This is a genomic window from Mesonia profundi, assembly GCF_031085155.1.
GTDB lineage: Bacteria > Bacteroidota > Bacteroidia > Flavobacteriales > Flavobacteriaceae > Mesonia > Mesonia profundi.
Genome location: NZ_JAVHUL010000008.1, coordinates 1 through 100,897 on the forward strand (window position 1 = coordinate 1; position 100,897 = coordinate 100,897).

The following is a 100,897-nucleotide window of genomic DNA, read 5'->3' on the forward strand; positions in this document are numbered from 1 at the left end:
TTTTATAGCTAAAACAAGTTGCTGATTATCAGTAAGATGAACAACTTTTTTCTTTTAAATCATAATGCACAACGGGTAACCTCTATAATTTAATATATCCTTTTTTATTCATAAATTCCAACACCTGTGAGGTCTCTCTTGAAAATTATTTTTTCGAGATTGAGAGGTTTTCTATTTTAAACTGCTACTGTTTATCAAATAGTTGCAATTTAGCCTGGTTCATTAATGAACAACAATCATCGATAATACAACTTATACAAACGCTCAATTTGCTCGACAAAAATAGGAACACTCAAATTTCCTCCTTTTCGGATGTATTCTTTCCCATCTATAAAAAATAACATGGTAGGAACTTGAAAAACCATATAGCTTGCGGCAATTTCGGGATGTTGTTGCGCATCTATGTTTAAAAAGCAAAGTTGAGGAAAATGCTCAATCAAAGCTTTCTCTAATTTTGGACGCAGGCTTTGGCAAACGCTGCAATGCGTTCCGCTAAAATAGAGTAGGCTAGCTTCTCCTGTAGCGATTTGATTTTCAATCTTTTTTAAGTCCATAAGTATAGCTTCAGGAAAAAGTAAAATTAGAAGATGCTTTCTTATTCAAATTCATGTTTTTACATCATTATTTTTCAGATATTTGCGTTAGCGATAGCAGCGGCATCCTCTATTTTTGCGATTCAGCAAAAAATGGAGATATAGCGAATAGCGCGGCCTTCCCTCCCATTTTTTTTGGGAGGGAAGGAACGCCCAAATTAACTCAATAAAACAAAATTACAATGGCAGATGATAAAAAGGTGATTTTTTCCATGTCTGGACTCACCAAAACCTATAAGAATGCAAATACTCCGGTATTAAAAAATATCTACTTAAGCTTTTTCTATGGTGCGAAAATCGGGATTTTAGGTCTTAACGGATCTGGAAAATCGACTTTGTTGAACATCATTGCAGGAAATGAAAAAAACTATCAAGGGGATGTGGTATTTTCTCCGGGTTACTCCGTAGGCTATTTAGAGCAAGAGCCTAAATTGGATGAAGATAAAACGGTGCTAGAAGTGGTTAAGGAAGGGGTAGCAGAAACCATGGTCGTTTTGGATGAATACAACGCCATTAACGATCAGTTTGGATTGCCAGAAGTTTATGAAGATGCAGATAAAATGCAGAAACTGATGGACAAACAAGCGGCTTTGCAAGATAAAATTGATGCGACGAACGCTTGGGAAATCGATACCAAATTAGAAATCGCGATGGATGCGTTAAGAACTCCGGAAGCCGATAAGAAAATTGGTTTACTTTCTGGAGGGGAACGCAGGCGAGTGGCTTTATGTCGTTTGTTATTGCAAGAACCAGATATCTTATTATTAGATGAGCCTACCAACCACTTGGATGCCGAATCTGTGCATTGGTTGGAACATCACTTGCAGCAATATAAAGGAACGGTAATCGCGGTAACACACGACCGTTATTTCTTGGATAATGTGGCGGGTTGGATTTTAGAATTGGATCGCGGTGAAGGGATTCCTTGGAAAGGGAACTATTCTTCTTGGTTAGATCAAAAATCTAAGCGAATGGCACAAGAGCAGAAGTCGGCTTCTAAGCGTCAAAAAACTTTAGAGCGAGAGTTAGAATGGGTGAAAATGGCGCCTAAAGGAAGGCAAGCCAAGCAGAAAGCGCGTTTAAATAACTACGATAAGCTAATGAGCCAAGATCAAAAGCAAATGGACGAAAAGCTGGAGATCTACATTCCTAACGGTCCGCGTTTGGGTAATAATGTGATTGAAGCCCAGGGCGTAAGTAAAGCTTTTGGAGATAAGTTATTGTATGAAGATCTTAATTTTAAACTTCCGCAAGCAGGAATTGTAGGAATTATTGGCCCTAACGGAGCGGGTAAAACCACTATCTTTAAAATGATTATGGGCGAGGAAGCGCCAGATAAAGGAGAGTTTAAAGTAGGGGAGACGGCTAAGATCGCTTATGTAGACCAAAGTCATTCCAATATAGATCCTGAAAAAACCATTTGGCAAAACTTTAGTGATGAGCAAGATATGGTGATGATGGGTGGTAGAGAAGTAAATTCTAGAGCTTACTTAAGCCGATTTAACTTTAGCGGAAGTGAACAGAACAAGAAAGTGAATATGCTTTCTGGGGGAGAACGCAACCGTTTGCACTTAGCGATGACCTTAAAAGAAGAAGGAAACGTATTGCTACTGGATGAGCCTACCAACGATTTGGATGTAAATACGCTGCGAGCTTTGGAAGAAGGTTTGGAGAATTTTGCAGGATGTGGAGTAGTAATTTCTCACGACCGTTGGTTCTTAGACAGGGTGTGTACGCATATTCTTGCTTTTGAAGGAGATTCTCAGGTGTATTTCTTTGAGGGAAGCTTCTCTGATTATGAAGAAAATAAGAAGAAACGTTTGGGTGGCGATATCATGCCAACACGTATTAAGTATAAGAAGTTAACGCGTTAAGAAGTTCGTTTCTAATCATCAAAAAAGGCTCTTGAAATATTTCAAGAGCCTTTTTTGATTTACAGCATATTTTTGCTGAAACCTATTCTTTTAAAACTGTTTTACGGTACGTATTTTCGTTGGTATCTACTTTTAAAATATAAGTACCTTTTTCTAAGCTACTTAAATCTATGCTAGCATTAGCAATGCTTTTGCTGAATACGCTTTGTCCTGTCATAGAAATCACTTCTACGTGTTGAATTACTTCATGAGAAGGGAGGTCTATATGAATTTGATTTTTAACAGGATTAGGATAAGCTACCAAAGATTTTTTGTCTACTGCGGGAACACTTAGGTCTTCATGCGTAAGAATTATGTTGTCATAATAGGCATCTCCTCCATAGTTGTTATGCAACATATTAATACCCGAAACATCCAATTGAGAAAAATTAACTCCCGTATAAACCAATTCGTTATTTATATAATAGGCTATCTCGCTAGAAGAAATTTCAACTTTTATAGTGTACCACTCATTGGCGTTCCAAGAAACATTTTCTATATAAGCAAAATCATAATCTTCACTAACAATAGCGTAAAACTGACCTTGATTTTCTACTCCAATTCCCATTACTGGTGTGAACTCCTCATTATTGACTGCATAAGCGGTAAACTCAAAATCAGCGCCTAATTGTTCAGTTACCAAGATATCATAAGAAATGGTCAAATTTTCATAACTTAACGGATTGTCTAAGGCTTTAGCGGCACCAAAAATAGGTAGCCATTGGAAATCATAATCTGGTTCGTATGCATTTTTAAAAGAAAAGACGCCGTCTTGAGCTTGTTCATCAGAAATCACTTGATTCGTTAGAATGCCATCGCTTCCTTCGGTTACTTCCCAATCATTCTGGGTATTAATATTTCCTAAAGTAAAGCCTTCGCTTTCTTCAAAAGAGATGTTTTCTTGTGCAAAGACACTAAAACTTAAAGTCAATAATAATAATAAACTAATCTTCTTCATGTGTTCATTTTTTAAAACAGCTTCGTAAACGAGCTGCGGTAATTATAGTTTTCTCTTCACTACTTTCTTAGTCGCTTTGATAATCGCATCGGCGTTAAGACCGTATTTTTCCATCAGTTGAGCTGGGGTTCCGCTTTCACCAAAGGTATCTTGGGTAGCGACAAACTCTTGTGGTGTAGGGTGATTTTCGGCTAATACTCTCGCAACGCTTTCGCCTAATCCGCCAAGGTAGTTATGCTCTTCTGCAGTAACGACGCATCCGGTTTTCTTTACGGATTTTAAAATAGCCTCGTCGTCTAAAGGTTTGATGGTATGAATATTTATTACTTCCGCAGAAATTCCTGCTTCTTCTAGTTGTTCGGCGGCTTGAAGTGCTTCCCAAACTAAATGTCCCGTAGCTACAATCGTCACATCGGTTCCTTCGGTTAACTGAACCGCTTTCCCGATTTCAAATTTCTGATCTTCAGGCGTGAAATTGGCTACTTTTGGTCTTCCAAAACGAAGGTAAACAGGTCCGTCATAGTCTGCAATCGCTAGGGTTGCTGCTTTGGTTTGGTTGTAATCACACGTATTGATAACCGTCATTCCTGGCAACATTTTCATCAAGCCAAGATCTTCTAAAATTTGATGCGTCGCACCGTCTTCCCCTAAGGTTACGCCGGCATGAGAAGCACAAATTTTTACATTCTTCCCAGAGTAAGCTACGCTTTGTCTAATTTGGTCATAAACTCTTCCGGTAGAAAAGTTGGCAAAAGTACCCGTGAACGGAATTTTTCCTCCAATCGTCATTCCTGCAGCCATACTAATCATATTGGCTTCGGCAATTCCTACTTGAAAAAAACGTTCGGGGTGATTTTCTTTAAAGGCATCCATTTTTAAGGAACCCGTTAAATCGGCACACAGCGCTACTACGTTTTCGTTCTTTTTTCCTAATTCTTCTAATCCTGCTCCAAAACCAGAGCGTGTATCTTTTTTACCTGAATCTGTATATTTTTTCATTTCGTGTGTGTTGTGTCGATTAATAATCTCCTAGCGTTTCTGGATTTTGAGCTAAAGCAGTTTCTAATTGCTCGTCGTTAGGCGCTTTTCCGTGCCAAGCGTGGGTATGCATCATAAAATCTACGCCGTTCCCCATCACAGTATGCAATAAAATACAAACCGGCTTTCCTTTTCCAGTTCTCGATTTAGCTTCTTTTAAGCCTTCTATCACTTGGGTGATGTCGTTTCCATCTTTTACATCTAATACGTCCCAGCCAAAAGCTTCAAACTTTTCTCTTAGTTTTCCTAGCGGAAGAACATTATCTGTAGAACCGTCAATCTGTTGTCCGTTTACATCTACGGAAGAAATCAAGTTGTCTACTTTGTTTCCAGCAGCGTACATAATCGCTTCCCAGTTTTGACCTTCTTGCAGCTCGCCGTCACCGTGTAAAGAATAAACGAGGTGAGTATCTTTATTTAATTTTTTAGTTTCGGCGGCACCAATGGCAGCCGACATCCCTTGTCCTAGTGATCCAGAAGCAATTCGTACTCCGGGTAAACCTTCGTGGGTGGTTGGATGTCCTTGCAAGCGAGAATCTAATAGTCTGAAGGTATTAAGCTCTTCTACTGGAAAAAATCCGCTTCTAGCGAGAACACTATAAAATACGGGTGAAATATGTCCGTTAGATAAAAAGAAAAGATCTTCATTCTTTCCGTCCATCGTAAAATCTGTAGAATAATCCATCACTTCTTGATAAAGTGCCGTAAAAAATTCGGCACATCCAAGAGAGCCTCCGGGGTGTCCGCTATTTACTTTATGGACTTGTCTAAGAATATCCCTTCTTACTTGGGTTACAAAGTCTTCTAATTGTGCTGTGTTTGGCATGATAAACGTTGTGTTAAATCGATTTCTGCAAAAGTAACCTTAATTAAAGGCTTTTAAAAGAAATTTAAAATGAATTATCAACCAAACCATGTGAAAAAACATGTATTCGTATCCGAATAAGATGTTAGACCCGCCCGTACCGAAGCGGTACATTCGGGCGGGGCGCTTTTAGATCATAGAGGCTAGACCAAATAAATAATCTTTTTATTCTATCACAATTTCAAAGTAAAAATGGTTTAATAAAGCTTATTGTGCCTTACATCAAATTAGTTTTTCAGAAAGCTGTTAAATTTAATAATTGAAGTTATCTATTTTTCTTAAGTCATTGCGTAGAGTTGTTTATCTTTGCCCCTTTGAAAAAGACATATGAAATTTGATTTATTAGCCAAAGATAGTGGGAGTAAAGCCCGCGCTGGAGAAATAACCACCGCGCACGGAAAGATAGAAACCCCTATTTTTATGCCTGTTGGAACCATAGGAACCGTAAAAGGAGTTCACCAAAGAGAGCTGAAAGAGGAGATTAATCCCGATATTATTTTGGGAAATACCTATCACCTTTATTTAAGACCTCAAATGGAAGTGCTTAAAAAAGCGGGTGGCTTGCATAAATTTATGAATTGGGACCGCAATATTTTAACCGATTCTGGCGGGTACCAAGTCTATTCTCTTTCGGCTAATCGAAAAATTAAAGAAGAAGGGGTAAAGTTTAAATCTCATATTGATGGGAGTTTACACTTTTTTACACCAGAAAACGTGATGGACGTACAGCGAACTATTGGAGCCGATATTATCATGGCTTTTGATGAGTGTACGCCATATCCTTGTGATTATCGTTATGCCAAACGTTCTATGCATATGACGCATCGTTGGTTGGACCGTTGTATGGATCGTTTTAAAAATACGCCCCCGCTTTACGGATATGAGCAGAGTTTATTTCCCATTGTTCAAGGAAGCACCTATAAAGATTTAAGAGAACAGTCGGCAGAATATATTGCTAAGGCTGGCGCCGAAGGAAATGCGATTGGTGGACTTTCAGTAGGCGAACCTGCGGAAGAAATGTACGCCATGACCGAAGTGGTCACGGCTATTTTACCAGAAGATAAACCTAGGTACTTGATGGGCGTAGGGACACCCATTAATATTTTAGAAAATATTGCCTTGGGTGTAGATATGTTCGACTGTGTGATGCCTACTCGTAATGCACGAAATGGAATGCTTTTTACCGCGCACGGTACCATTAATATTAAAAATAGAAAATGGTACGATGATTTTTCTCCTATAGATGAGATGGGAATGACATGGGTAGACACCGAATATTCTAAAGCTTACTTGAAGCATTTATTCTCTGTAAACGAAATGCTTGGCAAGCAAATTGCTACCATACACAACCTAGGGTTTTACCTTTGGTTAACTCGAGAAGCCAGAAAGCATATTATTGCTGGAGACTTTAGGGAGTGGAAAGATAAAATGGTGAAACAAATGGATAAAAGGTTATAAGTTGAAAATATTAGATTGGTACATTCTGAAGCGCTATTTAGGAACGTTTTTTACGTTGCTGTTGCTGTTTATCCCTATTGGGATTACGGTAAATCTTGCTGAAAAGATTGATAAAATTTTAGCGAATGAAGTACCTTTTATAGAGGTAGCCTATTATTATGTAGACTTTACGATCTATTTTGCTAACCTTCTTTTTCCTATATTTTTATTCTTATCGGTGATTTTTTTCACCTCCAAGCTAGCCAACAATACGGAAATTATCGCCTTTTTAAGTTCGGGGGTATCATTTACCCGTTTTTTAAGACCTTATTTAATAGGAGCTACGATTATTTGTTTTGGAGCCTTAATAATGGGAATGTATTTGGCGCCAAGTGCCAGTCAAGGATTTAATGATTTTACCTATAAATACCTAAAACGAGGGAAGGGAGCAGCAGAAACGAAAGACGTTTTTAAACAAATTAATGACGACGAGTTTATTTTTGCTACCAATTTTGATCCTAAAAATAGAACTGCCAGTAACTTTAGTCTAGAGCATTTTAAAGGGAATGTGCTTAAGTTTAAAATAAGTGCCAGTAGATTAAGCTTTAACCCTAAAGACTCTACCTATACCTTATCTAATTTCGAGAAAAGAATCGTAGGAGTTGATTCAGATGATGTGTTGATTCACAATAGAAAGTTGGATACCGTTTTGCCTTTTGAATTTGATGAACTTACTCCGGTTTCCTACATCGCTGAAACTAAGAATTTCACCGAGCTCAATGAATTTATAGCGCAAGAGAAAAAACGAGGTTCTGCTAATATCAATCGGTATAAAGTCGTGGCCTACAAACGATGGAGTTTACCGGTTTCGGCCTATATCCTAACGATTATTGCCGTAGCGGTTTCGGCGATGAAGCGAAGAGGAGGAATGGGAGTTAATTTAGCCATTGGGATTGCGATTGCTTTTGTCTTTGTATTTTTTGATAAAGTGTTTGGTACCATGGCCGAGAAATCTACGTTTTCCCCACTGATAGCCGTTTGGTTTCCCAATGTCTTTTTTGGGGTGCTCGCCTTTTTCTTACTGCGAAAAGCTAAACGTTAATTTTATAGAAGTTGCTACCTCTTCCGTAAAGCAAAAATCCACTTTAAATTAATAAATCTAAGTTGGATTACCCAAGCATAAGTTTTATATCTTTGTAGGCTATAAACTAATAAAAGCCATAACCCACTATGGAATACTTAGAATTTGAAGCTCCCATCAAAGAGCTACAAGAACAATTTAATAAAGCTTGCGCCATTGGTGTAGACAGTGATGTAGATGTAAGTGAAACCTGTAAGCAACTAGAGAAGAAATTAGCATCGACTAAGAAAGAAATATATAAAAACCTAACGGCTTGGCAACGGGTTCAACTATCGAGACATCCTAATAGACCTTATACCCTAGATTATATCAATGCCATTTGCGGAGAAACATTTTTAGAGCTTCACGGAGATCGAAATGTGGCAGATGATAAAGCAATGGTTGGTGGTTTAGGTAAAGTTGGGGATCAAAGTTTCATGATTTTAGGTCAGCAGAAAGGCTACAATACCAAAACTAGACAATACCGTAATTTTGGTATGGCCAACCCAGAAGGTTATCGCAAAGCACTACGCTTAATGAAGTCTGCGGAAAAATTTGGAGTTCCTGTAGTGACATTTATTGATACGCCTGGTGCTTATCCTGGTTTAGAAGCTGAAGAACGCGGACAAGGAGAAGCAATTGCTAGGAATATTATAGAAATGACTCGCTTAAAAGTGCCTATCATCGTCATCGTGATTGGAGAAGGAGCAAGTGGAGGAGCTTTAGGAATAGGCGTAGGAGATAAAGTGATGATGTTAGAAAACTCTTGGTATTCTGTAATTTCTCCAGAAAACTGTTCTTCTATTTTATGGAGAAGTTGGGATCACAAAGAACAAGCAGCTGAAGCATTGAAACTCACCGCCACCGATGCTAAGAAACTTAAAGTAATCGATACGATTATCAAGGAACCTTTAGGAGGAGCGCACAGCAATCGAGAAGAAATGTTTAAAACCTTAAAAAAGGTAATTATTAAATCTCATGAGGAATTAAAAAACTTATCACCAAAAGAATTGGTGGATGCGAGGATGGAAAAATATTCCTCTATGGGAGTCTTTAAAGGTTAGCAGCACTTAATCTTACAAATACAAAATCCGAAGCTGTTTGTTTCGGATTTTTTTGTGGTTATCAACAAAAATATTAAGTTATGAACAGGTCAATTGTTCATAACCTGTGAACTAAGCAAATCACAAAAAGAGCGTTTTTCATTAACATTTTTTTTACATTCGTACTATGGAGAAAGTAAAACAAAGTCGAGCATATTCTGCACCAAAAAGTAATATTATTCAGTTAGAGAAGGGAAAACTTCCTCCGCAAGCGGTTGAATTAGAGGAGGTTGTAATTGGAGCGATGATGATCGATAAAAAAGGGGTAGATGAAGTGATCGACATCTTACACCCCGATGTTTTCTATAAAGACGCTCATAAATACATCTTCGAAGCGATCTTTCAACTCTTTGAAAATAGCGAACCAGTCGACTTATTAACGGTTTCTAGTCAATTAAAGAAGGACGGAAAGTTAGAAGTGAGTGGAGGCGATTATTATTTGATTCAACTCACTCAAAAAGTGTCTTCTTCAGCACATATTGAATTTCATGCTAGGATTATTTTACAGAAATATATTCAGCGTAGCTTGATTAAAATCTCTAGTGAAATCATCGAAGATTCTTACGATGAAAGTACCGATGTTTTTGATTTATTGGATAAAGCAGAATCTAAACTCTATGAAGTAACCCAAGGAAATATTAAACGTTCTTCAGAAACCGCACAGAGTTTGGTGATTCAAGCTAAAAAGCGAATTGAAGACATTTCTAATAAAGAAGGTTTAAGCGGAATCCCTTCAGGCTTTGATAAATTAGATCAGTTAACTTCGGGATGGCAGCCCAGCGATTTAATTATTGTGGCGGCAAGACCAGGTATGGGAAAAACAGCTTTGACCTTATCTATGGCGAGAAATATTGCGGTGGGTCAAAATATTCCGGTGGCTTTCTTCTCTTGTGAGATGTCTTCGGTACAATTAATCACCCGTTTAATTTCTTCGGAAACCGGACTTTCTTCAGAAAAATTAAGAACCGGAAACCTAGAAACTCACGAGTGGGAACAGCTGAACGTAAAAGTAAAAGGTTTAGAGAAAGCCCCTTTATTTATTGATGATACGCCATCGCTTTCCATTTTCGATTTACGTGCAAAAGCAAGACGTTTGGCTTCTCAACACGGGATTAAACTTATCGTGATTGATTACTTACAGTTGATGACCGCAGGAGGTTCGCAAAAAGGAGGAAATAGGGAACAAGAAATTTCGACGATTTCACGTAACCTAAAAGCCTTAGCGAAAGAATTAAATGTTCCCGTAATCGCACTTTCCCAGCTATCGCGTGCAGTAGAAACAAGAGGAGGGAGCAAACGTCCTTTACTTTCAGATTTAAGGGAATCTGGAGCGATCGAGCAGGATGCCGATATTGTATCGTTTATTTACCGACCAGAATATTACAAAATTGATGAGTGGGATGATGACGAACAATCGCCAACCGAGGGACAAGCCGAGTTTATTATTGCCAAGCACCGTAATGGTGGTTTGGAGAGCATTCGCCTTAAATTTATTGGTAATCTTGGTAAGTTTGATAACTTAGACCAGTTTGATTATCCTTCAGAGATTCCTTCTAAGATGAATCAAGATGATAATGATAAAGAAGGTTTTGATCCACAAAATTTCCCTTCCGCAGAAGATGCTTTTGGTTCTTCGTCGCCTAATTTAAAGCAAAGCGGGGAAGATGATGTGCCTTTTTAAAAAGACACTTTATGTCTAGATTTCTAAATAATAATACTTATTTTTCTTTAGTGTCCGGTTAAAAATTATGTAAAGTGGGTGAGTCCTTTATATTTATGAAATCCAACAAGATTTTAAAATAGATGTCTTGCATTTTTGAAAATGATTTTATCGAGAGTGAGAGCGTATTTTTATATTAAAAGACTCCTGTTTATCAATTAGTTACAATTAAGTCTTGATTCTTGGTTCTAAAAGCGTAGGGTCTTGGTTCTTTATTGTACAATAATGCTTATTTTTAGGTATGAAGAAAATACTTTTATTAGCCTTTGTGAGCTTGTTTTTTTCGATGGAATCTTTCGCGTCTTACGTGTTGATTCCTATGGATGCCGAGACACAGAAAAATCACCTTAAAGCATACGGAATTACCTATTGGATTCTCGCCAAGCAACAAAAGGTAAAGTGGCTACTCAATTATAGAGGAGGTTCTTTTTTAATGTCTGATACCGATGCTTTACGGAAAGAATGTCAGATTCGCGGCGTTTCATTTGAGTTGCTGAGTGACGCTAAAGCGGAATCGATTTTAGCTCAAATTGAAAGTCCGTCTCAAAATATGGACGCAGTCGTGCTAGAGAAAGCCCCAAAAATTGCAGTTTACTCTCCGAGTGGAAATGCACCTTGGGATGATGCAGTCACCATGGTACTTACTTATGCCGAAATTCCTTATGAAACCATTTATGACAAAGAAGTTTTGGAAGATGAGCTGTTGTTGTATGATTGGTTGCACTTGCACCATGAAGATTTTACAGGTCAATATGGGAAGTTTTACAAGCGTTATCGAGCAACCCCTTGGTATATTGAAGAAAAGAAAAATGCTGAAAATCTAACTAAAGAATTAGGCTACCAAAAAGTATCTGAAGAGAAATTAGACGTCGCTTTAAAAATTAGAAATTATGTAGTGGGAGGCGGATTCATGTTTGCGATGTGTAGCGCTACCGATAGTTTTGATATCGCCCTTTCTGCAGAAGACGTAGATATTTGTGAACCTATGTTTGATGGTGATGCCAGCGATCCTGGTTATCAAAGCAAGATAGATTTCTCGAAGACCTTTGCATTTACCGATTTTATACTGGAAAGAAGTCCGATGGTTTATGAGTTTTCCTCTATAGATATGACGACCAAGCGAAATATTCCTAGAGAAATCGATTACTTTACGTTAATGAATTTTTCTGCTAAATGGGACCCTGTGCCTACGATGCTTTGTCAAAACCATACCTCTTTAGTAAAAGGCTTTATGGGACAAACTACTTCTTTTGACAGGCAAACCATTAAAGCTAATGTTTTGGTGATGGGAGAAAATAAAGCCAATCAAGAAGCCAGGTACATCCACGGAATTAAAGGAAAAGGTTTTTTTACCTTTTATGGCGGGCACGATCCAGAAGATTACCAGCATAAAGTAGGAGACCCCAAGACCGAGCTTTCGCTTCATCCTACTTCCCCAGGCTACCGACTTATTTTAAATAATGTTTTATTTCCTGCAGCAAAAAAGAAGAAGCAGAAAACCTAGATTTTAATTAAGTTCAGCTTCTATGATCTTAATCAGACTTCGCAGGTATTTTATAGAATTCTTTATCGGGTAAGACTAGAATCTCTACGCGTCTATTTTTCTGCTTATTTTTTTCAGAATTATTTTCTACAATAGGTTCACGTTCCCCGTATGATTCTGCTTTGTAGGTGTATTCTCCCTTTCCTTCTAAGATTTGATGCAGGTAAGATTCTACAGCTTTCGCCCGATTCATTCCCAACGTATAATTATAGGCATCATCAGCATCGCTATCGGTATGACCAGAGATGATGATTTCGGCTTTGGGAATTTGAACTATAACGTCTTTAAATTCTTCTAGTTTTTCTAAAGCGGTTTGTTTTAAATCGTACTTATCGGTATCAAACAACAAATTGGCTTCCACATTAAGCTTTAAAACAGCTCCTACAGTTCCAATGGCATCTATGTCGGCTCCGGCAGTAGGGCCGCTACAAAAGGAAGCTAAATCGGTTATCCGAACATAATAATAAATCGCTTCTTCTTCCTTGGGAATGTTAGCACGAACAATATCTATGGCAGAATTGCCACCATCTACTCTCCCAATATTGATCCATTTTTTATTATCACTAGAAATCTCTACTTTAAAAGATTCAATAGAAGGTCCTATTTCGAAGAAGTATAAATCCGGTCCCTCTATATCAATAAAACCATTGTCTTTAAAAACAGCAGTCATTTGTCCTTGACAGCCTAGAGAAACGTAAGATTGGTCTAAATACTTTTCATAATCAGGTTCTCCTATGGCCGCTAAGGGGTCGCTATATTTGGGTAAAGCTTTTGGGTTTCCTTCTTTAAAATCGATGATGGTATCGGCAAAGGATACATTACCTAAGGGGATAAAAACTTCTGAATGGTCTTTTAAACGGTAGTACTTCTTAAACTTGATTAAGTTGACAGAGATTTGGGCACTAGCAGTCAAGGCAATCAAAAAGATAGGAATAATAAATAGAATGGATTTGCGCATATATAAAGATCATTGATGTCTAGCCAAGGCTAACGAATAAACAATTTAAATATGTTTTGATAAGTTAAAAAATGAAAATAGAAAATTACGCCAATAAGAATTAGTAAAAAAGATTACTAGCGACACTTCTGTATAAAAGTAAAAAAACCTTCTCTTTTAGAGAAGGTTTTTAATATAAGAGAGACAAATGGGTTGCAAATTTATTTTACTTTCTCAATTACGGCTTTAAAAGCCTCTGGGTGGTTCATCGCTAAATCGGCTAAAACCTTACGGTTTAATTCGATTCCACTAGCTTTCGCTTTTCCCATAAATTGAGAATATGACATTCCGTGCATACGAGCACCAGCATTAATACGGGTAATCCATAAAGTACGGAAGTTTCTTTTCTTTGCTTTACGGTCTCTATAAGCATATAACATTGCTTTGTCCACCGCGTTTTTTGCTACTGTCCAAACGTTTTTACGACGTCCAAAGTAACCTTTTGCTTGCTTCATCACCTTTTTTCTTCTGGCTCTTGAAGCTACTGAATTTACTGATCTTGGCATAATCTTATTGTTTTTGTAGTAGGCGATTCATGGTTAAGATGAATTCTTTGTAAGGCCTAACTCCAGGGTTATTAAATTGGTTTAACCAATTAAACGAACAATTACTTTAAACGTAATTGAAGTTTAATGTTATTCTCATCTGCTTTATGTACTAAAGTAGAATGAGTTAATGCAAGCTTACGTTTTTTAGACTTCTTGGTTAAGATATGACTTTTAAACGCGTGCTTTCTTTTAATCTTTCCAGTACCTGTAAGCTTAAAACGCTTTTTAGCACTAGATTTGGTTTTCATTTTAGGCATAATATCCTTAGGTTTTATTTATCTCTCTATATAATCTTGACTTCTACTTTAGAAGTTATTTTGCTTTTTTAGGAGCGATGAACATCGTCATACGCTTCCCTTCTAATTTAGGCATTTGTTCTACTTTACCAACTTCCTCTAAATCTTGAGCTAAACGAAGTAATAAAATTTCTCCTTGATCTTTAAATACAATAGAACGCCCTTTAAAGAAAACATATGCTTTAAGTTTTGCGCCTTCTTCTAAGAATTTTTTTCCGTGATTCTTCTTAAATTCATAATCATGGTCATCTGTATTAGGACCAAAACGAATTTCTTTAACCACCACTTTAGAAGCTTTTGCCTTTAAACTCTTTTCTCTTTTCTTTTGTTCGTAAAGGAATTTCTTATAATCCATTGCTTTTGCAACGGGTGGTTTAGCATTTGGCGAAATTTCTACCAAATCTACACCCAATTCTTCAGCCAGGGCTAATGCTTTCTTAATGGGATATACTCCCATTTCTACATTATCACCGACTAAACGAACTTCTTCTGCGCGAATTTTTCCGTTAATTCTATGCGGATCTTCCTTAATTTCTCTTAAAGGTTTTCTGGATCTTTTTCTACGTATTGCTATGGCTCTATAATTTTAAATTAAACTTCAAATGTTTTTAGGGTAGAAGCAATTTCCCCTTTTATGATTTCGGCAAATTTTTCTACGCTCATGGCGCCTAAATCTTCGCCCCCATGTTTACGTACAGAAACTGTGCCGTCTTTTTCTTCTTGTTCTCCTACAATCAACATAAATGGGAGTTTATCCATTTCGGCTTCCCGAATCTTTTTACCCATCGTTTCGCTTCTGTCATCGATACGGGCGCGAATTTCGTTATTTTCTAGCAAATTTAAAACTTTTTGGGTATATTTTTCGTACTTCTCACTTAAAGACAAGATAATAGCCTGCTCAGGCATCAACCAAAGTGGGAAATTTCCTCCCGTATGTTCTAATAGAATAGCGATAAAACGTTCCATACTTCCAAAAGGCGCACGGTGAATCATCACAGGTCTGTGAAGTTCATTGTCACTCCCTTTATAAGTAAGTTCAAAGCGCTCTGGTAAGTTATAATCTACCTGAATTGTTCCTAATTGCCAGCTTCTGCCTAAAGCATCCTTCACCATAAAATCTAGTTTAGGACCGTAAAATGCAGCTTCGCCAGTTTCTACTACATAATTGAGTTCTTTTTCTTGAGTTGCATTAAGAATGGCTTTTTCTGCCTTCTCCCAATTCTCATCAGAACCAATATATTTTTCTTTATTCTCTGGATCTCTTAACGAAACCTGCGCGGTAAAGTTTTCAAAACCTAAAGAACCAAAAACGTATAATACCAAATCGATTACTTTCTTGAACTCCTCATCTAATTGGTCTGGAGTACAAAAAATATGTGCATCATCTTGTGTAAACCCACGAACACGAGTTAAACCGTGTAATTCGCCACTTTGCTCATAACGGTAAACCGTACCAAATTCAGCAAAACGCTTTGGTAAATCTTTATACGACCAAGGAGAAGCATTGTAAATCTCACAGTGATGCGGACAGTTCATCGGTTTTAATAAAAACTCTTCTCCTTCGTGTGGAGTTTTGATAGGCTGAAAGCTGTCTTCTCCATATTTTGCATAGTGTCCCGAAGTTTCATAAAGTTCCTTCTGACCAATATGCGGAGTAACCACCATTTCATAACCTGCCTTCTTTTGCGCTTTTTTTAAGAAATCCTCTAAGCGCTCGCGCAAAGCAGCTCCTCTAGGTAGCCATAATGGCAGACCCTGACCTACTTTTTGAGAAAAGGTAAAGAGTTGTAATTCTTTTCCTAGTTTTCTATGATCTCTTTTCTTCGCTTCTTCAAGAAGCTCTAAATATTCTTTTAATTCTTTTTGCTTGGGAAATGAAATTCCATAAACTCGGGTAAGTTGAGGGTTATTTTCATCACCTCGCCAATAAGCTCCGGCAACGCTCATCACTTTTACAGCCTTAATAATTCCGGTGTTGGGAATGTGGCCACCACGACATAAATCTGAAAAGGAATCGTGATCACAAAAAGTAATCTCTCCATCGGTTAAATTTTCTATTAATTCAACTTTAAAAGGGTTGTCTTCTTTTTTGTAGAAGGCTAAGGCATCATCTTTAGAAACCTCACGCATAGAAAACTCATGTTTTCCACGAGATATTTCGATCATTTTATCTTCAATCTTCTTAAAATCATTGTCAGATATTTTATCCTCGCCAAAATCTACATCATAATAGAAGCCATTGTCAATGGCAGGACCAATGGTAAGTTTGGCACCTGGATATAATTCTTGAATAGCTTGCGCCAAAACGTGGGCAGAACTGTGCCAAAAGGCTTTCTTGCCTTGGTCGTCCTTCCATGTGTATAAAATTAAGGAACCATCTTGAGATAATGAAGTTTTGGTTTCAACAGTGGTGCCGTTAAAACTAGCTGAAATTACATTTCTCGCTAAACCTTCACTAATGCTCTTGGCCACATCTAAAACTGTAGTGCCACTCTCAAATTCTTTTATACTGCCGTCTGGTAAAGTTATCTTAATCATATCAAAAATTTAATCTTGCAAAGATAAAGCTATCTGCGGTCTTTACAATACTCTAAGTTTTATTATTTTTTTATTTCTATGCTTCTGGTGGGAGCTGTAAAGAAATCTTTATTTCTTTTGGTAAAATTTACATTAGAAACCGTACCATTTCCAATAGGTTCCCCGTAAACTCCTTTCTCTTCACTCCAATTATAAAAAGTCCATTCTTTGGCAAAAGCAACTTGTTTGACGCTAAAATAGTTGTTGTATACAATCGCATGCGGATTTTCTTCCGCCGTAGCGAAATCTTCTCCAAGGGTAACAATGTAGGCTGCAGCTTTTAATAACTTCGTGTTTTGATCTGCATACACAATATACCAATCGTCTGGGGCGTCGCCCGTTTTTTCCGCAAATGTCAGCTTTGCAGTGTCATAAGAAATATCATCGATTTTTCTCTCCTGAAGTTCTTCCCACTGGGTGCCAGGATCTGTTAATTTAAAAGGTAAACTGAAGAAATAGGCCCAAGTGAACATATCAAATCTTGCTTTCTCATAATTGTTTTCTTTTGGGAAAAGCGAAACCTTCTCGCCGTCATATATTAAAATACTACCATCACTTTTTTCAACTTTGATTTTACTAGAGTTGGTAAGCATGGTGATTTTAGCCTTCATTTTTTCTTCTCCAAAGCTTAAGTCCAGATTAAACTGTACCATCTCTTGCTTCTTAAAGTTCGAAATCTGGTGACTTCTTTCTATCGATTTCGCAAATTTTACTTCGGGAGTGGATTCTTTTTTAGGCTCTTTTTTGGTGGTTTCTACAGATTTTTTGTTGGGAGTTTCTTTTTTTTCTTCTTGGCAGGCCAAGGTGAAAATTGAGATGCATAGAAGGAGAATAATTTTTTTCATAAGAGGATATTTCTGCTAAAATAATAAAATAAAAACCACCTTTCACAAGATTGCGAAGGTGGTTTTTACAAGTTTTATCTTTTCACTAAATTATTTAATCATATCAAAACTTCGTTTAACAAAGCTTGTCAACTCTTCTCCTTTTAAAAGGTTTTGAGAAAGTCTGGCTAAGTCTAAAGATTGTTTGATCAATGCACCTTGACCTTTTTCTTCTGTATTTAGAATGGTAGAAATTAGTGGATGGTTCGTATTCACCACCAAGTTGTACATTTCTGGCATATTGCCCATTCCAAACATTCCACCGCCGCCGCCGGTTTGCTGCATTTCCTTCATTCTTCGCATAAACTCAGGCTGCGTGATGATTAATGGTGCTGCAGAACTGTCCATCGCTTCTAATTGGACAGTGTAACTTTCTTTAGGAACCACTTTTTCGAAATCGGTTTTTAGTTTTTCTTTCTCTTCTTCAGAAAGTTTAGACGTTTCTTCTTCATCTTTCTTGATAAGATTGTTGATGTGATCGCTATCTACACGTACAAAAGAGATGTTTTCTTTAGAAGATTCTAATTTCTGAATTAAATGCGGAACAATAGGAGAGTCGAGTAATAAAACTTCGTATCCTTTTGTTTTTGCAGCTTCGATATAACTGTGTTGCTCGTCTTTATTGGAAGCGTAAAGAATCACCATTTTCCCATCTTTATCGGTTTGGTTGTCTTTAATTTTCTCCTGAAGCTCCTCGTAAGTAAAGTAATTGTCATCTACCGTTGGGTACAAGGCAAACTTATCTGCTTTATCAAAGAACTTATCTTCAGAGAGCATTCCGTATTCAATCACTACTTTAATGTCGTTCCATTTCTTTTCGAAATCTTCACGGTTCTCATTAAATAGAGATTTTAATTTATCGGCTACTTTACGAGTGATGTAGCTCGAGATTTTTTTCACCGCGCCATCTGCTTGCAAATAAGAACGCGACACGTTTAACGGGATGTCTGGAGAATCAATTACTCCGCGCAGCATCGTTAAAAATTCGGGTACAATTCCTTCTACATTATCGGTTACAAAAACCTGATTTTGATACAACTGGATTTTATCTTGTTGCATCGTCATATTATTACTCAATTTTGGGAAGTATAAAATCCCCGTTAAATTGAATGGATAATCTACATTTAAATGAATGTGGAAAAGCGGCTCCTCCATTTGCATAGGGTAGAGTTCGCGGTAAAAACTATTGTAATCCTCATCCTCTAATTCTGTGGGTTGCTTCGTCCAAGCAGGATTTGGATTGTTGATGATGTTATCTACCGTTACTTTTTTCGCTTCTTCCTCTTCTGGAGCATCTTCTGCTTTAGGAAGCTCTTTTTCTTTCGTTCCAAATTTAATAGGAACCGGCATAAATTTATTGTACTTGCTTAAAAGCTCTCCAATTTTGCTTTCTTCTAAAAATTCCTTTTCATCGTCATTAATGTGAAGAATAACTTCAGAACCGCGTTCTTTTCTATCGGCTTCTTCAATGGTAAAATCGGTGGTTCCTTCGCAAATCCAATGTGCTGCAGGTTCGTCTTTGTAAGATTTGGTAATGATTTCCACTTTATTGGCTACCATAAAAGCCGAGTAGAATCCAAGTCCGAAGTGACCAATAATCCCGCTATCTTTAGCAGAATCTTTATACTTTTCTAAAAACTCTTCCGCTCCAGAAAAAGCCACCTGGTTAATGTATTTTTCTACCTCTTCTTTGGTCATCCCAATTCCGTGGTCAATGATGTGAAGCTTCTGGTTTTCCTTATCTATTTTTACTTCAATCGTAGGGTTTCCGTATTCAACGTCTGTTTCTCCAATATTGGTAAGATGCTTTAACTTTAAGGTAGCATCGGTTGCATTAGAAATTAATTCGCGCAAGAAGATTTCATGGTCACTGTAAAGAAATTTCTTAATTAGGGGAAAAATGTTCTCTACTGAAACATTAATTTTTCCTGTTGCCATATCTATAGTTTTTTATTTAAAAATTGTTTTCTGTTTTCTCTATGTCAAATAAAATACCAATAGCATAAAAATGACAAACTGGCATATTTCAATAAGTATCAGAATTTTTTACTGCGGAAGCTTTCCTGTTTCCTAAGCGTAAGCATGAAGCATTTAGAACGTCTAAACGAATTAATTATTTAACAAAGCTTTGTTTAATGTTTGTAGAATAAGCTTATACAAAAACTTATCTTTGAATCAAATATTTCAATTATGGAAAAGAAGAAATCAACTCCCAATAAGAAAACAGCCCCTAAAAAGAAAGTCACGAAAATGACTGCCGATAAATGGATTTCCAATTTTATGGAATACGTGTTGGAGGAGGAAGAAATTCCAAAATCGGTATATAAGTTTGCGAAAGAAAATAAATCTACTGAGGAAGAATTTTACCAGTCTTTTGGAAGCTTAGAAGCGATACAAAAAGAAATTTGGAATCAATTTTACCTTAAAAGTATTCAACTCATGGCAGTAAGTCCAGAGGTAGATTCGTTTAGCAGTAGAGACAAGATGCTTACTTTCTTCTTTACATTCTTCGAAATGCTTACTGCAAATAGAAGTTATGTATTGTTTATGCTGAATAGAAATGAGAGTACTTTAAAGAATTTAGAACAGCTAAAAGGCTTACGAAAAAATGTGAAAGACTTTGCTAAAGGTTTAATCGCAGATGATAATGCCGAAAAAAATATAAAAATACTTCAAAAGAACAAAACTGTTTTTTCTGAAGGAGCTTGGTTGCAAACTATGTTTTTACTGAAGTTCTGGATGGATGACAATTCTCCTCAATTTGAAAAAACAGATGTTGCCATAGAAAAATCGGTAAATACTATTTTTGATGTGTTTGATAATACGCCTTTAGAAGGAATATTGGATTTTGGGAAATTTCTTTTTAAAGAAAAAATGGCATAATAAGATTCCAATTTAATTAGTGTTTAGCTCGTAGCTAGTAGAAAAAAATAAACCTGTGAAATCAATAGATAAAATACCCGTAGGGAAAATTGGTAGAACTACCGAAATGGTTAAAACCGGTGTGAAAATTGGTGGTAACTATTTAAAATATTACAGTAAAAAGGCTTTTGATAAAGACCTGAACAGAGATCAATTGGATGAGGACAATGCAGGCGATATCTACGATGGACTTAAAAACCTAAAAGGAAGCGCGCTTAAAGTAGCGCAAATGCTTTCTATGGAAAAAAGCTTATTGCCCAGCGCTTATGTAGAGAAATTTAGCTTGGCGCAGTTTAGTGTGCCGCCACTTTCGGCGCCATTGGTGAGAAAAACCTTTAAAAAGTACCAAGGAGGTTACCCCGAAGAATTATATGATACATTTACTCCCGAATCCATTAATGCTGCAAGCATTGGGCAGGTACACCAAGCAACAAAAGATGGGAAAAAACTTGCGGTGAAAATTCAATACCCTGGAGTGGCAGAAAGTATCAGTTCAGACTTGGCGATGGTAAAACCTATTGCCACAAGAATGTTTAACCTTCAAGGAAGTGATTCCGATAAGTATTTTAAAGAAGTAGAAGGGAAGCTCATCGAAGAAACCGACTATATTTTGGAAGTGGAGCAAAGCAAATACATTTCTACAGCTTGTGCTAAAATTGAAGGCTTGCGTTTTCCTAAATATTATGAAGATCTATCAAGTGAGAAAATCATTACGATGGACTGGATGGAAGGTCAGCATCTAAGTGAATTTACCAAGGGTGATTTTACAAAAGAAGAAGGAGACAAGTTGGGACAAGCGCTTTGGGATTTTTATATGTACCAAATGCACGAGTTAAAAGCAGTGCACGCAGATCCGCATCCTGGAAACTTCTTGGTAGATAAAGAAAGGAATCTTATTGCTATCGATTTTGGTTGTATTAAGCAAGTGCCAGAAGAGTTTTACATTCCTTATTTTGAGTTGGCAGTACCCAAAAATATCAATAATAAAGAATTCTTTTTAGAAAAGTTATACGAATTAGAAATTCTTAGAGAAGATGATTCCGATAAGGAAATTGATTATTTTTCTACCTTATTTTATGAAATGTTGAGCTTATTTACGAGTCCGTTTCACGGAGATACGTTCGATTTTTCTAACGAAGAATTTTGGAATAAGATAACCGCTTTAAGCGAAAAATATAGCAAAGATACCGAGTTGCGCAAAATGAATGGAAACCGTGGAAGCAAACACTTTTTATACATTAATAGAACATTCTTTGGTCTGTATAATTTGCTTCACGATTTAGAGGCAGAAATAGACACAAAACAGTATAAAAAATATTGCGATAATAAAGAATAATATGAAGTCTTAGTTGTCATTCAGATTGGAGCCAGCGGAATGAAGAATCTCTTTCTTTGGATCAGAATGATTTCTCCTATGTGGGAATGACAGTATAAAAATATTTAAGGTAACTAGTTTTTTAAACTAGTTGATTGGTTAGTTAGTAGTGCAGGCTCCGTAAAAAGAGCCTGCTTTTTTATTATGCACGCATACATTATGAAAGCTATAATCGCTTGATAAAACCCAATAATATGTATATTGCTTCCGCAGATAGAGCTTCAATGCCTATCTATTCAACCTTAATTTAAAAGAAAAATATGTTATATCAATCTAAAATTGCGGGATTGGGAAGTTATGTTCCAGAGAATGTTGTAAGTAATGAAGATCTTTCTAAAGTGATGGACACCAATGATGAGTGGATCCAAGAAAGAACCGGAATTCAAGAAAGAAGACACATCAAAAAAGGCGATGGCAATTCTACCGCAGTGATGGGAATGAAAGCTGCAAAAATCGCTTTAGAGCGCGCAAAAATTGATAAAGACGATATCGATTTAATCGTGTTTGCCACCTTAAGTCCAGATTATTATTTCCCGGGTTGTGGCGTGCAGGTGCAAGAAATGTTGGGCATAGATACGTGTCCGGCTTTAGATGTAAGAAATCAATGTAGCGGTTTTATTTACGGACTCTCGGTAGCCGACCAATTTATTAAAACCGGAATGTATAAAAATGTACTTCTTATAGGAAGTGAAAACCATAGCGGCGGATTGGATATGACGACACGCGGACGTAGCGTTTCGGTGATTTTTGGAGATGGAGCAGGAGCAGCGGTTTTAACACGGAGTGATGATAAAGGACAAGGGATTCTTTCTACGCACTTACATTCTGAAGGGAAACATGCCTTAGAACTTTCTTTAAAAGGGCCAAGTACGATGCACTGGGTGCCAGAACTTATAGAGGAAAACCCGCAAGAAGACATTCCGTATTATCCTTATATGAACGGGCAATTTGTATTTAAAAATGCAGTTCAGCGCTTTTCCGAAGTAATTATGGAGGGTTTAAAAGAAAACCAATTGGAAGTAGGCGATATTGATATGCTTATTCCGCATCAAGCGAACTTAAGAATTTCTCAATTTATACAGAAGAAATTTAAACTAACCGACGATCAAGTGTACAACAACATCCAAAAGTATGGTAATACTACGGCCGCATCGATTCCTATTGCGTTAACCGAAGCTTGGGAACAAGGAAAAATTAAAGAGGGAGACCATGTAGTTTTAGCTGCTTTCGGTAGCGGATTCACTTGGGGTAGTGCCATCATAAAGTGGTAAAAAGAGAAAACCCTTGATGCTTACATCAAGGGTTTTTATTTTGAGTTTCGTTAGGTTCTTATTTTAAAGGCTAATTCAAATAAATTACCAACATACTTCTACTATATAAGACGACGTTTTTTTAAAAACGTTGTATCAAAACTTATTTTTAACATTTTGATAACGAGGAGTTCACTTAAAAATAATCCCGTTATTTTCACAACGGGATCATTTACTTTAATCAATACCTCACTAACCATAACTACGGTATTGATTAAATACTCAACTAAATAAAACAACTGTCTCTACCTTAATGACGAAAGGAAATCTCCTGCGTTGCAAGCTATATTTGTTTTAACAAGACTTTAGGATTTTCCACAACAAGATAATTGCTAATGCCTTGAAATTGAAGTGTTTTTATTTTTGGTAAGATTGAAGCTCTTATGGGTTGGGCGTTTCCCTAGCGGGTCAGGCTTTCCATTTCAATCTTTTGGCTCGTTCCTCACCAAAAGGATTTCCACTGCAATCCCTAACGCAAATAGAAAGAATACGAAGAAAATAACTCTTTAGAGATAAGAATAGGAGATAGTCATGGTTTCTTTTTATCTTGAAGTAGAAAAGAAAAAAGGGCGTTTTATTATCGCTATTTTGAAGTAATGATGGTATTATTCGTGCCTCATAAAAAGGATTTTCATTGCAATCCTTAACGCAAATAGAAATAGAAAATGAAAAAAAAATCTTGAAAGGTTAACTTCTCATTGAGGGTTTGCACCAGAAATATTAATTCTAGACGAGAGTATTCGTACGAATAGGATTATTTATTTTTAAAGCTCAGAATTTGATTTTTCTTTGTGTTCTTTTATTAAAGAATCACCTAAATAAATATTCACAATAAAATAATCAAAAGATTTTTTATTTAGGATTTCCTCATCAGATATTCTCTTCGAGAAGTTAATCTTTTCTTCTAAAAACTTTTCATCAACCTTGAGTTTTTTTGGATACTCTAAATTTAGAGTAAGATTTTGGTCAGATATAAACTCACCATTTATAAAACCACTTTTAAAGCTCCAGTTTAATTCTACATCTTCAGCTTCCTGAAACTTATTGATAATATTTTCTTTATTAGATTTGTATTTAGGAACCTTGACTTCTGTATTATCACCTATACAAGACATCATAAATAGAATCATAATTAGTAAAAGGCAATTTCTAAATATTATGTTACAGTTCGTTAAATGGGATAGTAGTTTCATTATTTTAAATTAGATTTAATGTTTTAAATTTAATATAAATTTATTTTTCTTTCTGACAATTTAAAATAAGAAATGTTACACATTATAATGGAAAATAAAAAAACCCTAGTGATAGGAGCCTCTTTAAAGGAAGATCGCTATTCCAATATTGCCATTCATAGATTAACTTCTAACCATATAGAAACCCTAGCCATTGGATTGCGCACAGGAGAAGTAGAAGACGTAACTATAGAAACCGAGCATAAAGATTTTAAAGACATTCATACCGTCACTTTATACCTGAATCCAAAGCGTCAAGAAGCGTATTACGATTATATTATAGGGCTAAAACCACAACGTGTTATTTTTAATCCAGGAACAGAAAACCCCGAATTTTACGACAAGCTAAAAAAAGCAGGAATAGAAGTAGAAGTGGCGTGTACCTTGGTGTTACTTTCTACGAATCAATACTAGACCTATAAAGGTAATGGCGCCGTTAACGATTAATAATTCATAATTAAAGTGGTATCCTCCAATATATTCTGGAGGAATGCTACCAAGTGCATAGGTGATGACAACCGAGATTAACGAAACCAACCATACCCATTTATCCTTAATTTGAATTTTAGTAAAAATCCCGAAGGTGAATAAGCCCAATAAAGGTCCGTAGGTGTAAGAAGCTGCTTTAAGTAGCAAATCGATGACACTGCTGTCTAATAAATATTTAAAAGCAACAATTACCAAGATCAATAGTACACTTATTCCTAAGTGTACTTTCTTTCTTAATCCTTTTTGAGATATCGCTTTCTTCTTTTTAATATCCAAAAAGTCGACACAAAAACTGGTGGTGAGAGAAGTTAAGGCACTGTCGGCGCTAGAATAGGCGGCGGCAATTAATCCCAAGATAAAGATGATTCCAAGGCCAATTCCCATATTTCCGTTAAGGGCAATTTCGGGGAATAAGAGGTCTGTTTTTTCTTTTCCGTCAAGCATCGGAATGGCGATTCCATTTTGTTCGGCGTAGATAAAGAGTAAAGCTCCTAAGAATAAGAACACGATATTAACGGGGACAAATACAAAACTATAAGACAGCATATTTTTTTGAGCGTCTTTTAAGCTTTTACACGTCAGGTTTTTTTGCATCATATCTTGATCTAAACCTGTCATACAAATGGTGATGAACATTCCGCCAAAGAAAGATTTCCAAAAGTAATCTTTGGCTAAAAAATCATCGGTAAAGAAGGTTTTGGTGTAGGGTTGTAAAGCTTCCGCAGAAAAGAAATCATTAAAGCTCCAATTTAATTCTCCCGTGATAAAGTAAATCGCCACGCCAACTGAACTCAGCATAAACAAGGTTTGCAGGGTGTCTGTCCATACAATGGTTTTAATTCCGCCTCGAGCGGTATAAATCCAAATCAAGGCGATAGAAATCACAACGGTAAGAATAAAAGGAACGCCCCAACTTTCAAAAACAAAATATTGAAGCACTGTGGCCACCAAAAACAACCGAAACGAAGCGCCTAAAACTCTGGAGACGAAGAAGAAAAAAGCTCCGGTTTTATAGCTTACATTTCCAAAACGCTCCTTTAGGTATTCATAAATTGAGGTAACATTGAGTCGGTAATAAAGTGGAAGTAAAACAAAAGTAATCACCAAATACCCCACCAAATACCCCATAACGACTTGCATGTAACTAAACTGCGAATCTTTAACCCAGCCGGGGACAGAGATAAAAGTGACGCCAGATAGCGAGGCACCTACCATCCCAAAAGCGACTACATACCAAGGAGATTTTCCTTCGGCTTTAAAAAAGGCCTCATTAGAATCATCTTTTCCCGTAAAATAGGAGATAAGCATTAATACCCCAAAATATGCGGCAACGAGGATGAGGATGGTAATGGGTTCCATAATTTACAATAAAAGTTGAGTTGCAAACTTAAGGATTAATCAAATAGTTGAATATAATTATGCTATTTTTGTGCCTATGGATTTTTCATCAAAATTATTAGAAAAGGCAGTAGAGGAAATGGCACAGCTTCCGGGAATCGGAAAACGCACCGCGCTCCGTTTGGTACTTCATTTATTGAAGCAACCAGAAGAGCAAACCTTGCACCTTTCTAAAGCTTTAATCGACTTAAAAACCGAAGTTAATTTTTGTAAAAACTGTCACAATGTAAGCGACCAAGAGATTTGTGAGATTTGCGCCAGTGCCAACCGCGATAAAAGAATAGTTTGCGTGGTAGAAGATGTGAGGGATGTGATGGCGATAGAAAACACCAGCCAGTATAAAGGCGTTTATCATGTATTGGGAGGAAAAATAAGTCCGATGGATGGGATTGGCCCTAGTCAGTTAAACATAGAATCGCTGATACAAAAAGTACATGGCAAAGAGATTGACGAGATTATTTTTGCCCTTTCGAGCACGATGGAAGGCGATACCACCAATTTTTACATTTATAGACAAATAGAAGCAGAAGATATTATCACTTCTACGATTGCTCGCGGAATTGGCGTAGGAGACGAGTTAGAATATGCCGATGAAATCACGCTTGGAAGAAGTATTTTACATCGTATTCCGTTTGAAAGTTCACTAAAAAACTCTTAAGCTTTGGAGCTATCCATAATTATCCTGAATTACAAGGTACCCTATCACCTTATGTTGTGCTTAGATAGTGTACAAAAAGCTATTGCAAAACTAGATGCTGAAGTAATTGTAGTAGATAATAATTCGCAAGATGAAAGCGCTGCGATGGTGAGCGAACACTTTCCAGAAGTGAAACTAATCGAAAATCCAGTGAACTCTGGCTTTAGTAAAGGAAACAATCTAGGCGTTGCCCAAGCTAAAGGCAAATACATTTGTTTATTGAATCCAGATACCGTAGTTGGCGAGCAATGTTTTAAAAACTTTTTAACGTATGCTAGACTTAACAAGGATCTAGGTGCGATGGGACCTCGATTAATTGATGGTTTAGGGGAATTTTTACCAGAAAGTAAACGAAATGTTCCTGTTCCGATTATTGCTTTAAAAAAGATTATCGGAATAAAAAAGAGTTATTATTCATCGGTACATTTTGCTAAACACGGGGCGATAGAGGTTTTGGTGGGTGCTTTTATGATGATGCGTAAAGATAGATACTTAGAAGTAGGTGGCTTAGATGAAGATTACTTTATGTACGGCGAGGATATAGATTTGAGTTATAAATTTTTAAAAGCAGGTTATCAAAACTATTATTTAGGAACCGAGCGGGTGTTGCATTTTAAGGGAGAGAGTTCTCCCAAAGATGAGGTGTATAGAGAACGTTTTTTTGGTGCGATGCACATTTTTTATCAAAAACATTTTAAAAATTCTCTAGCTTGGTTGGTAAAGCCTACGCTTAGTTTGGCGGGTTTTCTTTACGGAATTAAACCAGATTCAAAAGAAAAAAAGTCTACGATTAAACAAGTTTTATTGATAGGAGCAACCCCCGGTTTACAACGTGAAATGGGAAAGAAATTTGATATACCCATTCATGCCGCCGATAAAAAACTAGTCATGAAAAAGGCTTTTGGGCACAGTTTATTTGTGTTAAATGCAGAAAAATTGACTTACGAAGAAATTCTATATTTGATGAACACGCAAAAGAATAAATACAATAATTTTAGAATTAAACCCACGGGATTTTCGTTTGTATTGGGTAGCGATTCGAGTACGACACAGGGTCAAATGATAAAATTTTAAAAAATGACTATTCAAGTAGACTAATTTTGAGTAAATTCGCAACCAAATTAAAAAAATACACTTTTAGGTTATAGATATGGCAAAATTTGAATTAAAACTTCCCAAAATGGGGGAGAGCGTAGCAGAAGCAACCATTACCAATTGGCTAAAAGAAGTTGGTGATACCATCGAAGAAGATGAAGCGGTTTTAGAAATTGCTACCGACAAAGTGGATAGTGAAGTGCCTAGTGAAGTAGAAGGAACCCTAGTTGAAATGCTATTTGGTCCAGATGATGTGGTGAAAGTAGGACAAACTATCGCTATTATAGAAACCGATGGCGATGCGCCAGCAGCTGCTCCAACAACTTCTAGCGAAGATAAAGAGCCGGCAAGCATTCAAGATGCAGAAAATAGAGTAACCCAAGCCAGAGAAGCAGTAGTTTCTCAAGGTTTTTCATCTAGCGATCGTTTTTATTCTCCTTTAGTGAAGAGTATTGCAAAAGAAGAAAACATTGGTTTAGAGGAGTTAGAGTCTATTCAAGGAACAGGAAAAGAAGCTCGAGTTACTAAAAAAGACATCTTAGACTTTGTTGAGAATAGAGGTAAAACTCAAACTGCAAGTCAGCCCGTTGCGGCAAATAAAGCTTCCGCGGAAGCAAAACCAGCTCAACCTGCTGCTGCACCCGTGAGTGTGAATGGAGAAGATGAGGTCATAGAAATGACTAGAATGGGGAAAATGATTTCTCATCATATGGTGAATAGTGTTCAAACTTCGGCTCACGTTCAATCTTTTATTGAGGTGGATGTAACCAAAATTTGGAACTGGAGAAAGAGAGTGAAAGATGAATTCCAAAGAAAAGAAGGCGAGAAAATTACGTTTACGCCTATCTTTATGGAAGCGGTGGCAAAAGCCATTAAAGATTTCCCTATGATCAATATCGCGTTAGACGGAGATAAGATTATTAAGAGAAAAAATATTAACCTTGGGATGGCTGCAGCTTTACCAAACGGGGATTTAATTGTTCCTGTAATTAAAAATGCAGATCGTCTTAACCTCGTAGGAATGTCTAAAGCGGTAAATGATTTGGCAGGTCGTGCGAGAAACGGTAAATTAAAACCAGACGATACGCAAGGCGGAACTTATACGGTAACTAACGTGGGAACCTTTGGAAGTATTATGGGAACCCCAATTATCAATCAGCCTCAAGTTGCAATTTTAGCACTAGGAGCAATTCGTAAAGTCCCTGCAGTGGTAGAAACACCAGACGGAGACTTTATAGGAATTAGGTATAAAATGTTCTTATCACACAGTTACGATCACCGTGTAGTAAACGGGGCTCTTGGAGGACAATTTGTGCAACGCGTGGCGCAATATCTAGAATCTTTTGACGATTCAAGAACGGTTTAATCCGTAAAGGATAATTTAAAAGAAAGTCCGGACTAAGTTTCGGACTTTTTTTATAAAATAATTCGGTATATAGTATCTTTGCAAAAATCTTCTACATGAAATTAAATTTAACCAAACCTATTTGTTTCTTCGATTTAGAAACTACAGGAACCAATATTGCGAAAGACAGAATCGTAGAAATAGCTATACTTAAAGTTTTTCCTAACGGAAATAAAGAGAGTTATACTTGGCGTGTGAATCCTGAAATGCCTATTCCTGCTGAAGTCACAAAAATTCACGGCATAAGCTACGATGATATTAAAGAGGAGCCTACCTTTAAAGATCTTTCTAAAAAGATTTATGAAATGATTAAGGGTTGTGATTTAGGAGGGTATAATAGCAACCGTTTTGATATTCCGCTTTTAGCGGAAGAATTTTTACGAGCAGAAATAGATTTTGATATTAAAAGTGCTTTGGCGGTAGACGTGCAAACCATTTTTCATAAAAAAGAAAAACGAACTTTAGAAGCGGCTTATAAATTCTATTGCGATAAAGACTTAACGAATGCGCATTCCGCAGAAGCAGATACCAATGCTACTTTTGAAGTTTTAGAGTCGCAATTAGACCGATACCCAGATTTGGAAAACGATATGAAGTGGCTGGCAGAATTTAGCGCTCATAAAAAATTTGTAGACTTTGCAGGTTTTATCGCTTACAATAAAAAGGGAGAAGAAGTGTTTTCTTTTGGTAAGCATCGTGGAAAATTAGTGGAAGATGTTTTTGAAAAGGAACCTGGTTATTACGGTTGGATTCAAAATGCAGACTTTCCTTTGTACACTAAAAAAGTACTGACAGTGATTAAGCTTAAAAAACTATCAGATAAATTGAACTAGTGCTTTATGAAGATCATTTGCATTGGAAGAAATTATGCGGAGCATATTGAGGAATTAGAGAATGAAAGACCCACAGAGCCTGTCATCTTTCTAAAACCTGATACCGCCGTTCTTTTAAAAAAGCAACCTTTCTTTATTCCAGATTTTTCTCAAGACGTTCACTATGAAGTAGAGCTTTTGGTGAAAATCAGTAAAGTAGGGAAATATATTCAGCCCAAATTTGCTCATAAGTACTATGATGAAATAGGCCTAGGAATAGATTTTACGGCGAGAGATTTGCAATCTCAATTAAAAGAAAAGGGTCTGCCTTGGGAAAAAGCGAAAGCTTTTGATGGGGCTGCGGTAATTGGAGAAAAGTGGTTTCCTAAGGATCAATTTCAGAATCTTCAGAACCTAAATTTTTCCTTAGAAAAGAACGGAGAAGTCGTTCAAAAAGGAAATACCAAGCACATGCTCTATCAAATTGATGAAATAATCGGATATGTGTCAGAATTCTTCACTTTAAAAATTGGAGATGTTATTTTTACCGGTACTCCAAAAGGAGTTGGCAGCGTAAAAACCAATGATGTTTTAAATGGGTTCATTGAAAAGGAGTCTGTTTTTCAAATTAAGATAAAGTAATGAAAATATACGATTTACAGCAAGTTAATGAAATGGCTGGCGGTGATGAAGAATTTGTAAAGGAAATTGTAAAAGCCTTTCTAGAAGAACTTCCGCCAGATGTAGCGCTTTTGAGAGAGGCTGTGGAGAACAATAACCCAGAATTGGCTTATAGTTTTGCACATAAAATGAAACCTAACCTGCAAATATTTGGGTTAGAGTTGTCAGAAAATATCAAGAATTTAGAATCATGGTCTAAAGAAGCTAGAGACCGAGAAGAGATTTTAGAAGATGTAGTTTACATAGAAGAAAGAGTTTTCTTAGCTTGCGAAGCCTTTAAAAAAGACTTTAATATTTCATGATTGCAGAAATAATAACCATTGGAGACGAAATTTTAATAGGTCAGATTGTTGATACGAATTCTGCCTATATAGCCAAGAAACTAAATCATATAGGAGTAGATGTAGGTCAGATTACTTCTATTCAAGACACCTCAGAGCACATTAAGTTAAGCCTATCTTTAGCTGCTAAGAGAGCAAATATTATAATTATTACGGGAGGTTTGGGGCCAACCAATGATGATTTAACCAAGAAGACCTTATGTGACTATTTTAAGGATACTTACGTGGTTAATGAGAGTGTTCTCGCTCATGTAGAAGAATTATTCAAGGAACACATCAGTACGCCTATCTCCCAATTAAATAGAGATCAAGCCTTAATTCCGTCTAAAGCTATCGCGCTCAACAATCAGTATGGGACAGCACCAGGAATGTGGTTTGATGAGAACGGAGTGGTGTATATTTCTTTACCAGGAGTTCCTTATGAGATGAAAGCATTGATAGAGGATGAGGTGTTACCAAGACTTCAGCAACGATTTGAAAGACCTCATATTTTACATAAAACCGTTTTAACTTATGGCGTGGGGGAGAGTGCGATCGCAGAAAAAATCGAGGCCTGGGAGAATGCGCTGCCTTCGCATATTAAATTGGCTTACTTGCCTAGTTTAGGACGAGTGAGACTGCGATTAAGCGCTAGAGGAAAGGAAAAACAGTTTTTACAAGACAGTATTGATTCAGAAATAGAAAAGCTTCAAGACCTCATAGGGGATATCATGAAGGGTTTTGAAGAAGAGGCTACTTTAGAAGAACAAATCGCTCAAGCCTTTGTGCATCATCAAAAAACCTTGGTAACGGCAGAGAGTTGTACGGGAGGAGAAATAGCCTCGAGATTCACAGCGATTCCTGGAGCTTCTAAATACTTTATAGGAAGTATAGTCACTTATGCTACCAGTAGTAAAAATGATGTATTAGGTATTCCAGAAACGCTTATTGAAGAGCATAGTGTGGTGAGTGAAGATATCACGCTGCAAATGGCTATAAGAGCAAGGAAAATGTTTAAGGCAGATATGGCAATCGCAACCACAGGAAATGCGGGGCCTACAAAAGGGGATAGTGAAGCAGAAATAGGAACGGTGTATATTGCACTAGTAAGCGAAACGGAAGAGAAGGTATACCATTTTAACTTCGGGAATCTACGAGAAAAAGTGATTGAAAAAGCGGTAATAAAGGCGCAAGAAATCCTTTTAGATTATTTTTCTAAATAATCTTTATTTTTTCTGTAGATATTGTTGGAGATTAGATTAAAATGCCTTTAATTTGCAATCTGTTTTGAAATAACGAGAAAAGATTAGAAAAAATGTCAAGAGTTTGTGAACTTACGGGTAAGAAAGCGATGGTTGGAAACAATGTTTCCCACGCTATGAATAAAACTAAGCGTAAATTTAACGCCAATTTAGTTAAAAAACGTTTTTATATACCAGAAGAGGATAAGTGGGTAACTTTAAAAGTATCGACTTCCGCATTAAAAAACATTAATAAAAAAGGAATCTCTGCTGTGATCAAAGAAGCAAGAGAAAAAGGATTCTTAAAAAAGTAATCTCACCTTTAATATCTTAGAGCAATGGCAAAAAGAGGAAATAGAGTTCAAGTAATATTAGAATGCACAGAGCATAAGACATCTGGTAAACCAGGTACGTCTAGATATATTACCACAAAAAATAAAAAGAATACACCGGATAGAATGGAGTTAAAGAAATTTAACCCAATTCTTAATAAAATGACGGTTCATAAAGAGATAAAGTAATAAGTTATGGCAAAGAAATCGGTAGCATCGTTACAGACAGGATCAAAGAGGCTAAGTAAAGCGATTAAAATGGTGAAATCTCCAAAATCTGGAGCATACACTTTTGAAGAAGCTATTATGGCACCAGAAGAAGTAAAGGATTATTTCGATAAGAAATAACTACTTATAGAAAATAAGCAAGCCGTTTCGATTCTTCGAGACGGCTTTTTTGTTTTTGTGTATATTTGCAGAACAATTAATTTGGGCGTTTCCTTCATATTTCCAGAAAAACTGGAAATATGGAGGCCGGGCTATCGGCAGTCGCTTCCCGATTCTTATCGGGAGAGCTCCAACAATGCCTCTATCCCTAACGCACACAAGTATAGCGTATGAGTTTTTTTAAAAAAATTTTTTCAAAAGAAAAAAAAGAAACCTTAGATAAAGGTTTAGAGAAGTCAAAGGAGAACTTCTTTGGTAAATTAAGTAAAGCCGTTGCCGGAAAATCTAAGGTAGACGATGAGGTTTTAGATGACCTAGAGGAGGTATTGGTAGCGAGTGATGTTGGGGTAAAAACGACCATTAAAATTATTGATCGTATTGAAGCGCGCGTAGCTAAAGATAAATACCTGGGTACCTCAGAGCTGGATGTTATCTTAAGAGAAGAAATCGCTGGTTTACTGAGTGAGTCTGGTTCTGGAGAGCAAGAAGAATTAACTATTGCTTCCAAGAAACCATACGTTATTATGGTGGTAGGAGTTAATGGCGTAGGAAAAACAACTACTATTGGAAAGTTAGCGCATCAGTTTAAATCTCAAGGAAAGAAAGTGGTTTTAGGTGCCGGCGATACCTTTCGAGCTGCGGCTATAGATCAGCTTCAAATTTGGGCAGATCGGGTAGATGTTCCTATCATAAAACAAAAAATGGGAAGTGATCCTGCTTCTGTAGCTTTTGATACCGTACAAAGCGGTGTAAAGATGGATGCCGATGTGGTGATTATCGATACCGCCGGAAGACTTCATAATAAAGTTAATTTAATGAATGAGCTTTCTAAAATAAAGCGTGTGATGCAGAAGGTAATTCCAGATGCCCCCCATGAAGTTTTATTGGTATTAGATGGTTCTACAGGACAAAACGCTTTTGAACAAGCTAAACAATTTACAGCGGCGACCGAGGTAACTTCTTTGGCGGTCACTAAATTAGATGGTACGGCAAAAGGCGGCGTGGTAATTGGAATTAGCGACCAGTTTAAAATTCCTGTCAAATACATTGGCGTAGGAGAAGGAATTGAAGATTTACAAATTTTCAATAAAATAGAGTTTGTCGATTCTTTCTTTAAGAAAACAATCTAAAAACGAATTAAAAACAAAAGCCGTTTCAAGACCTTATATTTTGAAGCGGTTTTTTTGTTTGCATCGTGTCAAAATCATAGAGCCTTTAATAATACCATTTTAAATACCTAATGTCGCATTAAGAAATTGAACTACTTTATGTTTATTTTTTACTAAAAATCAAACATAAAAGAAACGATTTAATTGCGACATGATCTGTTTAATTTGGTATAGACCTATAAAGTCTTAAAAGCTTCGTATCTTTGCACACATTTTTAAAAGGCTATGAGAACAAAATCACTTAAGAAGAATAAGATCAACGTTGTAACATTGGGTTGTAGTAAGAATATTTATGATTCTGAAGTCTTGATGGGACAGCTTAAAGCCAATAAAAAAGACGTAGTTCACGAAGAAGAAGGGAACATTGTTGTGATTAATACCTGCGGATTTATCGATAACGCCAAAGAGCAATCGGTGAATACCATTCTAGAATACGCTCAGAAGAAAGAAGATGGGATTGTAGATAAGGTTTTTGTGACGGGATGTCTTTCGGAACGTTATAAACCCGATTTACAAAAAGAAATTCCTAATGTAGACCAGTATTTTGGTACTACCGAAATGCCTGCTTTACTCAAAGCTTTAGGAGCCGATTATAAGCACGAGCTTTTGGGAGAGCGAGTAATGACTACTCCAAAAAATTATGCTTTCTTGAAAATTGCGGAAGGTTGCGACCGTCCGTGTTCTTTTTGCGCCATTCCTTTAATGCGTGGCGGACATAAATCTACCCCAATTGAGCAATTGGTAAAAGAAGCCCAAGGCTTAGCTAGAGACGGTGTAAAAGAATTGATTCTTATAGCTCAAGATTTAACCTATTACGGTTTAGATATTTATAAAAAAAGAGCCTTGGCTGGTTTGCTTCGGGAGTTGGTAAAAGTAGAAGGAATTGAGTGGATTCGCTTGCATTATGCCTTTCCTACGGGTTTCCCAGAAGATGTGCTCGATGTGATTAATGAAGAACCTAAGGTGTGTAACTACATCGATATTCCGCTGCAGCACATTTCAGATGATTTATTAAAGTCGATGCGTCGTGGAACCACCCATAAAAAAACTACTGATTTAATTCATAAATTCCGAGAAATCGTTCCTCAAATGGCGATTAGAACGACGCTTATTGTTGGATATCCCGGGGAGACTCAAGCTCATTTCCAGGAATTAAAAGACTGGATCAAAGAAATGCGTTTTGAGCGTTTAGGTGCCTTTACCTATTCTCACGAAGAAAATACCCACGCTTATAATTTGGTAGATGACGTGCCCGAAGATGTGAAGCAAGAACGTGCCAATGAGATTATGGAAATACAATCTCAAATCTCTTGGGAACTAAATCAGCAAAAAATAGGGAAGACATTTAAATGTGTAATCGACCGTAAAGAAGGAAACTATTTTGTAGGTAGAACCGAATTTGATTCTCCAGATGTAGATAATGAAGTTTTGATTGATGCTTCTAAACACTACTTAAAAACAGGTGATTTTGCACAGATAAAAATAAATGAAGCCGAAGATTTTGATTTGTATGGCGAGCCTGTAGCATAATTTTTTTTAGCTTATAACTTATTTAATGCTGTTTATTTACTTTCTTAACGTAAATAAACAGCATTATTTTTTTGTATATCTTTTTGGTGTTTAATCCAATAATAGTTGCGATGTTAACTTGAAAGACTCAAGATAAGCTAGTCGAGACACCTTTCTTTAATCTTCCGACTGCCTACTTTGGTAAGAACGTGCACTCTTTGAAAATCTCCAGAGCGACAAAAATTAACTTTAGGAATGAAAATAGATTTATAATTCGTTTTTAAGCATAAAGAAGGTGAAATCGTCTTTAACTAAAAATTAGTATAAAAAAACGCTTGACAAATGTATCTTTGTGAGCATAAGATTTTTATTCTATGGCCGATTGTATTGCTTATCAAGACACGAACTACTTTTCTTCCTTCATGACAGATTACCTCGCTCAAAAGGAATCTTTAACCGACTTTTACGAGCATTTTCCCAAGTTGGAAAATTTTAAAAAGCAAGTCGACTTAAAACAAGAAAACTATTCGGTTTCCACAAGGAAGGTATTGGTCAGTAGTCTTAGGGAGCAGTATAAAGACACTCAGATTTCGGCGAAAAGCCAAGAGAATATTGAGCTTTTAACCCAAGAAAATACATTTACCATTACGACAGGTCATCAATTGAACCTGTTTACCGGTCCGCTTTATTTTTTATATAAGATTATTTCTACCATCAACTTAACGGAAGAATTAAAAGAGCGCTATCCAGGGCAAAACTTTGTTCCTATATATTGGATGGCAACGGAAGATCACGATTTTGAAGAAATCAACTTCTTTAATTTTGAACAGCATAAAATACAATGGAATAAAGAAGCAAGCGGAGCTGTAGGAGACTTACCTACGGAAGGTTTGGAGGAAGTTTTTAAAAAATTTAGCATCTTATTGAACGATTCAGAGCAATCGGCTCATCTAAAATCTTTGTTTAAAAAAGCTTATCTAGAGCATCATAACCTAACTGAAGCGACCCGTTATCTTGCCAATGAACTTTTTGGAATTTATGGTTTAATTATCCTTGACGGAAATGATGCTGCGCTAAAAAAAGAACTTTCTCCCTATGTAAAAAATGAACTCTTGCATCAAATTTCTTCAGAAGAAGTAGGGGAGACTTCAAAAAAAATAAACGAGTTAGGGTATAAGATTCAAGTGAATCCGCGTGAAATCAACTTATTTTACCTCAAAGAAAACCTTCGCGAACGTATTATTAAAGAGGATGAATATTACATCGTTCACGAAACTAATATCCGCTTTACGGAAGAAGAAATCATAACCGAATTAGATAATTATCCCGAGCGTTTTTCTCCTAATGTAATCATGAGGCCTTTGTATGAAGAGGTGGTTTTGCCTAATCTTTGTTATATTGGCGGCGGAGGCGAATTGGCATATTGGATGCAGTTGAAATCTTATTTCCGTAAAGAAAAAGTAAGCTTTCCCATTTTATTATTAAGAAACTCGGCGCTTCTGATGTCTGAGAAGCAAATTCAGAAAACAAAGAAACTAGGCTTGAGTTTTAAAGATTTATTCTTAAAGCAAGAGAATTTAATCAGCAAACGAACCAAAGAGATTTCAGCTATTGAAATTGATTTTTCAGCTCAAAAAGAACAGCTTCAGCAACAATTTAAAGATATGTATGCGTTGGCTCAACAAACCGACAAGTCTTTTTATGGAGCAGTTGCTGCGCAAGAAAAAAAACAACTCAACGGTTTAGATCATTTAGAAAAACGTTTGTTGAAAGCACAGAAAAGAAAATTAAAAGATGAATTGCAGCGCGTGGTTCATATACAAGATGAAGTTTTTCCGCATCAAAGTTTACAAGAACGAAGCATTAATTTTAGTGAATTTTATCAAACCTACGGGCAAGATTTAATTCCGAAGCTTAAAAAGGAATTAAAACCTTTAGATTTGCAGTTTTCCATCATCAGCTTAACCGAATAGCAAATTCTCGTTTCGCAACAAAAAAATAGACCCTTATGAAAAGTATGCACTCCATTGATATCAGTACGGTAGAAATGACCTTAGATATCATGAAATATGCCATTAATCGAATTTCTAATACTTCCCCAGATTTGGGTTCTCCAAAAAAGGAAGAAGATCTTTTGGCTATCGTGGGTGAAACCGTGACCAAAGATGGAATTGGCGGCGAGAAAGCGTTTCATATGTTTCGGGATGTCCTGGCAAAAGCAACAGTGCCCGTAGATCATCCTCGGCATTTAGCTTTTGTACCGGCAGCGCCTACCAAAGCAGCGGTATTGTTTGATTTGGTGACTTCTGCAGCGAGTATTCACGGTGCGTACTGGATGACTGGTGGTGGCGGAATTTTTTGCGAAAACCAAGCCATGAAATGGCTGGTTTCTTTAACTGGTTTGCCCGAAGGAGCCTTTGGCGTATTTACCAGTGGGGGAACAGCAGCCAACTTATCGGCTATGATTGCAGCACGGGAAGCTTGGCGCGAAAAAGAGGAAGAAAACAAAGCCTTTAAAGCATTATTAATTACTTCTAGCGGCGCGCATTCTTCCGTAAAGTCTATGGCAAATGTGATGGATGCGGATATTGTAATTGTAGATGACGATGATGAAGACCGTTTAACGGGAAAATGGTTACAAAACACCATTGATAACTTAGGGGTAATTGATAGAAAGCGTTTGTTTGCTGTGGTCGCCACGGGAGGAACTACGAATGCAGGAATTATCGACGAACTCGACTCGGTTGCCGATGTCTGCAAAAAAGAAAATCTTTGGTTTCACGTAGATGCCGCTTATGGAGGAGGCGCGTTGGCAGCTCCTTCGGTGAGGGATTTATTTATAGGAATAGAACGTGCCGACAGCATTACTATAGATCCTCATAAATGGATGTTCTCACCCTATGATTGCGGTGCTGTGATTTATAAGGATATAGAACTTGCCAAAAATGCACACTCCCAGAAAGGAGCTTATTTAGACATTTTTAAAGATGAAGGAGCGCAAGGTTTTAATCCCTCAGATTATCAAATTCAATTAACACGACGCTTACGCGGATTGCCACTTTGGTTTTCTTTAGCGATGCACGGCACCCAAAAATACACCGAAGCCATAGAAAGAGGCTTGGAGCTTGCTCAAAATGCAGCTAAGCAAATAGAAGCAGCGCCACACTTAGAGTTGGTGCGAGAACCTAGTTTATCTTGTGTCTTGTTTAGAAGAAAAGGTTGGAGTCCCGATGATTATAGAGATTGGACTTATGAAAATCACAAAGCAGGTTTAGCCTTAGTAACCCCTACGAAGTGGACTAAAAATGAACATTCAGAAACCATTTCTCGTTTTTGTTTTATCAATCCAGATACCGACGAAGAAGACATTAAAGAAATTTTAGCTTCTATGGAATAACGAAGAATTATTTTCTTCCGTTTTTCTAAATGAAAAGCAGCATAATTTTAACTCAAATTATTACTTTTGCCTATGCAAAACAACGTACTTATTTTAGATTTCGGGTCGCAGTATACTCAACTTATAGCAAGAAGAGTTAGAGAGTTAAATATCTACTGCGAAATACATCCCTTCAACAAGATTCCAGAAAACGTAGAAACGTTTAAAGCGGTCATTCTTTCGGGAAGTCCTTTTTCGGTTCGTAATGAAGATGCTCCGCATCCAGATCTATCCAAGATTAGAGGAAAAGTGCCTCTGCTTGCGGTATGTTATGGGGCGCAATATTTAGCTCACTTTCATGGAGGAAAAGTAGAGCCTTCAGAAACTAGGGAATATGGAAGAGCCAACTTGTCTATTATTAAAGATAAGGAGCGTCTTTTTGAAGCGATTACTGAAAATTCTCAAGTTTGGATGTCTCATAGTGATACCATAAAGGAATTGCCAGAAAATGGCGTTCGTTTAGCAAGTACGCAAGATGTGTTAAATGCAGCGTACCGAATTGAAGGAGAAGAAACTTTTGCGATTCAGTTTCATCCAGAAGTATATCATTCTACCGATGGGAAACAATTACTAGAAAATTTCTTGGTAAAAATTGCTAAAGTAAAGCAGGAGTGGACACCAGGAGCTTTTGTAGATAATACTGTTGCAGAGCTGAAAGAAAAAATAGGAGACGATAAAGTAGTATTAGGATTAAGTGGCGGAGTAGATTCTACCGTTGCCGCAGTATTGCTTCATAAAGCGATAGGCAAAAACCTATACTGTATTTTTGTGAATAACGGTTTGCTGCGTAAGAATGAGTTTGATAGCGTTTTGGACCAATATAAAGATATGGGTCTTAACGTAAAAGGAGTAGATTCTTCGGCACGTTTCTTGGATGCGCTTGCAGGGAAGAGCGATCCAGAAGAAAAACGAAAAACTATAGGTCGCGTATTTATCGAAGTGTTTGATGATGAAGCTCACTTATTAGACGATGTGAAATTTTTAGCGCAAGGAACCATTTATCCAGATGTGATTGAATCTATTTCCGTTAACGGACCTTCCGCAACCATAAAATCACATCATAATGTAGGCGGTTTACCCGATTTCATGAAATTAAAAGTGGTGGAACCTTTACGTATGTTGTTTAAAGATGAAGTACGAAGAGTTGGAGCCGAAATGGGAATAGATCCTGAACTTTTAGGAAGACATCCTTTTCCAGGTCCGGGGTTAGCCATTCGTATTTTGGGAGATATTACGCCAGAGAAAGTAAGAGTATTGCAAGAAGTAGATCATATTTTTATTCAAGGATTAAAAGACTGGATGTTATACGATAAAGTATGGCAAGCGGGAGCAATTTTACTTCCTATAAATTCGGTTGGTGTAATGGGAGATGAAAGAACCTATGAAAAGGTAGTAGCATTGAGAGCGGTAGAATCTACTGATGGAATGACGGCAGATTGGGTGAATTTACCTTATGATTTCCTACAAAAAATATCAAACACTATAATAAATAGAGTTAAAGGCGTTAATAGAGTAGTGTATGATATAAGCTCTAAGCCACCAGCAACCATTGAGTGGGAATAAATATAAAAACGAGTAGATGAAAAAATTAGTTCAAGTTTTATTGGTATGTGTAGGAATTTTCCAATGGGGATATGCACAAGGATATAAAACACATAAAGTACAAAAAGGAGAAACTGTAGAAAGTATTGCTCAAACGTATAAGATTTCTGAAGCCTCTATTTACAGACTCAATCCAGATGCTAAAGGCAAACGATTGTCTTCTTCTGCCGTTTTAGTAATTCCAACCGAAGAGGTAGTTCCTACTTCAGAAGAAGGGAGTTCAGTTACCTTTAAGCAATATCGTGTAAAAAGCAAAGAAACGCTTTATAGTCTGGCTAAAACCAATGACATCTCGATAGAAGAAATCAAAAAATACAATCCCTATTTAAAAAATGAAGAATTGGGAGAAGACGACTTGATTAAAATTCCTATTTTTAGAGAAAAGAAAAAAGTAATTGATTTTAATGAGTCTTTAAGTGAGTCTTCTTTTAGCAATGTGATTCATATTGTTTTACCCAAAGAAACCAAGTATGGGATCTCAAAAAAATATGGATTAAGTGTGGAGCAATTGGATGAATTGAATCCTGGAGTTTTGCAATTAAAAGCAGGACAGTTGCTTAAGATTGTCAATAAAAATAAAAAAGCAGTAGAGAGTCAACCAGACGCTAATTTGGATGCTCGTTTTCAGATGTATAAAGTACAACCCAAGGAAACTTTCTATAGTCTTACCAGACGTTTCCAGGTATCTAAAGATTCTTTAGTAGCTTGGAATCCTCAATTAGAAAAAGAAGGCTTACAAGCAGGAATGAGTATTAAAATTCCTAAAAAAGCTAAAGAACTAACGCCGTCTAACAATGCTGAAAAAATAGATTTTGAGCAAATGATCACTAATCATAACCGAAAGAAAATTGCGGTTATGCTTCCACTTAGTTTGCAGAAATTTGGAGAAAGTACGGATAAGGAGGAACAACTTAAAAGTGATAAAGTACTAAGAATTGCATTAGATTTTTATAGCGGAGTTCAAGAAGCGATCGATAAAGCAGAAGAGCTAGGTGTTTATGTAGACGCTAAAATTTACGATACACAACGAAGTAAATCTAAAGTGAGTGAGATCATCTCTAAAAATGATTTTTCTGATACTCAGGTTGTGATTGGACCATTATTAACTTCTAATATAGAAGAGGCTTCTCGCTTATTAAATAAGAAAAATGTACCGATTTTGTCTCCCTTAACTAGCGGAGATCTTAAAGGGTATGGTAATCTTATTCAAACTCGCCCTTCTGACCTGATGATGGAGCAAGTTTTAATTACTTATTTGGATAGCTTAAAGCAAGGGAAGAACATCTTGATCTTAGCAGATAAAAAACATCAATTTATTAAAGATAAATTGACTTATACCATTCCCGAAACTAGAGTAATCACGCAGCGAAGAGCAGATTATTTACAACAGTCAGACTTAACGAATTTATTAGATAAGAATAGAGAGAATTGGGTTGTGATTGAAGCAGATGATGTGGCTTTGGTAACCAATAGCTCTTCTTATTTAAATGCACTTTCTAAGCGGTATGATATTAGAGTGTTTACTTCCAATAAAAACGATACGTTTGAAAATGAAGTGCCAAATCAATATTTAACCAATTTAAAGTTTACATATACTTCCATTTCTAAAGAGTATCAAAAGGAGCCCTTAAGTGAATTTGTAGAGACTTATAAAGAAAATTATGGAGTGATTCCCAATAAATATGCGGTTAGAGGTTATGATACAACTTTAGATGTCATCTTAAGACTGGCTGCAGCCGATGATTTTTATGAATCTTTAAGCATTGAGGGAACTTCAGAATATATTGAGAATAAATTTAGCTATCATAAAAAAATGATTGGTGGGTTTTATAACGATGCTGTTTATCTAATGCAATACCAAGAAAATCTTGAACTTAAAGTTTTAAACGATTAAATATGATCACTTCTAACATAGTTTACCAAGGAAATCTAAGAGTTAAAAACACACACCTTAAAAGTGGAAATACCTTTTTAACCGATGCTCCAACCGATAATAAAGGAAAAGGAGAAGCGTTCTCTCCAACCGATACGGTGGCTACCGCTTTAGCAAGTTGTATGATGACTATCATGGGGATTTTAGCCGAAAGAGAAGAAATCAATTTAGTAAATACAGAAGCAAATATCACCAAAACCATGGCTTCTGATCCACGCCGAATTTCTAAAATTGAAGTGCAGTTTACTTTTCCTGAAAATTATGAAGACAAGACTAAAAAGAAACTTGAAAAAGCAGCTTTAACTTGCCCTGTATTACAGAGTCTTCATCCAGATATCGAAAAAGATATTCAGTTTATATATCCTTCTTAAGTTGTCATTTCGAAGAATGAGAAATCTCATTCTTTTTAGTTCTATGTAAAAGATTCCTCGGTAGTTCCTGCCCTAACGTTCGGGCGAGCCTCTTTCGGAATGTCAATCACTTGTCATTTTGGGCTCGTTTCAGCATCTTTTTTATTCGTGTTGTCATTTCGAAGAAGGAGAAATCTCATACTTTTTAGTTCAATCCAAAATATTCCCCGGTCTTTCCCAGCCTTACGTTAGGGCGAGCCTCTTTCGGAAAAACACTAAAGTCTAAAAAACAAACTTCTCTTTCTGCACTACTTCGTGAAACTCGGTGATAATCTCTTCAACAATTTTAGCAGCAGGTTTGATCTCGTTAATCAAGCCACTTATCTGACCTATTTCTAGTTCTCCTTCTTCCAAATCGCCTTCAAACATTCCCTTTTTAGCTCGGGCTCTTCCTAAAAGACCTATTAAATCTTCTTTGCTAGGTTGCTTGGTGTAAAGTTCCATCACATCGTGGAAAAATTTATTTTTTAATAAACGTACAGGTGCTAATTCTTTTAAGGTAAGTTGGGTTTCCCCTTCCTGTGCTTTTACCACCATCTCTTTAAAATTTTGATGCGAAGAAGCTTCAGGGGAAGCGACAAACCTGCTTCCAATTTGTACGGCATCTGCGCCCAAAATCATGGCGGCAAGCATTCCTCTTCCGGTAGCAATTCCTCCCGCTGCAATCAACGGGATACTTAATTTTTCTTTAACCATTGGGATCAAGGTAAACGTAGTTGTTTCTTCTCGACCATTATGTCCGCCGGCTTCAAAACCTTCCGCTACGACGGCATCCACTCCGGCAGCTTCCGCTTTAAGCGCAAATTTTACGCTACTTACCACGTGTACTACTTTTATTCCTTTTTCTTTTAAAGTGGAAGTCCAAGTCTTAGGATTCCCTGCCGAAGTAAAAACAATTTCTACGCCTTCTTCTATGATAATTTTCATAATCTCTTCCAGATTAGGGTAGAGCATAGGTACGTTGACTGCAAAAGGTTTACTGGTGGCTTTTTTACATTTAATGATGTGTTCCCTTAAAATTTCGGGATACATAGATCCCGCTCCTAGAATCCCTAAACCTCCGGCGTTGCTTACCGCACTGGCAAGTTTCCAACCGCTGGCCCAGATCATTCCGGCTTGTATTAAAGGGTATTTAATATTAAAAAGTGATGTAATTTTATTGGTATGCATTATTCTTTTATGATTTTTAGCGTTTGTTCCTGACTTCCTTTTGTAATGTGTAAAAGGTACATTCCTTTGGCAAAAGGCGTCATATCAATATGCTTGGTGTTCTTGCTTTCTAAGACTTTCTCGCCTAACAAATTATACATTCTTAGCGTATTCGCTTCCGCGGAAGCGTAACTTAAATAAAGATTGTTTGTAGTAGGGTTGGGGTAAGCTATCGTAGTATTTTTTTGATGCTCGTCTATGGAAAGCACCTCTTGCAAAGCGACCGAAAAATTGGGAATCCCATAACCTATTTCGGTGTTAGGATTGTTGTAGCGTGAGGCAGATTCCCGTACAATCTGCATAATTTCTAGATTGGTTTTTTGGGGATTGGCCTGCCATAAACTGGCAATTGCGCCGGTCATAATGGGGGCGGCAAAAGAAGTTCCGTTAGAGAAAGTCACGCTGCCATCGGGATCAATTATTGCAGCTCCAGCCCCTTGTGCTGCCACATCTGGCTTTACACGTCCGTCTGCTGAAGGCCCAACAGAGCTAAACGAAGCATAATCTCCGTTTTGATCTACGGCGCCAATGCTGAGAACATTTCCGTCTGCAGGCGCGTTAATAATAGGAAAACTTGCATCTTGACCGGTATTTCCTGCGGCGTTAACCACTAAAATTCCTTTTTCTACGGCAATATTTGCTCCTTTGGTGATGAACGTGGTGTTGCCATCCATATTTTGAGGCGTATAATTATAGTCGGGATTATCAAAAGTATAATACCCCAGCGAAGAGTTGATGAGATCTACGCCCAAACTATCGGCTCTTTCGGCGGCTTCTACCCAATAGGTTTCTTCTAAAGGAGTTTCAGCATAGGCATCTTCGGTTCTAAACAAATAAAAAGAAGCCTCAGGAGAAGTTCCCACAAATTGATTGTTGAGAAAACCGACCATATCAGAAAGTACTTTTGCTCCGTGATTGTGTGAATTAGGATCGGCAAAATTAGTAGACCTTGCGACAAAATCATAGCCTCCCAGCAAACGATTGTCTTGGTTTAAATCTGCAAAGCCAGGATTGCTAAGCACATTAGGAAAACCAGAATCTAAAACCGCGACGAGCATTCCGCTACCGGTGAAATCATTTTGATGCAGGTTTTCTACTTGCATCATAGTGATTTGATTGCTGCTAGCACCATAGCTGTAATTGGCATTCACCTCAAATTTTTGATTGAATATGGCTTCATCCTGATTTTGATTGGATTTAGCGTTAAGCATATCATTTGCAAAGACAATATCTTGTACAAAGCTTAAATTAGTAAGGTTATTAATTTGCTGAATACTTCCTAAAACATGTACGCAATTGAACCATTTAGACTTTGCTTTTACCGTAATCCCTGTTTGGTTTTTAATGCTGCTGATGTAGGTTTCATTTACAGGTACATCTCTAGCATCAATAGTGGTTTGGTGAAGATTTTTTCTGGCAATGGCTCGCGGACTGAGAATAGTACTGGGATTATTAATCGCTGTTTGCACATTGGGTTTGTCTGTAAAATAAACCCACGCGTGTTCTTGTGCTTGACTCCAAAAACTAATCAGCATTAAAGCTCCTAGAATACAATTTTTCATTTTCTTTAAAGTTAAGAAATTACACCCGAACCGAGTAATTCATCTTCATGATACCAAGCTACAAATTGCCCTTCCATAATGGCGGTTTGAGGTTCGTCAAAAATGACATATAAACCTTGCTCTTCTTGATATAAGGTTGCTTTCTCTAAAGTTTGGCGGTAACGTATTCTTGCTTTAGTTTCTAATTGAGCGCCAACTGGCAGTCGTAAATCTTCTCGAACCCAATGCACTTCGTCTTGGGCTACAAAAAGTCCTTTTCTTAAAAGTCCGGGATGATTTTTTCCTTGTCCTGTATAAATAACATTTTCGTTAACATCGGTTTCGATGACAAAAAGAGGCTCCGGAGTTCCACCAACACCCAAACCTTTACGCTGACCTTTGGTGAAATAGTGGGCGCCATTGTGCGTTCCTACATTTTTTCCTTGGTTGGCAGTATACATATACTTTTCTGATAAATGGGTTAGAGAAGTATCTTGTTTATTATTAGAATGATAAATAGGATCCTGCGCATCAATCTCTACGATCGTTCCATCTTTAGGCTGAAGTTTTTGCTGAAGAAAATCGGGTAAACGAACTTTTCCTATAAAACATAATCCCTGAGAGTCTTTTTTACCTGCCGTCACCAATTCTTGTTGGGTGGCAATTTCACGGACTTCACTTTTTTGTAAATCCCCAATAGGGAATAAGGTTTTCGCAAGTTGTTCTTGCGAAAGCTGACATAAGAAATAAGACTGATCCTTATTCTTATCCATTCCCGCTAATAATTGGTAGGTAGTTTCTCCGTCTTTTTCAAACTCTCCTTTTCTACAATAATGTCCTGTCGCGACATAATCTGCTCCTAAAGAAAGCGCGATTTTCATAAAGACATCAAACTTTATTTCACGGTTGCAAAGTACATCGGGGTTGGGTGTTCTTCCTTTTCCGTATTCATCGAACATATAATCAACAATACGTTCTTTATATTCTTCGCTTAAATCTACGGTTTGAAAAGGGATATTTAATTTTTCGGCTACCAACATCGCATCATTGCTATCATCTAGCCAAGGACATTCATCGCTAATGGTCACCGAGTCATCGTGCCAATTTTTCATAAATAAGCCAATAACCTCGTAACCTTGTTCTTTGAGGAGGTAAGCGGTAACACTAGAGTCTACACCGCCACTTAATCCTACTACCACTCTTTGTTTACTCACAGTTTCATTTTTAAGTTGCAAAAATAAGAAATTTTAGTCGGTTTGTTTTTTCTTTACTTTCAATAGAGGCTTAGGTAAAGGATAAGTGATGGTTTGCACCAGTTTTCCTTCATCATAAAACTTCCAAACCCCGTCTTTTAAACCTTTCTTATAATTCCCTTCACTCAGCAAGTCACCTGCTTTATCGTAAATTTTGGTAACTCCATGAAGTTCATTGTTCTTGTAGGTATAATACTGTAAAACTTGCTTGTCTTTTAAGTAAATAATCTGTGGTCCGTTTAACTTGCCTTCTTTATAAGTTTCTTCTTGAGCTAAAGTTCCGTCGGGTAAATAGGTTTTTTTTACACCATTCAACTGATTATTTTTATAGTTCTCAATCATCATGAGTTCTTGTTTTTCATTTTGATGATAATAACGCCAAGTTCCTTCTCTTTTTTTGCCAATCATCGTTCCCTCACTTACAGTGCCGCCTTTTTTGGTGTAATACGTAATATGTACAGAGTCGTTTTTGGTATTGTATTTTTTTGTGGCTACAGGTTGATTGTAGCTTCCTTCCTTATAAAATTTGAAAAGGCCTATTTCTTTGCCATGTTCAAAAGTACCTTCATAGCGTTTTTGAGTGCTGCCTTCAAATTTTTTCATCCACTTCCCGTGGCGATTTCCTTGCGCGTCGGTTTGGTTGTATTTCTCGGTTTGGGCATAATTCTTAATTCCGAACATCGAAATGCATAGCAGAACTAAAAAAAATCTTTGAGTTTTCATGAATGATGGTTTTTGTATATTGGGCTTAAATAAAAACCTAAACCCTAGATGAATTATTCTATGTCAAAATTAACAAAAATACTGCCAGTTTTATTGTTTGCGTGTGTTCTTTTTTCTTGTCAAGATGATGATGATAATGACAATGTGATAGAGGGAAATAACTCTATAATCAACTATTTACAAAAAAATGACCAATACAGTAGCATTGCTGCAGTAGTTGTAAAAGCTGGTTATGAAGGAACTTTAGATGGAAATTCGGGAGTGTATACCTTTTTTGCGCCAGATAATGAGGCGATGAATCTTTATTTTTCTACCCAAGGAATCTCTGGCGTAGAAGCTTTATCTCAAGAAGAAGTGCAGCAATTGGTGAACTATCACCTTCTATTAACTCCAAATAAAGAAGAAAATTTTATTACGGGCTACTTAAAAACCAATGCGAAAAAAGTGCTGAATGATTCGGTGAATTATAATTTAGATCTCTTTGTGGACACAGAGCAAGAATTGATCTTTAATGCGCAAACCAAGATTTCTTTTCCAGATATAGAGGTAGATAATGGCGTTTTACACGGAATTGATCACGTATTGAATCCGCCAAGCGTATCCGATTTCATGCAAATCGATACCCGATTACAAGCTTATTATGACGAACTAACAACTGAAAATTTAATCACTGAAATTGATTCCGAAGAGGATAAAACCATCTTTGCTCCTTTGGGTGTTGAATTGGAAGCCTTTTTAAACAATCAAAGTTTTACTACTTCAGAAAAAGAGAATTTCTTAAAAAACCACCTCATAGAAGGCTTCTTTGTAACCGATTTTCTAAAAACAGGTTATCTAAAAAACAAGGCGACCGCTTTTAATAATGAAGCTATAGATACTTATTTTAATCTTAATCTAGGTTTATTGCTTAATGGAAGCAGCAGTATTGTACAGCAAGATGTTATTGCCACCAACGGCGTGATTCATATTCTAGACAGCGTATTAGAAGTGCCTACTTTAGCTAACTTTATTAATGCAGATATAGATTTAGTGAACTTCAAAACCGCTTTAATTAGAGATGATCAATTGTTAGAAGATTATATAAACAGGCTGACGAGTACAAATGGGGGAGAGGTTCCATTTACGGTTTTTGGACCTTTAAATACTGCTTTCGATTCGGCCTTATTGGAGCTTTTTCCAGAGCAAAATGCAACTTTAGAAGATATAGATACTGCTACTTTAACTTCTATATTAAACAACCATATCGTAACGAATAATGCTTTTACCTTAGACAATCTGCCTTCAAATGTAAACACTTTGGAAGGTCAGTTGCAAGTTACTAAAACAGATAGCACGTTTACTTTAACCGACGCACAACTGCGTACCTCGAATTCTGTAAGAGTCGATATCCAAGCTAAAAACGGACTTTTACATAAGGTAGATACGTTGTTGTTGCCATAGTCAAGGAATTTTTAGTTTAGATATGTTGCTATGCAATAAAGAACCAGGAGACAAGAACCAAGACTTAATTGTAACTCATCGATAATCAGTAACAGTTTAAAATAAAGCATTTCTTCGCTTTTGATAAAATCATTTTCAACAAAGTAAGGTATTCATTCCTAATTTTTCTTAGAAATCATATTTTAAAAAGATTCATATAACTTTATAATGATTTAAGCGGATAAAAAGGATTGGAATAGTGAGAACTAAAAACAGTCGAAAAACAGGTGGAAAAGTAATTTAACAACGAGACTATTTATTTCATTTGGTGTTGTATGTGTCATCAAGTATTTAGAATGCTAAAAAGCTAATGCTAAAAAAAGCTCTTGGAATCCCAAGAGCTTTTTTTATATCTATAAGTGGTGGAAATTACTTCTTAGCTTTCTTTTGCTCTTCGGCTTGTTCCATCATTTCTTGCATCTTTCTAGAAAACTTGTTTTGCTTTTTAGGCTTCTTCTTGTTCTCTTGGATTTTTGCGTGAATCCTATCCTCATCAATAATGAAGTTTTTGATCACCAACATAATTCCTATTGTAATTAAGTTAGAAGTTAGGTAATATAAAGATAATCCACTCGCAAAATTGTTGAAAAACACCAACATAAATAATGGAGATAGATACATAATAAACTTCATATTAGGCATTCCGGGTTGAGACTGCTGCATACTCTGCCCTGTCGTCATCGTCATATAAATAAAGATAGCAATAGAAGCAAGAATAGGGAAAAGGCTTACGTGGTCTCCATAAAACGGAATGTTAAACGGCAATTCTGCAATCACATCATAGCTCGATAAATCATCTGCCCATAAAAATCCTTTCTGGCGAATTCCGAAAGCACTTGGAAAAAAGTTAAATAAGGCGTAGAATACAGGAATTTGCATCAAAGCGGGCAAACAACCAGCCATAGGACTAGCGCCAGCTTTACTGTACAGCTTCATGGTTTCTTGCTGCTTCTTCATCGCATTGTCCTTGTACTTTTCATTTAGCTCATTAATTTCTGGTTTTAGAACCTTCATTTTTGCTTGAGAAACGTACTGCTTGTATTGAACCGGAGAAAGTAAAAGCTTCACACTAATGGTTAAGAAGATAATAGCAATTCCGGCAGGTAAAAATCCGCTAAGGAGATTAAAGAAAGGCATGATAAAGTATTGGTTAATCCAACCAAAAATTCCCCATCCTAAAGGAACCACTTCCTCTATATTGCGATCGTAAGATTTCAGTACTTTAAAATCGGTAGGTCCATAATACCAATCCATCGTTTCATTAAACTCTCCCCCTTTTAGTTGTAAAGGCACAGAAGCCCAAAATTCTTTGGTAAACGTAGTATCTACTTCTTCATCTTGAACAAGATTTTTTGAAACAAATTTAGCACTTTCAAAAGGAGCATCCGTTAATAGAATGGAGTTAAAGAAATGTTGCTTAAAAGCAATCCAAGAAATTTGTTTGCTGTTTTCTTCTGCAGTATCTCCTTGTCCCGTATAATCGTCTTTACCATCTTCGTATTCCCATTTAATTTCGGTATACTTATTTTCATAAGAAATACTTTTGGCGTGGCGATAGGCTTTTAGCTTCCAGTCTAATTGAATATTTCCTTTTTGAATAACGTCAGACAATCCGTTAGAACGAATAGCAAAGTCAAACATATAATCATCTGGCTTTAATTCGTAATAGTATTCTAGGTAATCATTTTCCGATACTTTTAATTTCATCGATAAAGAAGAACCATCTTCAGAAATGCTTGGCTCAAAAAACATGTCTTCCGTAGCGATAGAGCGGTTATCTTGCGTGGTAAAGTTTAGGTTTAAAGATCCATTCCCATCCTTGATAATATAAATAGGTAAAGAATCGTAAGTTTTAAACTGTTTAAGCTTTGCCTCTACAATTTGTCCTCCTTTATTGCTTATTTTTAAGGCTAGCACCTCATTTTCTAAGGTGGTAATATTTTCTTTGGCAGAAGGAAGGGTAGAAGAATAACCAAAAGCTCCTAGTTTTTCTTTCGCCTGTGCAATCCCTAAAGAATCGTTTGCAGACGTTGGAGTATTAGGGATAATTTCATTTTGCGGAGTTACAGCTTCAACACTCTCTTGCTTTTCTGGTGTCCCTACTTCTTTTACTTCTGTAGTTTCGTCTTGATTGTAATAGAGCATCCATAGTAAAACGGCTCCAATTAAGAAAAACCCGATGAGGGAATTTAGGTCAAATTTTTTATTATCCATAAAATTGTTTCAATGATCAAGTCGACTTATAACTTGAATATCTATTTAAATCAGCGTGCAAAAATCTTAAATTTCCTTGACAACACGCATTTATTTTGTTTATTTTTTTATTTCAAAAAAAGAACCACTTATCCGTCGCAAGACAAGATGACATTATTTTCTTTTTTGAGAAAAAACTTTGGCAGCCCTAATAAAATCTATAAATAAAGGATGCGGTGTGGCTACCGTACTTTTATACTCGGGATGATATTGTACCCCAATAAACCAAGGATGATCTTTTAACTCTACTACTTCTACCAATTTGGTTTGTGGATTAATGCCAGAGCTAATTAAACCAGCAGCTTCTAATTGTTCTTGATAGGCATTATTGTACTCATAACGGTGTCGGTGACGTTCGCTAATTTGAGATTTTCCATACACTTTCTCAATTAAAGAACCTTCTTTTAATTCACAATCCCAAGCTCCTAAACGCATGGTGCCGCCCATTTGTGTAATGTTTTTTTGACTTTCCATAATATCAATGACTGGATTTTTGGTGCAATCATCCATTTCTGTACTGTTGGCGTCTTTTAAGTTCAAGACGTTTCTAGCAATTTCTATAACGGCCATTTGCATTCCTAAACATATTCCAAAAAACGGAAGTTTGTTTTCTCTCGCATAACGCACCGCTTCAATTTTACCTTCAATTCCTCTTTCTCCAAATCCTGGGGCAACTAAAATTCCGTCAAGGCTACTAATAACTGAATTTTGATGATCTACATCTAAAAATTCAGAATGGATACTTTTAATAGTCACTTTAACTTCATTTTCCGCGCCAGCGTGAATAAAAGATTCTAAAATAGATTTATAAGAATCTTGCAACTCTACATATTTACCAATGAGACCAATGGTAACTTCTGCGGTTGGATTTTTATGGCGTTGTAAAAACTGATTCCACTGCGTTAAATCGGGTGCAGTATCGTCTGGTAAGTCTAATTTCTTTAAGGTAATGGTATCTAAACCTTCTTCTAGCATTAAATTCGGCACATCGTAAATGGTAGAGGCGTCAATAGATTGAATCACCGCTTCTTGTTTTACGTTGCAAAATTGTGCTAATTTTCTTCTTATATCATCGCTCAGTTCGTGCTCTGTTCTACACACTAAAATATCAGCATTTATACCACTTTCCATAAGGGTTTTAACGCTATGCTGAGTCGGTTTCGTCTTTAATTCTTTCGCCGCAGATAGATACGGAATCAAGGTAAGATGAATCACCAAAGAATTATGATCTCCTAAGTCCCATTTTAATTGGCGAACCGCTTCTATGTATGGAAGAGATTCTATATCTCCCACGGTACCACCAATTTCTGTAAGGACAATATCGTAATCGCCACTTTTTCCTAAAATCTGGATACGTTCTTTGATCTCGTTGGTAATGTGCGGAACTACTTGTACGGTTTTGCCTAAATATTCGCCACGGCGTTCTTTTTGAATCACGCTTTGGTAAATTTTACCCGTAGTAACATTATTGGCTTGGGAAGTATTCACGTTAAGAAAACGCTCGTAATGACCCAAATCTAAGTCGGTTTCTGCTCCATCTTCCGTCACAAAACACTCTCCATGTTCATAAGGATTGAGCGTTCCTGGATCTACATTAATATATGGATCTAGTTTTTGAATGGTAGTTCGATAACCACGGGCTTGTAAAAGTTTTGCAAGTGAAGCTGCGATAATTCCTTTCCCGAGAGACGAAGAAACACCACCAGTAACAAAAATGTACTTAGTTTGTGCCATTTTTAGGTTCTTTAAATATTGTCTATACGGAGCGCAAAAGTACAAATTTTATCTCATATTTAGAGAAGAAATAAAGAAATTGCTAAACAATTTAGCAAGTCAGTTTTTATAGCGGTTTTGGGTATTTTCTGCGGATTTCTTTTAGCATTCCTTCCAGACCGTTAATTTTAAATTCGTGTACGGCTTTTAGCTGTTTGCCTAACGAGTTTTCTGGAAATCCTTTTTGTGAAAACCAAGTGTAATAAGGTTCTGGAATATCAGACAAATACCAATTTTTGTATTTGCCAAAATACATTCTTGCGTAGGCTAATTTTACTAAGTCTTTTGGTTCTAGTCCTGGAATCATGACGACAAATGTAGTGAAAACATGATATACCTATCTAAAGAAAATTATTAGCTTCTGGTTAAAACTTTAAAAATGGCAGTTTTTATTTATGGAATGGGGAGCCAATGTATTTATAGAATTAGACTTTACTTTTTACGTTAGATTGATAGTTATGAAATTAAATCTAATTTCTATGATCTAAAAGCACCCGTTCGAAAGAGTTCTTACCCGAACGCTGCGACGAGGACGGGTCTAACATCTTAGTCGGGCAGGACTAAAAGAAAAAATAATCTTGTATCTTTCAAAAAAAATAAAGCGTGTACGATGTAATTGTAATCGGTTCTGGTGCTGGAGGTTTAACCAGCGCAATCTGCTTAGCAGAACGAGGGAAAAAAGTTTTGATATTAGAAAAACATGAGGTTCCTGGAGGTTGGTGTCACAGCTTTTACGTGAACGGCCAACGGCACAGCCCCGGTCTACATTATATAGGTCTTTTAGGAGAGGGCGAATCTACCAGCGATTTGTATAAAAGCCTAGGGATTGCCAACGATCTTACTTTTTTTAGAATGCATAACGAGGCTTACGAGCGATGTCATTTAGGCGAGCATCAATTTGATTATCCCAATAGTTACGATAGATTAACAGCAAAACTGATTGCCCGTTTTCCGGAAGAAAAAAAAGGAATTCTAAAAGTGATGGAGCTTATAGAAAAGGTGAATGCTCAAATTATGTTGATTCCTAAACTAAATGGTTTTTGGGATCATGTTTTAATTCCGTTTAGAACTAAAGAAATGGGAAAATACGGACTGTTTAGTTTGGAAAAAGTTCTTAAGAAATTTATTAAAGATCCAATTCTACGTAATATACTTTCGGTGCAATGTGGCGATCATGCGCTTGCACCTAGTAAAGCACCTTTTCCGTTTCATTGCGCTTTAATGGGGCATTATAAAAATGGAGGTTATTACCCAATGGGAGGAGGCGGAGCCTTGGTAAAAGCAAATACCAACCGACTTAAAGCTTTGGGGGCCGAAATAAGAACTAAAAGTGGCGTAGAAAGAATTCTTCTGGAAGAGAATAAAGCGGTTGGAGTAGTGTTGGAGAATGGAGAGCAGCTTTTTGCGCAAACGATTATAAGCAATGCAGATCCGCATACCACGTATCAAAAGTTAGTGGGAGAAGAAAATTTGAATAAAAAACTGCAAAAGAAACTTTCTAAAACCAGTTATTCGCTCACTTCGCTCATTCTTTTTTTGACCGTAGATACAGATGTCACCAAATACGGAATGCATAGCGGAAATATTTGGCGATTTACCCAACTAGATATTGATAAAGCTTTAAGCGGAAGTATTAAAACTCCCTTATTAGAATTGGAAGAATTCCCCGGAATGTTCATTAGCTGTAGTAGCTTAAAAGACCCGACGAGTTTTGATGGAAAGCATCATAATTTTGAAGTGGTTACTTTAATAGACTATGAGCAGTTTAAACCTTATGAACAGTTGGATGAGGAAAGAAATGAAGCTTATCAACAATTTAAAAGGAGCTTGTGCGATTTATTCATGGTTTCTTTAGAAAATGAATTTCCGGGAATTAAGGATCACGTGGTACATACCGATTTAGGAACTCCGTTAACCAATGAATATTACGTTAATACCACTCGGGGTAATATTTATGGAACAGAGAAAAGCTTAAGACAAATAGGTCCGTTTGCTTTTAAGACACAAACACCCTTTGAAAATCTTTATCTTACTGGAGCAAGTGTTTTATCACACGGGGTAGCGGGAGCAGCTCATGCCGGAGTGACTACGGCTGCAAAAATTTTGGGAGAACGCCCAGAAGAATTGCTTCAGGTGAAACCAGATCAAAAACTTAGGGTGCTGGAAGCCGAAGATGATACACTTTGGCCAGAAGATATAAAGAGAAAAATAGCTTTAAAACAGAAGAAATTCCGCGAAAGCGAAAAGATTTAAAAGGATTTATAAAAATAAATACACATTTAATACTTCTTTACGGAAATATTATTGGTACTCATTATTACATTTGTTACTTTTGCGAATCAAATTGAACTTCTAGAAAAACCTGATTATGAATTTACACGAATATCAAGGAAAAGAAATATTAAATAGTTTTGGCGTAAGAATTCAACGAGGAATCGTTGCAAGCACACCAGAAGAAGCAGTTAGCGCTGCAAAAAAATTAACCGAAGAAACGGGAACTGGATGGCATGTGATTAAAGCACAGGTACATGCAGGTGGACGTGGAAAAGGTGGTGGTGTAAAACTTGCCAAAAATCTACAAGAAGTAGAGAAAATTGCAGGAGAGATTCTTGGAATGCATTTGGTGACTCCACAAACTTCGGCTGAAGGAAAATTAGTAAATCAGGTTTTAATTACAGAAGATGTATATTATCCTGGTGACAACGAGCCAGAGGAATATTATATGTCTGTGCTTTTAAATAGAGCCAATGGTAGAAACATGATTATGTATTCTACAGAAGGAGGAATGGATATTGAAACCGTTGCCGAGGAAACTCCGCATTTAATCTTTACGGAAGAAATTGATCCTGCAACAGGAATTTTACCTTTTCAGGCTAGAAAAATCGCTTTCAACTTAGGATTATCTGGTGCAGCTTTTAAAGATATGACCAAATTCGTTACGGCACTTTATACGGCTTACGATAAATCTGATTCTTCTTTATTTGAAATTAACCCCGTGTTAAAGACAAGTGATGATAAGATTATGGCGGTAGATGCAAAAGTATCTATTGATGATAATGCTTTATTCCGTCATAAAGATTACGAAGCAATGCGTGATGACCGCGAGGAAAACCCAACGGAAGTAGAAGCAAGAAAAGCTGGCTTAAGTTATGTGGACCTTGACGGAAACGTAGGTTGTATGGTAAACGGAGCTGGTTTAGCGATGGCAACAATGGATCTTATTAAGTTTGCAGGTGGTGAGCCGGCTAACTTCTTAGATGTTGGAGGAACAGCAGATGCCAAACGTGTGGAAGAAGCTTTCCGCTTGATCTTAAAAGATGAAAAAGTAGAAGCTATTTTGATTAACATCTTTGGAGGTATTGTTCGTTGTGACCGTGTGGCACAAGGAGTTGTAGACGCATACAAAAATATGGGAGACGCTATTAATGTGCCTATAATCGTTCGCTTACAAGGAACTAATGCAGACATCGCAAAAGAATTAATCGACAACAGTGGCCTTAATGTAGAGAGTGCCGTAGAGTTTAAAGAAGCTGCAGATAAAGTACAAAAAGTATTAGCATAATTGCTACTGACTTATAGATAACAAAAAACCCGCTTTGTAGCGGGTTTTTTTATGGGTTATTCTAAACTATATTTTCTAAAGTAATGAAGTTGGCAGAATATAATTTATTTATTTGGTGAGTTTTTATCTTTGGAAGTCTTGTCTTGTTTTGGAGGCATGGGGCCACGCAAGTGAATGATAAGACCGTTAAGGAAATTCCTTAAAAATTGATCTCCGCATTCTACATACTTAGGGTGATCTTCTTTTCTAAAAATGGCGTTTAGCTCACTTTTAGTAACCTTAAAATCTACTAGTTCAAAGATTTTAATAATATCATCATCACGAAATTTATGTGCTACGCGTAATTTTTTAAAAGTGTCGTTGTTGGTTAATCCCATAATTTTATTTTATATAAAAGCAAAAATACATGATTACTCACGTTTATTGGGTAAACTTTTGTAAAGTTGTTCTATACGACGCTTATCTTCTTCATTTTCTACATTAGCGGTAGCATCATCGTATAGGTATTTTGCTTCGCTAATGAGGCTATTGTGGTAATGATCATTGTTAGTTTGTTGTAATAAAAGGTATTTAATCATAATGAATAGCTTTTGCACACAAGTCATATCATGTTTGCAATAGGTGCGGTAACTCACCATAACTTGATACATCAGTTCACTAAAGTTTATGGTGTTGATATAAATTAAAGATTTATCTTCATTGGTAATAATGGTATCGTCATTCTTCTGAAGCCGAATTGCAAACAATTCTGTCAAGTAATCTATGGTATTAATGGCGGTGCCGGGGTCATTTATCCCTGGAGACATCGCTTTGATGCCTATTTCTGTGATTTGTTTGAAGGCTAAAGCATAATTATCATCAACAATTTCGCCTTGCGCAAAGTTAAAATTAGATAAGATTTCTTCTACTAATTCTTTGTCGATTGCTTTACTGGCTTTGATTATTGGGATTTCTTTTAAAACAAAAGCTCCTGGAATAGGGATAATTTTAAGCTGGAGATCATTTTCTTTACAAATATTGATCAAATTGGCCGCAGCAAAAGTTTGAAGGTATCCTGTTTCTTTACTCCCGTACTCTTTCCAATCGCTAGTGTCTGGAAAACTAGGAGATTCTTTTTTTTCTTTTTCAATTAATCGAATCATTCTAGTTTTGGCTTTCGAGTAAATTCCCTCTAAGATGCTATTTACTTGAATGGATTTAGAAATGGAGTGAATAAAGTATAAGAAAGAGAAAAAACATAAAACCGTCAACGCAATTCCTATTAATACTGAAAAGCCAGGAAGTTGATATTTATCGGTTTCCTTGGGGTTGATTCCTACCAAGGTAAATGTATTGTATAGAATAGTAGCAAGATACATTCCCAATACATATTGATGATTCCGCTTAGAAATTAAGCCAGGAAGTACTCTGGGAGAAAAATTACTAGAAGCTTGATTCAATAAAACCATTACCATGGAAAAGCTAAATACCATAATAGAAATGATTCCTCCCGTTAAAAAACTAAGTAAAGTTTTAGCGGTATCAGCGTTATTAATTACCAATGGAGGTGCATGCTCTATCACAAAAGCCGAAATTCCTTTATCCTCCAAATAAAGCATAAGCATGGCAAAATTAAAACCCAAAAAACTGAGTAAAGCGGGGTAAAAAGCAATGTTGTCTTCTATGCTATGGAAGAAGCTTTTAATTTTAATGTAGAATGATTTCATGTGTAGGTTTGAACTTCCAAAATACTAAGCTTTTTCTAGACAAAGTCTTAATAAATACAAAAATTTAAAATAAATATCGACAAAATGTCAGGCAGCATTCGTTAGGTGTAGACAGAATGTCATTTGTTTTTATTTGGTACTCAAATTGAAATATACTTTTCAAATAATTAAAATAACCATTAAAAATATATAGTTATGAGTTTAGTAAAAAGAACAGAGAATTGGTTACCATCTACTTTTGATGATCTGTTGAAGACAGATTGGTTGGGAGAAACTTCTAATGTGAATAATATAGGAGTTAGTATTCCTGCAGTGAATATTAAAGAAAGTGAGGATAATTTTTTGGTAGAGGTTGCGGCTCCCGGAAAAGGCAAAGAAGATTTTAATATCGAGTTAAACCATGATGTGTTAACGATTTCTTCTGAAAACAAAAAAGAAAACAAAGAGGACGAAAAAGGAAAATTTACCCGTAGGGAATTTAGTTACCATACGTTTAAGAGAGCCTTTAGTTTGCCTGAAACAGTAGATCATAAAAAGATTAATGCCTCTTATGAACGTGGGGTTTTGTTGATCAATTTACCTAAAAAAGAAGAAGCTAAAGTGCAACCCAAAAGGTTGATAGAGATTTCTTAAGGAAACTCTTATTTCATAGTGTTGATTAGTTAGTTAGTAAAAACTCCTTGTTAAAGCAAGGAGCTTTTATGTTTACGGTCAAGAAACCATTTTTAAGCCAATAATACTTATGATTAAAGTAGTGATAAAAAAAATGCGCCAAAATGTAGCGGGTTCTTGAAAGTAAAAAATACCCAGTAAAACAGTACCCACGGCACCAATTCCTGTCCATACTGCATAGGCAGTTCCAATAGGTAAATGCTGAGTGCTTTTTACCAATAGCACCATACTAATAGTAAGACAGACTATAAAAGAGCCATACCACATGAAGGAAGCATTACCGGTTAGCTCTTTTGCTTTTCCTAGCGAGAAGGCGAAACCCACTTCAAATAATCCTGCGATGATCAATAGAATCCAATTCACGTTTAGTCTTGCTTTTCTTTCTTTAATTTCTCTTGTAACATTTTAATCTCATCCCTTAGCTGCGCTGCCGTCATAAAGTCTAATTCTTTGGCCGCAGCTTCCATTCCTTTGCGCACTTTACGAATGCGATCTTCTAATTGATTCTCTGTAAAGTAAGTCACTTCTTCTTCGGCAGCTTTTAAACTGGATGCTTTTTCAAATTTGTAAGGCTCTATTTTCTTACCAGCCAAAGCACTATCTAAAGATTTATTTAATGCTGTTGGCGTGATGTTGTGTTTGGTGTTGTAATTAATCTGTTTCGTTCTTCTGTACTCGGTTTCATCGATGGTTTTTTGCATGCTTTTGGTGATTTTATCGGCATACATAATCGCTCTTCCTTCCAAGTGCCTTGCAGCTCTACCAATGGTTTGCGTTAACGAACGCGCACTTCTTAAAAAACCTTCTTTATCGGCGTCTAAGATAGCGACCAAAGAGACTTCAGGTAAATCTAGACCTTCTCGTAATAAATTGACACCTATCAACACATCAAAAATACCTTTTCGTAAGTCGTGCATAATTTCTACCCGTTCTAAGGTATCAATATCACTATGTATGTAGCGACAACGAATATCGATTCTGCTTAAGTATTTGGTCAGTTCTTCCGCCATTCGCTTTGTTAATGTGGTGACCAAGATTCGCTGGTCTTTTTCTACTCGAATTTGAATTTCTTCGATTAAATCATCAATTTGATTAAGACTAGGACGCACTTCAATAATGGGATCCAACAATCCTGTGGGTCTAATTATTTGTTCTACATAAACGCCATCGGTTTTTTGAAGTTCATAATCTGCTGGGGTAGCACTTACATAAATCACTTGATTTTGAAGCGCTTCAAATTCTTCAGACTTTAATGGGCGGTTGTCCATCGCAGCGGGAAGTCTGAATCCGTATTCTACCAAATTTTCCTTACGGCTACGATCTCCCCCATACATCGCTCCAGTTTGTGGAATGGTGACGTGACTTTCATCTACAATCATCAAATAATCGTCGGGGAAATAATCTAATAGACAGAAAGGACGTGTGCCTGGCAACCTCCCATCTAAATACCTAGAGTAGTTTTCAATCCCCGAGCAATACCCCAATTCCCGAATCATTTCCAAATCAAAATTGGTGCGTTCTTCCAAACGTTTTGCTTCTAGCGGTTTTCCAATCTCTTGAAAGTAATTTACTTGCTTTCCTAAATCCAAACTAATTTGATCGATAGCGCCATTTAAGACATCTGGCGAGGTCACAAACATATTCGCAGGATATATATTTAGGCGATCGTATTTTTCAAGAATTTCATTGGTTTTTACATCAAAAGACTCAATTTCTTCAATTTCATCCCCAAAAAAATGAACGCGGAAAGCATCATCGGCGTAGCTAGGGAAAATATCTATGGTATCTCCTTTAATTCTGAAATTACCGTGCTGAAATTCCGCTTCGGTTCTCGCATATAAACTTTGTACCAAGCGATGTAATAATTTGGTTCTAGAAATCTCTTGATCTTTTTCAATAGAAATCACATTCTTCTTGAATTCTACTGGGTTTCCAATACCGTATAAACAACTTACCGAAGCAACCACAATCACATCCCGTCTCCCCGAAAGTAGGGAAGAAGTAGTGCTTAAACGCAATTTTTCAATTTCGTCGTTGATGGATAAATCTTTTTCTATATAGGTTCCTGAAGAGGGAATAAAAGCTTCCGGTTGGTAGTAATCGTAATAGGAAACAAAATATTCTACCGCATTATCTGGAAAGAAGGCTTTAAACTCGGAGTATAATTGTGCCGCCAGCGTTTTATTATGCGCCAAAACTAGCGTAGGACGCTCTACTTTCTCGATGACATTGGCAACGGTAAAGGTTTTTCCAGAACCGGTAACGCCAAGCAAAGTTTGGTAACGTTCGTTACTATTGATTCCCTCTGTCAATTTTTTAATTGCTTGAGGTTGATCTCCCGTTGGTTTATAATCAGATTTTAAATTGAATTTCATGTCGCAAATTTAATTCCGCTTGACGGAAATCTTGAGTTAACTGATAAAAGATAAATTTACTTAAAACCTATCGCTTTAAGGTAAAATGTGACTTAAAATTATAGCCGTCTAAGAGTTCTATTCTAAACCAGTATTCGTTAGAGGGCAGTTTTTTTCCGTTATAGAAACCGTCCCAAGAATCGTATGGAGAAAGCACCTGAAGCATTTTGCCAAACCGATCAAAAATAACAATTCTCTTGGTGAGTCGGTTACCTCTATCTGTTCCTAACAATCTCCACGTATCATTTATCCCGTCTTGATTGGGCGTAAAAAACTTCATATAACCAATCACATAAATCTCTTTAGAACTAATTCCGCAGCCATTTTTATCTTTTACATAAATGGTCTGTTTGCCAGGTTTTACATCAAAAATAGGATTCGTAGTATACGGTCCACTACTAGTATTAATAGCGTAAGTGTAATCTCCGATTCCTGAAGCTATGATTTCTAGTTGGTAATCTTCAAAATCTCCAATAAGATTATGAGAAATAATCGCCTTTTCGGAAGCAATTACCGTAATGCTATTCGTCACAGAACACGAATACGTAAGACCGTTTATTTGAATTTGTTGAGTGATACTCACTTCGTATGTTCCCGCTTCAGAAACTGTAATTTCTGGCGTGGTTGCTCCGTTATCCCATAAAAAGCTATAATTGTTAGGGTTTCCAATAACTCCAGAATTGATCTCTACTGAGTTTTCTTCGCCGCAAAAGGAAAAAGAGGTGTTTTCTTCCAATGACGGAGTGGGGGCTTGATCTAAAATAACCTCCACAATTCCTTGGCAGCCTAATGGGGTTTCTGCTCTGGCATAAATAGATTTTGGAAGTTCGGTTTTTAAAATTTCTATACTCGTGTTGAAAGGGTTTTCTTGGGTAATGGCATTTTCCGCAGTAGCGAAAAAATCAGCATAAAGATTACTAATTCCAATTTCATTTTCCAATAGTGGAATGGCATTGTTTAAATTGAAAACAATCGATTCTCCCACCGCACATTCTACAAAACGTACCGGATTGTACTGTCCTGAAGGTGTAGACAATGTGATTTCTATAATTCTAGAACACCCGCGTTGCGTTTCTATTCTTGCAAAAATAACCTGATTGGGAGTCGTGTTTTCAAAAGCAGAAGGATTGGGAATGGGATTGATCTCATTTTCGGCGGCATTTTGAGAAAGGTAATATCCTCCAAGGGCGTACAAGGGATTGTTGTTGGTAAAGGTATTGTTGTTGCTGCTCAAATCATAAATTGTAAGTCCGTCGTTATCATCATCGCACTCACTAATGGTCCTATTAACGATATTAGAAAAATCGGCATAGGCGATTACAATTTCATCTTCTGCGGTGCAGCCATTTCCATAATCTAAAATTACTTTGTAAGTCCCAGCAGCATCTATCGTGTAATTGATTTCATTTTGACCTTGGGCAAGAATGATTTCATTTCCATTGGTGTCTACCTCTAGCCACGTATAGTTTTGTGGGGTATTTCCGTTATCGGAAAGCTGTAGATTGTAGATTTCGCCTTCACAAAGTGCATTTTCGCGAGTGATGTCGGCGCCCAAATCTGCACCAATATTAAAACTACCTCCTTCTAAAAATACCGCAGAATCGTAGCGGTAATTTTGTTCATCGGCAATAATAAGTTTGATGTGATAAGTGGTATTTTGAACCACGGCAGCGGTTGCGGTTAGTGCTTTGGTTTGACCGTTAAAATTAATAGGAACATTGGTATCATTAAAGGAGCCAAAATACTGTTCGTTCTCGGCATCACAAGAACCCGGAATTTCTGGATGCACCGTAGTCACCTGCACAGGAATATTGGTTCCCGGAACTACGGCGATATTAGTGTAGTTTCCGCCTTGAGGTTTAATTAAAAACGCAAAAACATCTGAATAAATACAGGTACTAGAATCGTTTTCTTGATATTCTTCTGAAGCAAAAATGTACCTAAATTGGATGATATTCGCATTGGGAGTAAAATCGAACTCTAAAATCGTTGCGTTGGTGGTATTGGATACGCCTAGAATATCTTCTAAATCTTGATCGCCTCCCCATCCCGGCGCGTTATCGTCACTTAAGCTAGTATTGGGACCAGGAACGTGAGAAATTTTCCCTGTACTCATGACAATTCCGTTACCAAAAGGAAAACTGGTATTCATGCTTTCAAAATATCCAAAACTACTATCATTGTTGCCAAAATCACCAGAAACGGTATGAGTTACAGTCACATTCTCGATACAACCGCTATTAATGAGAATGTCTTCAATAAGTTCTTGCGGCGTAAAATTATTATTTACCGTGATGTATTGTCCTTGCGCACTAAGGCAAAAGAAACCTACAAGAAAGAAAAGTGAGTACTTCAATATTGAAATTTTGGGAGCACGAAAATACGCACTAAAGTTGATTTAAATGGACTGATAAAATATTTTTACTACAAAAATAATGTATTTTAACACGTGTTTATCGGTTTAAATATACCCAACCTTTATAAGGTCCGAATTTAGGATCTTTTAAGTCTAGGATATAAAAATATGTACCCGTAGGTAGATTATTTCCTACGTTGTTTAAGCCTTTATTGCTGGTGCCATCCCAAGCTTCTACCTTGTTATTTCCTTTATAAATTAAGGTACCGTAACGATTGAAGATTTGAAGTTCAAAATTTTCAAAAATATCATATAGTCCCGTGATAAAAAAGCTGTCATTAATACCATCGCCGTTGGGAGAGAATCCTTCGGGAATAAAGGGTTCGCAGTGTTGAGTAGAGATATCAAAAAAGTAAATATGTTGGCAAACTCCAGGTAGATTGCTGTCTACTCTAACAAATATTCTTTGCGGATTTTCAGTATTCTGATAAGAAAACGGAGCATTAATAGGATTTTCAAAACTGTTAGCATCGGCTAAAGAAAGAAAATAGCCTGTAATTTCTTCGTCTAAGCTTAAGTCGATTTGTGGGGTAACTTCACTCAAATCAAAGTCATTTGCATTAAAACCTGTATCACATTTTAAGTCTCCTTCTATTTCTGTAAGTGGTATTTCCTTAACGGAAAGTTGAAAAGAAACGAGATCATAACAAGCTTCGTAGTTAGAATTGTAGATTACCGCGTAAATAGTTTGCGGATTGTTGATGTTTTCGAAACTTGAAGGATTCGAAATAGGATTCGTTCCATTTTCGGCGTCGGCTTGATTCAAGTAATAATCAATACCTACATCTTGTTGATTGTTGCTAATTAAGCTCGTATTTTCCGTTAAGTCAAATAAAGAAATACCATCCATCTCACTCATGTCGCAGCTAAAAAGATCCTCTGGAATTCCAGCGATTGGAGTTGTGTAAACCCTTATAAAGAAAGAAGCTATGACAAAACAATCGGGATCTGTTGAAGATTGAATTTTGATGAAGACTTCTTGTGGGTTTTCAATATTTGGGTAGTTATTGGGACTTGTAATGGGGTCGATGTCATTTTCGGCATTCGAAAAACTAGTGTAGTAGGTTGCGGTAACATTTTGTTGTTCCCCAATAGCCAGATTGGTATTTTCTGAAAAGTCAAAAATTTCTACGCCATCGTTACTCATATCATCGCAGACTTCCATATCTAATGGCGGAGAAGCGATAAAAACATCTCCTAAATTAATGAACATCGAAATAATATTGTTGCTGGGATCTATTTCTGAAATAATTGTATTTTCTTGATTATCTAAGTTGACCTTTATTTCCAGCGTAAAATTACTCGGAATGGAATTAGGAATAGTTAAATCGATTTGGAAGCTTTCTGAAGCACCTGGAGCCAAATCATTTGGAGTAAATACCTCTTCGAGCAGTTGATCATCAGCAAAAAAAGTAACCGATGTTCCGCTGGGCAACACATCGGTACCATTAAAATTATCTATGGTATAATCTATACTGATTTCTCTCGAATTACAAGTGGTAGAGAAGTCATCTATGTTCACCGCAGGATCTGGCAGAATACTATTAAAAACGGTCACCACGCTGTTTACCATTACATAATCTGCAAAGGAAGTGAGTTCTATCGTGGCCGAAGTATCTCCAATATTAATGTAGTTTTCCACTTCATACACATCCAAATCCATATTGTATAAATCTGTTGCTCCCGTAAAACTATTGGTGCCGTTAAAAGCATTATCGGGAGGGTTAAGGGCATTGCTTAAAACATTTCCATTAAGTTTTAGCTGTTCGCCATCGGCAAGAGAGGCATCCCCTTCCCAAGCTAAAAAACCTATTTTTGCACCTTGGGTATCAATCACATTTAAGTTGTCTAATTGAAATTCTAAACTGTTGTTTTGATAGGTTCCTACCAGCTCAAATCCATCATAGAGATTAATTTGATTGGAAGGTAGAGATAAATCTTCGTAAACAATGATGATGCTCCAGCCTCCATAATTAACGCCATCATTGCAATGCAGCGGGTTGATAAAATCGAGTAAATTTAAATCGGATATGGTGTATGCTCCATTTCCTTCACTTTGCACAATGGAAGTAACATCTGCAAACGCTGCAAAAAAATCTAAGTTATTCACTAACAAACTAAATTCTCTTTGTGAACTTACCGGTTGGTTGTTGACCAGAATATCAAAATCTCCCGATCCCGAACCTGCCCAATAGATGTATGCAGCTTCTACTTGCTGACCTGGATCTAGGGAAAGCATGGCAGAAGAGGAGGTTAAAATATTACAATTTTGGGCATTCTCATTTTCCTCAAGATTGAGGGTGTTTCCAATAGCGGTATAATCGAAATTACCATTAAACTGTGTGTAGAGTTCCATCTCTTGACTCCAAATAGAACTTGTAAAAATGAGTAGAAATAGCAGGAGTAATCGTTTTCTCATAAGGGAAGAAATTTCATCTTTCTAAAGGTAAGCATATTTTTTTTATACCAATTTGAATCATTTTTGTCCGATAAAGAATCAAGAACCAAGACTTAACTGTAACTAATTGATAAACAGTAGTTTTTTGTTATAAACACAGTCCCTCACTCTTGATAAAATCATTTAAAAAAAGCAAGGTATTCATTTTAAAATCTTGCGATATTATTTGTTTAACCTGTTATTGATTACCTAATAAGGGATAACGAGCCCGTTAAAACCCTACCGTCTTCTAAAACAACCTTGTACCAATAATCGTTTGAAGGCATTTCTTTGCCGTTATAGCGACCGTCCCAACCTCTTGAATTTCCGTTAAGACTAACAAGTAGCTTTCCAAAACGATCGAAAATATAGATTTTTGCAGTCGCTAAATTACGTTCGTATTTCCCTAAAACTCTCCAGCGATCATTAAAGCCGTCTTCATTGGGAGTAAAAAACTTCATCACACCTTGAATACCAATTGTTTTTTTACTAATTCCGCAGCCATAAAGATCTTTTACATAAATATCATAAACACCCGGAGTTAAGTTTTCAAAATAGGACTCCGATTGGTATGGACCTACACTGCTATTTAAGGCATATTGGTAATTTCCAACGGCATCTTCATTTAGAATGATGTGAATGCTGTTGTTTTCTGAAAAGTCATTTACTTCCACTTCAAAATTTGCTTTATTGGAAGCTGTTATGGTAAAATTTCTCGTTTGGCTGCAGCCGAATGAATTGGTGACCCTAAGAGTATGTGAAGTGAGTTCATTGGTTTCTATACTTTCGGTAGTTTCTCCCGAAGGGCTCCAGAGGTAGGTGTAGTTTTCGATTAAAGCTGAAGGAATACCGCTATTTAAGGTGGTTTTTCTAGGTAAATCTTCTAAACAATAGATGATTTCGGGAAGATCTTCGCCTACAGGAATATAATCGAACACTTCTAAGTGAATTTCTACAATGTCTTGACACCCCATAGAAGTTTCTAATCGTAAATAAATCGTCTGATAGAAAGGAATTGTATTCTCAAAAGCATCCTGATTTCCTATAGGATTCTGTTTTAAAATGGCATCTTCTTGAGAGCTGTAAAAAATTCCGTTAAGGTTGGAATTACTATCCACGACCTGCTCTTTAATCTCTGAAAGATTGAAAATTTCTAGCCCCATATCATTGGTCGCACATACACTTTTGGTAACTTCTAGATCTTGAATTACAACGATATCTAAATTAAGCTTAGCTCTATTAGAACATCCAGTTTCTCTATCTAAGACTTTTACATATAAGGTATGCGGCAGGTTTACACTTTGATAATTAGCAAGATTATCGATGTTGTTGATTTCATTTTCGACATCCTCTAAAGTCTCATAGAAACTAGCCTCTAACGTAGAGGAGGTTTCAAGATTTGGATTGATATCAGTATAAAGATCTTCTAAGTTAAATGATGACGTGTTGGAATAACTTGTGGAGCAATTAAAATAGCTCACCTCATTGGCGACAGGTTTGTCATTATAAGTCACATTGGCGATTCCTTTAAAAGAACATTCCCCATTATTAGGTTCTATTTCTAACTTATAGGTATGGGAATAGGGAAGTGTCGTAACAGTATCAAAATTAAGGTCTAGGCTATTGCTGGTTTCGCCAACGATTACTTCTCCGTTTTTATACCAAGTATACGTAGCACCAGGTAGGTCTTCATAAAATAAGGTATAGTTTTCTTGCGGACAAAGTTTCAACTCGGTCACAATTTCATCGTCATCGCCATTAATGATATTGATGGTGTTTAAGAAAAAAGATTGAATAAAGGGAGGAAGACCAAAGGTAGCCGAGTTTCCGTTAAGGTTAATGGCTCCGTTTGCCGTAGATTCAGAATAGTTTACGCTGGCAGCATCAGCTTCAGGATCATTGATAACCGCCAAAATATTACTTCCTAAATTGGTTTTGTAAATTTTTCCGTTGGGAGCCAATTGTAGAGCGGTGGCAGCAGCTCCATTAGCTCCAGGAACCGGCTGTATACTGTTGGGAATATCTGCACTCTCCAAATCCCATTGGTATAAGGTTAAAATATCTTGCTTCGTAGTAGTCGCATAGGCTTTCTGGGTTTGTATAGAAAACTCAACGCCGTAAGCATTTACCTCTTCTATTAAAGGAATGTTGTTGGAAATGTCTCCCGTAACCGGATTGAAATCTGTTAAGTAAACACCGCCATCCTCTACATCTTCATTGCCTACTTGATTGTACGTTCTTGTATTGTGAGCAATGAGTATTTTTTCTCCATTGGGAGAAGCTTTCATATACCCTAATGCACTTCTTCTGTAGGAAGAAATAGGTAGGGTAGGACCTACTTCAGAAATAACAGGATTGGTATTTACGCCTGCGGCATCAATTTTAAACGCATAAAAGGAATCGATAAAATGGGTGATGACCCAGATGGAGTTGCAATCACTTCCTTTTACAGCTGTGATTTTCTCTGAACACTTGTATTTAATTTCTTCGGAATCATTAGGATCATAAGTGACTAAAGGCATATTTTTTTCCGTGGAAACGATATCCCCCAAACCTCCATTAAGTGTCATATCGACTAAAGAGTAGTTGAGGCCATTATTGTAGCCGTCATCATCTTGCGGAATGGAGCCGTTAATATCTGTGTATAAAGGAATAGGATTTCCATTGGCATCTGCGGGACCCTGATTGGGATAAGCATTTGCATTTTCATGATGAGGTTCGTCTACTGTAAAGACATAATAGAAATCAGTGTTGGTAGGATGTGGAACAATAAGTCCGCTGGAGGTACTCGAAGGATCTCCTAATAAGCCGGTGCCGTCAAAGTAATTAGCGTTGGCCATAATTTGGTGGTTTCTATTCCAAACCGTTCTGCCATCGGTATAAAAAATGAGTTGCCCATTCTCATCGGAAATAGAGGAACAACCTTCATTGGTACTTAATTCACCATTGTTTACTGCAGAAGGCGGACTCGTATTGAAATTTACGCCTGCCTTGTTTCCAAAATACCAATTGTTTGCTTCTCCTTGGGCATAAATCCCAGTAGATAAAAGTATAAATAAGAAGCATAACAGTTTATTCATGGAGTGGATTTCCTCAAAAATAGTAATATTATATGTAGTCTTTAGTTAAATAATAAAAAAAGCACCCTGAATACTAAGCTCTTTAGAAACTTAGTATTCAGGGGGTTTTGATTTATATTTATGATTTTAATTCCTTGTTATCCGTTAAGAACCAAGAACCAAGACATTATTTTTTTAATCTTACGTCTTATATCTAATAGCGAAGCGGTCTAGAATCTAAGTCTGTCAAGACTTATTACAAGTCTCTACTTTTAAGAATCGCGAGTGATCCCCAAACAAATAAGGCTGTCCAGCCCAAAACGATTAAAATTTGATACCAATGTACCGCATAATCAAAGGCGATATCGGTTTGAAGTTGATTTGCTGCAGACTGGATTACATTTAATCTAGTAAGGGGTTGCTTCACCAAATTAGACATAGACTCTAATGGGAAAAATTGCGTAATGTATTCCGTTTTTGTGGCGTCGTTTATCACTAAAAATCTTAAAATTCCAACAACAACGCTTTCTACAATCCACCATACAAATAAGAATCCAAGAGCAAAAGCAGAACGTTTTACCAAAACGCCTAAAAACATACAAAAAGTAAAGAATCCTAAAAGTTTTACAAAATAAGCGAGTAGGTGTTCTAAATCTGAAAATATGATTCCGATTTCGGTATAATCCGAAAAGATTAATCCTAAAATCAAAGAGACGATAAAAATAAATACGGTCGAGATAAAAGCAAAACTCACTACGGTGTAAAACTTAGAGAGAATAAACTCTTTCTTGCTCAAGCCGTCAATCAAATTTTGTTTCAGCGTTCTATTGCTGTATTCGTTAGAAATAAGGGAGACGATGACAATCGCCAGAAAGATTTTGAGCAGCGCTGCACAATAGGTATTAAAGTGCCAAATGTAAGGAAAGTTAAAAATCCCTTGGTCGGCGATATGAATTTCTGCTCCAAATAAATTAAACCGAATAGAGGCTATTAAAGCTATAAACGTAAATAAACCAAAGTAGATAATCGATAAGACTTTAGCCGATTTACTGTATCTTAATTTTTCAAATTCTATAGTAAGTAATCGTAACATTTAGGCGCTTTTTTGGTTGGTTAATTTTAAAAATTGTTGTTCTAAACTTTCTTTTCTCTTCACCAAATGGGTAAGAATAATATCTTTTTGAATGAGCATTCTGTTTAATTCTTCTGCTTCGACAGGTTTAGACAAAATCGCGGTCATGTATTCTTCTTCGGGATTTTTCTTTACGGAATCAAATAAACCATTTTCTGTTAAGGCAGTTTGCAATTTATCCATATCGCTGCTTTTAAGTTCAAAATAACCGTGATTAGCGTTTAATTGATCTACAGGACCCGAATATAATTTCACTCCTTTTCTAATAATAATAACGTGGTTACATACTTTTTCTACTTCATCTAATAAGTGAGAAGCCAAAAGAATGGTCGTTCCTGTGGAGGCAATCTTTTTAATGATTTGTCTAATCTGGTGAATTCCTTGCGGATCTAAGCCATTCGTCGGCTCATCCAAAATAAGTATTTCAGGATCGTTGAGAAGGGCAGAGGCAATCGCTAAACGCTGCTTCATTCCCAAAGAAAAACTTTGAAATTTGCTATCTCTACGGTCTAAAAGCCCTACAATCTCTAACTTTTCGTCTATCTTAGCTTGGGCTACATTTTTAATTTTGCAAACCAAATTTAAGTTTTGAGCCGCCGTCATATAAGGGTAAAAGTTAGGGCTTTCTATAATAGCACCTACTTTTTTTAAGGCTTCGTGGGTGGAATCGCTTCCGTCAAACCAATGAAAATCTCCACTGGTTTTGTTGACCACGTTGAGGACCATTCCTAGAGTTGTCGATTTTCCACTTCCGTTAGGGCCTAAGATTCCGTAGACATTTCCCTTTTCAATGGTAAAGGATAAGTCCTTTACCGCGGTGATAGGACCAAATTTTTTCGTAATGTTGTTAAGCGTAAGAATTGTTTTCAAAATAAGATCAATTTATAAGTAGGACGTCTAAGTTAACGTTTTGTTACAATGAAATTACACAAGAGAATACTATTTTTATAAAAACCGAAAATTAATGGATGAGAAGTTGATGTCAAAAAAAAAGCCTAGTTTCCCTATCAATGAGAGACTTAGCAAGTATTTGATTAAACATAATCGCAATACAAAGATTCCCGTTTTCTATGAAGATTTGTTGAGGTTTTCGGGATCTATCGTGGTGTATGATCAACACGATGAAGATACGCTTTGGGTGCGTTGTTATTATCCAGATCATGAGCGAACAGAGATAGACAATAGTCTAAAACGCGTTTACACCATTTTGCACTCTGATGGTAGTGATGATTCTTTTGAGTTTTTAAATGTAGATGCTATTGATTACTGTACTTTTGGAAACTCCAAACCTTTTAGAGTTAAAGTAAGAAATATTCTCAATGATAGTTTTACTTACTTCTATGTAAAGAAAGCCGATGCTTCTAGAATCTATGGATTGGAGTTTGAACATATCCTTTCTCCGCATCGTATTAACTTCCTTATTTATAAAGACACGCTTATTGAAGAGCATATAGCTGGCATTCCTGGAGATGTTTTTATTGAAGAAAAACTACAAGACTGCGATGAACGTGAAAAAACCCAAATTGCCAAGCAGTTTGTGAAATTTAATGAACGTTGTACGCTGCGATTGCTAGGAGATATGCGTTCGTATAATTATGTGGTCATTCCAACCCACGATTTTGATCACGTAGCCTATCAAATACGCGCGATTGATTTTGATCAACAATGTTACGAAGGGAAATTAAAAGTATACCGACCTCAATTCTTTAAGGAGAATTATGATATGGTGATGCTGGTGGCCAATAAATTGGAGCAGAGTTCTATTGAGCAATACCGAAGAGAAGAACGCTCCCAAGTGGCTAAACGACTCATTACCTCCCAAAAAAGATATAAAGAACTGATTCGTTGTATGATTCAAGACTCCATTTCTACCGAAGAAAATGTAAAAAGACTTAAAAACGATCTGGTAGAATTTTCTAAAGATGTCAAGTTTAGACGCGCAAAAACTATGGGACATATCTTAAAAACGGCCCTAGATTTTGTAAAACGAAATTACGTAGATACCAATACGAAAGAGGTTATGGAGTATTAAGATCATCCTATCCCTGACTATGCCGGCTCGGCCGGTCCATCTCTTTCCAGAGGAAAGGAAGTAGAAAAAAATTATCAATGTAGCTTTAAGCTAGAGCTAGTTTATTAGTCCTCCCTTCTGGGGAGGATATAGGGGGGGGATGAGAGGATAAATATAAAAAATCATCCTATCCCTGCCTTTGCAGGCAGGCTCAGCCTTGTCCGAACGTTTTATTTGGGCGGGACTTTCCAGAGGAAAGGGAGCAAGAAACACAAAAAAAGGCAGAAATTTTAATCAATTTCTGCCTTTTTTTTGTTTTTTTATACAATTAATAGTCTTGCTTCCAGTCTTGAAGCTGATCCAAATAAAGGTAAGATTCTACAAACTTGGTATGCTCTTTACTAGTCATTTTTGTCAGTAGATTTAAGGCAGAAATATAGCTGGTTAGATTTCCGTTAGAGGATAAAAACTTGCCATCTTCTACATAAGAAATCAAAGAATCATTCTGAACTTTTAATTCGGGATAGGTTTCTTGTAAGTCTTTTCCGCCGCCAATCCAAGTAACGATTTTCTTTCCTTTTGCGATCCCCGAAGCACCCACCAATTGAGCTCCCGCACAATTACTAACGGTATAAGTGGTTTCTTTGTTTTTTTCTTTTATGAAATCAACAATCTTGGGGTTATGCACTTGTGAATACATATCGTAAGCACTAGGAATAAAAAGAACTTCTAGTTGTGGACAATTTTCAAAGGTATAATCGGGGGTAAGTTTTAATCCTTCCTCGGTAACGATAGGCGTTTTGGTTTCGGCAATCGTAATGACATTAAAAAGTTGTTCCCCATCCTGAGTTGGTTTGGTAAAAACATCTGCCGTGGCAGTAATCTCTGTAGTTAACACCCCATTATACATCAACAGGCCAATGGTGGGTAAGTCTTCTTTAAAAGGTTTTAGATGTGTGGTTAGGGTATCAATTTGTGTTTCTTGAGACTCTTTAATCTTTGGCACATCTTTAGATTCTGATGAGTTCGAAATAAAAAAGTCACAGCTATAAAATAGGCTAAGGCTTAGAAGAAGAACGAGGAATGTTGATTTTTTCATCTTTTATTTTTTTTAGAATTAGTAGTGTCTGGTTAAATTTAAATCTAATTTCTATTTTCTAAAAGCATCAGCCGATAGAATTCATTCTGCCGGGCTGGCAAAGGCAGGGTCTAATATCTTAGTCGGATACGATTAATCTAACTTAACTCTTCTCTTCCTTATTAAAATAAATCAAGTAGTAATACATCTGTTTTTCTTCGTCCCAACCTTTTTCTAAATACTTCTCAGCACTTTCAGGATTTATAAAATCCATCTTAATTTGCACGTTGGTATCTAAATTAATGACACTCTTAATCTTTTTTCTAGCCGAGGTTACCGCGGTATTAGAAACCGGAAACTCCGTTAAATCTTCGATTTTATATTTAGGTGCTTTTTCGGTTTTATAATTTTGAAACTCAGGAATCAACTCTGGATTTTCCATTACTTCATTTAAGAAATTTGATTCTTGAAAGTTGTCATTTTTGGCAAAATGATTTACCGCACGGTTCATAAATAGCACCTCTTGCTGCTTGTCTTCGGCCGGTAGGACTACATCTTTGGCAAAATCCTGACAGAATTTTAAATATTTTTTGGTGTAAAAATTCTCATCGGCAAATACATCTACTCCTAAAAATTGCTCCAACCAATATTTAGTATCGTAGCGGTTAGAATCTATAGAAAGTACTCGGAATCCTTCCTCCTTGCCTTTATTAAAGATAAGTGCACCTTTATCAAGCTTGTTCAAATTAACTCCTTGTTGTAGGATAGCTTCAAGGTTTTCTGATTTTTCTTCAAACTGAAGAAAATCATGCTTCACTTCCGACTTAAAGATGCCAATAGCATCTACCTTTTCGTTATCGAGCAACATATTTTCAAAATAAACCACGTATAACTCCCCATTTTTAATATGCGGATGCTTTCCTTCATTAAAAAGAAGTTGGGCTATCTTTTTCGAATTTTCATGAATCTTGGTAGGATCATTAAATACTTCCGCGGCAGTGTTGTACAAATCGTGAAACTCTAAATCTGTTTCGTGCACAAACTGGTAGTAATTTTCTTCTTTTTCTCGAAATGACTTTAAAAAATACTCTTTCAGCAAAGCATTCAGCTCATCATTTAAAACGATGGGAGATTGCGAAAGAAAAAGGCCCTCATTTCTCGCTTTGTTGCCTACACGGTGAATAGAAAGCGACTCAATTTGGGCATTATATACGTTAATCATAGTGTTCTTTAAATTGAAATATTAATAATTAGGGCATTTCCCTGCGGGTCGGGCTATCCGCTATATCTTTTTATTTGTCAATACTTCTCGACTCCGCTCGAAGTGACAAATAAAAAAGGATGCCGCTACTATCCCTAATGCAAAATTGAAACAGAATTTAATTCCAGTTTTCGTCAAAATCCATATCATCCAAACTTTCAAAATCTCCTCCTTGACTGTAAAGATCTTCATCTTCTTCGGCATAAGGATCCTCTTCCGCTTCAAAGTTTTTGTCTGGCGGACTATCAGGTAACTGACCTTGCACAAACATCAGGTTAGGATAATCTCTTCCGTCTTCTGGCTGAGTGATATCGCCTAACTCTACGTAGAAAGTCCACATGCTAAAAAAGTCATACACGTAGATAAGTTGAGTTTGTTTTTTAGAAACGACCGTATCTAATGCGGTTTCGTTCATCATACGAACGGAATTGTTGCCCTCGCTCATATCAAACAAAACGATTTCCTCTCCTTGGTTCCACTCTTCATCACTAATATAAAAAGAAGCCATCTCTGTGCCATCAAAACCAAAAGCTTGGGTAATGGCATTGTGTAAATCTTCTAAAGTATCGTTTTCTTCAATCTCGATATCTCTAAAAACATCATCTAGTGTATCTAATACAATTCGAAATTTATAAATCATCATCTCACAAAATTTAGGATTGCAAAGTTAATCTTTTTAAACTTATTTACTGAATCTGTGAAGCGCAAATGTCATCCCCGAAATGAGAAAAAATGCACCTATTTGATGTGCCGCGCCTAACCATAAAGGAACCTGATTAATAATAGTAAATACTCCCAAAACAAATTGAAGAACTACTAAAATCACCAATAGATTAACACTGTATTTTTGAGCTTGGGTTAAACCAAATTTCTTAGCTACAAACCAAATAATCCCAATAACGATGACTACTAAATAAGCAAGCGTACGGTGAATAAACTGTATCCCACTGGGGTTTTCAATCAAGTTTTTATAAAAGGGTTCGAGTAAGTAAACCGTATGATGCATAAATTTTCCTTCATTCATCATGGGCCAGTGGTTGTGAAGCATCCCGGCTTTGAGTCCGGCTACAAATCCTCCATAAATAATCTGAACTAATAAAATAATTATTCCTGTCACAACCCAATTTTTTACTGGCTTTACGGCAGGTTTTCTATGTGGATATATTAAATCTAAAGCAACCCAAAGTGTCGCCGCAAACGTAATAAAAGCAGTGGTTAAATGGGCAGCTAGTCTAAAATGACTTACATCTGGCATCTTTACCAAACCGCTTTTGACCATATACCAACCTAAAAAGCCTTGGAAAGCTCCCAGAGACAATAAAACAATAGATTTTTTTATGGTAGGTTTACTCAGTTGCTTGGTAAATAAAAAGTAAAGAAAAGGAAGAATAAATACGACCCCTATAAATCTACCGATAACCCGGTGAAACCATTCCCAAAAATAAATCGATTTAAAATCAGACAACTCAAAATGAGTATTGTAAGAGTTATATTCGGGAAATTGTTTGTACAAATCAAACGCCTCCTGCCATTCAGCATCATTTAAGGGAGGGATGGTTCCCATGATGAGTTTATAATTGGACATCGATAAACCAGAATCGGTTAATCGCGTAATCCCGCCCACAAATACCATAATAAATAACAAAACGCAACCGGTGAGTAACCAGTAAATCACATTCTTATTATCTTTTGTTCTCTTTTTCATAACCTAGAATTAAAAAAAACGATTTAATTGCGATATTATCTGTTTAACTTGGTATTAACCCCAAAGCTTCTCCTTTTTTAACCATAAAAGCTTTAGCGGCTTCATATTCATTAGGGATTTCACCTTCTAGAATAGCCTCTTTTATGGCATTCTTAATCACTCCAATTTCTTTGGAAGGCTTAATGGCGAAAGTTTTCATGATTTCTTCTCCAGAAACAGGAGGTTGAAAATTACGAATATGATCTCTTTCTTCTACTTCTTTTAGCTTTTGCCGAACTACCTGAAAGTTGCGGTGATATTTTTTATAACGCTTGGGGTTTTTGGTGGTAATATCGGCTTCGCAAAGCGTCATGAGGTCTTCAATAGATTCTCCTGCATCAAAAATCAACCTTCGTACTGCCGAGTCGGTGACGTGATCTTCTGCAATCACAATAGGACGGGAGCTCATTAATACCATCTTTTGAACGAATTTCATTTTATCATTCAAGGGCATTTTAAGACGCTTAAATAAAGTAAACACCATTTTGGCGCCTACAAATTCGTGTCCGTGAAACGTCCAACCTATTTTTTTATGAAATTTTTTGGTGGGAGCTTTTCCTACATCGTGTAAAAGTGCTGCCCATCGCAACCAAACATTATCGGTGTTTTCTGCAATATTGTCAACTACTTCCAGGGTATGCCAGAAGTTATCTTTGTGCCGCTGCCCTTCCTTTTCATCGATACCTTGCAAAGCAGAAAGTTCTGGTAAGATAAGTGGTAAAAGCTGCGTTTTTCTGAGTAAGCCAAAACCTATTGAGGGTTTAGGAGAACTTAAAATTTTATTTAATTCATCTACAATGCGCTCTCTAGAAATAATCTTAATGCGCTTATGATGGTCTGTAATTGCTTGTAATGAAGCATCTTCGATTCTAAAACCTAATTGCGTAGCAAATCTAATGGCTCGCATCATACGCAAGGGGTCGTCAGAATACGTGATTCCCGGCTCCAATGGCGTTTGAATTAGCTGATTTTCTAAATCTCCCAAACCATTAAAGGGATCTAATAACTTTCCGAAGTTTTCTTTATTCAGTTGAAGCGCTAAAGCATTGATGGTAAAATCTCGTCGATTTTGATCATCTTCCAAAGAACCCGATTCTACTTCAGGATTTCTGCTGTCTTCTGAATACGATTCTTTGCGAGCGCCTACAAATTCTATTTCCAAATCAAAAGCACGAAGCATCGCCGTACCATAGGTTTTAAAAACTTGCACTTTAGGTTGGTGAGGCAAGAGTCGCGCTACTTCTTCCGCTAAGGAGATTCCGCTCCCAACGGCTACAATATCAATATCTTTTGCATCGCCTCTTTGTAAAAAGAAGTCACGAACAAAGCCGCCAATAGCGTAAGTTTCTAAGGAAAGATTATCTGCAGCCTGACTGATGTATTCAAAAATTTTATGAGATAAGGCTTCTGTATACGTTTTGTCTTCGGGCATTTTATTTTCTGATAATTTGCACTTTTCCGTCTAAAGTTAACTTAATAATGGTGGAGGGTTTAGCGCTTTTTTTTGCTGGCTGCAAATTTACAACATAGTCTACTCCTTTTAAAATTTCGGGAGCAATTTTGTCGAAAGATTTTGGAGTAGGTTGCCCACTAATATTGGCAGAAGTAGAAACGATAGGACGTTTAAATTTTCTGATTAATTTGTTGCAAAATGGATCTCCACAAACCCTAATAGCCAATGAATTATCATCTGCAATTAAATTTTCTGCCACTCTAATGGGATCATCGTAAATCACCGTGGTAGGTTGAGCGGCATATTTTAAGATATCGTAAGCCACTTCGGGAATCTCTTCTACGTATTGATTTAGCATCTTATAATCAGAAACCAAGCATACCATAGATTTGCTTTCTGCTCTTTTCTTTAAGGCAAAGATTTTATCAATCGCATCAGCATTGGTCGCGTCACAACCAATTCCCCAAACGGTGTCTGTAGGGTAAAGTATGAGTCCGCCTTGTTTTAAAACAGTCAGGCATTCGTGAATTTCGTCTATCATGATTTATTTTTTATTTTGTCTCGACCAATGGGTACGCGTACTAATGCTGTTCATATAATAAGTTTCTTCTTCTCCAAGATCTTGATTATTGATGTACCAAGGTAAATGTTTGGCTTGGTAAGGAAATCCTGTCCTAATGATGGGAGTACTTCCGTCGCGTTTCCCCGATTTTGAAAAAGGCCTATAGAATGCAAAAGTAGTATCAATTGGTGCTAAATACACATTTTCTTCAAGTTGTTTTTCATAAAATTTCTGTTCCCAAGTCACTACTTTCCCCTTGTTTTCAAAGCTATCTGGCAAATCATCTATTTTTAAAGAAAATCCAGCTTTATGGACTTTAGGATATTTTTTTAGGAGCATATAAAAATGTTCCAGAAAGTCTGGCGGACAATCTTCTACGGGTACGACATCAGAATCTGTATAGACAAAATAGGAAAACATATACTTGAGCCACATATTGCTTTTCCAGAAGGACTTAGAACCGTAATTCTTTTTTAATCGATGTACTTGATGCGTAGTGGTAGCGTAGAATTCTAAAAGTGGAGGATAAGTAGATTGGTTATCCAAAATATGGATGTTGTGGTAGCCTCGTTCTTCTAAAGCAGCGATTAACTTTTCTAAAGTAGTAAGCCGGTTGTAATTATTAATAAAAACCGGAACCTTTTTTAAGTCCGCTGGTTTTTTAGTGAATACCCTTAAAAAATTAGCGATATAATTTTTAATCAATTTCATGCAGCTGCTGTTGTTGTTTTAAAGACTTAGATAAGGGAGCGCCTTGCACTAAAACACTAAAAAGCTTCCAGTATCTGGGTTTAAAGAGGCTAGAAAAGAAGTAGCGAATGATGTAATACGATAAAAGTATTCTATGTTGTATAAAACCGTGGTGTTTTTTGGTGTAATACAATAAGGAGATTTTCTGTTCAATTTTGATCGCAATACCCTTTTTCGTGCTGGCACTTTTATAATGCACGTAGCTTAGTTGCGGGTATAAATACGTAGACAGGTTCAGCTGTTTTAGCAACCTATAAGAAACGTCTGATTCTTCATAATAGAGAAACATATTATCATCAAAACCACCAATGTGATTAAATGCGCTGGCTTTGGTAAACATATAAGAACCTTGCACATATTGCACACGGATAGGGGATTCGTAGAATTTTTTTCGGTTGAGATAGATCTTTGGAAATAGTTTTTCTAATAAAGGCCGACGCAGAATCTCTCTTCCTAAAGATGAAAAATGATCTATGGTCACCCTAAAGTTTTTGTCCTGATCTAACATTTGGGGAGATGAAATTCCAATACTTGGATTCGACTCCATAAATTGCATGAGTTCTTTTAAGGTGTTTTTCTCTAAATGTAAAGTGTCATTATTAATGAACGCGTAATATTTACACGGAGCTGCCATTTGCACGCCTAACATATTTCCGCCTCCAAAACCTAGATTTTTTTTACTTCGGAATAACTTTATTCGGTCATTATTTAACTGAAGAATTCCTTCTTTTAACTTCTTGTAATCGTCTGCTTGGGAAGCATTATCAATCACTACCAATTCATAATTAATAGCAGATTCCTCCAAGTCTATAATAGATTGTAAACAGGCTAAGGTATAGCTAGTGGTATTAAAATTGATGATGATGCAACTAACATCTATAGGTTTTAATGTAAGATTGGCTTCCATTTTTCTGAGATCATTTCTAGGGTGTATTTTTCTGCACTTTTTTTAGCTGCGATAGCCATTTCTTCAGAAAACCCTTGATTTACAACTGAAAGAATGGTGCTTTCTAGGTCTCCTTCCTTAAAAAGGTAGCCGGTGTCTTTGCGTATAATTTCTTTAGGGCCAGAGTGATTACTGGCAATTGGAATTACTTTTTGAGCCATAGCCTCAATAAGCACAATCCCAAATAACTCTTCCCATTTAGTTGTTTTTTTTGAATTTAAGAGAAAATATTGATGTGAACTAAAAAGTTGAGCCAATTTCTCTTTGTCCTCTATTTTAGAATGAAAAATAATATTTGGTGATTTTTCTGCGGCTTGTTTGACGCTTTCTTCTAGTTTCCCATCTCCAACAATACCTAGGTGAAGCTCAGGATGTTTAGCAAAAAAAATCAAGATTTCTTCAATTCCTTTCTCTGGCGTTAATCTCCCGACATATAAAAAGGAATTTTCTTTCTTTTCGAGATGATATTCCTTTAAAAAAGCTAGGTGTAAACCATGATTCACAACGCTTATTTTGTCTGAAGCTACATCGTAATTCTCTAAGATGCTGGTTTTGGTTTGTTGGGAAACGGCAAAAATGTGTTTGACTTGATTTTCTAAAAAATCTTGCCAGGTTTTATAAACCTTTTCTTTGTTCGTCTTTTTAGGATGAAAGCTTTTATCCCAGCAGGTCCACGAACTATGATAATAAAGTTGATGCTTTTTTAAGAGTGGTAATAAGCGCCCTAATTTATGATCAAAAGGAGCAATACCTAAAACAATTTTTCTATTTTTGGAAAATAATAATTGAATAAAAAAGCCAATATTTAAGATTTGTTTTTTAAAGAGTTGGGGCTTTACTTTTACAATACTTTTAAATAGTTTACTGACAATAGAAAACTCTCTGTGCTTGAGCTGAATGTTTTCTTGATTAGGTAAGTGCGTTAAGCCCAAGTAATGGCTTTTAGCTCCGTTTTTATGTAAAATGTAAACCACATTAGTGCTCATTGGCGTTGACTATTCTGCAAACTTACTATTTTAAACGATTATGGTTTACGATTGTTTTATTTTTTTTAAGAAGTTGGAGGTATTAAAAAGCCACTTCAGAAAATCTTATCGGGCGATAGGTGAATTGATTAGCGTTAAAATTGATTCAGCATTCCAGAATAAATCTAATCAATATTTCTTTTCTTCTTAAAACAACGTTTATGAAATCTATGTTTTCGTCATCATTGCCCCTATCAGAAGAAAAGGTAAAATCATGTATTCAAAACTTTAAAACTCAAGGAGAACTCTTTGGGGACGGAAAACGAAATGTGATCAAACTATTTAGAATAGAGGATTTTGTACTTAATGTCAAGTCGTTTAAGATTCCTAATCTTATCAACCAGATTGCGTACCGATTCTTTAGAAAAAGCAAAGCACAACGCTCTTTTGAATATGCTCAAAAATTAGAATCATTAGGAATCGGAACCCCTCGTCCCGTAGCTTACTTTGAACATACTACTGCTTTTCTTTTTAAGGAGAGTTTTTACGTAAGTGAACATTTGCAAGCCGATTTGACCTATCGCGAGTTGACGAAAAATTTAGATTACCCAGAACATACCGAAATTCTAAAAGCCTTTACAGAATTTACTTTCAACTTACATGAAAACAATATTGAGTTTCTAGATCATTCCCCTGGGAATACTCTTATTCAGCTGAATAATGGGGATTATCAATTCTTTTTGGTTGATTTAAACCGAATGAATTTTAAAGCTTTGAGCTTAGACGATCGAATTAAGAATTTTGCCCGACTAACCACTAGCGAGAGTATGGTTAGCGTCATGAGCGAAGAATACGCCAAGTTGTACGGTGCTAATTCAGAAGAAATCTTCGAAAAAATGTGGAGTTATACGGAAGCTTTTCAGGAGAAATTCCACCGAAAAAAAAGGCTTAAAAAGAAACTGAAATTTTGGAAAAAGTAAACTTATCTTCGGTTACGTCTTAACAACCACAATTTGGCATAACGCATAAAAACGGTATAACCTTGAATGTAAGAAATGGTGATTCCTACCACGCCGTCTCTAAACCCACCTTGTATAAAATAGTGTTTGGTAAAACTGTATAACGGTTTTAGAATAAAATGAAATGCAGTTAGTTTTCCCGTTTTTTTGTCGTAATCCTTGGCTTGCCACCAAGCATATTTGTTCATCTTTTCTAAGTAAAGATCTAATGAGATGTAAGTATCGTGATAAAATTTGCTTTTTAAGCGGCCCACTTTTCCATTGGGTATAATTTCTTCGTGTACATTTTTATCTTCATACTTGCAAAAATCACGTTTAAATAGACGAATCACTTTATCGTTTTTCCATCCGCTATACTTTACGTGTTCTCCCATAAAGTGATTTTTTCTACCAATCCAATATCCGACTGTATCATCTTTTGGGGGATTGGCCAACACACTTAAAATCTCATGTTTTAAAGGAACGGTAACGCGTTCATCGGCATCTACCAGAATAATCCATTTATGCGCTGCTTGTGGAATGGCCCAGTTTTTTTGAGAAGCAGAATAGCCGTATTCTCTTTGAATCACTCGGGTAGCTAAAGATTTAGCCTTCTCGTAAGTACCATCGGTGCTAAAACTATCTACTACCAAGATTTCATCAGCAAAATTAACAGATGCTATTACCTCTTCAATATTATGAATTTCATTCCCAACAGGGATGATGGCAGTTATTTTTTCTAAATGCGTAGGTTTTGTAAAGTTTGGCGCCTTTCGGTAACTTTTAAGTGTAAAATAATTAAGCCTATTTCTGATTTTTATCTTCCGAATAAAATTCAGCGGCTTTCTCTTTAATCCAGATTTATCCTTATTTAAAAACTCAATTGAGGCATCCATAATACGTTCACTAGATTTTCCGTCATTATAAGGATGCAAATTATCGATAAAGGTTGCGAGCTTTTCCATGATTTTTTTTGGTCGGCTTAAACCATAGCTAATCGCTTCCTCAATTTTTGAGGCTTGGTCCACGTGAATCAAGTAATCGTGTTGAAAGGTATGTTTAAAAGTCACCACTGGCTTTTTTTGAAGCATAAACTCCTGAATCACCGATGTGGTATCAGAAAACAACAAATCTGATTTCTGAATAATAGGCACAAGGTTGGTCGTATTGTAATAATTAAAATACTCGCCGTCTAAAGATTTCCATTTTTCCTTGATGTGTTCTGGCAATTTAGGATGCAGAACCATGGCAAAATCATAACGTCCCGTTGCCGCCAATTCCTGAATCTTCAAAAATACATCTTGGTGATACGCCAAACTAAGTCGCTCTGTAAAAGTAGAGGCAATCATAATTTGTGGGCGTTCTTTATGTTCCACTTCTTCGGTGGTTACAGGAAATAAGCCATCTACTTTGCTCCATCCCGTTTCTTTCACTTCAAAATACTTGTATTTTTTGGCAAGTTGTTTAAAAACTTCAGTGGTGCTGGGACCTTGTGTACAATATAAATCAAAGAAACCCCGAATTCTAAAGTGGGCAAAAGTGTTGTGTTCCGGACGTTTCTGTGAAAAGAAGCCATGAAAAACTTGCACTTTTATTCCGCTAAGAAAATCGGCTACATCATCTGTGGCGGTTAAAACAATATGAGGTTCGTAGGCTACAGCCTCCTCTATGTTAAGTAAATTTGTTCTCCCTGCTTCCTCTATAGCTTTTCGTCCTTCTGGTAAATCACTAAACCAAAACACTTCTTCTCCGCGTTTTAGGATCTCTTTCTCCAAAGGGATACCAATAGGAACGGCATAACTGTATGATATGTAAATTAAAAATTTATACTTCATAGAGACAGGTTTGCAATAAAATCGTGTAGCGGTTGAACAATGTATGAAGGAGTAAATTTAAGATAATATTTGGAAGGCTTCTTTTTTGCGGCTACAAAATCTTCTTCTTGGTACGGGATAAATTCTGAAAGATGTACCGCCTTGTGATTTTTATTTTCTTTTTCCCCAAACCAATTTTGCATCTTTAAACTGGGTGAGAAAATGGTAAATGTAGGAATGTTTAAAGCTTTTGCCATATTAATGGCTCCGCCTTCATTCCCAATCATCGCATCACAATGGGAGGTAATGGCTAAAAATTCCCGTAAGCTCTTTCCAAAAACCGAAAAGAAAATGCGTTTTTGAGTTATAGGCAGACAATGTTCATAAACTTCTCGCGCTTCTTTCTCTTGTTTGGGAATGTAATTAAATAGGAACTGAGCCTCCTTATTTTCTGCTACCAAACTATCTAGCAAGCTTGCCATATAATCTAGAGGATAGGTTTTCGCCTCGCTACTTCCCAAAACGCTCACCATAAATAAGGGTTTTTTAAAGTCGATGTTAGAAGTGGTTACATAGGCTTCCGCGGAAGCGATTTCAGCTTGGGTTAAATAGATTTTAGAGGTTATTTCCTGAAATGGAATCTCCAAAAATTCCAATAATTTCAATCGGTTTTCAATAGCCAGACTACAATCGTGTTCAGGCTTTTTTAGACGCTCTAAAGTCTGCGTGTATAAAAATGCAGTGTGTTTTTTATGATAGGAAATTCTTTTGGGGGCTTTAGAAAAATAGCTCATCAAATTACTGCTAATCTTTCCGTAGACATCGATCACTACATCGTATTTTGCTTTACGGATTTCTTTTAGGAACCTATAAAACTGTAGTTTACTTTGTTCCATTTCCGAAGAAAACAACACCAATTCATCTATAAAAGGATTGTTTTCCACCACCGGAACCGTGTGGCTGTTCACCAAATAATGCAATTCAGCAGAAGGATATTTTTTTTTAATGGCTTCACATAGAATAGAGGACGTAAGTACGTCTCCAATCATTTTCTGCTGAATTACAAGTACTTTCATATTAAACGGCTACATCGTAAGTTCTTAAGGCGTCGTTTAAAGAGGTTTTTTTATTGGTGCTTTCTTTACGTTTTCCAATAATCAAAGCGCAAGGTACATTAAACTCTCCCGCAGGGAATTTTTTGGTATAACTACCAGGAATCACCACAGAACGAGCGGGAACCACTCCTTTCATTTCTTTAGGCTCATCTCCAGTAACATCAATGATTTTTGTAGAAGCCGTTAAGACTACATTGGCTCCTAAAACCGCTTCTTTTTCTACACGAATTCCTTCTACCACAATACATCTTGAGCCTAGAAAAGCATTGTCTTCTATAATTACGGGAGCGGCTTGTAAAGGCTCTAAAACGCCACCAATACCAACGCCACCAGAGATATGTACGTTTTTACCAATTTGCGCACAGCTTCCTACCGTTGCCCAAGTATCTACCATCGTGCCTTCATCTACATAAGCGCCAATATTCACATAACTAGGCATTAAAATCACCCCGCTAGAAATATAAGCTCCGTGTCTCGCCACCGCATTAGGCACCACGCGAATTCCTTTTTCTCTATATCCTGTTTTTAAAGGCATTTTATCGTGGTATTCAAAAATACCGGCCTCTAAGGTTTCCATTTTTTGAATAGGGAAGTACAACACCACCGCTTTTTTTACCCATTCGTTCACTTGCCATCCGTCTGCAGTAGGTTGAGCGCAACGCAATTCTCCCGCATCAATTTTATTAATGACTTCTCTAATGCTTTTTTGTGTCGTTTCTTCTTTTAAAAGGTCTCGGTTTTCCCAAGCTTCCAATATATGTTGTTGTAAGTTTTTCATAGTTTCAAAATTTGGGGCTAAGATAAGGCTTCCATAGAATTATTATAGCAATACTCCTAGAAGTCTTATCTTTGCCGAAAAAATAGTTGATGGCAAGGATTCTAGCATTAGATTTTGGAACAAAGCGTACAGGCATAGCCGTAACCGATGAATTACAGATCATTGCCTCTGGATTAACCACGGTAGCGACCAAAGACTTAATGGCTTTTTTGAAAACCTATTTTGAAAAAGAAAAAGTAGAATTGATGGTGGTGGGCGAGCCTACACAAAAAGATGGATCGGCCTCCCAGAGTGAAGTGTACATTCAGTCTTTTTTGGAAGAGTTTGCGAAGCAATTTCCGCAGATGCCTGTAAAGAGAGAAGATGAGCGCTTTACCTCAAAAATGGCTTTTCAAACCATGATTGACAGCGGACTTAAAAAAAAGCAGCGTAGAAATAAAGCCTTGGTAGATGAAATAAGCGCGACTATCATACTTCAAAATTATCTTTATAATGCTTAGTTTGAAATATGTTATTTCAAATTTATTTTTCATACCAACGCATCGAGTTTGTTTTCCTCAGCCTTACAACCTAATATCTAATATTAGTCGTGTCCGACTAAGATATAAGACCTACCCGTATCGAAACAATACGTTCGGGCGGGCCGCTGCGCTGAAAGAGATAAGACATAAGACTTGATTCTTAATAGCCTGATAATTAGATTGAATTGATTAAGCATTCGTATTAATTTTTAAATTTCAATGCTAAACTTAATAGCAAGCTGTCACTTAATAAAAAACCTCTAAACGCCTTTTATATTTGAATCAACAGAATTCTGTAATGTTTTAATCGGACACTAATGATCTAATATCTAAAACCTAATCTAGGCTTCGATATAATTTTTTTCAAAAATCACTCAGCCACCAAGTAGCATTTTCAAATTAGCACATTATCCGCATCAACCTATAAACAGTTTCCTTTTAATATAAAGTTTCAAATCCTTACCTTTGCAAAAGAATTAAAGAAATACGTAGTATGATTTTACCTATAGTAGCTTACGGGGACCCCGTTTTAAAGAAGAAAGCTAAAGATATACCTGAAGATTATCCCAAATTAAAAGAGCTGATTGAAAATATGTGGGAGACGATGTACGGAGCTTACGGAGTAGGCTTAGCCGCGCCGCAAGTGGGACTTCCTATACGTATGTTTATCATAGATCCTTCTCCTTTTGCGGAAGATGAAGATTTATCTGAAGACAATAAAAAGCAGCTTCAGGGGTTAAAGAAAGTGTTTATGAATCCGCAGATTCTAGAAGAAATAGGGGATGAGTGGGCTTTTAATGAAGGCTGCTTAAGTATTCCTGAAGTGCGGGAAGATGTGTTTAGACAACCTAAGATCACCATTGAATATTACGATGAGAACTTTAAAAAGCACACCGAAGAGTATTCGGGATTAGCGGCAAGAGTGATTCAGCATGAATACGATCACATTGAAGGAATCTTGTTTACAGACAAGCTTTCTACGCTTAAAAAGAGACTGATAAAAGGAAAATTAGAGAATATTTCTAAAGGGAAAATAAGTATAGATTATAGAATGCGTTTCCCTAAAATGAAAAAAGGGCGCTAAAACTTTTGTGATTACCTACAGAGGTTAGATATTTGCCACCCAAAAAATAAATAGAAGAAGATGAGTTTAGATAAAGTATTAGCAATTTCAGGAAAGCCAGGATTATATGAATTGAAAGCACAAACCAGAGGAGGTTTTGTGGCAGAGTCTTTAGCAGACGGTAAAAAATTATCGGTATCTGTAAGACACAATGTGAGTATGTTAAGTGAAATTGCGATTTACACCTATACAGAAGAAGTTCCGTTAAAGGATGTATTTCAAAAAATAGCAGAGAAAGAAGATGGAAAAGAGGCGATTAGCCACAAAGAGTCGAAAGCAAAATTAGAAGAATACTTTAAAGAAATTTTACCAGAATACGATGAAGACCGTGTTTATGTGAGTGATATCAAGAAAGTATTCCAATGGTATAATCTTTTGATAGGAGCAGGAATGAATGATTTCTCTGTTTCAGAAAAAGAGACTAAAGAAGAAGAGGTGAAAGAAGAAGCTTCAGCAAAAGAAGAATAAACTTTTCTTAGATTATACAAAGGAAGCCTTGTTGAGAAACAGGGCTTTTTTTCATGCTATAATTTAGTCGTGTCCGACTAAGATGTAAGACCTGCCCGTCCCAACGTATCATCCGGGCGGGCCCGTCCCAACGGATCATACGGGCAGACGCTATAAGACAATAGGCGTAAGATTTAATCAGACGCTAATGGCTATAATTCACTAAATATAATTGGTCACGGGCATACTTCCGCGAAAGCGTAGTAAATTAAAATAGCAAGTCAAGCAAAATAGAATCATTCCCATCCCGAATGGCACCGATAATTTATTGAAAAATGTCTACATTTAAGGTCTTAAACCCCAACTTATGAATACCAGAGAACAACAATTAAAAGCTCTTGACAGACTGCTTACGATTATGGACGAATTGCGAGAACAATGTCCTTGGGACCGCAAACAAACCTTAGAAAGTCTTCGCCACCTTACCATAGAGGAGACCTATGAGCTGGGGGATGCCATTCTAGACCAAGACTTAGAAGAAGTGAAAAAAGAACTCGGCGACGTATTGTTACATATTGTATTTTATGCAAAAATAGGAAGTGAAAAGAAGGCTTTTGATATTGGAGATGTAGCAAATAGCATCTGTGAGAAACTCATCACTAGGCATCCTCATATTTATGGCGACGTAAAAGTAGCCGATGAAGAGGAAGTAAAACGAAATTGGGAAAAGATAAAACTGAAAGAAGGCAAAAAAAGTGTCTTGGAGGGTGTGCCTCGTTCTCTGCCCGCATTGGTGAAAGCAAGTAGAATTCAAGAGAAAGTTTCTGGCGTTGGTTTTGATTGGGAAGAACCGCAACAGGTTTTTGAAAAGGTGAAGGAAGAGTTGGAGGAGTTACAGCAAGAGGTAAATAGCGAAAATCAAGATCTTATGGAAGCCGAATTTGGGGATGTGTTGTTTTCCATGATTAATTACGCTCGATTCTTAAAGGTTAATCCAGAAAACGCTTTAGAACGGACCAATAAAAAATTTATTAAAAGATTTCAATACCTAGAAAGCAAAGCCAAAGAAAGCGGAAAAGAGCTAAAAGACATGAGTTTAACCGAAATGGATGTCTTTTGGGAAGAAGCTAAAACCTTATAAAATAAAATCATGGAACAAAAAGTAATTCAGAATACAATCAACATCAAAGCTACTCCTTCTCAAATTTGGGACGTGCTAACCTTATCTGAGCATACTCAAAAATATATGTTTGGTTGTAAAGTGGCTTCCACTTGGGAAGAAGGCGCGCTTTTAAAGTGGGAAATGATGCATGAAGGAAAACTGATAACCCCGGTAGAAGGTTTTATTCTTAGCATAGAAAAACCTTGGATGCTCACCTATACCGTGATAGATCCTTATGCAGATTATGAACACACTATCGAAAATCATTTGCATGTCACCTATTACATTCAGGCGATTAATGAGGAAGAATGTGAGTTGCGTATAAGTCAGTATGGATTTGAAACGGTTGCCAACGGAGAACAGCGCTATGAAGAAATCTATAATGACGGTAGAGGTTGGGAATCTATCATTCAACAAATAAAACAAATCGCTGAAGCTTGTTAGCTAAAACTTTTATAAGTATTTTTTCGTAAGTTATAACGAGAATAAAGACTTATAGCTTAACTCATTCGCTTTCTATATAAAACAAGAACTCTATGAAGTATTTTTATTTTTTATTATTATGTCTAATTTCTCAAGTGGGTTTTGCACAGCAATGGAAAGCCGATGATCTTGCCATTTGCAAGGCAGAGCGACTTTCTGCAGAGAAGACGATGCAATTTGTGCCCAATAGCAATACCGGGAATTATGATGTAAATACCCAAAGCTTAGACTTAACTTTAGATCCTTCCGTAGCTTATATTGAAGGCGTGGTAACGACTACTTTTACGGCCACGCAAAATTTAACTTCTATTGTTTTTGATTTGGCTGCTAACATGCAGGTTAATGGAGTGACCAATGATAACAACCAAACCTTAAGCCATACGCATAGCGGAGATGAATTAATTATTAATTTAAACGCTTCGTTAACGCCTGGACAAAGTTTTACGGTTCATGTAGATTATGAAGGAAATCCTATAAGCTCTGGTTTTGGCTCTTTTGAGCAAACCACACATAATGGGCGCGCAATTATTTCGACACTTTCTGAACCTTACGGCGCAAAAGCATGGTGGCCTTGTAAACAAGATTTAAATGATAAAATAGAGGAGCTTGATATTTACTTAAGCGTTCCTGAATACAATAATTTTAATGAAGAAAATATAGCCGTAGCAAACGGACTTCAACTTAGCAGTAACTCTATTGGGAACTCAAAGCGAGTTCATTTTAAACATAATTACCCAATTCCCGCTTACTTAGTGGCCATTGCCGTAACCAATTATGAAGTGATCAACAACAATTATTCGTATAACGGAATGAATTTTCCATTGGTGGATTATATATATCCAGAGGATGTCTCAAGTGTCAGTGGATCTTTACAAGTAACCGCTCCTATTTTAGACTTATATAACGATCTTTTTGGTAATTACCCTTATGAAGATGAAAAGTATGGACATGCCCAATTTACTTGGGGTGGGGGAATGGAACATTCTACCGTTTCTTTTATGGGGAGTTTTAATAGGGGACTTATCGCTCACGAAATGGGACACCAGTGGTTTGGGAATAAAGTAACCTGCGGAAGCTGGAGAGATGTTTGGTTAAACGAAGGTTTTGCCACCTATTTAAGTGGGTTGGTGGTAGAAGACTTTGATGGCGCAACCGATTTTAATTATTGGAAAGAATATAAAGTTGCACAGATTACTTCTGAACCTGATGGTGCTGTATATATGTCTGCGACCGATACCTTAAATATAAATCGTATTTTTAGCAGTCGTTTGAGTTATGGTAAAGGTGCAATGGTGCTTCATATGTTGCGTAAAAAATTGGGAGATACCGATTTCTATCAAGGACTGCAAAATTACCTTGATGATCCCAATTTAACCTATGGCTATGCTTACACCAACGATTTAAAAGATATTTTAGAGCAACAAAGCGGCTTATCGCTCACCGAATTTTTTGAGGATTGGATTTATAATGAAGGTTACCCAAGTTTTACGGCAAATGTAGTTCAGCCTACAGCTAATTCGGTGACGCTTACTTTAAGTCAGACGCAATCGCATCCCTCGGTAGATTTTTTTGAAACCTTATTGCCTGTGCGTTTAACAGGAGCTAATGGAGAAGTTGTAGATACGTCGGTAGAGCATACCAGCAACAATCAACAGTTTACGATCCCGGTGAGTTTTACAGTGGTAGAGGTAGAACTCAACCCAGAGTATGATGTGATTGCCAAAGATAATTTGGCAACTTTATCTGCTTCTAACGCTACTGCGGAATTATTTACGGTATACCCGAATCCTGCAGATCAAAATATATATTTTTCTAAAGTTCAGAAACCCATCCAAAGTATAGTAATTTATGACCTTAACGGAAGAAAAGTTATTACTGAAGAAGGGAATCTTGCGGAAGTGAATGTGAGCAGATTGTCACCAGGCGTGTATGTATTGAAAGTGGACTTTGAAGGAGGAACAAGCCTTACTAAAAAACTGATTAAGGAGTAATAACAATTTTAGGTTCTATTTTAGTGTATTCAGAAGAGTTTTTTAAGATGATGATAAACTCAAATATTGAAAATGATGGTTTGCTTTTCTTCTCTAAAGCAAAGATTGACTTAGCAATAGAACGCCAATACAAATCAATCCTATATAAACATATTTTAAGAAGGTTCCGTCTTTTAATTGATGGTTGAGGTATCTACCAAGAAATATAGCAGGTAGGCTCACGGGAATAGAAATTAAGAAGTAGTAGGTTAAGGTCGAATTCCATAATCCTTGATACCAATAACCAAGCATGCCAATCATACTCGCGGGAAGAAAATAAGCTTGTAGCGTAGCTCTAAAATTCTTTGCCGTCCAATTGCGTAGGTTTCCATAAATCACAAGCGGCGGACCATTTAGACCATAGGCTCCCCCCAATATCCCCGAAAGGAATCCGCAGACAAAAAGCCATGTTTTATGATCGGTTTCTAATGGAAATTTATTTTTTGATAGGAGAGAATAGAGAGAGTATAGAATTATCAAGATTCCCAATATTATTTTAACTGTGTTTTCATTTCCATACACCAGTAGAAATAAACCAATTGGAATTCCTAATACCGCAAAAAGGATAAGCCATTTTGCGCTCTTAAAGTGAATTTGTTTTCGGTCTTGTACGACTACAATCGCAGCAATAAAAATAGATATAAGCACCGAAAGAGGAACGGCAATTTCAATGGGAATTAGGAGAGTAAGTAGGGGAACCGCAATCAAAGATTCTCCAAATCCGAAGGTTGAGCGGACTAAGGTAGCGATGAATACAATGATTAATATATAAAGTGTTATTAAATCCATACTTCTTTAAAAACGCCAGTTTTTTTGTAGAAATCTATTAAAAAAAACGGTTAGTATTTCTAGCGTGAAACTTTTTTTCTAGTTACTTCACTTCAATGAGTCCGTATCCAACTGGTAACTCATTTTGTCTTTTGGTAGGATTTAAGGAATCCAGGCCAACTCTATTCGTCTTGAACAAATTTGTTGCTTCTTCGTCTGAATACTTTTTTAAATGCACGAATTCTTTAAGTAGGTAAGGCATTCCTTCTCCGCCAAAGAAAGCATTACTTTTAGTCTCTACATGAAAATGTAAATGAGGTCCATCAGAATTACCACTATTTCCTAGTAAGCCTATCACTTGTCCTTTCTTTACTTGATCTCCAATTTTTACGTTAAGACTGTTGGGGATTAAATGCGCATATACGGCATATAGATTATTTCCAATATCTATAACCACATAATTTCCACCAATAGTTTCTCGCGTAATCTTCACCGCCATATCTTCAGCAAGAGGTTCATTTTCTATGATTCCATCTTTTGTTCCTACCACGGTTCCATCTGCAACAGAAATGATTTCAATGCCATAGCTATTCCAGTCTTCATTCTGTTTTATATCACTTTCTGTAAAATAACCACGCTTTCCCACGTAGGTCCAATCTATGGCAAATCTCTGCGGGTAATTCGCTTTTCCTTCGGTGAGAAATCTACTGCCTTGGTGACCTTCGGCTGCTTCATAAAGCCATTTCCCTTTTTTGTTGAAGGGCAATTCTAAGCTGATTTTTGTGACTTCAGGAACTTTGAGTACCGCGACTTCAATGGGAAGCACTACGGTCTCTCCTTTTTTATTCTCTGCTTCAAAATAGAGCTTGTGGTAGATTTTTTTCGGAATTGATTGTCCTTGCTGAAAAATAAGCTCCAGGTTTAAAATTCCGAACTGGTTGTTTGCTAACACTTTTACATCATCTGAAGCATCATAACCAGGTCTTTCAAAATGCCGATCAAGATAATCGGAATCGAATGTAGCTATTGGGTTTTCATTCTTCCGTAAATTATAGATCTCTACTTTTTTTAAAGTAAAAGGTACTTTATAGTTATTTAAAATATTCAGCTCATAAATCAATTGAGAGCTATGCTCTGTTTTTATAAGATCGCTTAAAAAAGAAACCTCCGCCTGAACAGGCATTCCAGAATACTTAAGTTGCTTTTGAGTTGGCAGATCGCTTTCGGAGTTTTGTGGTATGGAGCTGGTTTTTGTTTTACAAGCAATAAAAAAGAAAAGAACTACTGTTAAGAGGATGTACTTCATTAGATGCTGAGTTTTTCTTTCTAATTATTGTTGAATATATAACTCATGGCGGTTTATCTAAAAAACTACCATGAGTTATACATTTAATTCCCTCATTGAGGATTTGACTTCTCGAGGTCTGTTAGAAATTTTCATTCATTTTTATTTAACTCATACTTCGCTGACCTGTTCCAAGCTCTCGATTTTTCGATATTTAATACAAGTCTAAATCGGTTAAATTAATGTCTAAAGCTTTTGCAACTCCTTTTCCGTATTCTGGATCTGCTTTATAGCAATTTCCAATATGTCTTTCTTGAATAAATTTTTCCGCAGCACCAACTTGTCGGGCGGTATTATCAAACAAAACTTGTTGCTGCTCTGGAGACATGATTCTAAATAAATTTCCGGGTTGTGTATAGTAATCAGCGTCTTCTCTATGATCGTAATGAAAAGCATCCCCTTCTAAAGCCGAAGCTGGTTCTGCATATTCTTTGCTTTCGGCCCATTGTCCGTAGCTATTAGGCTCGTAGTGAACCGTAGCTCCTTCATTGCCGTCTACGCGCATAGAACCATCACGGTGCGGATTGTGAAACGGACATTTGGGTTTATTCACAGGGATTTGATAATGATTAACGCCTAATCGATAACGCTGGGCATCTCCGTAGGAGAATAAGCGACCTTGTAACATTTTATCTGGTGAAAACCCAATTCCGGGAACCACATTAGCAGGATTGAATGCTGCTTGCTCTACATCGGCAAAGTAGTTTTCTGGATTTCTGTTAAGTTCCATTACGCCTACATCCATCAAAGGATAATCTGAGTGTGGCCATACTTTCGTTAAATCAAACGGATTAAAGCGGTAGTCTTTTGCATCTGCTTCTGGCATAATTTGCACTTTTAAATGCCATTTGGGAAAATCTCCATTTTCAATAGAATCAAACAAATCACGTTGATTACTCTCCCTGTCTTTCGCTACGATGCTTTCTGCTTCCGCATCGGTTAAATTTTCAATGCCTTGAGCTGTTTTAAAATGAAATTTCACCCAACAACGTTCATTTTCTGCATTTAAAAAGCTAAACGTATGACTTCCGTAGCCATTCATATGTCGAAATGATTTCGGAATTCCTCGCTCACTCATCGTAATGGTCACTTGATGTAAAGCTTCTGGTAGCAGCGTCCAAAAGTCCCAATTATTATTGGCACTTCTTAAGTTTGTCTTGGGATCGCGTTTTACAGCTTTATTAAGATCGGGGAATTTATAAGGATCTTTTAAAAAGAAGACAGGCGTATTATTTCCTGCTAAATCCCAATTTCCTTCTTCGGTATAAAACTTCATGGCAAAGCCTCTAATATCCCGTTCGGCATCTGCGGCACCTCTTTCTCCAGCAACGGTTGAAAAACGAACAAACATATCGGTCTTCTTACCAATTTCAGAAAACACTTTGGCTTTGGTGTATTTAGAAATATCGTGTGTAACGGTAAAGGTACCAAAGGCACCAGAACCTTTTGCGTGCATTCTTCTTTCGGGAATCACCTCTCTGTCAAAATGAGCCAGCTTCTCTAGAAACCAAAAATCCTCTAAAAGCATCGGACCTCTTTTTCCTGCAGTTTTTACGTTTTGATTTTCGGCAATCGGTCTGCCTGATATGGAAGTTAGTTTTTTCTTTTCGTCTTTCATAATACTCAACTTTACTATTCTAAATTATATTTTTTATGCCATAAGCCCTACGACGGACTTCCTTCTACCAAAATACAAAATAAAAATGTGTTGTTAGTTTAAAAGTCTAACGAACCTGTAGAAAAGTTTGGGTCTTAACTTACAAATGCTTTTTGTTGTTGAAGATGTAGTCCTTAAGTGGGCATTACTGCAACGTATTTATTTATTGATAAGTTGAGCTGTTGCTTTCCATACCGATTCCTTTCCAAACTCCCCAAAATGACTAATATAGTCTCCATTTTTTGAAATTACTACAAAACTACTACAGGCGTAATGATCTGGGAAAAATAAAGTTTCAACTGCTCCTTCAGGATCTTTGTGCCAAGTTAACACGTCATGGTATATCTCTAAACCATTTTTATCTTTGTAAATATAAATAGGTTGAGTAGGAGCAGTTTGATGGATTCCATCTTCTAGCTGTCCGTACCAACTTTTTCTAGATTGTTTTGTGGCAGAACTACTTGAGTTGCAACGATCCTTACCAGGATAATAAATTATTATGATAGGTTGATTAGCATCTATCTCTTGGTTTGTTTGTTCCTCTAATAAAGATTCTAAAAAAACTCTGTTGGTAATTTTTCCTCGTTTTTCTCTTACCACTAGTTTTCTGTGATGGGAAGAATCGCCGGCAATAGCCAAATATTCACGTTTAGATTGAATTTGATTAAACTTTAACTGACTTATTTCTACATTGTTTTCGTCAAAATATTTAGTTTTATCATTGGCTGTCTTTGTTGAAGAACAAGAGAAAATCAAAATTCCGAAAACTAGAGTTAGTAGGATTTTTTTCATATATTTTATTGGGGATTTGTAGACCTCAGTTGAGGTTATGAGTTACTGAGATATAAAAATTATTGGCATATGGAATGCTTAAATTTATCCGAAGTGCTTGTGTTTTAGGTTTTACTTTTCCATCAACTTGGCATATTCAATTACCTTCTTAATTGTATTATTGTTTTCATTTTTTCGCCAGTTGATGTACAGATCTATTTCTTCTTGAAGTTTTATAAATCTTATACTTGGAGTCTTAGCGAATTTAAAGGAGAGTGGGAGAATAGAAATTCCAATTTCTTTAGAGACAAGGTTTAATATCATTCCGCCAAAATCAGATTCAATGCTTGTTTTTGGTTCAAAACCATAGGTGTTAAATAAATTTCTTAGCAGGGAAGCAAAGAAGGTGGTTTTATGTAATCCCGAAATAATAAATTTCTCGTCCTTTAATCCGTTTAAGTTTTTTAAGGATTCTTCAGTTATCCAATGATTATTGGGAACGACTAAACAAATGGGTTCTGCATACAGCTTGAGCGAATCAATGTTTATATGTTCTATTTTATCTCTACTGAAGGCGATATCTGTTTGATAATCGAGCAATAGCTTTTCGTGGTTCTCATCTGTGGGTTCTGTCAATTCTAATTTTAGATCAGGTAAATTAGAATTTAAAATTTCCAAAAAGTTAGGTAGAAATTTAAATGCAATCGATCCTGGATAGCTTATGGAAACAAAACCGGATGTTCCTTCATTGATTTTTTTTGCCTGCCTATGAATTTGGTCAAGGTCTTTGATCATAATCGACCAATGTTCCTGAAGAAATTTTCCAGTATCGGTAAGCTTTACATTTCTCTTATCTCTTTCAAAAAGTTGTACGCCCATTTCATCTTCTAGAGATTGAATTTGCCTGCTTAGGGAAGATTGGGATATAAATACTTTTTCGGCTGTTTTCCAAAAATGCAGTTCTTTGGCAAGGATGAGAAAATATTTTATTTGTTGAATCGTCATGAGTAATGCGTTTTTTGCATTAGTTGGTCAAACTTATGTATTTTTTTAGAAGTTTCAAAATCATTTCTTTGTGCCAAACTTTTGGTTTAATGCTAAGAATAAGAAAATGATGGGAATAGAAAATTTCATTACTTTTATGGTGACGGCTTTGTTTTTTATAATGACTCCAGGAATGGATACCGTATTTGTACTGAATAAATCGATTGGGCAAGGAAGGAAATCTGGGGTTTATGCCACCCTGGGTGTGAATACCGGAGTTTTAACGCATACTTTTCTTGCAGCTTTGGGATTATCGGTTTTACTGGCAAAATCGGCATTTGCTTTTAGCATGATTAAGTATGCAGGAGCTATTTATTTAATTTATTTGGGCTTCATGAAGCTTAAAAATAAAGAAGATTTTTCAAACCTAAGCTCAGAATCCCCAAAACAACAGAAAACTAAAAGTGATTTTTGGTCGGGGTTTTTAACCAATACCTTAAATCCGAAAGTTGCATTATTCTTTTTGGCTTTCTTTCCACAATTTATTCATCCTGCTCAAATTGAAAATCCTGTTCCCTTTGTTTTGTTAGGTTTTAGCTATGCGATTATTGGTATGGGATGGTTTTTAAGTCTTACCTTATTTGCAAGCGTCTTTTCTACTAAAATCATTAACAACCCAAAAATAGGCTTATGGTTAAATAAAGTAAGTGGTCTTGTCTTTATCGTGATGGGAATTAAAATTGCACTGACTAAAAATTAAATAGAACGTAAATTTTTAAACTAAAAGTGCATTTTTATTCTTTCATGAGTTGCTGTTATTTTAAGTAGGATTTTTGATTTAACCTTGCTTTAATGAGTATTTTTGCTACTTATATCATTTATTAGCAAGCATGCAAAATTCAAAAGCCACCTCAAAGAATACCGATAACTCACAACCAAAAGTCACCATGAAACAGGCTTTTAAGACCATTATTTGGCCTAGGCGAAATTTGGTTTTTATCGGTTTATTGTTAATTGTGCTGAGAAGCTTATCGGGTTTAATTTTACCTTGGCAAAGTAAAGTCCTTCTGGATGATGTGGTGCCCAATAAAGATTACGCACAACTCTACACCTTAATTGCAATCGTAATTGGAGCCATAACCGTACAGGCGATAACCTCATTTTTACTGACTAGAATATTAAGCGTTCAAGCACAATATTTAATTAGTGAATTAAGGTCTCAAGTACAGAAAAAAGTACTTTCCTTACCTATTAGTTTTTTCGATAATACCAAATCTGGAGCCTTGGTTTCAAGAATTATGAGAGATGTAGAAGGCGTTAGAAACCTTATTGGCACCGGTTTAGTGCAATTGGTAGGAGGTTCATTTACAGCTGTTGTTTCCTTAATTATTCTCATCAAACTCAATGCATGGATGACACTTTTTGTATTTGTGCCTTTATCTATATTTGGCTATATCGCCTTAAGAGCGTTTAAATATATTCGTCCTATATTTAGAACGCGTGGTAAAATTAATTCCGAAGTTACGGGAAGGTTAACAGAAACACTTTCTGGAGTTCGTGTGATTAAAGCCTTTAATGCCGAAGAACAAGAAAATGATGTTTTTGAAAAAGGAGTCGATAAACTATATCAAAATGTCAAAAAGAGTTTAACAGCAACCGCATTAATGACCAGCTCTTCAACGTTTTTAATTGGAGTCGCAACCACAGGAATTATGGGAATGGGGGGATACTATATGATGATTGGAGAAATGACCACGGGTGATTTTTTATTCTTCACCTTGGTGCTTGGGTTTATGATTGCGCCCATTGTGCAAATGAGTAATATTGGGAGCCAGTTAACAGAAGCATTAGCAGGTTTAGATCGAACAGAAGAACTGATGAACATGACAGCCGAAGAGGATAATCAAGATAGAACGATTCAACTGAATTCTCTAAAAGGAGATATGGAATTTAAGAACGTTTCATTTTCTTATGAAGAAGGAAAAGAAGTTTTGCATCATATTAATTTTAAAGCACCCGCTGGCTCTGTAACGGCTTTAGTAGGAAGTTCGGGTTCTGGGAAATCGACGATTGCGGGATTATCGGCTAGCTTTTTAACGCCAACATCAGGGAAAGTCACCATTGATGATCAAGATTTATCCCAAATTAAGTTAAGCAGTTATCGTCAATATTTAGGAGTGGTGTTGCAAGATGAATTTTTATTTGAAGGAAGTATTCGTGAAAACATCATGTTCCCAAGGCCAAATGCCACCGAAGCAGAGCTGCAAAATGCTATAAACGCTGCTTATGTAAACGAATTTACCGATAGGTTTGAGGAAGGTTTAGAAACTTTAATAGGAGAAAGAGGGGTGAAGCTTTCTGGCGGACAACAGCAGCGATTAGCGATTGCTCGCGCTATTTTGGCCAACCCTAAAATTATAATTTTAGACGAGGCAACGTCCAGTTTAGATACCGAAAGTGAAGCTTTAATTCAGAAGAGTTTAAACGAGTTAATAAAAGACAGAACCACCATTGTGATTGCGCACCGCTTGAGTACCATTCGCAAAGCAGATCAGATTTTAGTTATTGAAGCTGGCCATATTGTAGAACGCGGCACTCACGACCAATTGATAGCCAACGAAGGCAGGTACTATGAATTATATACTTATCAAGCGAAAATATAATATAAGGGATTAATACACAATATACGTATGAAAGAAATCTGGTATACTTGAAACGGAACTTATATCAATTTGAAGACTGGGCCCAGCAAAACATAAATAATAATAAAGAGGATAATGGTACCAATACAACCGCACCTACCGCCACCTAGTTTTTTTGCTCCCCACCCCGCAAGAAGTGCTCTAAATATTTTTTTCATTTTTTAAAATTTTAGCCTTAAATATAGTATTAAATCGGATTATGTTGGTATGGATTAACAAAAAATCATAGCTATGGAGATTGTATAGGACCAGTAGCGAACAATCCTTCAGGTAATTTTTCGTTAAGTTTAAGCTTTTTTTCTTTCTGATTTTCTTTATAAAACGTCTAAAACAAGCTATTACAATTGTAAAATTAGGATAGATAGGGTGATACTTATGTAAGCTTCCCCAAAATTAGGACAAATAGAAGTTATAATTAATTTTAAATTTGTCAACTATGAAACAAAGTAAATT

At 36.5% G+C, this 100,897-nt stretch carries 87 protein-coding genes; 41 read left to right on the forward strand and 46 right to left on the reverse strand.

What is annotated here, in order from left to right; translation table 11 throughout:
• Positions 1–236: 236 nt before the first annotated feature.
• Complete coding sequence (locus RBU60_RS04380) at positions 237–554, reverse strand: thioredoxin family protein (protein WP_308863458.1); 318 nt, start codon at positions 552–554, stop codon at positions 237–239.
• Between the two features lie 221 nt (positions 555–775).
• Between RBU60_RS04380 and ettA the strand changes: the two genes are divergently transcribed.
• A complete protein-coding gene (gene ettA / locus RBU60_RS04385; protein ID WP_308863460.1) occupies positions 776–2,467 on the forward strand; it encodes an energy-dependent translational throttle protein EttA in 1,692 nt (563 codons plus the stop codon).
• A gap of 82 nt (positions 2,468–2,549) precedes the next feature.
• Here the strand turns inward: ettA and RBU60_RS04390 are convergent, their stop codons facing one another.
• The 3 genes from RBU60_RS04390 to RBU60_RS04400 are packed head-to-tail and all read right to left on the reverse strand — an operon-like array spanning position 2,550 to position 5,328.
• Complete coding sequence (locus RBU60_RS04390; RefSeq protein ID WP_308863462.1) at positions 2,550–3,464, reverse strand: T9SS type A sorting domain-containing protein; 915 nt, start codon at positions 3,462–3,464, stop codon at positions 2,550–2,552.
• 42 nt (positions 3,465–3,506) lie between these two features.
• Positions 3,507–4,463 (reverse strand): transketolase family protein, encoded by a 957-nt coding sequence (locus tag RBU60_RS04395; protein WP_308863464.1) that lies wholly within the window; start codon positions 4,461–4,463, stop codon positions 3,507–3,509.
• 19 nt (positions 4,464–4,482) lie between these two features.
• The gene (locus RBU60_RS04400; protein ID WP_308863465.1) at positions 4,483–5,328 is read right to left on the reverse strand and encodes a transketolase; all 846 of its coding nucleotides are present in this window, start codon (positions 5,326–5,328) and stop codon (positions 4,483–4,485) included.
• Positions 5,329–5,694: 366 nt separating this feature from the next.
• Between RBU60_RS04400 and tgt the strand changes: the two genes are divergently transcribed.
• The 5 genes from tgt to RBU60_RS04425 all read left to right on the forward strand — a co-directional run bounded on the left by tgt (position 5,695) and on the right by RBU60_RS04425 (position 12,251).
• Entirely contained in the window at positions 5,695–6,825 is a 1,131-nt protein-coding gene (tgt, locus tag RBU60_RS04405; protein WP_308863466.1) for a tRNA guanosine(34) transglycosylase Tgt, read from the forward strand.
• A 1-nt stretch (position 6,826) separates the two neighbouring features.
• Complete coding sequence (locus RBU60_RS04410) at positions 6,827–7,906, forward strand: LptF/LptG family permease (protein ID WP_308863467.1); 1,080 nt, start codon at positions 6,827–6,829, stop codon at positions 7,904–7,906.
• A 128-nt stretch (positions 7,907–8,034) separates the two neighbouring features.
• On the forward strand, positions 8,035–8,988 hold the full coding sequence (locus tag RBU60_RS04415) for an acetyl-CoA carboxylase carboxyltransferase subunit alpha (protein ID WP_308863468.1): 954 nt from the start codon (positions 8,035–8,037) through the stop codon (positions 8,986–8,988).
• A gap of 166 nt (positions 8,989–9,154) precedes the next feature.
• Positions 9,155–10,708 carry a replicative DNA helicase gene (dnaB, locus tag RBU60_RS04420; RefSeq protein WP_308863469.1) on the forward strand — a complete coding sequence of 518 codons (1,554 nt, stop codon included), beginning with the start codon at positions 9,155–9,157 and terminating at the stop codon, positions 10,706–10,708.
• Positions 10,709–10,988: 280 nt separating this feature from the next.
• Positions 10,989–12,251 (forward strand): asparagine synthetase B, encoded by a 1,263-nt coding sequence (locus RBU60_RS04425; protein ID WP_308863470.1) that lies wholly within the window; start codon positions 10,989–10,991, stop codon positions 12,249–12,251.
• Positions 12,252–12,279: 28 nt separating this feature from the next.
• Here RBU60_RS04425 and RBU60_RS04430 read toward each other — a convergent pair whose 3' ends face one another.
• From RBU60_RS04430 to htpG, 7 genes are all read right to left on the reverse strand, one after another.
• Entirely contained in the window at positions 12,280–13,248 is a 969-nt protein-coding gene (locus RBU60_RS04430; protein WP_308863471.1) for an OmpA family protein, read from the reverse strand.
• 200 nt (positions 13,249–13,448) lie between these two features.
• Complete coding sequence (gene rplT, locus RBU60_RS04435) at positions 13,449–13,793, reverse strand: 50S ribosomal protein L20 (RefSeq protein WP_308863472.1); 345 nt, start codon at positions 13,791–13,793, stop codon at positions 13,449–13,451.
• Positions 13,794–13,894: 101 nt separating this feature from the next.
• Positions 13,895–14,092, reverse strand: a complete 198-nt coding sequence (rpmI, locus tag RBU60_RS04440) for a 50S ribosomal protein L35 (RefSeq protein ID WP_219040294.1) — start codon at positions 14,090–14,092, stop codon at positions 13,895–13,897.
• Positions 14,093–14,147: 55 nt separating this feature from the next.
• Entirely contained in the window at positions 14,148–14,663 is a 516-nt protein-coding gene (gene infC / locus RBU60_RS04445) for a translation initiation factor IF-3 (RefSeq protein ID WP_308863551.1), read from the reverse strand.
• A gap of 59 nt (positions 14,664–14,722) precedes the next feature.
• Positions 14,723–16,669: a threonine--tRNA ligase gene (gene thrS, locus RBU60_RS04450; protein WP_308863474.1), complete on the reverse strand. Its 1,947-nt coding sequence runs from the start codon at positions 16,667–16,669 to the stop codon at positions 14,723–14,725.
• A 62-nt stretch (positions 16,670–16,731) separates the two neighbouring features.
• Entirely contained in the window at positions 16,732–17,553 is an 822-nt protein-coding gene (locus RBU60_RS04455) for a DUF6503 family protein (protein ID WP_308863475.1), read from the reverse strand.
• 90 nt (positions 17,554–17,643) lie between these two features.
• Positions 17,644–19,530, reverse strand: coding sequence for a molecular chaperone HtpG (gene htpG, locus RBU60_RS04460; protein ID WP_308863476.1), 1,887 nt, complete (start codon positions 19,528–19,530; stop codon positions 17,644–17,646).
• A gap of 252 nt (positions 19,531–19,782) precedes the next feature.
• Here htpG and RBU60_RS04465 point away from each other — a divergent pair, with 252 nt between their 5' ends.
• From RBU60_RS04465 to RBU60_RS04475, 3 genes are all read left to right on the forward strand, one after another.
• A complete protein-coding gene (locus tag RBU60_RS04465) occupies positions 19,783–20,475 on the forward strand; it encodes a TetR family transcriptional regulator C-terminal domain-containing protein (protein WP_308863477.1) in 693 nt (230 codons plus the stop codon).
• 55 nt (positions 20,476–20,530) lie between these two features.
• Entirely contained in the window at positions 20,531–21,850 is a 1,320-nt protein-coding gene (locus tag RBU60_RS04470; RefSeq protein WP_308863478.1) for an ABC1 kinase family protein, read from the forward strand.
• A gap of 299 nt (positions 21,851–22,149) precedes the next feature.
• Positions 22,150–23,160: a 3-oxoacyl-ACP synthase III family protein gene (locus RBU60_RS04475; protein ID WP_308863479.1), complete on the forward strand. Its 1,011-nt coding sequence runs from the start codon at positions 22,150–22,152 to the stop codon at positions 23,158–23,160.
• An 803-nt stretch (positions 23,161–23,963) separates the two neighbouring features.
• On the opposite strand, the gene RBU60_RS04480 is transcribed toward RBU60_RS04475, so the two are convergent.
• Entirely contained in the window at positions 23,964–24,317 is a 354-nt protein-coding gene (locus RBU60_RS04480) for a hypothetical protein (RefSeq protein ID WP_308863481.1), read from the reverse strand.
• Between the two features lie 147 nt (positions 24,318–24,464).
• On the opposite strand from RBU60_RS04480, the gene RBU60_RS04485 reads away from it, so the two are divergent.
• Complete coding sequence (locus RBU60_RS04485; protein ID WP_308863482.1) at positions 24,465–24,845, forward strand: CoA-binding protein; 381 nt, start codon at positions 24,465–24,467, stop codon at positions 24,843–24,845.
• Here RBU60_RS04485 and RBU60_RS04490 read toward each other — a convergent pair.
• Positions 24,822–26,279 (reverse strand): sodium:solute symporter, encoded by a 1,458-nt coding sequence (locus tag RBU60_RS04490; protein WP_308863483.1) that lies wholly within the window; start codon positions 26,277–26,279, stop codon positions 24,822–24,824. The two genes, RBU60_RS04485 and RBU60_RS04490, sit on opposite strands and share 24 nt — an antisense overlap.
• Before the next feature lie 76 nt (positions 26,280–26,355).
• Between RBU60_RS04490 and recR the strand changes: the two genes are divergently transcribed.
• The 17 genes from recR (at position 26,356) to RBU60_RS04575 (ending at position 43,308) form a co-directional block, all read left to right on the forward strand.
• Positions 26,356–26,976: a recombination mediator RecR gene (recR, locus tag RBU60_RS04495; protein WP_308863484.1), complete on the forward strand. Its 621-nt coding sequence runs from the start codon at positions 26,356–26,358 to the stop codon at positions 26,974–26,976.
• A 3-nt stretch (positions 26,977–26,979) separates the two neighbouring features.
• Positions 26,980–28,089 carry a glycosyltransferase family 2 protein gene (locus RBU60_RS04500; RefSeq protein WP_308863485.1) on the forward strand — a complete coding sequence of 370 codons (1,110 nt, stop codon included), beginning with the start codon at positions 26,980–26,982 and terminating at the stop codon, positions 28,087–28,089.
• A 76-nt stretch (positions 28,090–28,165) separates the two neighbouring features.
• Positions 28,166–29,476, forward strand: a complete 1,311-nt coding sequence (locus tag RBU60_RS04505; RefSeq protein ID WP_308863486.1) for a dihydrolipoamide acetyltransferase family protein — start codon at positions 28,166–28,168, stop codon at positions 29,474–29,476.
• A 95-nt stretch (positions 29,477–29,571) separates the two neighbouring features.
• The gene (locus RBU60_RS04510; protein ID WP_308863487.1) at positions 29,572–30,348 is read left to right on the forward strand and encodes a 3'-5' exonuclease; all 777 of its coding nucleotides are present in this window, start codon (positions 29,572–29,574) and stop codon (positions 30,346–30,348) included.
• Positions 30,349–30,354: 6 nt separating this feature from the next.
• On the forward strand, positions 30,355–30,969 hold the full coding sequence (locus RBU60_RS04515) for a fumarylacetoacetate hydrolase family protein (protein WP_308863488.1): 615 nt from the start codon (positions 30,355–30,357) through the stop codon (positions 30,967–30,969).
• Positions 30,969–31,310, forward strand: coding sequence for an Hpt domain-containing protein (locus RBU60_RS04520; RefSeq protein ID WP_308863489.1), 342 nt, complete (start codon positions 30,969–30,971; stop codon positions 31,308–31,310). Before RBU60_RS04515 ends, RBU60_RS04520 begins: the two co-directional genes overlap by 1 nt.
• On the forward strand, positions 31,307–32,551 hold the full coding sequence (locus RBU60_RS04525) for a CinA family nicotinamide mononucleotide deamidase-related protein (protein ID WP_308863490.1): 1,245 nt from the start codon (positions 31,307–31,309) through the stop codon (positions 32,549–32,551). Before RBU60_RS04520 ends, RBU60_RS04525 begins: the two co-directional genes overlap by 4 nt.
• 92 nt (positions 32,552–32,643) lie before the next feature.
• Positions 32,644–32,883: a 50S ribosomal protein L28 gene (rpmB, locus tag RBU60_RS04530; RefSeq protein ID WP_111541561.1), complete on the forward strand. Its 240-nt coding sequence runs from the start codon at positions 32,644–32,646 to the stop codon at positions 32,881–32,883.
• A 24-nt stretch (positions 32,884–32,907) separates the two neighbouring features.
• Entirely contained in the window at positions 32,908–33,090 is a 183-nt protein-coding gene (gene rpmG, locus RBU60_RS04535) for a 50S ribosomal protein L33 (RefSeq protein ID WP_308863492.1), read from the forward strand.
• A 6-nt stretch (positions 33,091–33,096) separates the two neighbouring features.
• Positions 33,097–33,249, forward strand: a complete 153-nt coding sequence (locus RBU60_RS04540) for a DUF4295 domain-containing protein (protein WP_308863493.1) — start codon at positions 33,097–33,099, stop codon at positions 33,247–33,249.
• 209 nt (positions 33,250–33,458) lie between these two features.
• A complete protein-coding gene (gene ftsY / locus RBU60_RS04545; RefSeq protein WP_308863495.1) occupies positions 33,459–34,418 on the forward strand; it encodes a signal recognition particle-docking protein FtsY in 960 nt (319 codons plus the stop codon).
• A 264-nt stretch (positions 34,419–34,682) separates the two neighbouring features.
• Positions 34,683–35,987 carry a 30S ribosomal protein S12 methylthiotransferase RimO gene (rimO, locus tag RBU60_RS04550; RefSeq protein WP_308863496.1) on the forward strand — a complete coding sequence of 435 codons (1,305 nt, stop codon included), beginning with the start codon at positions 34,683–34,685 and terminating at the stop codon, positions 35,985–35,987.
• Between the two features lie 353 nt (positions 35,988–36,340).
• Positions 36,341–37,939: a bacillithiol biosynthesis cysteine-adding enzyme BshC gene (gene bshC / locus RBU60_RS04555; protein WP_308863498.1), complete on the forward strand. Its 1,599-nt coding sequence runs from the start codon at positions 36,341–36,343 to the stop codon at positions 37,937–37,939.
• Positions 37,940–37,974: 35 nt separating this feature from the next.
• Positions 37,975–39,363 (forward strand): pyridoxal phosphate-dependent decarboxylase family protein, encoded by a 1,389-nt coding sequence (locus tag RBU60_RS04560; RefSeq protein ID WP_308863499.1) that lies wholly within the window; start codon positions 37,975–37,977, stop codon positions 39,361–39,363.
• 72 nt (positions 39,364–39,435) lie between these two features.
• Positions 39,436–40,965, forward strand: a complete 1,530-nt coding sequence (gene guaA / locus RBU60_RS04565; RefSeq protein WP_308863500.1) for a glutamine-hydrolyzing GMP synthase — start codon at positions 39,436–39,438, stop codon at positions 40,963–40,965.
• 16 nt (positions 40,966–40,981) lie between these two features.
• Entirely contained in the window at positions 40,982–42,898 is a 1,917-nt protein-coding gene (locus RBU60_RS04570) for a LysM peptidoglycan-binding domain-containing protein (protein WP_308863501.1), read from the forward strand.
• A gap of 5 nt (positions 42,899–42,903) precedes the next feature.
• Positions 42,904–43,308 (forward strand): OsmC family protein, encoded by a 405-nt coding sequence (locus tag RBU60_RS04575; RefSeq protein WP_308863552.1) that lies wholly within the window; start codon positions 42,904–42,906, stop codon positions 43,306–43,308.
• Between the two features lie 261 nt (positions 43,309–43,569).
• Here the strand turns inward: RBU60_RS04575 and RBU60_RS04580 are convergent, their stop codons facing one another.
• From RBU60_RS04580 to RBU60_RS04595, 4 genes are read right to left on the reverse strand one after another with little or no spacing between them, the layout of a single operon-like run.
• Complete coding sequence (locus RBU60_RS04580) at positions 43,570–44,517, reverse strand: NAD(P)H-dependent flavin oxidoreductase (RefSeq protein ID WP_308863502.1); 948 nt, start codon at positions 44,515–44,517, stop codon at positions 43,570–43,572.
• Entirely contained in the window at positions 44,517–46,118 is a 1,602-nt protein-coding gene (locus RBU60_RS04585) for a S8 family serine peptidase (protein WP_308863503.1), read from the reverse strand. The genes RBU60_RS04580 and RBU60_RS04585 overlap by 1 nt, the downstream gene beginning before the upstream one ends.
• A gap of 11 nt (positions 46,119–46,129) precedes the next feature.
• Positions 46,130–47,311, reverse strand: coding sequence for a tRNA 2-thiouridine(34) synthase MnmA (gene mnmA, locus RBU60_RS04590; protein WP_407660191.1), 1,182 nt, complete (start codon positions 47,309–47,311; stop codon positions 46,130–46,132).
• 33 nt (positions 47,312–47,344) lie between these two features.
• Complete coding sequence (locus RBU60_RS04595; protein WP_308863505.1) at positions 47,345–48,073, reverse strand: toxin-antitoxin system YwqK family antitoxin; 729 nt, start codon at positions 48,071–48,073, stop codon at positions 47,345–47,347.
• A gap of 60 nt (positions 48,074–48,133) precedes the next feature.
• On the opposite strand from RBU60_RS04595, the gene RBU60_RS04600 reads away from it, so the two are divergent.
• The gene (locus tag RBU60_RS04600; protein ID WP_308863506.1) at positions 48,134–49,513 is read left to right on the forward strand and encodes a fasciclin domain-containing protein; all 1,380 of its coding nucleotides are present in this window, start codon (positions 48,134–48,136) and stop codon (positions 49,511–49,513) included.
• Between the two features lie 408 nt (positions 49,514–49,921).
• On the opposite strand, the gene yidC is transcribed toward RBU60_RS04600, so the two are convergent.
• From yidC to RBU60_RS04615, 3 genes are all read right to left on the reverse strand, one after another.
• Positions 49,922–51,766: a membrane protein insertase YidC gene (gene yidC / locus RBU60_RS04605; protein WP_308863507.1), complete on the reverse strand. Its 1,845-nt coding sequence runs from the start codon at positions 51,764–51,766 to the stop codon at positions 49,922–49,924.
• Between the two features lie 153 nt (positions 51,767–51,919).
• Complete coding sequence (locus tag RBU60_RS04610) at positions 51,920–53,539, reverse strand: CTP synthase (protein WP_308863508.1); 1,620 nt, start codon at positions 53,537–53,539, stop codon at positions 51,920–51,922.
• Positions 53,540–53,645: 106 nt separating this feature from the next.
• Positions 53,646–53,885, reverse strand: a complete 240-nt coding sequence (locus RBU60_RS04615) for a DUF3820 family protein (RefSeq protein WP_308863509.1) — start codon at positions 53,883–53,885, stop codon at positions 53,646–53,648.
• Positions 53,886–54,181: 296 nt separating this feature from the next.
• On the opposite strand from RBU60_RS04615, the gene RBU60_RS04620 reads away from it, so the two are divergent.
• Together RBU60_RS04620 and sucC are read left to right on the forward strand one after the other, a co-directional pair.
• Entirely contained in the window at positions 54,182–55,831 is a 1,650-nt protein-coding gene (locus tag RBU60_RS04620; RefSeq protein WP_308863511.1) for a phytoene desaturase family protein, read from the forward strand.
• A gap of 115 nt (positions 55,832–55,946) precedes the next feature.
• Complete coding sequence (sucC, locus tag RBU60_RS04625) at positions 55,947–57,140, forward strand: ADP-forming succinate--CoA ligase subunit beta (protein ID WP_308863512.1); 1,194 nt, start codon at positions 55,947–55,949, stop codon at positions 57,138–57,140.
• A 104-nt stretch (positions 57,141–57,244) separates the two neighbouring features.
• Here sucC and RBU60_RS04630 read toward each other — a convergent pair whose 3' ends face one another.
• Both RBU60_RS04630 and RBU60_RS04635 read right to left on the reverse strand, forming a co-directional pair.
• Entirely contained in the window at positions 57,245–57,517 is a 273-nt protein-coding gene (locus RBU60_RS04630; RefSeq protein WP_308863513.1) for a DUF1456 family protein, read from the reverse strand.
• 33 nt (positions 57,518–57,550) lie between these two features.
• Positions 57,551–58,846, reverse strand: a complete 1,296-nt coding sequence (locus RBU60_RS04635) for a DUF2254 domain-containing protein (protein WP_308863514.1) — start codon at positions 58,844–58,846, stop codon at positions 57,551–57,553.
• A 195-nt stretch (positions 58,847–59,041) separates the two neighbouring features.
• Here RBU60_RS04635 and RBU60_RS04640 point away from each other — a divergent pair, with 195 nt between their 5' ends.
• Entirely contained in the window at positions 59,042–59,479 is a 438-nt protein-coding gene (locus tag RBU60_RS04640; RefSeq protein ID WP_308863515.1) for an Hsp20/alpha crystallin family protein, read from the forward strand.
• Between the two features lie 78 nt (positions 59,480–59,557).
• Here RBU60_RS04640 and RBU60_RS04645 read toward each other — a convergent pair whose 3' ends face one another.
• The 7 genes from RBU60_RS04645 to RBU60_RS04675 form a co-directional block, all read right to left on the reverse strand.
• Positions 59,558–59,881: a DMT family transporter gene (locus tag RBU60_RS04645; protein WP_308863516.1), complete on the reverse strand. Its 324-nt coding sequence runs from the start codon at positions 59,879–59,881 to the stop codon at positions 59,558–59,560.
• A gap of 2 nt (positions 59,882–59,883) precedes the next feature.
• Positions 59,884–61,893, reverse strand: coding sequence for an excinuclease ABC subunit UvrB (gene uvrB, locus RBU60_RS04650; RefSeq protein WP_308863517.1), 2,010 nt, complete (start codon positions 61,891–61,893; stop codon positions 59,884–59,886).
• 67 nt (positions 61,894–61,960) lie between these two features.
• Positions 61,961–64,288, reverse strand: a complete 2,328-nt coding sequence (locus RBU60_RS04655; protein ID WP_308863518.1) for a choice-of-anchor L domain-containing protein — start codon at positions 64,286–64,288, stop codon at positions 61,961–61,963.
• A gap of 97 nt (positions 64,289–64,385) precedes the next feature.
• On the reverse strand, positions 64,386–66,767 hold the full coding sequence (locus RBU60_RS04660; RefSeq protein ID WP_308863519.1) for a gliding motility-associated C-terminal domain-containing protein: 2,382 nt from the start codon (positions 66,765–66,767) through the stop codon (positions 64,386–64,388).
• Between the two features lie 224 nt (positions 66,768–66,991).
• Positions 66,992–69,865: a T9SS type B sorting domain-containing protein gene (locus RBU60_RS04665; protein ID WP_308863520.1), complete on the reverse strand. Its 2,874-nt coding sequence runs from the start codon at positions 69,863–69,865 to the stop codon at positions 66,992–66,994.
• Positions 69,866–70,100: 235 nt separating this feature from the next.
• On the reverse strand, positions 70,101–70,937 hold the full coding sequence (locus RBU60_RS04670) for an ABC transporter permease (RefSeq protein ID WP_308863521.1): 837 nt from the start codon (positions 70,935–70,937) through the stop codon (positions 70,101–70,103).
• Positions 70,938–71,846: an ABC transporter ATP-binding protein gene (locus RBU60_RS04675; protein WP_308863522.1), complete on the reverse strand. Its 909-nt coding sequence runs from the start codon at positions 71,844–71,846 to the stop codon at positions 70,938–70,940.
• 94 nt (positions 71,847–71,940) lie between these two features.
• On the opposite strand from RBU60_RS04675, the gene RBU60_RS04680 reads away from it, so the two are divergent.
• Positions 71,941–73,008, forward strand: a complete 1,068-nt coding sequence (locus RBU60_RS04680) for a hypothetical protein (RefSeq protein WP_308863523.1) — start codon at positions 71,941–71,943, stop codon at positions 73,006–73,008.
• 307 nt (positions 73,009–73,315) lie between these two features.
• Here RBU60_RS04680 and RBU60_RS04685 read toward each other — a convergent pair whose 3' ends face one another.
• From RBU60_RS04685 to RBU60_RS04725, 9 genes are all read right to left on the reverse strand, one after another.
• Positions 73,316–74,086, reverse strand: coding sequence for a DJ-1/PfpI family protein (locus RBU60_RS04685; RefSeq protein ID WP_308863524.1), 771 nt, complete (start codon positions 74,084–74,086; stop codon positions 73,316–73,318).
• A gap of 142 nt (positions 74,087–74,228) precedes the next feature.
• Positions 74,229–75,287 (reverse strand): nucleoid-associated protein, encoded by a 1,059-nt coding sequence (locus RBU60_RS04690; RefSeq protein WP_308863525.1) that lies wholly within the window; start codon positions 75,285–75,287, stop codon positions 74,229–74,231.
• Positions 75,288–75,444: 157 nt separating this feature from the next.
• Positions 75,445–75,966: an IS1096 element passenger TnpR family protein gene (locus RBU60_RS04695; RefSeq protein ID WP_308863553.1), complete on the reverse strand. Its 522-nt coding sequence runs from the start codon at positions 75,964–75,966 to the stop codon at positions 75,445–75,447.
• Positions 75,967–76,008: 42 nt separating this feature from the next.
• Positions 76,009–77,031: a COX15/CtaA family protein gene (locus RBU60_RS04700; protein WP_308863526.1), complete on the reverse strand. Its 1,023-nt coding sequence runs from the start codon at positions 77,029–77,031 to the stop codon at positions 76,009–76,011.
• A gap of 43 nt (positions 77,032–77,074) precedes the next feature.
• Entirely contained in the window at positions 77,075–78,502 is a 1,428-nt protein-coding gene (locus RBU60_RS04705) for a CCA tRNA nucleotidyltransferase (RefSeq protein ID WP_308863527.1), read from the reverse strand.
• A gap of 1 nt (position 78,503) precedes the next feature.
• A complete protein-coding gene (locus tag RBU60_RS04710; protein WP_308863528.1) occupies positions 78,504–79,064 on the reverse strand; it encodes an L-threonylcarbamoyladenylate synthase in 561 nt (186 codons plus the stop codon).
• 3 nt (positions 79,065–79,067) lie between these two features.
• Entirely contained in the window at positions 79,068–79,796 is a 729-nt protein-coding gene (locus RBU60_RS04715; RefSeq protein ID WP_308863529.1) for a glycosyltransferase family A protein, read from the reverse strand.
• Entirely contained in the window at positions 79,783–80,742 is a 960-nt protein-coding gene (locus tag RBU60_RS04720) for a glycosyltransferase family 2 protein (protein WP_308863530.1), read from the reverse strand. Before RBU60_RS04720 ends, RBU60_RS04715 begins: the two co-directional genes overlap by 14 nt.
• A complete protein-coding gene (locus RBU60_RS04725) occupies positions 80,721–81,767 on the reverse strand; it encodes a glycosyltransferase family 4 protein (RefSeq protein ID WP_308863531.1) in 1,047 nt (348 codons plus the stop codon). Before RBU60_RS04725 ends, RBU60_RS04720 begins: the two co-directional genes overlap by 22 nt.
• Positions 81,768–81,967: 200 nt before the next feature.
• Between RBU60_RS04725 and RBU60_RS04730 the strand changes: the two genes are divergently transcribed.
• Positions 81,968–82,726, forward strand: coding sequence for a lipopolysaccharide kinase InaA family protein (locus RBU60_RS04730; RefSeq protein WP_308863532.1), 759 nt, complete (start codon positions 81,968–81,970; stop codon positions 82,724–82,726).
• A gap of 2 nt (positions 82,727–82,728) precedes the next feature.
• On the opposite strand, the gene RBU60_RS04735 is transcribed toward RBU60_RS04730, so the two are convergent.
• Genes RBU60_RS04735 through RBU60_RS04745 form a run of 3 tightly spaced genes read right to left on the reverse strand, consistent with a single transcriptional unit; the run spans position 82,729 to position 86,451 of the window.
• Entirely contained in the window at positions 82,729–84,579 is a 1,851-nt protein-coding gene (locus RBU60_RS04735) for a glycosyltransferase (protein ID WP_308863533.1), read from the reverse strand.
• Positions 84,576–85,634, reverse strand: a complete 1,059-nt coding sequence (locus tag RBU60_RS04740) for a glycosyltransferase family 9 protein (protein ID WP_308863534.1) — start codon at positions 85,632–85,634, stop codon at positions 84,576–84,578. Before RBU60_RS04740 ends, RBU60_RS04735 begins: the two co-directional genes overlap by 4 nt.
• Position 85,635: 1 nt before the next feature.
• Positions 85,636–86,451: a 2,3,4,5-tetrahydropyridine-2,6-dicarboxylate N-succinyltransferase gene (locus RBU60_RS04745; protein ID WP_308863535.1), complete on the reverse strand. Its 816-nt coding sequence runs from the start codon at positions 86,449–86,451 to the stop codon at positions 85,636–85,638.
• 89 nt (positions 86,452–86,540) lie between these two features.
• Between RBU60_RS04745 and ruvX the strand changes: the two genes are divergently transcribed.
• From ruvX to RBU60_RS04775, 6 genes are all read left to right on the forward strand, one after another.
• Positions 86,541–86,951, forward strand: a complete 411-nt coding sequence (gene ruvX, locus RBU60_RS04750; RefSeq protein ID WP_308863536.1) for a Holliday junction resolvase RuvX — start codon at positions 86,541–86,543, stop codon at positions 86,949–86,951.
• A gap of 514 nt (positions 86,952–87,465) precedes the next feature.
• The gene (def, locus tag RBU60_RS04755) at positions 87,466–88,056 is read left to right on the forward strand and encodes a peptide deformylase (RefSeq protein WP_308863537.1); all 591 of its coding nucleotides are present in this window, start codon (positions 87,466–87,468) and stop codon (positions 88,054–88,056) included.
• Positions 88,057–88,116: 60 nt separating this feature from the next.
• Positions 88,117–88,563, forward strand: a complete 447-nt coding sequence (locus RBU60_RS04760) for a DUF5606 family protein (RefSeq protein ID WP_308863538.1) — start codon at positions 88,117–88,119, stop codon at positions 88,561–88,563.
• A 346-nt stretch (positions 88,564–88,909) separates the two neighbouring features.
• A complete protein-coding gene (mazG, locus tag RBU60_RS04765) occupies positions 88,910–89,683 on the forward strand; it encodes a nucleoside triphosphate pyrophosphohydrolase (RefSeq protein WP_308863540.1) in 774 nt (257 codons plus the stop codon).
• Positions 89,684–89,692: 9 nt separating this feature from the next.
• Positions 89,693–90,148, forward strand: a complete 456-nt coding sequence (locus RBU60_RS04770) for an SRPBCC family protein (RefSeq protein WP_308863542.1) — start codon at positions 89,693–89,695, stop codon at positions 90,146–90,148.
• A gap of 92 nt (positions 90,149–90,240) precedes the next feature.
• A complete protein-coding gene (locus RBU60_RS04775) occupies positions 90,241–92,178 on the forward strand; it encodes a M1 family aminopeptidase (RefSeq protein WP_308863543.1) in 1,938 nt (645 codons plus the stop codon).
• Between the two features lie 93 nt (positions 92,179–92,271).
• Here the strand turns inward: RBU60_RS04775 and RBU60_RS04780 are convergent, their stop codons facing one another.
• The 5 genes from RBU60_RS04780 to RBU60_RS04800 form a co-directional block, all read right to left on the reverse strand.
• Entirely contained in the window at positions 92,272–93,006 is a 735-nt protein-coding gene (locus RBU60_RS04780; RefSeq protein ID WP_308863544.1) for a sulfite exporter TauE/SafE family protein, read from the reverse strand.
• 82 nt (positions 93,007–93,088) lie between these two features.
• Positions 93,089–94,291: a M23 family metallopeptidase gene (locus tag RBU60_RS04785; protein WP_308863545.1), complete on the reverse strand. Its 1,203-nt coding sequence runs from the start codon at positions 94,289–94,291 to the stop codon at positions 93,089–93,091.
• A 193-nt stretch (positions 94,292–94,484) separates the two neighbouring features.
• Positions 94,485–95,948, reverse strand: coding sequence for a catalase (locus tag RBU60_RS04790; protein WP_308863546.1), 1,464 nt, complete (start codon positions 95,946–95,948; stop codon positions 94,485–94,487).
• Between the two features lie 198 nt (positions 95,949–96,146).
• Positions 96,147–96,779, reverse strand: coding sequence for a hypothetical protein (locus tag RBU60_RS04795; protein ID WP_308863547.1), 633 nt, complete (start codon positions 96,777–96,779; stop codon positions 96,147–96,149).
• A gap of 111 nt (positions 96,780–96,890) precedes the next feature.
• Positions 96,891–97,763 (reverse strand): LysR family transcriptional regulator, encoded by an 873-nt coding sequence (locus RBU60_RS04800; RefSeq protein WP_308863548.1) that lies wholly within the window; start codon positions 97,761–97,763, stop codon positions 96,891–96,893.
• Between the two features lie 70 nt (positions 97,764–97,833).
• Between RBU60_RS04800 and RBU60_RS04805 the strand changes: the two genes are divergently transcribed.
• The gene (locus RBU60_RS04805) at positions 97,834–98,502 is read left to right on the forward strand and encodes a LysE family translocator (RefSeq protein WP_308863549.1); all 669 of its coding nucleotides are present in this window, start codon (positions 97,834–97,836) and stop codon (positions 98,500–98,502) included.
• A 130-nt stretch (positions 98,503–98,632) separates the two neighbouring features.
• Positions 98,633–100,405: an ABC transporter ATP-binding protein gene (locus RBU60_RS04810; RefSeq protein WP_308863550.1), complete on the forward strand. Its 1,773-nt coding sequence runs from the start codon at positions 98,633–98,635 to the stop codon at positions 100,403–100,405.
• The last annotated feature ends 492 nt before the right edge of the window (positions 100,406–100,897 follow it).

Excerpts from the sequence above, each read along its gene's own strand:
- RBU60_RS04380 (WP_308863458.1), bottom strand. The coding sequence starts at position 554 with ATGGACTTAAAAAAGATTGAAAATCAAATCGCTACAGGAGAAGCTAGC.
- ettA (WP_308863460.1), top strand. The coding sequence starts at position 776 with ATGGCAGATGATAAAAAGGTGATTTTTTCCATGTCTGGACTCACCAAA.
- RBU60_RS04390 (WP_308863462.1), bottom strand. The coding sequence starts at position 3,464 with ATGAAGAAGATTAGTTTATTATTATTATTGACTTTAAGTTTTAGTGTC.
- RBU60_RS04395 (WP_308863464.1), bottom strand. The coding sequence starts at position 4,463 with ATGAAAAAATATACAGATTCAGGTAAAAAAGATACACGCTCTGGTTTT.
- RBU60_RS04400 (WP_308863465.1), bottom strand. The coding sequence starts at position 5,328 with ATGCCAAACACAGCACAATTAGAAGACTTTGTAACCCAAGTAAGAAGG.
- tgt (WP_308863466.1), top strand. The coding sequence starts at position 5,695 with ATGAAATTTGATTTATTAGCCAAAGATAGTGGGAGTAAAGCCCGCGCT.
- RBU60_RS04415 (WP_308863468.1), top strand. The coding sequence starts at position 8,035 with ATGGAATACTTAGAATTTGAAGCTCCCATCAAAGAGCTACAAGAACAA.
- dnaB (WP_308863469.1), top strand. The coding sequence starts at position 9,155 with ATGGAGAAAGTAAAACAAAGTCGAGCATATTCTGCACCAAAAAGTAAT.
- RBU60_RS04425 (WP_308863470.1), top strand. The coding sequence starts at position 10,989 with ATGAAGAAAATACTTTTATTAGCCTTTGTGAGCTTGTTTTTTTCGATG.
- RBU60_RS04430 (WP_308863471.1), bottom strand. The coding sequence starts at position 13,248 with ATGCGCAAATCCATTCTATTTATTATTCCTATCTTTTTGATTGCCTTG.
- rplT (WP_308863472.1), bottom strand. The coding sequence starts at position 13,793 with ATGCCAAGATCAGTAAATTCAGTAGCTTCAAGAGCCAGAAGAAAAAAG.
- rpmI (WP_219040294.1), bottom strand. The coding sequence starts at position 14,092 with ATGCCTAAAATGAAAACCAAATCTAGTGCTAAAAAGCGTTTTAAGCTT.
- thrS (WP_308863474.1), bottom strand. The coding sequence starts at position 16,669 with ATGATTAAGATAACTTTACCAGACGGCAGTATAAAAGAATTTGAGAGT.
- RBU60_RS04455 (WP_308863475.1), bottom strand. The coding sequence starts at position 17,553 with ATGAAAAAAATTATTCTCCTTCTATGCATCTCAATTTTCACCTTGGCC.
- htpG (WP_308863476.1), bottom strand. The coding sequence starts at position 19,530 with ATGGCAACAGGAAAAATTAATGTTTCAGTAGAGAACATTTTTCCCCTA.
- RBU60_RS04465 (WP_308863477.1), top strand. The coding sequence starts at position 19,783 with ATGGAAAAGAAGAAATCAACTCCCAATAAGAAAACAGCCCCTAAAAAG.
- RBU60_RS04475 (WP_308863479.1), top strand. The coding sequence starts at position 22,150 with ATGTTATATCAATCTAAAATTGCGGGATTGGGAAGTTATGTTCCAGAG.
- RBU60_RS04480 (WP_308863481.1), bottom strand. The coding sequence starts at position 24,317 with ATGATGTCTTGTATAGGTGATAATACAGAAGTCAAGGTTCCTAAATAC.
- RBU60_RS04485 (WP_308863482.1), top strand. The coding sequence starts at position 24,465 with ATGTTACACATTATAATGGAAAATAAAAAAACCCTAGTGATAGGAGCC.
- RBU60_RS04490 (WP_308863483.1), bottom strand. The coding sequence starts at position 26,279 with ATGGAACCCATTACCATCCTCATCCTCGTTGCCGCATATTTTGGGGTA.
- recR (WP_308863484.1), top strand. The coding sequence starts at position 26,356 with ATGGATTTTTCATCAAAATTATTAGAAAAGGCAGTAGAGGAAATGGCA.
- RBU60_RS04505 (WP_308863486.1), top strand. The coding sequence starts at position 28,166 with ATGGCAAAATTTGAATTAAAACTTCCCAAAATGGGGGAGAGCGTAGCA.
- RBU60_RS04510 (WP_308863487.1), top strand. The coding sequence starts at position 29,572 with ATGAAATTAAATTTAACCAAACCTATTTGTTTCTTCGATTTAGAAACT.
- RBU60_RS04515 (WP_308863488.1), top strand. The coding sequence starts at position 30,355 with ATGAAGATCATTTGCATTGGAAGAAATTATGCGGAGCATATTGAGGAA.
- RBU60_RS04520 (WP_308863489.1), top strand. The coding sequence starts at position 30,969 with ATGAAAATATACGATTTACAGCAAGTTAATGAAATGGCTGGCGGTGAT.
- RBU60_RS04525 (WP_308863490.1), top strand. The coding sequence starts at position 31,307 with ATGATTGCAGAAATAATAACCATTGGAGACGAAATTTTAATAGGTCAG.
- rpmB (WP_111541561.1), top strand. The coding sequence starts at position 32,644 with ATGTCAAGAGTTTGTGAACTTACGGGTAAGAAAGCGATGGTTGGAAAC.
- rpmG (WP_308863492.1), top strand. The coding sequence starts at position 32,908 with ATGGCAAAAAGAGGAAATAGAGTTCAAGTAATATTAGAATGCACAGAG.
- RBU60_RS04540 (WP_308863493.1), top strand. The coding sequence starts at position 33,097 with ATGGCAAAGAAATCGGTAGCATCGTTACAGACAGGATCAAAGAGGCTA.
- ftsY (WP_308863495.1), top strand. The coding sequence starts at position 33,459 with ATGAGTTTTTTTAAAAAAATTTTTTCAAAAGAAAAAAAAGAAACCTTA.
- rimO (WP_308863496.1), top strand. The coding sequence starts at position 34,683 with ATGAGAACAAAATCACTTAAGAAGAATAAGATCAACGTTGTAACATTG.
- bshC (WP_308863498.1), top strand. The coding sequence starts at position 36,341 with ATGGCCGATTGTATTGCTTATCAAGACACGAACTACTTTTCTTCCTTC.
- RBU60_RS04560 (WP_308863499.1), top strand. The coding sequence starts at position 37,975 with ATGAAAAGTATGCACTCCATTGATATCAGTACGGTAGAAATGACCTTA.
- guaA (WP_308863500.1), top strand. The coding sequence starts at position 39,436 with ATGCAAAACAACGTACTTATTTTAGATTTCGGGTCGCAGTATACTCAA.
- RBU60_RS04570 (WP_308863501.1), top strand. The coding sequence starts at position 40,982 with ATGAAAAAATTAGTTCAAGTTTTATTGGTATGTGTAGGAATTTTCCAA.
- RBU60_RS04580 (WP_308863502.1), bottom strand. The coding sequence starts at position 44,517 with ATGCATACCAATAAAATTACATCACTTTTTAATATTAAATACCCTTTA.
- RBU60_RS04585 (WP_308863503.1), bottom strand. The coding sequence starts at position 46,118 with ATGAAAAATTGTATTCTAGGAGCTTTAATGCTGATTAGTTTTTGGAGT.
- RBU60_RS04595 (WP_308863505.1), bottom strand. The coding sequence starts at position 48,073 with ATGAAAACTCAAAGATTTTTTTTAGTTCTGCTATGCATTTCGATGTTC.
- RBU60_RS04600 (WP_308863506.1), top strand. The coding sequence starts at position 48,134 with ATGTCAAAATTAACAAAAATACTGCCAGTTTTATTGTTTGCGTGTGTT.
- yidC (WP_308863507.1), bottom strand. The coding sequence starts at position 51,766 with ATGGATAATAAAAAATTTGACCTAAATTCCCTCATCGGGTTTTTCTTA.
- RBU60_RS04610 (WP_308863508.1), bottom strand. The coding sequence starts at position 53,539 with ATGGCACAAACTAAGTACATTTTTGTTACTGGTGGTGTTTCTTCGTCT.
- RBU60_RS04615 (WP_308863509.1), bottom strand. The coding sequence starts at position 53,885 with ATGATTCCAGGACTAGAACCAAAAGACTTAGTAAAATTAGCCTACGCA.
- sucC (WP_308863512.1), top strand. The coding sequence starts at position 55,947 with ATGAATTTACACGAATATCAAGGAAAAGAAATATTAAATAGTTTTGGC.
- RBU60_RS04630 (WP_308863513.1), bottom strand. The coding sequence starts at position 57,517 with ATGGGATTAACCAACAACGACACTTTTAAAAAATTACGCGTAGCACAT.
- RBU60_RS04635 (WP_308863514.1), bottom strand. The coding sequence starts at position 58,846 with ATGAAATCATTCTACATTAAAATTAAAAGCTTCTTCCATAGCATAGAA.
- RBU60_RS04640 (WP_308863515.1), top strand. The coding sequence starts at position 59,042 with ATGAGTTTAGTAAAAAGAACAGAGAATTGGTTACCATCTACTTTTGAT.
- uvrB (WP_308863517.1), bottom strand. The coding sequence starts at position 61,893 with ATGAAATTCAATTTAAAATCTGATTATAAACCAACGGGAGATCAACCT.
- RBU60_RS04660 (WP_308863519.1), bottom strand. The coding sequence starts at position 66,767 with ATGAGAAAACGATTACTCCTGCTATTTCTACTCATTTTTACAAGTTCT.
- RBU60_RS04665 (WP_308863520.1), bottom strand. The coding sequence starts at position 69,865 with ATGAATAAACTGTTATGCTTCTTATTTATACTTTTATCTACTGGGATT.
- RBU60_RS04670 (WP_308863521.1), bottom strand. The coding sequence starts at position 70,937 with ATGTTACGATTACTTACTATAGAATTTGAAAAATTAAGATACAGTAAA.
- RBU60_RS04680 (WP_308863523.1), top strand. The coding sequence starts at position 71,941 with ATGGATGAGAAGTTGATGTCAAAAAAAAAGCCTAGTTTCCCTATCAAT.
- RBU60_RS04685 (WP_308863524.1), bottom strand. The coding sequence starts at position 74,086 with ATGAAAAAATCAACATTCCTCGTTCTTCTTCTAAGCCTTAGCCTATTT.
- RBU60_RS04690 (WP_308863525.1), bottom strand. The coding sequence starts at position 75,287 with ATGATTAACGTATATAATGCCCAAATTGAGTCGCTTTCTATTCACCGT.
- RBU60_RS04695 (WP_308863553.1), bottom strand. The coding sequence starts at position 75,966 with ATGATTTATAAATTTCGAATTGTATTAGATACACTAGATGATGTTTTT.
- RBU60_RS04700 (WP_308863526.1), bottom strand. The coding sequence starts at position 77,031 with ATGAAAAAGAGAACAAAAGATAATAAGAATGTGATTTACTGGTTACTC.
- RBU60_RS04705 (WP_308863527.1), bottom strand. The coding sequence starts at position 78,502 with ATGCCCGAAGACAAAACGTATACAGAAGCCTTATCTCATAAAATTTTT.
- RBU60_RS04710 (WP_308863528.1), bottom strand. The coding sequence starts at position 79,064 with ATGATAGACGAAATTCACGAATGCCTGACTGTTTTAAAACAAGGCGGA.
- RBU60_RS04715 (WP_308863529.1), bottom strand. The coding sequence starts at position 79,796 with ATGAAATTGATTAAAAATTATATCGCTAATTTTTTAAGGGTATTCACT.
- RBU60_RS04720 (WP_308863530.1), bottom strand. The coding sequence starts at position 80,742 with ATGGAAGCCAATCTTACATTAAAACCTATAGATGTTAGTTGCATCATC.
- RBU60_RS04725 (WP_308863531.1), bottom strand. The coding sequence starts at position 81,767 with ATGAGCACTAATGTGGTTTACATTTTACATAAAAACGGAGCTAAAAGC.
- RBU60_RS04730 (WP_308863532.1), top strand. The coding sequence starts at position 81,968 with ATGAAATCTATGTTTTCGTCATCATTGCCCCTATCAGAAGAAAAGGTA.
- RBU60_RS04735 (WP_308863533.1), bottom strand. The coding sequence starts at position 84,579 with ATGAAGTATAAATTTTTAATTTACATATCATACAGTTATGCCGTTCCT.
- RBU60_RS04740 (WP_308863534.1), bottom strand. The coding sequence starts at position 85,634 with ATGAAAGTACTTGTAATTCAGCAGAAAATGATTGGAGACGTACTTACG.
- RBU60_RS04745 (WP_308863535.1), bottom strand. The coding sequence starts at position 86,451 with ATGAAAAACTTACAACAACATATATTGGAAGCTTGGGAAAACCGAGAC.
- ruvX (WP_308863536.1), top strand. The coding sequence starts at position 86,541 with ATGGCAAGGATTCTAGCATTAGATTTTGGAACAAAGCGTACAGGCATA.
- def (WP_308863537.1), top strand. The coding sequence starts at position 87,466 with ATGATTTTACCTATAGTAGCTTACGGGGACCCCGTTTTAAAGAAGAAA.
- RBU60_RS04760 (WP_308863538.1), top strand. The coding sequence starts at position 88,117 with ATGAGTTTAGATAAAGTATTAGCAATTTCAGGAAAGCCAGGATTATAT.
- mazG (WP_308863540.1), top strand. The coding sequence starts at position 88,910 with ATGAATACCAGAGAACAACAATTAAAAGCTCTTGACAGACTGCTTACG.
- RBU60_RS04770 (WP_308863542.1), top strand. The coding sequence starts at position 89,693 with ATGGAACAAAAAGTAATTCAGAATACAATCAACATCAAAGCTACTCCT.
- RBU60_RS04775 (WP_308863543.1), top strand. The coding sequence starts at position 90,241 with ATGAAGTATTTTTATTTTTTATTATTATGTCTAATTTCTCAAGTGGGT.
- RBU60_RS04780 (WP_308863544.1), bottom strand. The coding sequence starts at position 93,006 with ATGGATTTAATAACACTTTATATATTAATCATTGTATTCATCGCTACC.
- RBU60_RS04785 (WP_308863545.1), bottom strand. The coding sequence starts at position 94,291 with ATGAAGTACATCCTCTTAACAGTAGTTCTTTTCTTTTTTATTGCTTGT.
- RBU60_RS04790 (WP_308863546.1), bottom strand. The coding sequence starts at position 95,948 with ATGAAAGACGAAAAGAAAAAACTAACTTCCATATCAGGCAGACCGATT.
- RBU60_RS04795 (WP_308863547.1), bottom strand. The coding sequence starts at position 96,779 with ATGAAAAAAATCCTACTAACTCTAGTTTTCGGAATTTTGATTTTCTCT.
- RBU60_RS04800 (WP_308863548.1), bottom strand. The coding sequence starts at position 97,763 with ATGACGATTCAACAAATAAAATATTTTCTCATCCTTGCCAAAGAACTG.
- RBU60_RS04810 (WP_308863550.1), top strand. The coding sequence starts at position 98,633 with ATGCAAAATTCAAAAGCCACCTCAAAGAATACCGATAACTCACAACCA.